This is a genomic window from Marinomonas sp. ATLA20 (assembly GCF_057180105.1).
In genome coordinates, this window is sequence record NZ_JBXUKU010000004.1 from 1 (window position 1) to 115,343 (window position 115,343).

Genomic DNA, 115,343 nt, shown 5'->3' on the forward strand with positions numbered 1-115,343 from the left:
TCAGAACTGGCGCCAAGCGATGAGTCGATTTATTATTGAGTTCGAGGAACGTCTCGAAAAGCACCTTAACTAAATGGCAGTTACACGGAATCTGTTACAGGGTCCGTTTTTAATCCGCGCAATACCAGCATTCCTTTATCAAGCGAATTTTTCTACGATATGTATAGTTAAATGCTTGCTACTTATCTTTACTCATGAGAATTTTGTTTCTTAAGTCTCAGCTATTTTAGATAAGGATCTTTTGTGAATTTAGCACTGCTTTCTGCATTTATACCGACCTTCTTTTTTGTGTCTGTTACACCTGGCATGTGTATGACACTGGCTATGACATTGGGCATGACGATTGGTGTTAAACGCGCTCTATGGATGATGCTAGGCGAGCTAGTTGGTGTTGCCATGGTGGCTATTTTATCGGCTATTGGCGTCGCTGCCTTGTTGCTGAATTACCCTAGTGTATTTGTCGTATTAAAATATCTTGGTGGTGCTTATCTTGCTTATGTTGGCCTGCAAATGTGGCTGTCTAAAGGCAAAATGGCGATTAAAGCGGATTCGACAGACAGTAAACCAGCATCTCGGTTTGATTTGATTTCCCAAGGTTTTGTAACTGCTATTGCTAACCCGAAAGGTTGGGCTTTTTTTGTCGCCTTATTGCCTCCATTTTTGGATGCGAGCCATTCTTTAGCAAGCCAGCTGGTCGTACTGATTGCAATCATCCTGACTTTAGAATTTACGTGCTTGCTGATTTATGCAACAGGTGGAAGAACATTGAAGTCTCTCCTTATGCAAAGTGGAAATGTACGTATCATGAACCGCATTGCTGGCACATTGATGATTGGTGTTGGTGTGTGGCTTGCTATTGGTTGATTGGTAAGCGAGTTTAAAACCTATTGATTATATTAAGAAGACGCTTTTGAGCGTCTTTTTATTTTTGTGCTGCTCGTTTTTGCTCCTGTTGTTTTTCTTGTTCCCGATGCTCTTTTACTTGCTGTGCTTTTGCGTTTAGCAAAAGGGTTTTTAGTTGGTGGAGGCAAGTTTTGCAAGGCGGACGTTGGCATGTCACGTGAAGCGCTAAGCAACTGGTTTAAGTTGCCTTCTAAGTTTGTCATGAACTCTTGATAACTCGCTTCCCCAAGACTGATGCTGTTAAGAGCAGACTCCCATTTCGCCGTCATATCAGGAGTGACCAATTGTGTTGGTAAACAATCAATAAAGGCGCGGCCTGTTTGGCTGGCGTGAATTTGTTTACCTTGTCGCATCAAAAATCCGCGTTTGAAAAGTAACTCTATGATACTGGCGCGAGTGGCTTCGGTGCCAAGCCCATCGGTTTCTTTTAGGATGGCTCTAATGTCTTTGTCTGTGACAAACCGGCTGATGCCTGTCATAGCGGCAAGTAAGGTTGCATCCGTGAAAGCAGCTGGCGGCGTAGTGACCTTTTCTTGAACTTGGCCTTGTGTACACCATAGCTCTTCGTTTTTATTTACTTTTGGGAGCTCATTTTGGCTTTCATCATCTGGATCTTTTGCTTTGCTCTTATTCGGTAAAAGACTTTTCCAACCTAGAGAAATAGGTGTGTTGCCTTTTGCCTCAAATAGCCCACCTTCAATTTCCAGTTTAATATAAGACGCTAGATAGTCGTACTCAGGATAAAACTGCATGAGATATTGTCGAGCAATTAAGTTAAAAACCAGAGCTTCTGTTTTAGAAAGAGATGCGGCTTTGTGAGCTTGAGCCGTTGGAATAATGGCATGGTGAGCAGTGACTTGTTTATCGTTCCAAGCTTTACTTTTTCGTGATGTGTCAGCGTTCTGAGCACCTTGCTGAGCTTCCCCACCTGATCGTGCGAGAGCCGCTATAATAGCAGGCGCATCTTTATGTTGTTGAGTCGGCAAATAACGGCAATCGGATCTTGGGTAGGTGATCATTTGATGGCGTTCATAAAGCGTTTGGCAAGTATCTAATACTTGTTGCGCCGACAGAGAGAAAGCTTTTGCTGCATCGATTTGTAAGGCTGACAAGCTATAGGGCAGAGGTGGCGTTTGCTTTTTTTGTTTGTAGTTTGCCTCAATGACAATCGCCGGTTTATTGCTAATACGGTTGGCAACGTTTTGTGCCAGAGGTAAGCTGAGCACACGATTTTCGTCATCCATGTAGGGTTGGCAAGCTTCGCTGGGTAACCACTTGGCTTGAAATACAGCGCCTTGTGGTGTCTGAATACTTGCCCAAACTTGATAAAAATCTTTGGGAACAAAGGCTTCTCTCTCTTTATCCCTCGCTGCGACTAACCCCAATACTGGGGTTTGTACTCGTCCAATTGATAAAACGCCCTGATAGCCGGCTTGGCGGCCTCTGATAGTATAAGCCCGAGTTAGGTTCAGTCCAAACAACCAGTCCGCGCGAGCACGCCCTAATGCTGAACGAGAAAGAGCTGCGAACTCATTGTTGGAGCGTAAATTGTTTAATGCTTTTTTGACGGCGGACGGAGTTAAGTCATTTACTAGCAGTCGCTGAGTGCTCTTTAGCTTTTGAGCTGGTGTTTTTGTATAGTGCAAAACCTCATCGACTAAAAGCTGCCCTTCTCGGTCCGGGTCGCCGGCGTGAACCAGTGTTGTTGCTTTTTTGATCAGTCTTTTTAAAATACCCAGCTGTTTTTTGGTGTTGGCTTTTTCTTGCCATTGCCAGTCAGTTGGAATAATAGGTAAGTGGTCTAAATTCCAAGACTTGAAGACCGGATTATATTGGTGGGGTTCCGCTTGCTCTAGTAAGTGACCGATACACCAACTGATGCAGTCACCGTTAGGCAGCCAGATACAACCTTCTTCTTTTTTTTGAGGCGAGGGAAGGGCAGCGGCAATGGCTCGGGCAAGACTGGGTTTTTCGGCGATATAAAGAATCATAAATACACTTACTGTTTATATATACAGTAAGTGTATCGAACGCAGAGAAGTGTGACTAGAGTTGTCTGCTATTTAATTGGCACAACTAACACAGGAATTGAGCTGGTATGAATGACTTTATTTGCGGTTGAACCAATGATCATTTGGCTTAGACGTCCGTGTGTTCGGCTATTCATTACTATTAAATCCGCCTTTTTTTCTTCTGCTAAGCGTTGGATTGATTCAGATGGGACACCGTTAACAATAACGGTTTCTGGTGGTGTTTCTAGATTTGAAAGCTCTGCTGAATATTTTTCCATAAACTCAGATAGTAATCTTTTCATACGACCATCAATTTCTGTGAGCGCTTCTTTGCGCATTTCGCTTCTAACGTCTTCAGTAATGTAATTGTTGATCATGTTAGACGCTTGAGCATTTAGTGGCTCTATGGCGTGCATGATGATGACTTTTGCCTTATGTGTACTCGCTAAGCTTAAGACAAGTTCCATGGCTGCTTGGGTTTTTGCATCTAGATCACAGGCATAAACAATAGTGTTGATTTTAGGTAGCATGACAAGATCCTCTTTTGATTTGCCTTATAGCTTAATCCTTTTAGCTTTTGCTGCTCTGATCTGCGTCAACTATTACTGTGCTTGTTTTATGATCATTAGCCGATAGGTTTTGGCTTTTTTTACTGTCACTGTGATTAGCGAATAAAAAACAGCTTATTGATGAAAGAAAAATAAAGCTAATAAACAATATCCCCCAGTAATCTGTTGGTTGTTTATCGTTTGTGTAACGCTTAGGAGATGGGATAAATATTTTGGTTTTCATAGCGCACTCCAGAATGAATAACGACGCCTTTAATGATAATGAATATCATTTAATAAATCTATGGCGCTGATAAATATATTTTTACCAAAGTAATTTTAGGAATTGTGGCGTTTGAGGAGAAGCCCATAAGATTTGCCTATGTTATGATACGCGTTCAATTTTTTAGTTAATAAATAAGAGAGTGTAATCATGTCTGAACTGTCGTTCGACTCTAACGAAGCAAAAATCGCATACGGCATTGGTCGTCAAATTGGTGATCAGCTGCGTGGTAGTGATCTTGGTGAATTGTCTCTAACGCATCTTTTTGCTGCGATTGAAGACGCTGTGAATGGTGCAGAAATGCGCGTTCCTGGTGAAGAGCTAGAAGCTGCTTTTGCTGAACTACAGCAAAAAATGGAAGAGAAAAGCCGTGCAGCGTCTGAAGAGACAGTTAAAGCGGGCGAAGCTTTCCTTGCTGAAAACAAAGCTAAAGATGGCGTTCAAACGACAGAAAGTGGTTTGCAGTTCGAAATTCTTGAAGAAGGTACGGGTGCAACTCCAAACCGTGAAGCGACTGTTCGTGTACATTACGAAGGCCGTTTGATTGATGGACAAGTATTCGATAGCTCTATTGCTCGTGGCGAGCCAATTGAATTTCCTCTAACTGGCGTTATTGCTGGTTGGACTGAAGGTCTTCAGTTGATGAAAGAAGGCGCGAAATACCGTCTTACTATTCCAGCTGAATTGGCATACGGTGCTCAAGGCGCTGGCGCAATGATTCAACCTTTCTCTGTACTACAGTTTGATGTTGAGCTAATCGCTATTGTTTAATGACATAGCTTAAGGCAAAGCGTTAACTTTAACGTATTCAAAAAATGCGTAAAAAGCGAGTCGGTCCAATCTGGATGACTCGCTTTTTTTGTTGCCAAGAGCTGCAAGTTGATGGGCTTAGCTATTTAGTATTTCTTCAAGCGCAGCCTGTTTATCTTTGTACGGTGCTCGCAGGCGTTTACCTGAAGCTCCGTCTTCGCTTTGCAATACAACGGCTTTTTCGTGAGTGAAGCGTTTAAAGCCATGGATGCCGTGATAAGCCCCCATGCCTGATGGACCTATACCACCAAAAGGGAGGGTTTCGACAGAAACATGTGTCATGGCGTCATTGATGACTAAGCCGCCAGAGATAGTGTTACGGGCAAAGGCTTGTTGACGCTCAGTGTCATCACCAAAGTAATAAGCTGCCAATGGGCGTGGGTTATTGTTGATGTAAGCCACTGCTTCCTCTGTCTTAGCGTAAGTTTTCACTGGAAGCAGAGGGCCAAAGATTTCTTCTTGCATGATGTCCATATCGTCGGTGACATTAAAGATGAGAAATGGCGCTATCTTACGACTTCTATCGTCATAATCTACCTCGCCTTCAGCCGCTAGACTGATGACATTGGCACCTTTTTTCTTAGCATCATCAAGTAACCCAATAAGACGTTTGTAGTGATTTTCACTGATAATTGAAGTGTAATCAGGGTTGTCTTGCATGGTTGGAAAGCTATGTTTAACAAAGGCTTTTGCAGCTTCGACAAAGGAGTCCACTTTGTTTTCTGGAATCATCATATAGTCAGGTGAAATACAGATCTGCCCAACATTAAAGGTTTTCACCGTTAATATACGTTCTACGGCTTGGGGGATATCGGCGTCTTCATCCACCATGGCTGGAGACTTACCGCCAAGTTCTAGAGTGACGGGGACTAAGTTATCAGCGGCAGCGCGCATGATGTGTTTGCCAACCGCGGTGCTCCCTGTAAAGACTAAATGATTGAAAGGCAGAGCGCTAAATGCTTTGCCGACCTCGGCATCACCCAATACAACGGTTAGCTCTTGTGGTGTGAAATAACGGGCAACCAGTTCAGCTAATAACGCAGAAGTTTTGGGAGTTAGTTCAGATGGCTTCAACATAGCGCTATTGCCAGCAGCAAATACGCTAGCCAGTGGGCCAAAAGAAAGGTTGATAGGGAAATTCCATGGACTAATAATGCCGACAACCCCCAAAGGCTGATGCTGAATCCAGGCTTTCATTCCTGGCTCAGGGGCTTCCACAGGCTGATCCTGCATCCAAATAGATAAATTTTCTATGGCGTCTTTTAGTAATTTGATCGTAGTAGCAATGTCTGCAGTGGCAGACTGGTAAGCACTGCGATGACCAAAGTCCTTGCTCATGGCGTCACTTAGGTCGCGGTAGTTTTCTTTAATTAATTTAATCGCACGCTGTAATCGATCTTTGCGTAGTTCTGCACTGGCTGGACCTTCTGCCATATTGTGCTCTTTCATCTTACTTAATGTGTTTAATAAATCTAAATGTTCGCTTGCAGGTGTCATAATAATGTCCTCCTTTAAATATATGTAATCAAGGTAGCTTGGGTTGTTTTCAAGCTGTTAATACTCTCTTACTCATTATGTCCATATAGTAATCTCCAGTAGTGATGACACGCCAACAATGCTATTTTGGTAGGGGTATAAATATATTTATGAGGGGTTATGTCTCTTTCACGATTGCGTACTTTTGTTGAGGTCTATCGTCAGCGCTCTATCAGTGGGGCCGCTCGTTCACTTAACTTAACCCAGCCTGCTGTTTCTCAGCACATTGCTGGTCTTGAAGTCGCCGTTGGTCGGCCTTTGTTTGAGCGTCAACCTGCGGGTGTCATGCCTACATCAGCGGCGGATGAACTAGCGGCCGATGTAGGAGATAAGCTGGATGCGGCCGAAGCGGCGTTATCTTCCGCACGATTCCGTTCGGTGGGGGTAGCTGGTGCTTTGCAAATTATTGGCCATGCTGACTTTATGGCCGAAGTTCTAACGGCAGAGTTACTGCCTCTGATTGAGGCTGGGATTCGAGTAAGAATGCATACTGGCGATGGGCCAATGATTACCAGTATGTTACTAGAAGGGCACTGCGATCTTGGTATTTCGGCACACCCAGTGACAGACAGTCGATTGCAAAGCGAAACGCTGTTGAGGTGTGAAGTGGTTGCTGTGGCGTCGCCTTCGGTCGTCAAGGCGTTGGTCGCAGCGGATGATTTTAGCCATGCAATTAGTCACGCGCCTCTTTTAGCGTACAACCTAGAGTTATCTTTGATCGATAAGTGGCTATTAAAAAACCGTATTAAAACAGAGCAAATTATTCCCACGGTCGTCAGTCAAGATCTGCGAGCTTTGCGTAATTTGCTAACTAAAGGCGTTGGTTGGTCTGTGATGCCTGAGTTTTTATGTCGTGAGCAGATTGCAAAAGGCGAATTGATGGAAGTCCCAGCGCCTGTCGGAACCTATACAATGCAGTATTATTTGATTTGGGCATCAAGCGCCTTACGACAAGCAAGGGTTGCCCATGCGAAAGAGGTATTATTGCAAAGATTAACGTCAGCCTCTGATGCCTAAACAGCGTTATCAAAGGCTTTGGTTAAATGTCTCGTTCCATACGGATGTGCATTTTTCCGGCTTCTAAAAAAACCTTGCCATCAGTATGAAAGTTTTGCTTTTCATAGAAGGTTTGTACGTCAACTTGAGCGTGTAAAAACACTTTGCGAATGCCCATTTCTCTGGCGACTTTCACTGCACGAATTAACAGCATTTCACCGTAGCCCTGATGTCGATAAGCGGGTAGAACTGCCAAACGGCCAATTTGGCCATTGTCTGTTAAACGGCAGGTTCCCGTCGGAACGGCTGTTGTACCAAAGGAAACAAAGTGAACGGCGTCTTCGTCTAGCTCGTCCCATTCGTCTTGTGGGTCAATACCTTGCTCAATGATAAAGACTTGTTTTCGCACAAAGGTCAGTTGATCTTTGCTGCTGTTCCAGTCTGACGTTAATACCTTCATGTGAGTCCCTTAATATACGGTCTTTTATTCTTCTTCTGCTGCTGCAACTAATTCAATTAAACCTTGTTGACGAATTAGAAAGCGTACAAGAGGCTCTAGATCCGTATGTTGTGTCAAATCCAAGCCTGAGAAATCGAATTCAATTTGGTGGCAAACGGCTTCAATAAAACCTGTTAGCTCTGCATCAACAAGCAGATTTTCGCCATTGCAAAACACACGAATCTTGCCGTTATCTTCAGCATTCTGTTGGGCATAATAACAAATACGTGCATCACCAGGGCGGATGAAGGTTTGACCTTGTGTTGCACTGCTAAACGCGTCGTTTACTTCTTCTTGATTTAATGGTGCCAGATATTCTGGGTATTTGCTTTCACTCATTGTTTCTCCTAACCACTCAGCGAGTAGGTCAGGTTGATTGATAAGGCGAGCTAATTCGGTTTGTAAGTACTGGATGTCGTCTTTGCTGATGTGAGCGCTGTGCTGACGGTTGGCTGTTTCAGGCGCGGCAAAGCGATCTTTCACATTGTCCGTTTCACAGAGTTTATCGCGAATCCCAGTTAAGACATCTTGCATGCTTGGCGCACGGAAACCGATGGAGTAGGTCATGCACTCGTCGTCTAGTGAACGGCCGTTGTGAGCAAAGTTAGGTGGCAAATAGAGAATATCACCCGATTCTAGCTCCCAATCCATGTCGGGATTAACAGGAAAGTTGTCTAGAATATGCAGCTGAATATTTGGAATTGCTGAATCTTCATACTCATTTGGAGCGAGAACCTGCCAGCGACGTTTGCCAGATACTTGTACCAAGAACACATCGTATTGATCGTAATGTGGACCAACGCTGCCGCCTTCTGTCGCGTAGCTGACCATCACATCGTCTAAGCGCCAGCTTGGTAAGAATTCAAATTGCTCTTTTAGGTTTTGAATTTCTGGTACCCAGTGGTCAACGGCTTGAACTAATAGGGTCCATTCTTTCTCTGGTAAGGTTGCAAAAGTATCTTCGTTAAATGGCCCTTGGCGTGTTTCCCAAGGGCTTAAGCCGTTCTCGATCACAATACGAGATTCAATTTCTTCCTCCATTGCCATGCCAGCAAGCTCATCGGCTTCTAGAGGTAAAGTGAAGTCGACAAGACCACCGCGAATCAACAAAGGCTTTTTCTGCCAATATTCATCAATAAAGGTTTGGGCTGTGATGCCACCAAGAATAGTCAACGGTGTATTTAGGTCTGTCATAAATCGCTCATCAAAAAAGAACAAATAAAGTAGTGATATGTATTACTACAGGTTGGCTGCTTTAAAGGCAAAAAGAGCCGATAAATCGGCTCTTTTTAGTGCTGTTATTTAAAGCATCAATCTCAGTTACGAATCGCTTTTGCTTGTGCCACCGCATTACCGATGTAAGTGCTTGGTGTTAGCGCTTTCAATTCGGCTTTGGCTTGCTCAGGCATGTCTAGCGTATCGACAAAAGCTTCTATTGTCGCTTGGTCGATAGTGCGTCCGCGTGTTAGCTCTTTTAGTTTCTCGTATGGAGATTCGATGCCGTAACGACGCATAACGGTTTGGATTGGCTCAGCCAAAACTTCCCATGCATTGTTAAGGTCAGCTTCAAGGCGAGGCGCGTTGATTTCCAATTTGCTAATGCCTTTTAGGGTTGCTTGATAAGCAATTAAGCTGTGAGCCAAACCAACGCCAAGGTTACGAAGAACCGTAGAATCGGTTAGGTCGCGCTGCCAGCGAGAAATTGGCAACTTAGCGCTCAAGTGACCCATGATCGCGTTCGCAATACCCAAGTTGCCTTCAGAGTTTTCGAAGTCAATTGGGTTAACTTTGTGTGGCATAGTAGAAGAGCCAATTTCGCCAGCAATGGTTTTTTGCTTGAAAAATCCCATTGAAATGTAGCCCCACACATCGCGGTCGAAATCGATCAAGATGGTGTTGAAACGGCAAATTGCATCGTACAACTCGGCGATGTAATCATGTGGTTCGATTTGAGTCGTATAAGGGTTCCAAGTCAAACCTAAAGAAGTCACGAAGGCTTCAGCGTGTGCTTGCCAATCAACGTCTGGGTAAGCCGAAAGGTGAGCGTTGTAGTTACCCACAGCGCCGTTGATTTTGCCTAAAAATTCAACGTTTTCGATTTGCTTAAGTTGACGGCTAAGACGTGCTGCTACGTTGGCCATTTCTTTACCAACTGTGGTTGGGGAAGCGGTTTGGCCGTGCGTGCGAGACAGCATAGATTGCTCTGCGTGCTCAATCGCTAGATCTTGAACGGCTTTGATAACGTTTTTAAGCTCTGGAGCAATGCCTTCTTCCAATGCTTCACGCAACATCAATGCATGAGATAAGTTGTTGATGTCTTCAGATGTACAAGCAAAGTGAACAAATTCAGAGATAGCCGCAAGTTCTGCATTGTCTGCCATTTTGTTCTTAATAAAATATTCTACCGCTTTGACATCGTGGTTCGTGGTTTTCTCAATGTCTTTAATGGCTTGTGCATCAGCTTCACTGAAGTTTTCAGCCAATTGATCTAATAAAGCGCTCGCTTCATTGCTCAATGCTGGAACTTCGATAATTTGTGGGTGTTTGGCAAGAGCCTGTAGCCAGCGAACTTCGACTATGACTCGCATACGCAGCAAACCATACTCGCTCACGGAGCGACGTAGTACGTTTGTTTTCGATCCGTAACGACCGTCGATAGGGGAAATTGCATTTAAGCTAGTTAATTCCATTGAGATAACGCCTCGAACATGGTTTTCAGGGAGCGGCTATTATAGGCAAAAGGGGGGCGCACTTCTATGGCGTGAAAGGTATTAGCTTTGTTTTGTTGATGATTTTTCCAACAAAATGAAGAAGCCCCAAGTAAGCGAGTTACTTGGGGCTTTGATTTCACTTTAAAGACAAAATGTTTGTCTTAGGTCTGTCTTCTTATAGAGAAGATAGGGCACCGTTGAACGTTGCGCTAGGACGCATGATCTTAGCCACTTCATTTAGATCCATGTGGTAGTAACCAGATAAGCCAGAAGGCTTGCCTTGTACTGCCGCAAGTTCAGCAACGATCTTGTCTTCGTTATCGGCAAGTTGCTTAGCAAGAGGAGCGAATTTCGCTGCCAAGGTTGCATCTTCCGTTTGTGCCGCAAGTTCTTGAGACCAGTACAACGCTAGGTAGAAATGGCTACCACGGTTATCAATGTCGCCCACTTTGCGAGAAGGAGACTTGTTGGTGTCTAGCAATTTGCCAGTCGCTTTATCTAAGCACTTAGCAAGAACTTTTGCTTTTTCATTGTTGTGCTTAATACCAAGCTCTTCGAAAGATACCGCTACGGCTAGGAATTCACCTAGAGAGTCCCAGCGAAGGTAGTTTTCGTTCACAAGCTGTTGAACGTGCTTAGGAGCAGAACCGCCAGCGCCTGTTTCGTACATACCACCGCCATTTAGCATGGGTACGATAGACAGCATTTTCGCAGACGTGCCCAATTCTAAGATTGGGAACAGGTCAGTTAGGTAGTCACGTAGGATGTTACCTGTTACGGAAATAGTGTCTTTACCGCGAATAATGCGTTCCATAGAGAAACGGATTGCTTCGTTGTAAGACATGATGCGAATGTCTAGTCCGCTTGTATCGTGGTCTTTTAGGTAAGTTTCTACTTTTTTACGTAGCTCGTTATCGTGTGCACGAACGTCTTCTAACCAGAAAACAGCAGGTGTGTCAGATTGACGGGCACGAGTAACACCTAGTTTTACCCAGTCGCGAATAGCAGCGTCTTTGGTTTGGCAAGCACGCCAGATATCGCCTTTCTCAACATTGTGCTGCATTAGGACATTGCCGTTTGCATCCACAACGCGCATCACGCCGTCAGCTTTCATTTCATAGGTTTTATCATGAGAGCCGTATTCTTCTGCTTTTTGAGCCATTAGGCCAACGTTTGGCACTGTACCCATTGTAACTGGATCGAATGCGCCGTTAGTTTTACAGAAGTTGATGGTTTCTTGGTAAATACGTGCGTAAGTGCTGTCTGGAATGACGGCTTTCGCATCGTGTGCTTTACCATCGCGGCCCCACATTTTACCAGAGTTACGGATCATTGCAGGCATAGAAGCATCAACGATTACGTCGCTTGGTACGTGAAGGTTAGTGATGCCTTTGTCTGAGTCTACCATCGCTAGTTCAGGACGTGTTTTGTAAACGTCTTGAATGGCTTGTTTGATTTCTTCTTGCTTCGCTTCTGGAAGGCTTTGAATTTTATCGTAAACGCTACCCAAACCGTTGTTTGGGTTAACGCCGATTTCTTTGAAAAGCTCACCGTATTTTTCGAAAACGTCTTTGTAGAAAACTGTGACCGCGTGACCAAATACGATTGGGTGAGACACTTTCATCATGGTGGCTTTTAAGTGTACAGACCACATGATGTTGTCTTCTTTCGCTTCTTGTAGTGATGCTTCAAAGAAAGCGCGAAGCTTTTGAGTGCTGATGTTCATGCTGTCGATGATTTCACCAGCAAGCAGAGGAAGGGATTTTTTCACTTCGACAGAGCCGTCTTTCGCAACGAATTCAATCTTAACTGTTTGAGCGGAATCCATAGTAGTGGACTGCTCAGAAGAGTAAAAATCACCATCACGCATGTAGTCAACGTGTGAAACAGATGTTTTGCTCCATTTGCCCATTGAATGAGGGTTTTTACGAGCGAAGCCTTTAACGGCCGCTGGCGCGCGACGGTCAGAGTTGCCTTGACGAAGAACAGGGTTTACTGCACTACCAAGCACTTTAGAGTAGCGCGCTTGAACGTCTTTTTCTTCGTCTGTTTGTGGGTTTTCTGGGTATTCAGGAAGGCCGTAACCTTCTGCGTTCAACTCTTTGATTGTTGCGTAAAGCTGTGGCAAAGAAGCACTGATGTTAGGCAGTTTCACAATGTTCGCTTCAGGGTTTGCTGTTAGATCACCTAGGAACTGTAGGCCGTCTTCTGCTTGTTTGTCTGCAGGAAGTAAGTCTGAAAAAGCAGCGATAACACGACTTGCTAAAGAGATATCCGTTAGTTTTAGTTCTATGTCTGCTTCTTTCGCGAAAGCGCCAAAGATAGGAAGCAGAGACGCGGTTGCCAGAGCTGGCGCCTCATCAGTAAATGTATAGTAAATGGTTTGTTTCGTTGACATGTAATTCCCCTAACATTTCAGGCATTAGCCTATTGAATCGAAGATGACTTTTAGCCGCCATTCCCTAATTTAAACTGCTCTTACAGGTTAACCCGCACAGGTTAAAAATTTGTACGATATACTACCTAAAAAACCAACATAGAGATATTGGCTCTCAGATATAGTGGAAATTGATTTCAATTATTCACTAAGGCTTTTATTGAACCAATTTAAGTGCCAATTGCTTATTAAAGGTGATTTATGAGACATAAAAAAAGACCCATCGGGCCTTTTTAAATTAAGTTCGTGACTCTAGAGCATTCAATAATGCTTTTCTTTTAAAAATCAAATGCCAGCGTTTGCCGCCAAGTTGTCGCCATAGCATTGCGGCTCGAATGCCCGACATCAAAATAGCCCGAACTTGGTTAGCGACTTGCGGTTGCTGTAAGAAGCGACTGTCGCCATGTACTTGAATGCGAAAAGATAATTTACTTAAGGTATCTTGGTACATTCCTGAAATCGACGCCAACATGTTTTCGTGTAGAACGCTCTCATAATGGGCTTTTTTCTGTTCGATTTGAGCAATTTTTTGCCCGATAGTCGACAGCATTTCGGGCGTTTTAGCGAGCTTGTTTTCAAGGTGAATCAAACTAAGCGCGTACCTCAAGGTGTCGGGGTTCACACTGCTGCGTTCCTTGCCTAATGCTTGACGAGAGATTTTTCTTCCTAAAGCAAGATTGGTTGAGCAATCCCATTGGCCGCCATAAATATCTTCGGTAGAGGCTGCATTAACCATTAATAAACTGTCTAATAATGGTTGTAGGCTGGCATTATCAACTTGGCCTGTTTTCGCTAGAATTGATACTAATTCTGCCGCTTGAAAGATGGCGGTTAGGGCGATAGTTTGCTCTTTTTCTCTGCTGCTCACGTTTTCTCTCTTAATAACTACTTGTTAAAAGCGACGTTAATTATGCCGCCACCAAGACACACTTCGTCTACATAAAACACCACGGATTGGCCAGGCGTGATTGCTCGCTGCGGTTCCACAAAGGATACTTCAACGCGGCCATCGGCTAATTCAATGATGGTGCATTCTTGGTCTGGCTGACGATAACGGCATTTTGCTTTGCATGTTAGTGGGAAGCTTGGTTTTTCTCTCGCAACCCAGTCGAAGTTGTCGGCGATTAAATGTGTTTTAAACAAGGACTCATGTTGGCCGCCTTGCGTAACGATCAGAACATTACGTTCTAGGTCTTTCTCAACCACATACCATGGATCGTCTGAATATTTGGCTAAACCACCAATACCTAAACCTTGGCGTTGACCAATAGTGTGGTACATCAAGCCGTGGTGGCGGGCAATTTTATCGCCTTCTAGGGTTTCAATATTACCGGGTTGAGCGGGTAAGTATTGCTCTAAGAAATCTTTGAAACGGCGTTCGCCGATAAAACAGATGCCAGTGCTGTCTTTTTTGTTGTGAGTAACCAAGCCGAATTCTTCTGCCAAGCGACGTACTTCTGGCTTTTCAAGTTCACCAACAGGGAAGAGGGTTTTCGCAATTTCGTCTTTGCCAACCGCATACAAAAAGTAGCTCTGGTCTTTGTTGCCGTCTAGGCCTTTTAGGAGTAATGGTTCGCCATCTTTTTCACCACGACGAACATAATGTCCAGTGGCTATATAATCCGCGTTTAATGCCATCGCGTATTCTAAAAACGCTTTGAATTTGATTTCTTTATTACACAGAATATCTGGGTTTGGCGTACGTCCAGCTTTGTACTCAGCAAGAAAGTGCTCGAAGACGTTGTCCCAGTATTCTGAGGCAAAGTTAGCCGTATGCAGCTTAATGCCTAGTTTGTCAGATACGGCTTGCGCATCGGCTAGGTCGTCTTTGGCGGTACAATATTCTGTGCCATCGTCTTCGTCCCAGTTCTTCATGAACAGACCTTCAACCTGATAACCCTGTTGCATCAAGATAAGCGCAGATACAGAGGAGTCGACACCGCCGGACATGCCGACAATGACTTTTTTTGAGCTGTTTGCGTTGTTCGCAATAGGGCTTTCTTTCATGAGCTGTGATTTCTCGACTATTATTTTCGCAAAGCGAAGAGGCGTTGCCTCAAATGAATGTAATGTTGGTTATTGTATCACTTTCTGATTATTGGCATAGGCCGAAGAAATTGATCCGATACAAAAGATAAGGAGATAATGGGGTTATTAAATGAATCTTCAATGCAGGCTTTAATTAATGGGCTGCGATGAGGCAGTACCATGATTTCTTCATACGTTAGCCAATGGCTAGAAACAATGTCCTTATCGAGCGGTTCATGAGTTTCGCTCACAGCTTCGCATAAGAAACACAGACGGTGATAAGTGTCTGCCCCTTCGTAAGGTGTAAATGTATACATGCCAAGCAGGCCAATAGGCTCTACTAGCCAGCCTGATTCTTCTCTTGTTTCGCGAATAACGGCTTGAATGACGCTTTCGTTATTTTCGACGTGGCCGGCTGGTTGGTTTAGTACTAGGTTTCCGTCTTGCCATTCCTTCACCATGAGAAACTTTGTTGCCTTGGGGTCTTCGTTGCCCATTCTCACTAGGGCGGCGACGGTTAGGTGAGGCAGTCTTTCTCTTTCTTTGTTCTTCAAACTGAGTAACCTCTTTTAGTAAATTGTCAGTTGGCTCTATGTGGTTCCATTGGCCAACCCCTGTATTTTCTAAAGTATAAGGACCAATGGCATAGCGAATTAACCTGAGTGTTGGAAAACCAACGGCCGCCGTCATTCGACGAACTTGTCGATTTTTACCTTCGCGAATTTGTAGCGATAGCCAGCTTGTAGGGATAGCTTCTCGATAGCGAACGGGTGGTGTTCTTTCCCAAACATTGGGTTCTGTCATGCGTTCTGCTTCGGCTGGTTTGGTGAGGCCGTCTTTTAGCTCAACGCCTTGCCTTAGTGTTTCCAGGGCCTCGTCAGAAATATCTCCTTCAACTTGAACCCAATAGGTTTTGGGGAGCTTAAAGTCTGGAGAGGCGATAACATGTTGCAACGCGCCTTGATTGGTCAGTAGTAAAAGACCTTCGGAATCAAAGTCTAGCCTGCCTGCTGGATAAAATTCGGGAGCGTCAATGTATTGAGCAAGAGTGGTCTTATCGCCTTCTACGGAGAATTGACTGAGTACTCGAAAAGGTTTGTTAAATAAAATTAAGTTAGAGGACATGGATTCGATTATAGAGTTGAGAAGAGGGTACGAGTATAAAAAAACAGCACAAAAGAGCGTTAGTCTTACTCCTCATTATGAGGAGTAAGATAACAAATTCGCTTCAATATAGCGATGGTAACGCGGTTCTAAGCTGGCTGAGTATTTTTATCGTCGGAGTGAGTACCCTCTTGTTTAGTGTTTTCTGTTGCTGCTGTCGGATTGATTTCAATCGCGTGAAGGCCTCGCTCTCCTGGCTCGACATCAAAGGTCACTGCCTGGCCTGCTTTTAGCGTTTTGTAGCCCTCAACATTAATAGCTGAATAATGAATAAATAAATCTTCATTAAAATCTTCCGACACAATAAAGCCATAGCCTTTTGCATTGTTAAACCACTTCACTGATCCGTGATGCATGAGTCACTCCTTATCCACTCAGTCGATATTTGCTTATGTCACTCAAAATGAGTAATGATGACGTTAAGCGCGTTAAAAAACAGAACTCGGATAGCGCAGATTGCTAAATAGGTGCAAATTGTTTTTGAGCAATCAATGCTAAAATTTTAACAATAAACATTGATTGCACATTTGGTCACCCCAATAAAGAGCGTAGAAGCCCTTTTGGGATTTGTAAAATCCAAATGGTAGTCTGTAACGTATATAAGTGGTAATGAGTCAGATTTGGCCAGTTACGTAAAAAATTGTAGCCTCAGAGGCATGGGATGATTACAGATCAACAAATTAGACTAGTATCAGAAGATGACGAGCAACATGGGCACTCCAGTATTGCGATTGCTCCTGAAGAAACAGAGTTAAAACCACCTTCCATGTATCAGGTGGTGTTATTTAATGATGACTATACGCCAATGGATTTTGTCGTATTTGTGTTACAGAGGTTTTTTTCTATGGATGGGGAGAAGGCTAATCAGGTAATGTTAGAAGTGCATCAAAAAGGGAAAGGTGTTTGCGGTATTTACCCTTTTGATATTGCTGAAACCAAAGTAGCAATGGTACAACAGTTCGTGGAACAAAATGAGCACCCCTTAATGTGCGACCTACAAAAGGTTGACTGATTCAGAGTGAGGGAATAGCAATGTTAGATAAAGAACTAGAACAAACCCTGAATACGGCTTTTAAAGCGGCGCGTGACAAGCGCCATGAATTCATGACGGTTGAGCATTTATTATTAGCTCTTATTGAAAATGGCGCTGCTTCAAGCGTCCTCAAAGCATGTGGTGTGAATTTAGATACCTTAAGTAAGGAGCTTGAGGAATTTGTTGATAGTACAACACCTCTAATTCCTGAAGATGATGAAGAACGTGAAGTTCAGCCAACATTAGGTTTTCAGCGCGTATTACAGCGTGCGGTTTTCCATGTTCAATCCTCTGGTAAACGAGAAGTGACTGGTGCGAATGTGCTGGTGGCTATTTTTAGTGAGCAAGAGAGTCAAACGGTTTATCTTCTCAAGCGACATGGCGTAGCGCGAATTGATGTCGTCAATTATGTGGCGCACGGTATTTCTAAAACTGGCGAAGCTTCTTCTCAAGATATGGATCATGATGACGAGGCAGAAGATACGAATACTGCGCCGTTGCAAAAATTTGCTACTAATTTAAATGAAGAAGCTAAAGCTGGAAAAATAGACAAACTGATTGGGCGTGAATACGAAGTTGAGCGAGTAATACAAACGCTTTCTCGTCGTCGTAAAAACAATCCTCTGTTGGTTGGTGAGTCTGGCGTTGGTAAAACGGCTATTGCTGAAGGCTTAGCAAGACGTATTGTTGATGGACAGGTGCCTGATGTCATTGCGGACGGTGTTGTTTATTCCTTAGATTTAGGTGCTTTATTGGCAGGAACCAAATACCGCGGCGATTTTGAAAAACGCCTTAAACAATTGTTAGGCGAACTTAAAAAGTTACCGAATGCTATTTTGTTTATTGATGAAATTCATACCATCATTGGCGCGGGTGCGGCTTCTGGTGGTGTCATGGATGCTTCCAACTTGCTTAAACCTGTATTGAGTTCGGGTGGTTTGCGCTGCATTGGTTCAACAACATTCCAAGAGTTTCGCGGTGTGTTTGAAAAGGATCATGCGTTGGCGCGTCGCTTCCAAAAAATTGATGTGAACGAGCCAAGTGTTGATGATACTTATCAAATATTGAAAGGCATCATTGGCGCATTTGAAGAGCATCATAAGGTTAAGTATGAAGAGCCAGCTTTGTTAGCAGCAGCCGAGCTTGCTCAGCGCTATGTGACAGATCGTCATATGCCTGATAAAGCGATTGATGTTGTGGATGAAGCTGGTGCTTATCAGCGACTACAGCCAGAAGAGAAGCGTAAAGCGGTTATCACGGTTGCTGACATTGAAGATATCGTCTCTAAGATCGCCAGAGTGCCTGTGAGAGCGGTTAACTCTGATGATAGACAAGTGCTGTCTAACCTTGAGCGTAACCTGAAAATGGTGGTCTTCGGGCAAGACAATGCCATTGATTCTTTATCCGCTGCGATTAAGTTATCTCGTGCAGGCTTGAAGGCTGAACAAAAGCCTATTGGTTCTTTCTTGATGGCCGGCCCAACAGGGGTTGGTAAAACAGAGGTTACCAAACAGCTAGCTAAACAATTAGGGCTTGAGCTCATTCGTTTCGATATGTCGGAATACATGGAGCGTCATGCCGTGTCTCGATTGATTGGAGCACCACCAGGCTATGTTGGTTTTGATCAAGGTGGCTTGCTAACGGAAGCGGTGACGAAGAACCCACACAGTGTCGTGCTATTGGATGAGATTGAAAAGGCTCACCCAGAGGTCTTTAACTTGCTTCTGCAAGTAATGGATCACGGTACTTTGACGGATAACAACGGACGCAAGGCGGATTTCCGTAATGTGATCTTGGTGATGACTTCGAATGCGGGCGCTGAAGAGTTGGCTCGTCGTTCGATTGGTTTCTCTAGTCAAGATAACTCAACTGACGGTATGGAAGTGATTAATCGAACTTTCACACCAGAATTCAGAAACCGCTTAGATGCTGTTATTCAGTTCCAGCAATTGGATGAGCGTATTATCTTTAACGTGGTTGATAAGTTCTTGGTCGAGTTGCAGGCTCAACTTGATCCGAAAGGTGTCTTGTTAGAGGTTTCTGACACTGCCAGAGGTTGGTTAGCCAACAAAGGCTACGATCGCCAGATGGGTGCGCGTCCGATGGCTCGGGTGATTCAGGAGCATTTGAAGAAGCCTTTAGCTGATCATATTCTTTTTGGCGATCTTCATGATGGTGGTCACGTCAAAGTGGCGTTGGACGAAAAGAGTGATGAGTTGAAGTTTGAAGTGATCAAAGAAGCAGTTGTTCATTGATTATTACAATTAAGAAATGACCCCCCCCTTTTGAAGAAAGGGTAGGGGGTTACCTTAAGAAGACATAAAAAAACCGGACTCTGTCCGGTTTTTTTATGTCTTCTATCTAAGCTGCCCATGCTGGGTTGCTTAAATTAACGTGCGCGGTAAACGATACGTCCTTTAGAAAGGTCGTAAGGTGTTAATTCAACTTTTACCTTGTCGCCAGTTAAAATACGAATGTAATTTTTACGCATTTTACCAGAGATATGTGCAATCACTACGTGTCCGTTTTCTAACTCGACACGGAACATGGTATTAGGCAACGTATCAACGATAGTGCCCTCCATTTCTAAGCCTTCTTCTTTTGCCACAATATGTGTCCTATGGTGTTAACTTACTATTGTTTAGTAGACGCCGACCATACCCAAAAGGAGGTCTGCAGACGAAGAGGGAAGATGTTCCTCTTTGGTCAATTGAGCGCTAAACAGCTTAATCATGATTGTGCATTTAGCGACGTCTGAATTTTGATCGAGCGTATTTTGCCTAAAAAAGCAGCGTAAGGCAAACCTAGTTGTGTTTTCACACTGCCTATTTTTGTTCTAAATCGTCTGTTTATCTACTTTTTTGCCAATATTTATGAGAGCTGAGTTCTTTTTGATGCTGGGAATGAGCTGCTCTAAGGTGCTGCAGAAGTTCTCTCTAGGTATTTTCTTTGCACCTAGGGACAGTAGGTGGTCAGATTCTACTTGGCAATCTATCAATTCTATTTTGCAATTTTTTGCCAATTCGCAGAATCTCTTTAGAGCTATCTTTGACGCATTTGGTGCGAGCGAAAACATCGATTCACCAAAAAACATATTTCCCATCGCGACGCCGTAAAAGCCGCCCACAAGTTTGTTGTTTAGCCATATTTCAATAGAGTGTGCGTAGCCTGATTTGTGTAGCTCTGTATAAGCATTTTTAATGTCTTTGGATATCCAAGTCCCTTCCTTGTCTGCTCGTAACGCCGAGCAATAACCGATTACGGACTCAAAATTCTGATTGACTGAAAATAGCCATTGGTCTTTTTTGATGGCTTTTTGAAGTGATCTAGACGCGTGAAAATCGTCTGGGTTAAGAGTGCATCTTTGCTCTGGGTGCCACCACAGGATGGGATCAGGCTCGCTAAACCAAGGGAAAAAGCCTTTACTGTACAGATGAAGCAGCCGAGTAGGGGATAAGTCGCCACCAATGGCGGATAAACCTTCAGGATCTTCTAACGCCTTGCTGGGATCGGGTGTGTCGTAAGGTGATTCTGACAGTAATACAAGCTCGTGTTTATCTTCGGTAGCTGTTGCTGACATGAAGTGGTTACTATCCTTAATTTTCAATTAATTTGATAATCCGATTATAGTTCCTTTCCTCTTAAAAACTATTGTTTGATGATTTTTATCAAGAAAAGTTAAAGAAAAAAAACATCTGCCCGATAAACTAATTAAGGAAGAAAAGATATTCAGCTTGCGACTTATTGACACGATGTTATTCTTAGTTGGCTTCAATGTGCACGAATAGCTTAAAAAAAATGTCTGTTAAGGGTCTTGTTGAGTGCTTTTTGTCCAAAAAAGAGCGTAAAATGAAAAAAAAAAGAAAAAAAGTGCAAGGAGTGCTTGACCCGTAATGGAAAACTTGGTTTTAATCGTTGCAGTCCTAAACGGTAATTCAAAAAGATAATTTGAATACGGTGTTGGGAACTACAAGAATAATTGCTTTTTTGACAACTGTCATGAAAGTGAAACTGATGGGTTTTAAGATACATGAATCGTTGATTTAACAACGTTTCTTGGATAGATGAAAATCGATCGATAGGTCTACAAGACCATATTATATAATATAAAGGGGAATCTTGAATGAAAGCGATTAAACTTGCTTCTGTATTTGCGGTAACTGCTGTTGCGGCTGCTGTTTCTACTGCTACTTTTGCTGCTGATGCAATCATCACTGGTAATGCTGGTATTGAATATGTAACTTTGAACGATAGTACTAGTGAACTTAGTGGTACTAACGAAGGTGAGCTAGAGCTTCACGTAGATACTGGTATTGTTTACGCTGAGCTTGAGTTTGCTACAAATGGCGGCAACGCTGAATCTGGCGAAGGCGTAGATATTGGTCTTGAGAAACTGTACGTTAAACAAGGTGCCGTTTCTTTCGGTCGTTTTGACGGTACAGTAGCAACTGGCTCTTTCATGGGTATGGATGAGTACTACGGTGGTGTTGATCTTAAAACTTCAGGTGACACTGATAGCACTGGCATTCGTTACAAAGTTTCTCCAGAGCTAACTGTTGCTCTTGAAGCAACTGCTGCTTCTGGTTCAGAAGATGGCGAGATCGGTTTTGCTGCTTCTTACGTAATGGATTTCGGCGGCTTTAAAGCTGGTGTATCTGGCGGCGCGGTAGGTGATGCTAACGCAGTAAACGTTGGTGTTCAGACTGTTACTGGTCCAGCTACTTTGTCTCTAAACTACGGTACTGGTGCATCAGGCGCAACTGGCGACACTGATGTTGAGCTTATGACTGCATCTGTAGCATTTGCAGCGTCTGAAGCGTTGACTTTAACTCTAGAATATACTACCGACATGGAAGCAGAGAAATCTGGTACTTACTTCGTGGGTGAGTATGCTGCTGGCGATCTAGTTTACTACGTGAAAAACTACGCTGGCGATGCATCTGATCTAGATTCTGCTGAGCAAACAAAAGTTGGTGTTAAAGCTAACTTCTAAGACTTTCTATATAAGGCATTCTTTTAAAAAGAGAATATCTTTACTAGTTAAAGCGAAAGCCAGCCCTTTGGGCTGGCTTTTTTTATGGTAAGCTTAGCGAACTTGTGACTCCGCTGTATGGAGTGGGTTTTGTTTTGATTAGCATAAAATAGGAAGTACGTTTTGTCAGAAAAGATGAGTGAGTCGGTACGATCACCAATTTGGGAGTTGTTTGCTAAACAAGCAGCGTTTATTGCAGCGTTGTTATTTTTATTCTTTTTTGGTTTAGCGACCTATACTTACAATCCGGCAGATGCTGGTTGGTTTTATTCTGGTAGCGGCGCAGCGACTCAGAACTCTATGGGGCCAATTGGTGCTGTTATTGCAGATTTAGCGTCTGGTTTTTTCGGGTCTTTGTTTTATTCCTTACCCCCTTTGTTTTTTTGGGTCGCGATTATTATATGGCGCAACCCTCATTCCTTATTGCCTCTTAATAACGCCTTGCTTTGTACGATCGGCAGCATCTTGTATTTATCTTTTGGTTCTGTTCTTTGCTTTTTACATACGGTTGGCGAGCCTGCGCTTCAATACGGTACCGGCGGCATCTTAGGTCGTGGTCTTGGTGTCTTGCTGTATGGTTTTATTGGCTATGATGGTGCAACGTTAGTCAGTTTAGCCTTGGTGACTTTGGCCTTTACTTTATTATCTCAAGTGCATTGGTTGAGCTTGATGGATCGGTTGGGTGAAAAAGCCTACACCTTTGCTATGTTTGTGCGTCAAAAATGGACAGATAGTCGCGAAGCAAAAGCCAATAAAAAAGCCAGTACAGCTGACAGTATTAATATTGCAGATGAAGCAGAAGAACCTGCAATCGTTAGAAAAAGAAAAAAAGCCTCCATTGAGCCGACGAAAGTTGAACCAGTGGCCAAAGGGCAATCTACTGCCAATATATTGTTCGAAGATTCTATTGATGACGAATCTCACCCAGAGGAAAGTAAAAAATCCAAGTTTAGTTTGTCTTCACTGTTCTCAAAGTCTAAGTCTGCGAAAGCGGATGAGCCTGTTACAGATTTGCCAGCAAATCATGAAGAGCCCGCGTTTGGTGGATTAGACGATCTATCTGTCGATGGTTTATCCTTTGACGATAAAGACGTCAATTTTGGCGACACTCTGTATATCGAAGAAACTTGGTCGACAAAACGTGATGACACAGCGCAAGAGGTCGTTACTCAGACCACACAAACAGCAAGGGTAGAACCTGTAGAATGGGAAGATCAGCAAGAGGTTGCTCCTTCAGGTGTGTCTAAAGATCAAGCCGATGCTATGTTGTTTGATCATGATAAGCATCCTTCTACCATTCCTCCTGCGCACAAACCGGCATTTCGTACCTTATCGGAAGCGAAGCAGCTGGACTCACTTGGTGGGCCTTATTCTGATGAAGTTGAGAGTGATAAAAAAATAGAAGCTTACTCTTTGCCTGATCGATCCGTTCTTACCAAGCCAAAACCAAAACAAGGCGGTTATTCCGAAGATGAGCTATTGGCTTTGTCTGAATTGTTAGAGCAGCGCTTACAAGATTTCGGGGTAAAGGCGGAAGTGGTTGAAGTTAATCCCGGTCCAGTTATTACTCGTTTTGAAATTCAGCCAGCACCGGGCGTGAAAGTGTCACGTATAACCAATTTGGCAAAAGACCTTGCGCGTTCTTTGAGTGTGATGAGTGTGCGAGTGGTGGAAGTGATTGCTGGTAAATCAACCATAGGGATCGAGATTCCTAATCAGGTTCGCGACACCGTGTATTTTTCGGAAGTGATTAATTGCGATGCCTACGATCGATCTTCCTCGCCACTAACCTTGTCCCTTGGCCATGACATTTCTGGTGAGCCTGTTGTTGTCGATCTAGCTAAAATGCCCCATGTATTGGTGGCAGGTACGACAGGTTCAGGTAAATCTGTTGGTGTTAATGCCATGATCTTAAGTATGTTGCTGAAGTCGACTCCAGACGAGGTGCGTATGATCATGGTCGACCCTAAAATGCTTGAACTGTCGATTTATGAAGGCATTCCACATCTTTTAACTCCAGTCATTACTGACATGAAAGACGCAGCGAATGGCTTGCGCTGGTCGGTAGATGAAATGGAACGTCGCTATAAACTCATGTCGAAATTAGGCGTGCGAAATATTGCGGGTTACAACAAAAAAGTACGTGATGCGATTGAGGCGGGTAAGCCGATCGAAGATCCGTTATGGCAACCTGAAATGGCCATGTTCTCAGAAGATGGTGTCGCTCGGACTGTACCGTATTTAGAGCCTTTGCCTTATATTGTGATTATAGTCGACGAGTTTGCCGACATGATGATGATTGTTGGTAAAAAAGTAGAAGAGCTGATTGCTCGTATTGCACAAAAGGCAAGGGCGGCAGGTATTCATTTGATTTTGGCGACACAGCGTCCATCTGTGGATGTTATTACCGGCTTGATTAAAGCCAACATCCCAACGCGTATGGCCTTTCAGGTATCTTCGAAAATAGACTCCAGAACCATTCTCGATCAAGGTGGTGCAGATCAGCTTTTGGGTATGGGTGACATGCTGTACTTGCCTGCGGGTCTTCCTACGCCAATTCGTGTACATGGTGCTTTCGTTTCTGATGAAGAAGTGCATGCTGTGGTGGAGGAATGGAAAGAGCGAGGCGAACCTGATTATATTCAGGATGTCGTTGTTAACCCTGAAGACCTAATGACAGATGGTGGTGGAGAAGATAAAGATGCACTTTATGATGAAGCTGTGAAAATTGTCATTGAAACGCGTAAAGCTTCGATCTCGTCTATTCAGCGGCGTTTGAAAATAGGTTACAACAGAGCGGCTAATTTGGTTGAAGCAATGGAAGCGGCTGGTCTAGTCGGTCCAATGGGAACCAATGGGCAGCGTGATATTTTGATTCCTGAATAAAAAGGATTGAAGTGTTCTTTTTCTTAGAACTTTTATTTTTAATGTTTTTGTGGAGATCTATTTTGTTGAATAAATTAGTCACTATGGTGCTGTTTTCTGTCGTAATGGCTCTTCAAGCTGCCATTGTGCAAGCTGCAGATTCTACAGACTCAATAGAAAGCCTGCTTGAGCAGAACCGCAATATTGAAGGTGAGTTTCGTCAGGTAACTTATGATGAAAAAGGCAAGCAGCTACAAGTAAGCGAAGGTATTTTTCTTCTTGCTAAGCCAAACCAATTTGTTTGGGATAGCGTGACACCTTTTGCGCAGCGTATTATTTCTGACGGTAAATACATTACCGTTTGGGATGTAGATTTAGAGCAAGCAACGAAGAAGCCATTATCGGGCACAGTAGGTAATTCTCCTGCTGCGCTATTAGGTCAACCAGCGGCAAAAGTACTTCCGCATTATAATGTGACGACTCTTGGTGATGAAAAATTTCGTTTAGCGCCGAAAGAAGATCAGGATTTATTTCAAACATTGACGCTGTCCTTCCGAAATAAGGTGATTAGCGCGATGAGTATCTTAGATGCGCTAGGGCAAACAACGGTTATTGAGTTCAAAAATGTTGAAACGCATGAAGGCGTGGCGAAAGAAAACTTTGTCCTAGACTTGCCCGCTAACGTGGATGTGATTGAAGAAGGTCAGTAATGAAGGATCTTTTTTCTGACGCACCAACGGGGGCGTATCAGCCTCTGGCGGCCAGAATGCGACCTTCTAGTCTCGATGAATATATCGGGCAATCGCACTTGGTTGGTCCGGGAAAGCCGTTACGGAGAATGGTCGAAACTGGACATTGTCATTCGTTCATTCTTTGGGGCCCTCCAGGTGTGGGAAAGACCACCTTTGCTCAACTTTTGTCCCATGCCCTTGATGCGCAGTTTATTGAAATATCGGCTGTCATGTCTGGTGTGAAAGAAATTCGTGCTGCCGTGGATAAAGCAAAAAATTTGCGTCAGATGAATGGCACACAGACCGTTTTATTTGTCGATGAAGTGCATCGTTTTAATAAGTCGCAGCAAGATGCATTTTTGCCATTTATAGAAGATGGTACCTTTTTGTTTATCGGCGCAACGACAGAAAACCCAGCCTTTGAATTGAATTCAGCTTTGTTGTCGAGAGCACGTGTATATCGTTTGAAAACACCGAGCGTGGATGACGTAAAGCAAGTGTTGGAGAGGGCTTTGCAAGATCACCATAAGGGAATCGGCGCAGACGCTCAGGGGAATACTTTTCAAATAGACGATTACTTTTTGTCTGTTCTTGCTCAGGCTGCGGATGGTGATATTCGTCGTGGCCTTAACTTCTTAGAAATCTTATCGGATCTTGTTGAGCCGGGCTGTAAAGTCACTCAAGAGCAATTGGAAGACGTGCTAGGTGGCAGTGTTCGCCGTTTTGATCGTAAAGGCGATGTATTTTACGACCAAATATCAGCCTTCCATAAATCGGTTCGGGGGTCATCGCCTGATGGTGCTTTGTATTGGATGGCACGTATGTTAGATGGCGGCTGTGACCCCTTGTATATTGCGCGGCGTTTGCTGGCAATTGCATCGGAAGACATAGGTAATGCAGACCCGAGAGCCTTGCAAATTGGCCTAAACGCATGGGATGTATTTGAACGTGTTGGCCCTGGTGAGGGCAATCGTGCGATAGCGCAAGCGGCTGTTTACATGGCGTGCGCACCTAAGAGTAATGCCGTTTATAAAGCGTTTGGGCAGGCAATGTCGGATGTCGCAGCGCAACCCAGTTATGAAGTGCCTGCGCATTTGCGTAATGCGCCAACGTCTTTGGCGAAAAGCATGGGGCACGGTGATGAGTATCGTTATGCGCATAATGAAGAATATGCTTACGCAGCAGGCGAAAATTATATGCCAGAAGAGTTGGCGGATATGCGTTATTATCATCCGACAGATCGTGGTCTAGAAAAGAAAATCAATGATAAACTGGCTTGGTTATCTGACCTAGATGATCAAAGTCCATTGCAGCGTTATGGCTCTTTGTACCAACCTACAGGTTTCTCTCAAGGGGATGAAGAATGATGTATTTTATGATTGCCGTGGGTGGTGCCTTTGGTGCATTAAGTCGATATGGCATGACGAAATGGATTAATACCTATTGGAATCACCATTTTCCCTTTGCCACTATGATTATTAACGTATTGGGTTGTGTACTGATGGGGATCGCTTTTGTGGTGATTAGTGAGCGTATGCCATCACTTGAACCTTATCGACCTTTGGTTATGGTGGGTTTTTTAGGTGCATTTACCACTTTTTCCACTTTTTCGTTGGAAATTGTCTCTCTTATTAACATGCAGGCTTGGCTAACAGCAGCAAGCTATTTATTATTGAGTTGTGTTTTGGGGATTGCAGGTCTGGCAGCTGGTATGGCTGTCGCTCGTTTTTTCTAATCCCTTGTTTTGTAAAACGCTCTAATTTATTTATACACACTGATTGAAGGATATTGTTGCCCAGATGTTAGACATTAAAGCATTACGCGCTGACCCGGAAGCCATTGCGGCTCAACTTAAAAAGAAAGGCTACGAGTTGGATGTTGCGACTTTCTCTTCCTTAGAAGAGCGTCGTAAAGCCATCCAGGTAGAAACCGAGCAGCTGCAACAAGCCCGAAATTCAGTGTCCAAAGACATTGGTCAGGCAATGAAGTCTGGCGATAAAGACAAAGCAGCTGAGCTAAAAGCGCAAACGGCAACCCTAGGTGATGATCTTGAAGCTGCAAAAACGCAGCTGACACAAGTTCAAGAAGAGTTGGAAAGCTTGTTAGAAGGCATTCCAAATCTTCCACATGAATCTGTCCCTGAAGGTAAAACGGAAGACGACAACGTTGAAGTTCGTCGTTGGGGAACGCCTAAGCAATTTGACTTCGAGCCAAAAGATCACGTCGATCTTGGTGAAGCGATGGAAATGCTGGATTTCGAAGCGGCAGTTAAAATTACTGGCTCTCGCTTTGCCGTTATGCATTCTGACTTGGCGCGCCTACATCGTGCTCTAACGCAATTCATGATCAATACTCATGCTGACTTGCATGGTTATACTGAAGTGTATGTGCCTTACTTGGTAAACTCTCACTCCTTAAAAGGAACGGGTCAGCTACCTAAGTTCGAAGCGGATTTGTTTAAAGTGCCAGTGGACAAAGACAGCGGTAACAATGACCTGTATTTGATCCCAACAGCAGAAGTACCAGTAACAAACTTGGTGCGTGATGAGATTTTGAATGACGCAGATTTGCATAAGAAATTTGTGGCTCATACGCCTTGTTTTCGCAGCGAAGCAGGCAGCTATGGTCGTGATACTCGCGGCATGATTCGTCAGCACCAGTTTGAAAAAGTTGAGTTAGTTCATGTTTGTCGTCCAGATATTTCTGAACAAGTGCTTGAAGAGTTGGTTGGTCACGCAGAGGTGATTTTGCAGAAACTAGAACTTCCTTACCGTACTGTGATCTTGTGTGGTGGTGATCTTGGTTTTTCTGCGCACAAAACGTACGACATTGAAGTGTGGTTGCCTGGTCAAGGCAAATACCGTGAGATTTCTTCTTGTTCTAACATGTGGGACTTCCAAGCCCGTCGTATGCAAGCGCGCTGGCGCAACCCTGAAACTGGTCGTCCTGAGTTAGCACATACTTTGAACGGTTCTGGTTTGGCTGTGGGTCGTACGCTAGTTGCTGTGCTTGAAAACTATCAAGATGCGGATGGTAATGTACGTGTTCCTGATGTATTAGTGCCTTATATGGGCGGTAAGACGGTATTGAAAAAAGCGTAACTTGATACCTTGGCGTTACACTAGTGTGCTAGTAATATCGTAAAAAGGTCTTAGAGTGACTCTGTTTAAATGAAAAGCCTCTTTATGAGGCTTTTTTGTATGAGTGGATATTGGAAATTATGACGGGCAAGGTCTATTTGATTGGTGCGGGTCCAGGTGATCCAGAATTGTTAACGCTGAAAGCATATCGGTTATTAAAATTGGCCGATGTGGTTTTGTATGACCGCTTGGTTGGCAAAGAGATTATTGAGCTCATTCCTGAAACGGCAGAAAAAATGTACGTAGGTAAAGCCAAGTCTTTGCATAGCCTTCCGCAGGATGAGATTAACAGTTTGCTTGCTGCCAAGGCAAAAGATGGCCACATGGTGGTGCGTTTAAAAGGTGGTGATCCTTTTATATTCGGCCGTGGCGGTGAGGAGCTAGAAGAACTTATAGACGAAGGTGTGCCTTTCGAAGTGGTTCCTGGAGTCACGGCGGCGGCAGGTTGTGCCGCGTATGCTGGGATTCCGTTAACCCATCGTGATTATGCCCAGTCGGTTCGATTTTTAACGGGTCACTTGAAAGATGGTACGACGGAGTTGCCTTGGGAGGAATTGGTTCATCCTGCGCAAACTCTTGTGATTTATATGGGGTTAACAGGCCTTAAAGATATCACCCAGTCGTTGATTCGATTTGGTATGAGTCCATCCATGCCGGTGGCCATTGTCGAAAAAGGCACAACCAGTGAGCAGCGCGTTTTTACTTCTACTATCCAAGATGTGTATGACGTATCTGTGGTGAATGAAGCAAAATCCCCTGCGTTACTTATTATTGGTGAGGTTGTGACTTTGCAGAAGAAATTAGAGTGGTACGGAAAGTACTAAGTTTCTTTATTGCTTAAAGCGTTTGGATAAAAGCGGAGCTTAAATGGCTCCGCTTTTTTGTCTCTTTAAGGTCTTGAGTGTTACAAGCAATTTGCCGGTTTTGGCAGGCCAGCGATTTTTGCGGCTAACTTAGGTGGGCTACCGGGGAATAAGGTCATTAAATAAATGCTACGGCCTTTTTCTGCTCCGAGTTTTTTTGATACGGCTTTTACCAGAGGGCGCATGGCTGGAGAGACCTCAAATTCATTGTAGAAGTCGCGCAACAAATGAATGATTTCCCAATGTGCATCGGTTAGCTCAACGTCCACATCTTTCGCTAGTTGACTGGCAAGCTCTGGTGTCCAATCTTGTAGGTTAAGTAAATAGCCTTCTTCATCTAGAACGACTGCGTTGTCTGTCATATTAATTACCAACTAATGTTCGCCTCGGCGTTAAAGGTTAACTCAACCCATTCTTCTTCTGAAAGAGCGGTGCCTAGTTTTGGTGATAAACCATAAGCTGTTGCATCGCTTTGCAAATAATAGAATTCTGCCTGTGTTTTTTCGAGCAGCGTTTGCAATGTGCTGGTGTGCTGAATCAGTCTTAAAAAGCCTTCTTCAATCAGCAATATTTGGTCGCCAGATTGAACGCTATTTTGCCACGTTGTTTCTAACGCTGCTGGGTAGTCGAGTTGATTTATTTGGTGAAGTCGCATAATTAAAACCGGAAAACCTGTTGGTATTGTGAAAACATTGTCTGCCATTCGTCGCCGTTGAGTGGTTGAACGCCTTGCCACGTTGGATTGTCTTCAAGCCAAGAGTGGTTCTTTTCTATGTAAATGTTTTCTATATCGTAAAATTCCAGCCCTGCTAGTAGCTTATGCAGATTTTTGCCTTGCTCTGCTGTTGGTTCTTGGTTGTCAGTCAATAGCGCGAGAGCGGCTCCAGATAGGCACAAGTCCACAGGTTGTTCAAAGGTGGCCAGAACCAGAGCGAGATCTAAACCTTCCTTGCAAGCTAAGCTGGAATAGGGGCTGGAGTTTAGGTGGATTAGAGTGTGTTTCATAAGGTTACCTAAACTGAATGACTTTGTTCGTGCTGTTTATTAGATCAACAAGTGTTCCCAAGCCTTCAAGCTGAAAATGTTCTGCAAGCGTGTGTTGTTCTAACTCATAGCGACGGCTTTCACTTTCGTTAATAATGCCGCGTCTTACCGCTGCTGCAATACACAAATACAAAGGGACGCTGTGTTGTTCTGCTATTTCTTGCCATGCCTTAGTGAGGTTGATTTCATCTCTTGGCGGCTGTGCGGTTTGGTTGCCAATCAGTACCGCGTCCTCATAAAAAAATACACCTTTAATGCTGTTTGGGTATTTATTCAGAGCAGCACGAATGAAGCGAAGTGCAGTGTGGCAAGCCTTGCTTTGGTATGGTGAACCCGTAATGAGCAAAGTGTATTGCATGAAAAATAACCTTGGTATGAGATGCTGTAAATTTTACACATAAAAAAGGCCGCAGTCAGCGGCCTTTTTCGTATTGGTGTGACGGATTATTAATCGCGAGCCATACCAAGAAGAGACAATACGCTTAGGAACATGTTGTATATGGAAACATACAGAGTCACTGTTGCAACTATGTAGTTGGTTTCACCGCCACGTACGATTTGGCTTGTTTGCAGCAAAATAACCGCCGCAGAGAAAAGCGCGAAACCAGCAGAGATGAAGATTTGTAGCGCAGGCATTTTAATAAAGATGCCAGCAATCACAGCGAATAATAGTACAAAGAAACCGACAGTAATGAATCCGTTTAGGAAGCTAAAGTCTTTCTTTGATACCAATGCATAAGCAGACAAGCCTAGGAATGAAAGACCTGTAATGCCTAAGGCGCTCATGATCAAGCTGCCGCCACCAGGCAGATTCATGTACATGCTTAATATAGGCCCAAGGGTAATGCCCATAAATCCAGTTAACGCAAACACACAAAGAAGACCAGCAGAGCTGTTTTTAAATTTGTGTGTTAGGAAAAGCAAACCATAAAAGCCTACTAGCGTAATAATTAGGCCAGGATGGGGTAAGTTTAAAGCCATGCTCATGCCCGCAGTGAAGGCGCTGAACAATAGGGTAAGCGACAACAGTCCGTAAGTATTGCGGAGCGTTTTATTTGCCGCTTGTGACGAATGTGTCGAAAGGGCTTCTGTGTAACGCATGAGATTACTCCTTTAAGGGTTTAAGACTATCAATAGACTTAATATGCGGCTGAAAGTTCCAAAGTTCAAGCGTGATTGTTTATCTATGTCGTAAATATAAAGAAACACCGCACAATTGCGATGTTTCTTTAGAAAATAATGAAGGGGGGTAAAGTATTTTTGATAGTTAGTGAGTGATCGCTGTTTTGTGATTACTAATGGATTGTTTGGTTTTGTGTTTGTCTATTTGTTTGACCAGCTTATCAACCATGTTGTCGATTGCGTGAAATAATCTGTCTTCAGAGGAGGCTGCTGCAAAAATCTCTTTGCCGGGAATATGTACTCTTGCTTCTGCTTTTTGGCTTTTGCTGTCTTTCAATAAAGTGACATTTACTGAGGTTATTTGGTCTGTTAACTTGGATACTTTGCTGAGTTTTTCATGGATGTGATCTTTGATCGCTGGAGTTACATCGATATGGTGACCAGAAATTTTAGTAGTGTACATACTGCTTTCCTCCTGAGTGATGTTCTTGGAACCAACAGTGCAGAATTCTCTATCAAGCGTTTTTTTGCGAGCCTTTCTTGATTATTTTGGTTTTGTAGCATAGGGCTTGATTAGAGCGTTGAACAAAAAGCATTGCTGTAATTTGAGCATAGGAGTGTTTTTGAATCCTGTCAAAGTTGCTTAACAGTGGTGTTGTTAGGAAATAAAATTAAAGTCTAATGATCAGTGAAAATGGCAAACTTCATTATGTACGGACCGTGAGGTAAGTGTAAGGTTCTCGTGCTAATGGGAACGGCTTTTGATAGACTGTCATGCTAGCTATTTTGTTAGGTATGCAAAGTAAAACGCGAAGCGAGATTTATGTTGGATAACGACTATTCATTACCGATATCATTTTCAATGGCAGCCCAGATTGGGTTGGAAGAAACCGTATTATTGACCTTTTTGAAGCAGCAGGCTTATCTTGTTGGTTCCAATGCTTTACGTGTTGAAATGAGTAGACTTAGTGTTCAGCTACCATTCTGGACTGTCCCTATGTTGATGCGATTGTTGTCGAATTTACAAATTAGCCAACTGTTGAGCTTTCAGCGCCAAGAAGAAATACTTGAGATTCATTTAGCTTCATCGCAAAAAGCGGCACAAACGGTTAAACCAGCCGCAGAGCCTTCGAAAGAAGATTCCTTGATGAGTAAAATGGATCGGTTGCATAAAGCGTCTCGGGAGAAAACCGAAGAATTCACGCCGCAGCCTAAAAGCTACCCTGCGAAGCAACCTGTTCGACAATACGAAGCACCCTCTCCGCCAGTGGTCAATGACCGTCGCGGAGTCACGGATTTCGACTTGTACCTAGAGCAAAAAGAGCGTGCTCGACAACCGGATCAGTGGCAACCTGAAGAGGCGACGTTAGAACAAATTGGCCAAGCAGGCATTGCTCGCGAATTTGCCTTGTCTTTGCAAACTGAGTTTTTGCTGAGAATCAAAGAGCAGCGGAAAAATGTCAGAACTTGGAACAGCGAATTTTTTAAATACGTAAAACGTCAGTGGCAATACAAACAATCAGATAGGTCTTCATATGAAGGAACCTCAGGCAGTACAAAATTTACTAAAACCTCTAGAGAACAGGTTAGCGACGCCCTCAACAACATCCACGACACAGACTGGTGAGTATGGCTCCGGCAATCCAGGGTATGGTAACGCAGGCTATGGTAATGCTGGTAACAGCAGCCGTGAATCGGGTCCAACAGAGGCAGAACAGCAAACGCGTATCTTGGTTAATATGTTGTTTGCGCGTTTTAAAGCCATCTACACCCACAAATTTGCCTCTGCTTACAGCACAACGGATGAAGTGAAACTCGCAAAACGTGAGTGGGCGATTGCTTTGAAAGGCTTTCAAGAGCCACTGTTGGCCTATGCAGTAGAGCGTACTAAAGAAGAGCATACTTGGCCGCCAACCATTGCAGACTTCTTGAAACTGATTAATACCGCGTATAAAGCGTATGGTTTGCCAGATCCTCGAGCGGCGTATCTTGAAGCGTGTGCTTGCCGAACTGATCCATTGCAGTATAAATGGAGCCATACGGCCGTATTCTTTGCAGGCTCTGAGGCGGGTTGGTACAAGCTGAAATCTGAAGAAGAGCGAGTCACTTGGCCTTTATTTGAAAAAAGTTATTTGAAAGTCGTAGATCGAGTTATTGCTGGCGAACGCTTAGTTATTCCTAAAGTCATAATGATCGAAGACAAGCAAACTCTGAGCGTAAAAGATTTAGCGGGTAAAATTGCAGGCGATTTATCTGTTGATGAAGAGCAGATCGCTCCTTTACTTTATTACACCCAAAAAACACATGGGTCTGGCGTGCGAGCTCGTTATCGTGAAATTAGTCAAAAAAAGCTCTTAGAAATGGGGTATAAAGAAATGCTGCCGGAATAATGGTGCGTTTTTTCTATTTGTTCTATAACATAATTTTTATTGGCAGGATGCTCTAGGTTCAATTCCGTTCTAGGTGCGATAAAAATAGACACGATGCGTAGTAAAGTTTTGGTGAGGTTGTTATGTTAAAAGTATTGATTGTTGACGACCATGACATGGTTAGCCAAGGTATTAGTCGTGTATTACAGGATGTAAAAGGCGTTGAGGTTGTCGGTGTTGTACATAGTGGTGAAGAAGCCATTGTTCAGTCTAAAATCTTATTGCCAGATATTGTTTTGATGGACGTGCATATGCCGGGAATTGGTGGTTTAGGCGCGACAAAAGAAATAAAGCGCATCTTACCGAAAACCAAGGTGATTGCCTTGTCTGCCCTTGATGACAACTTATACCCAGTGAAGCTGTTGGAGGCCGGTGCGTCTGGCTATGTGACCAAAGGTACCAACACCTCCGAGCTATTAGAAGCCATCCAAATGGTATCGAAAGGCGAACACTATATTTCTAAAAGTATTGCTCAGAAAATGGCCCTGTCTAAGTTTTCCATCGACGGACAAGGTTCACCATTGGGGCAATTATCTGATAGAGAATTACAAGTGGCTCAGATGATCGTAGATTGCAAAAAATCCAACGAAATTGCCGAGCACTTAAATGTCAGTCCTAAAACCGTGAGTACTTATCGTACTCGTATCTTTTCAAAGTTGAACATAGACAGCGATGTCGAGTTGATTCACTTGGCGGTACGTTACAATGTGCTTGGTATGGGCTAGGCGAAAAACGAGGTTTGTTTGAGCCATTCAGAATTTGATCCGAAGCATTTTGTTAGCAACTTAACCACGCGTCCAGGCGTTTATCGCATGTACGATGTAAATGGCGAGTTGCTCTATGTCGGAAAAGCAAAAAATCTAAAAAATCGTGTTGCGAGCTATTTTCGCGTAACAGGGTTAACGACCAAAACCATGGCCTTGGTTAGTCGTATCCACACCATTGAAATTGCCGTCACAAAAAGCGAAACAGAAGCCTTGCTCCTTGAGCAAACGCTGATTAAACAGCATCGTCCACCGTACAATATTTTGCTACGGGATGATAAATCCTACCCGTATATTTTGCTATCGAATCACCATCATCCGGCCTTACTGTTTCGTCGTGGTGATAAAACCGACAAAGGCACCTTGTTTGGTCCTTTTCCGAGTGGAAGTGCGGTGAAAGAAAGTTTGAATACCATGCAAAAGGTCTTCAAAGTACGCCAGTGTGGAGACAGCACCTATGCGAATCGCTCTCGGCCTTGTTTGCAGTATCAAATTAAGCGTTGCTCTGGTCCTTGCGTGAACTTAATTAGTGATGAAGAATACGAACTGGACGTTCGTCACGCGCGCATGTTTTTGCAAGGCAAAGACCAAGAACTCACAACGGAAATCACCACACAAATGAGCGCCGCCGCCGCGGACATGGAATTTGAACGCGCGGCCGAGTTACGTGATCAAATTATCCAACTCAAACATATTCAAGAACAGCAGCATGTTTATGGGCAAACGGGCGAGGCTGATGTGATTGCCTCTATTATTCAACCCGGTGGTTTATGTGTTCATGTGATGATGATACGCAAAGGCAAAGTAGTCGGTAGTAAAAGTTATTACCCCAAAATGCCGATCGAAATCACGGAAGGTGAATTATTATCGTCTTTTATCGCTCAATTTTACTTGGGTGGTATTCAAGAGTTACCTAAGACGCTTATCATTAGTCACGAGCTAGAAGATGGTGATGCGCTGGTGGAAGGTATATTCGAAACCACGCAGAAAAAAATTGAAGTGCTGAGCAATGTGAGAGGTCAGCGTGCCCGTTGGCTTGAGTTAGCAAAACTTAATGCCGAACAAGGGTTACAAGCGCGCCTATCGGACAAACGTAATCACTTTAGTCGTATAACCGCCTTGCAAAAATTGTTAGGCTTCTCTGAGCCACCGATGCACATGGAGTGTTTTGATATTAGTCACTCTAGTGGCGAGGCAACCGTCGCATCGTGTGTGGTGTTTGGGGCTGATGGGCCGGATAAAAAACGTTACCGATCATTTAACATCGAAGGCGTCGAACCAGGCGATGATTACGGTGCCATGAAGCAGGCACTGACGCGCCGCTATAAACGCGTGAAAAGTGGTGAGCTAGAGGCGCCAGACGTCTTGCTTATTGATGGTGGTAAAGGCCAGTTAACTCAGGCTGAAGCCGTGTTAAAAGAATTAGGCTTGGTGAATATCTTTTTATTGGGTGTCGCCAAAGGCGATACGCGTAAACCAGGTCTTGAAACCCTGTATATCGGCTCCAAAGAAGATGAAGTGGTATTGCCGCCAGATTCAGCTGCTTTGCACCTGATTCAGCATATTCGAGATGAAGCCCATAGATTTGCGGTAAAGAGCCATCGCCGCAGAAGAGACAAGAAGCGTCGACACTCTGTATTGGAAGATATTCCGGGTATTGGGCCAAATCGACGTAAAGAGCTGCTAACGGCCTTTGGTGGCTATCAAGAGTTGTTGTCAGCAAGCCAAGAAGATATTTCGAAGGTGAAAGGAATTAGCGCCAAAAAAGCGGAAGAAATTTATCTCTATCTTCATAAAAGTTAAGTTTGGCTGAATGTAGATGCATTCAGCGTAATAATTAGGAATAACATGAACATACCAAATATACTGACTTCCGTACGGATCTTCATGATTCCAATTCTTGTGGTGATTTATTATTTGCCGTGGGAAGGGCGCTATTACACCTGTGCGATTATTTTTGCTTTGGCGGCCATTACCGATTGGCTGGATGGTTACTTGGCAAGAAAGCTTGACCAAACGACGCCCTTTGGTGCTTTTTTTGATCCAGTGGCCGATAAGCTGATGGTATCGATTGCCTTGGTCTTATTAGTGGCCAGCTACTCTAATCCATTGCTAACGCTAGCCAGTGCTGTCATCGTCGGTCGCGAGATCGTTATTTCGGCATTGCGCGAGTGGATGGCAGAAATGGGTAAGCGCGCCAGTGTGGCGGTTTCTTATATTGGCAAACTGAAAACCACCATGCAGATGTTGGCGATTTTCATCTTGCTAGGAAGTCGACCAGATACCATGGTTGCTCATGTGGGAGAGGTGGTGCTCATTGCTGCGGCCTTACTAACTCTTTGGTCTATGTATATTTATTTAAAAGCGGCGTGGCCTGAGCTAATGTCCAAAGAGTCGAACAAAAACTAAACAGATTTAAAAAAAGTGCCTAAGTTAGTTATTTATTTGGATTTTTTCCTTGACGTGAAAGCTCAAATACATAGAATAGGCACCGTCTTTTGAGACGCGGGAATAGCTCAGTGGTAGAGCACAACCTTGCCAAGGTTGGGGTCGCGAGTTCGAGCCTCGTTTCCCGCTCCAATCAAAAGATAATCTGATAGAAGGCCGGATGGCAGAGTGGTCATGCAGCGGACTGCAACTCCGTGAACGCCGGTTCGATTCCGACTCCGGCCTCCAAAATCAGATATGCCCGGGTGGTGAAATTGGTAGACACACAAGACTTAAAATCTTGCGCTGAATAAGCGTACCGGTTCGATTCCGGTCCCGGGCACCATTTATGGTGCCTTTTTTTATGTCTGAAATTTATCAGAGTGCCTAATTCCTTTTCTTGAATATCCTGTGTTTTGAATCTATTGCCTTTGTGCTTTTCGTTATCTACATTTCTCTCACTTCGTTTTTTGATTAATCAATATGTCTCATTTTCCGAGTGAACCGACACCGAGGTTGATCCATCAAAGGCAGTGTCGATGTTGAAGGTGATCGGTCGGCAGCAGACTTGGCAGTCTTCTATGTATTCTTGGCTTTCATCCAGTACTTCTATCACGACGTCGATGCTTTCGCCGCAGTAAGGGCAGGAGATGTCTTGTTCGATTAATTCGCTCATAAGTGCCTCTTTATTTTCTTTGTCTTTCTTTTGTATGGCTATGATTAGAGCATAGACAATAACGGCTCCGTTGGCTTGTGGGTTAGTTAGGTTGTCATGTTTATTCTTTGTTTTGTGTTTAAAATCCACACTTTTATCGATCTGCTTTCGTGGTATTTGTGCAACACTGTTATGATTTAAGCTTCTAAGGTGAGGTGTTGTGATGATCAATTCTATTAAATACTTATGCGCTTTGGCGTTACCTGTGTTGTTGCTTGGTTGTTCTACTGGGTCTCATGTCGTGACAGGGCAGCAGATGCCAGAGCTTGAGGTGGAGCAAGTGACGGTCTTTGAGGAAGCGCCTGCGTTTGACTATAAAGTGATTGGCACGGTGCGAGCATCCAGTGATGGTGGTTTTACGGAAGAGTCTAGAAAAGAGAAAGCCACTCAAGAGCTGAAAGAGCAAGCGGCTAAGGTTGGCGCGAACGGTGTTATTTTAGATGGTGTTTCCCAATTGTCTTTCAGGCGTTTGGGAACAGGGGTTGGTATAAGTGCTAATAGCTCTGGTGGGTTAGGAACTTCTATTGGTTCAAGCTTTTCTTTCCCAACAGCAGAGGTAAAAGGTACGGCAATTTATTACGAGACTGAGTTAACAAAATAACTCATCGTCTAGGTGTGCTGTCATGAGTTTTTTAAATGCTTGCGATAATATTTTGTTGTTACCCTCTGACTGGATAAACAGATACACTTGCCTCCGTAATAAGCCGAGATAATTAATTGAGAGAGCGTTATGTCAGAGTTTGAAGAAAAGGCAAAGGGTCGTCTTACGACTAGGACGGTTGCTATGCCGGGAGATACGAATCCAGCAGGTGATATTTTTGGTGGTTGGGTTGTATCGCAAATGGACATCGCTGCTGGTATTTGTGCGGGCCAGCGTGCTCAATCTCGTGTAGTGACGGTTGCCTTGGATGGCATGAGTTTTATCCGACCAGTAAAGGTAGGTGATATTTTAGGTGTTTATACTAGAGTGGAATCCGTTGGTCGCACTTCAATGAACATTCTGGTGGAAGCTTGGGTTCGTCGTGGTCGTATTGGTCACCGCGAAAAAGTAACGGAAGGTATGTTTAAGTTTGTTGCAATTGATGAATCTGGGGCATCGACACCAATACCGAAAGAAGAAGACTTGCCAGATTATGTTATGCATGGATTTGACGATTAATTCTTGATTGTCGTTTCACTTCTCATCGAGCCAATGCTTGCTAGAAAATAGACTGATTTTTAGTGGGTATTGGTTTCGTTCTAAACGGAGAGTGAAAGTCGAGAGCAAAAAAAAGCGCTTACCGAAGTAAGCGCTTTTTTAATGTTGGTACCAGTAGGCGGACTCGAACCGCCACACCCGAAGGCAACGGATTTTGAATCCGTCGTGTCTACCAATTCCACCACACTGGCCTTGAAAAAGGTGAAACGCATTCTATATTTTTTTCTATAGGTGTCAATCGTTTAACGAAAAATAATGCATTTAATTTAATTAATTGACAGCATGACCTCTTCAGACCAAAGCATGGCGTCTAAAAATGCTCTATTTAGTACTGTCCTTTCTGCTGGACTCATCGCCTGAATGCTGTTCCACTTTTGCTCTTCGAAGCTTAATGCTTGTGATAAGTAAGCGCCTAATTCACCCGTCTGATTCATAATGGCTTCCAAGACATTTTTGTCTAAGGCGATTTGCTTTAATACAACCGATTTTTCAATATTGAAAACCGCGTCTATACCGGACATGAGTCCAACCATGAAGGCGGAATCAGCGGAAGCTGACTTTTTGTTTTCAGCAAGCAGTTGGCAGCAACGTCCACGAGTCAATAATACCTTCAGCAAAGAGCTGGGTTGGCTGGTCGATGAAGTCAATGTAATAAGTAACGCCCATTTCTTTAATTGCACTAACCCAAGAAATATGACGGCTTCTTTTATTGAAACAACGGTTTTGGCAACGCCACATACAGGGCTGTTTAGGATTCGCAGGAGTTGGTAAGACAACTTAGGGTTTTTAGTAACCAGATCTGCAATAGTATCAATGCTAATGTCTTTGTTTTGCAAAGCATTGACTAGCTCGATGGCGCCATGTGTTGCAGAGTCAATTTTTTTACCCTTGATGAGCTCTGGGTGCTGCAAGAAATAGCCTTGAAACAGATCAAAGCCGAGACTTTTGCAAAGCTCAAACATGGCGGAATCTTCCACTTTTTCGGCGAGTAAGATTAATCCGCGTGATTTAAGTTCCGCTAATTCAGTGCTGTATTGTTCTGGTGGAGTGGCTAGAACATCTATTTTGACGATGGATACCCAAGGTAAGAGTGCTTGGTATTCGGCCGTGAACTGATAATCGTCTAAGGTAAAACGATAGCCCGCAGACCGCCACCTTTTTAGAGCGTCGAAAAATTCTGGTGTTATCTTTTGGCTCTCAAGGATTTCAATATAGACAGTGTTAGGGTCGATAGGGAAGAAAGCATCTGACAACATAAGATCTGTTGTCATATTAATAAAAAAAGGTTTTCTTAGTTGTGACTTTAGCTCAGTAATGCCAATACACAAGTTGACTAATACTTGGCTGGTGGCAATTTCGCCATCAGAAATATTAGCGTTTAGGGCGTCCTTTCCACGGAATAACAACTCGTACCCAAAAATTTCTTTTGTTCTTTTGAGTATTGGTTGTTGAGCCATCATTAGATCATCTAACACCGTTGGAAATTCGATCATTACGGTTCTCATTTTATTAAGGCATGTCGCGCTGTTACTTTGTATTGTGAAAACTAAGATTTATCAAAACACAGGTAGGTTTGTTATAACAACTCTTTAAGTGTTAGATTTTGTTGTTTTAATGTCTTTAAAATACGCTAAGTGGTTTGTAAAAAGGTTGACACAGTGGGGAAGCGCCCATAAAATTCTCGCCTGTTTTTGGGGCCTTAGCTCAGCTGGGAGAGCGGTTCGCTGGCAGCGAACAGGTCAGCGGTTCGATCCCGCTAGGCTCCACCAATTACTTTTCAATAACGGGTAACTGGAAAAAAACTATTCTCAGGACATTCTGTCTACTTACGCTTTAGCGTTTTGTGGGGCCTTAGCTCAGCTGGGAGAGCGGTTCGCTGGCAGCGAACAGGTCAGCGGTTCGATCCCGCTAGGCTCCACCAATTCACTTGTTTATTCCCTTTATTTAAAGTATTCAGTTCTTCTTTTTTGTTGCGTCCAAGGTTAGGCTTATTAGTATTTTATTAAGTTCCTTTCTAACACGTAGGATTCTTGCATGTTTCAACTTTACACAGGTAACCGTCTAGAAGATTTAGCCGTGTTGCTTGCGAAGATTCTGGCCGTTTCGCCGCCAGAGAATCCGTTTGATGATGAATCCATCTTGGTACAAAACCCAGGTATGGCGCAATGGCTGAAGATGTTCTTGGCCGAGTCGCATTCTATTGCCGCAGGCTTGGTGTTTCCTTTGCCTTCGACCTTTGTTTGGCAAACTTTTTCGCAAACCTTAGACGATATTCCCGCGCAGAGTGAATTTAACAAACCTTTCTTAGTGTGGCGCTTGATGCGCTTGTTGGATACTCGTCTTAACGAGCCAGAATTTCAGGCGCTGAGTTGGTATCTCGAAGAAGACGATACGCAAATTCGGCGCTTTCAGTTATGCAGCAGCGTTGCTGATATTTACGATCAATACTTGGTTTACCGTCCGGATTGGATCAAATCTTGGGAAGGTGGCGAAGCACAAGATCCCAAGCTGAAAGTCATCTTTGAGCAGCAACCTTGGCAAGCCATTTTGTGGCGAGATCTGGTTGCCGATGTGAGCCAGCAGGGAACCTCGCTTTATCATCGAGGCAATCTGATTGAAGCCTTGCATGACGCCACACAATCCTCTTCCCGGCCTGTTGGCGTGCCAGAGCGAATCTTTATTTTTGGTGTGTCTTCTTTGCCGCCGAATACGCTTGAGTCTCTTCGCGTGCTGGCCGCTTCTGGCTGGATTGATGTGCATTTGTTTTTGCAGAACCCTTGCCGTTTTTACTGGGGCGATGTGGTTGATAAACATTACTTAGGTCGAGAAATAAAACGGCAAACCCTCAAACCAGGATTGAGTACGGACACATTGCATTTGGATGCCAATCCGCTACTAGCGAGCTGGGGGCGGTTAGGTCGAGACTATATTGCGCAGCTACAAGAAATGGCTGACAACGAGTTGGAAGTTTTTGAAGATTATCTGAGCGATCAACCAAGTCGCACCGAGCAATCGAGCGGTATGTTGCAATGGATTCAGCAAGACGTGCTGACTTTAGAAAATCATGGTTCGAAACAAGAACGAGACGCCAGCATTGCCAGCGCTGATTACCGGCATCCTGTTGCTGCCGATGATCAAAGTATTCGTGTTCATCGTTGCCACAGTCCATTGCGGGAAGTGGAGGTTTTACATGATCAGCTTTTGCAAATGTTCGAGAGCGATCCGAGCCTGACGCCAAAAGACGTCATCGTCATGTTGCCCGATGTGAATACTTACAGCCCTTTTGTTAAGGCTGTCTTCGGAAGATCAAAGCAGATTCCCTTTGCCTTGATAGATCAATCTGGCGGCATGGAAAACCCGATTGTTGACGCCTATTTGTATTTGCTTGGTTTAGGCGAAAGTCGTTTCACCTTGTCCGAATTGATCAGCGTATTAGAAGTGCCTGCGGTGTTGGCGCGTTTTGAATTGACCGCTGATGAGTTAGAGCGAATTCGTCAATGGTCGACTGAAGTGGGTATTCGCTGGGGATTGGATGGTAAAACCGCGCAGCAACATGATCTGCCAATACAAGAATCTCATACTTGGCTTAATGGCGTGCGTCGCATGTTGTTGGGTTACGCCATGGGTCACGACCATATTTGGGAGGGCACCTTAAGTTACGGCGATGTAGAAGGTTTAGAAGCGTCGGTGGCGGGTAAACTGGCGGAGTTCTTGGTCGCCATTAACGATGCTCAAGCGAAATTGATGGAATCGCTCGCGCCGAAAGAATGGATTTCGACTCTGTATTATTTAGCAGAGCGTTTCTTCTTATTGGAAGAAGACGATGCCTTTCAGATCTTACTGACTAAACAGCTTGATGCGCTGACCCTGCAATGGCAGCAAGCGCATTTTGATGCCCCATTGGATCAGCAAGTGATCCGCCAGTTGTTATCGCCTTTGTTGCAAGAATCTCAAGGCGGTCAGCGCTTCTTAGCAGGCCGAGTGAACTTTTGTACCTTGATGCCTATGCGTTCTGTGCCGTTTAAAGTTATCTGTGTTTTGGGTTTAAACGAAGGGGATTATCCTCGCAGTGTTGCGCCGATGGGCTTTGACCTGATGGTTGGGCAATATCGCAGTGGTGACCGAAGCCGACGGGAAGACGATAAATACTTGTTCCTTGAAGCTCTAATGTCTGCCCGAGATTGTTTCTATATCAGTTATGTGGGTCGCAGTATTCAAGACAACAGCGAGAAAAATCCGTCTATCTTAGTAAGTGAATTGCTGGAATACATCGGACAGAGTTGCGTGTTTGAAGGTGATCAAGCATTAGTGCCAGACGACGCGCAGAAAGCCTTGTTAGACAAACTGATTCTCGAACATCCATTGCAGCCATTTAACGCGGCGTATTATTCGTCTCAGCCGTCTTTGGAAGCTAATTCGCAGGCATTTGATAAACGCTTGTACAGCTATGACGAACAATGGTTGCCAGCCTTGTTGAGTGTGCCTGTGGACGATGAGCATTACGAGTTTTCACCGCTGGATGGTTTGGAGCAGCCAAGGTTAGAGCTTGCCCTTGATGAATTGTCGCGTTTTATTGGCCATCCGACGCGTTACTTCACCCAGCGTCGATTAAAAGCCTATTTGAGTCTGCAAGAAGAGGAAGAGAAAGAAGACGAGCCTTTTGCGCTGGATGGCTTGGCGGGTTATCAATTACGCGAAGGTTTGCTACAAGCCATGCTAAAAGGCGATGATGACCAGTTTGTTGAGCGTTTATCTTTGATGGGCGCGTTACCTTATGGCGCGCTGGGTCGCTTGTCTTTGCAGCAGAGTCGTGGTCAATGTCAGCAGCTTTTTTCTGTGTTGCAAGGTTATGTATTGGAAGAGTGCGAACCGATTGAAGTGAACTTGGCTCTTGGCAGTATTGTTTTGCAAGCTTGGTTGGATTTGCCGACGGCGACGACACGCTTGTCTTATCGCATTGGCGATCTATCCGCCCATCAAAAAATGCAGGCGTGGATTGAGCATTTAGCTTTGTGTGCTCAAGGTACGCCCAAGCAGCATCATCTTATTAATCTGAGCAAAACGGGTAAATTGCTACAGCACAGTTTTATCCTTATCCCGCCAAAGGATGCTCAAGAATATCTCAACACTATGCTGGCGTTATTGCAGCAAGGCTTGTGTCAGCCGATTGCCTTACCGGCCAAAAGCGCTGATGCCTGGTGTAAAAGCTATTGTTCGAGCAAAGCGCAAGAAGATGCGGATATCGCTTGGGAGCAAGCAGTGAAGCTGTACCAAGACAACAGCAGCGCTTTTACTCGCAGTGAGGTGGACGATGCTTATTGGCAGCGTTATTTCCCTGATCTAAATCGCCAAAAGGAACAATTTGTCGCCTTGTGTGAGCAAATCTGGTTGCCCATGCATCGTCATTTGGAGGTGATGGAATGAGTCTTTCTAACGAGCCCGTTTCTGTTGATCAGCTTGCCTTTAATGCAGAAGCCTTGAATATGATTCCTGAGCCGCTCAACGCCTTAACCTTCCCTTTGTTTGGCAAACGCTTAATTGAGGCCAGCGCGGGTACTGGGAAAACCTACACCATTGCCAACTTATATTTGCGCTTGCTGGTGCCTACTGGACAAAATAGTGATCTGAATAAACCGCTGACAGTTGACCAAATATTAGTGGTGACCTTTACCGAAGCCGCTACTGCCGAGCTAAAAGCCCGAATTCGTGGGCGCATACGAGCGGCGCGAAAAGCCTTATTGCAGGGCGAAAGCAGCGATGTATTTCTGGCGGATTGGATGGCGCAAATGTCAGCCGAACAACGTGCTGGCGCTATTGAAAAATTGCTGTATGCCGAAAAGCAAATGGACGAAGCAGCGGTGTTTACTATCCATGGCTTTTGTCAGCGCATGCTGAGCCAGAATGCATTTGAAAGCCGCATGTTGTTCCAACAAACCATTGAGACCGATGAGCTGGCGCCATTGTCTATGGCAGTGAAAGACGTTTGGCGTAGTGTGTTTTATCCAATGGACGACACCAAAGCCGCCTTGATTCAGCCGATTTGGTCGAATCCAGACGCCTTGTTGAAAGACTTATATTTACTGAACAATCAGCCTGACGCCAAAATCGCCGTACCAGATTACGACTGGGAAAGTGCGTTAAGTCAGGCACAAGAAACCATGGCGGCGGTGCGCGCCATGTGGTTGAGTCAGTCGCAAGATATTATTGATGCTCTTGAGCGCAGCGGTATTAAGCGCACTTTTTGGCGCAAAGACCCCTCGAAAGATATTGAGGCTATGACGCAATGGGCGCGTTCCTCGCGTTTTGAATTAGACAAAAGCCTCGAAAAATTTGATACCAACGAGCACGCTAGCCGATTGAGTAAAGGTGGCGATTTGCCTGCGCACGAATTTTTTGGCTTGGTGCAGTCTTTGCGGGAAAGCTTTCCTGATGCGGGGCGATTAAAAGCGGTATTGCTGACTCAACTTTGGCAACAAACTCAAGAGCGCATGAAACGCTGGAAGCGCAGCACACAATCTCTGACGTTCACAGACTTGCTGACCTCTCTCGATGTGGCGCTAACGCAAGATGAAGCGGGTAAATTAGCCGAACGCATTCGTCATCTTTATCCGATTGCTCTGATCGATGAGTTCCAAGACACGGATGCGGTGCAATATCGGATTTTCTCGACGATTTATGCGTCAGCGCAAGTGGACCAAAATACGCTTGGCTTGATCATGATCGGCGACCCTAAACAGGCAATTTATGCCTTTCGTGGCGCGGATATTTATACCTATTTGGCGGCCAAAAAACGTGTCGATGCTGTGTACTCTTTGGCGACCAATTATCGCTCTTCTGCGGCCATGATTCAGTCTGTTAATGGGCTTTTTACTACGCAAGCGGAACCCTTTCGAGTGGCGGGGATTCCTTTCGTGGAAGTGCAAGACCGTGGCGTTGCAAGTGGTTTTTCTCGACAAGGTCAAACCCAAGCCGCGTTGCAGTTTTTGTATCAACGCAGTGATGAGCCCGTGTCGGCAAAAGAATATCGTCAAACCCTGGCGGAATCTTGCGCAGCGCATCTCCATGAAATCTTACTGGAAGGCCAGCAAGGACAGACGTTGCTTGATGGCAAAGGCGTGCGGCCAAAAGACGTCGCCTTGTTGGTAACCAACTTTAGTCAAGCCAATGCATTAAAAGACGCATTGCGTCAGCGTGGCATTGCCAGTGTGTATTTGAGCGACAAAGGTTCGGTGTTCGAAACCGTCGAGTCGCGAGAGCTATTGATCGTGCTGACGGCGATTTTATCCAATGGACAAGAAAGTAAACTGCGCTCCGCCTTGGCAACCAGCTTGGTAGATTGGTCACTAGAAGACTTGGATACACTGAATCACGACGACGTGGTGTACGAAAAGTGGGGACAAGCTTTCCGTGATTATCTAGAAATCTGGGACAAACAAGGCTTGTTACCCATGTTGCGTGAGTTTATGCAGGACGTGGCGTTGGCGGCGAACATGCTAAGCCATACCGGTGGCGAGCGCCGCTTAACCGACTTTTTGCATTTAACCGAAAAGTTACAGCAAAAATCCCTTGAGTTGGATTCTAAAGAAGGGATTTTACGTTACCTCAGGTTGGCGATTCAAAATCCGAATGGCAACAGTGACGAACAAAAGATCCGCCTCGAAACGGATGCGGAACTGGTACGAATTGTCACCATTCACAAAAGTAAGGGCTTGGAATACCCAATCGTGTATTTGCCATTTGCTTTTACGCCGTATCGAGATCAAGAAAAATCGGCTTTGTATCACGATGCGCAACAGCAATTGTGGATTGCTATTGATCCCGATGAAACGCAAACCGAGCTTCATAAAGAAGAACTCTACGCGGCGGAAATTCGCTTGGCTTATGTGGCGTTAACTCGTTCTAAAGAGGCGTGTTTTATTGGCTCGATGGAAGTGGGCAAAAGCTCGAATAAGTCTCGTGGCGCTGTGTCAGATGTTCACCTTAGCGGTGTTGGGGCCTTGATTGGTGAAGGTGAGGCGCTTGAGGCAGGGGATTTGTACCCAAGTATCGAACGTCTTTGTGAGCGTTATCAAGATGGGCAAATGGGCTTGCTGGAATTGCCCGAGGAACCACCGCGTTTGCCGCGCTTTAAGATGGCACAGGCGCAATTGACCGAGCCTCATGCAAGAACCTTTACTGGACGCGTGGAACGAGATTGGTGGGTGGGAAGTTATTCCTCGCTGGTGGTAGAAGACAAAGAGCAACACGACGAAAGTGTGCCTGGCTTGGATGAAACCACACGCTTGCTTGATCCATTGGCGGAAGACGTTGATGTAAAAGACAGTCAAGAAGCGCCAGAGCAAAATCGCTTCACTTTCCCCAAAGGCGCCAAGCCGGGAACATTCTTGCATGACACATTGGAAGGCAAAGCGCTTCATGATGTGTCGAGCAACCCGAGCTTTAACGACTTATTAAAAACCAGTCACCATAAGTTAATGGCTGATTTTTACGAGCGTCAGGGTTTTGATGAATGGCAAGATGTATTGAGCGAATGGCTGCCAGACATCGTCAATACTGAGCTAATGGCGGGAATGAGTTTAGGAAGTTTGGCGCCATCAGCTTGTCGTAAGGAAATGGAGTTTTTTATTCCGGTGACGGGCATGAATGCTTTGCAATTGGATCGTATTTCTCGCGAACACGATGAGGTGTCTCGTGTTGCGCCTATGATTCAGGATCGTCCGTTAAAAGGCATGCTAAAAGGCTTTATCGATTTGCTGTTCGAATATCAAGGTCGCTATTACGTGTTGGATTATAAGTCGAACTATTTGGGCGACGACTTTGCTGATTATGAGCCAGAAAAATTGGTTCATGCCATTGCTGAGCACAGGTACGATTTGCAATATCAGCTTTATACCTTGGCGTTGCATCGTCTGTTAAAGCAGCGCTTGCCAAATTACGATTACGAAAAACATGTTGGTGGTGTGGTGTATTTGTTTCTCCGTGGTATGCAGCCAGAACAACAAACCGGTGTATTCCATAGCCGCTTAACCTTTGAACATGTTACCGCTTTAGACAAATTGTTTAGCGGCGAAAGTGATAAGCCAGAAAATCACGAGGCGGTACAATATGGACTTTTCTAATCAGCTAGGTTTGCTTGACTCTCTTAATGAAACAAGGCTCGAGGAAAACTCCCCTGTATCCACGCCATTCAGTTTGTCTACTTGGCAAGCCAAGGGCGTGTTAAGAGCGATTGATTGCCAGTGGGTTGAGCAGCTGGCGCAACATGCCAAAGAGGGCAGGCCAGATGAAAAAAATAGCGCGGTTCATATCGCTGGCGCTTTGTGCAGTGCGTATCTTGGCGCAGGGCATATTTGTATCGATCTAGCGACCATTTGGCAAAGTCCGCCAGAAGGTGTGGAGTTAGACGAGTTACGAACGGCATTACATCATAGCGGCGTAAACAGTGTTTCTGCTTGGTGCGAATCTCTGCAAGCAAGTCGTCTGGTGTCTTCTGCGACAAATTTATCTGAACGGCCAATGGTGTTGGCAGGCACGCGTTTGTATTTGTATCGTTATTTTCAATATGAACAACAGGTGCTGAATTATCTTAAAGGTCAATTTTCTGTTGCGCCTTTTGCTGTCGACGCAGGTTTGTTAGCACAACTTTTCCCCAACCAATCCGATACGGTGGATTGGCAAAAAGTCGCGGTCGCCAATGCGGCAAGCTTGCCTTTCTCTGTGATCAGCGGTGGCCCCGGAACCGGTAAGACAACCACTGTGACACGCTTGTTAGCCTTGTTGGTGGCTCAATCGCTCGCTGAAGGAAAGCTGTTACGTATCGAGCTGGCCGCACCAACCGGTAAAGCGGCGGCGCGGCTGACGGAATCCATCTCAAAAGCTAAGGCGGATTTGCCATTAAGCGATGACATTAAACTTGCTATTCCAGAACAAGCCAGCACTTTGCATCGCTTATTAGGCAGTGACTTTGGGCGCAGTCGATTTAAGCACAATAAAGAAAATCCTTTGCATTTGGATGTGTTGCTGGTGGACGAAGTGTCCATGGTGGATTTGCCCATGATGGCAAAGTTGATTGATGCCATGCCAACTCATGCACGACTGATTTTATTAGGTGATAAAGATCAACTCGCCTCGGTAGAAGCGGGCAGTGTGTTAGGGGATTTATCTTACGGCATCGAAGAGGTCTACTTTCAACCAGAGTGGGCGGGTCGCCTCGCTCATCTAACCGGAGAGAATCTGGCGCCGTTTGGTAATCCGTCGGCACCGCCAATGAGTCGCGCGTTAACCTTATTGCGTACTAGTTATCGCTTTGATGAGAATAGTGGCATCGGACACTTAGCAAAAGCAATGAACGCTGGTGACAGCTCTGCCGTGTTGCGTTGCCTTGAGTCTAATTACACAGATGTAGAGTGGCGAGCACCAGAAGAAGGGCAAACCAAAGCAGACATTGCGACTCTTGCCAAAGGGTATGATGACTATTGGGAGGCGGTGCGTCAGAATTTAGATATTACCAAGCTCTATGAGGTGTTTTCCCGTTATCAGATTTTGACCGCTGTGCGCCAAGGTGAGTTTGGCGTCGAGAAGATCAATGCTCAGCTGGAACAGTATTTCTATCAACGTGGACGAGTAAAGGATCCGCATGTTTGGTATCCAGGAAAAGCGGTGATGCTAACCCGAAATGATGCCGCCTTGGGCTTGTTCAACGGTGACATCGGTCTTTGTATGCCTGATGAGTTTCAGCGTCTTCGTGTCTGGTTTATGCAGCCTGATGGCTCTTTTACCGGCTTGCTGCCGAGTCGTTTGAGTGAATTTGAAGTGGTGTTTGCAATGACAGTACATAAATCCCAAGGCTCTGAGTTTGATCAAGTTGCTTTGCTGTTGCCTCTGACGCCATCGCCAGTCTTGACCAAAGAGCTGCTTTACACTGGCATTACTCGGGCGAAAAAGTCTTTTAGTTTATGGGGATCGAGCGGATTAATTCGGGCAGCAAGCAGTGCGCGTATTCAGCGTGATTCTGGCCTTATCGGAGAGCTTTGGCATTGATATTTAATTATTCGGATCCATTATGGATAAGATATTGAATATAGGAATAAATAATCTTGATGTGCGATTCTTGATGTGATTTTTTTATGTTAGGGTAAGCGGCATTTCAACACTATAAAATTTCAAATTTCGACATTATGTAAAGTAGGAAAGAGTAGCAGCAATGGCAAAAGAAATTGTTTTAACCGGTGTTACCACCACAGGCACTCCACACCTAGGAAACTATGTGGGGGCAATTCGTCCTGCGATCGAAGCAAGCCGTCAAGAAAATACGGAATCTTACTTCTTTCTTGCGGACTATCATGCGTTGATCAAGTGTCAGGATCCAGAACGTGTGAAACAGTCTCGTTTAGAAATCGCGGCGACTTGGCTAGCGTGTGGCTTAGATACTGACAAAGCAACTTTCTACCGTCAATCTGATATTCCTGAAATCGCCGAGTTGAATTGGTTACTGACTTGTGTAACTGCAAAAGGTCTGATGAACCGCGCCCATGCTTATAAAGGCGCAGTGGACGAAAACCTTGCCAATGAGCAAGACCCAGATTTTGGTATTACCATGGGTTTGTTTTGCTACCCAGTATTAATGGCAGCGGATATTTTGGCGTTTAACGCGCATAAAGTGCCAGTTGGTCGTGACCAAATTCAACATATCGAAATGGCACGTGACATTGCGGGTCGTTTTAACCATTTATTTGGTGAGCACTTTGTATTGCCTGAAGCGGTTGTTGGTGAAGAAGGTTCTATTCTGAAAGGCTTAGACGGTCGTAAAATGAGTAAGAGCTACAACAATACGATTCCATTATTTGATACCGAAAAGAAACTGCAAAAAGGTATTAATAAGATCAAAACAAACTTGTTAGAACCAGGTGAAGTGAAAGACCCTGAAGATTCTGTTGTATTTGATATTTATAAAGCGTTCGCAACACCAGAACAAACAGCGCAAATGCGCCAGAATTATGCTGAAGGCATTGCATGGGGGGAAGCGAAGAAGGAACTTTTTGCTTTGGTTAATGGTCAACTATCTGAACCACGTGAAAAGTACTTAGAGTTAATTGCTAATCCCGCTCATGTAGAAGAAGTGTTACAAGCAGGCGCGGAAAAAGCACGTGCTCGTGCACGTGGACTGATTTCAGACTTACGCAATGCCGTTGGTTTGGTCAACTTTAAATAAAGGAGAGTTTTGTGAAAACAACAGTATTTGCCATGTTAATGGCATTTGTTTTGGCGATTGGTGCTGGCGGTTACAGTGCTGATGTCCAAGCGAAAAAGTTTGGTGGTGGTAAAAGCTTTGGTAAAAGTTTTTCTATATCCAAATCTAAAAGTACAACAGCGAATTCTTCTAGTACGACGAACGCTGCGGCTGGCGCTAAAAAACCTGGGTTTTTAGGTGGTATGGGCGGCGGTTTGTTAGGTGGCTTGTTAGCTGGTGGGATATTTGCTGCCTTGCTAGGAAGTGGTGCGTTTGATGGTATTTCTTTCGGCGATATCTTGCTGTTTGCTGTGATTGGTTTCTTGATCTACAAGTTCTTTATCGCACCAAAACGCCGTGCAGCACAGGCTCAAGCCAGTGGTGCAAATGGTATGTTCCGCGAAATGCCGAACTCAACACGCGACAATTTTCAGCCTTCGCCAATGTCTGGCATGAGTGGCTTTGGGGCTCACCCAGAGATCAAACTTCCACCAGGCTTTAACGAGCAGGCGTTTGTTGCTGAAGCAAAAAATCATTACATCACTCTGCAAAAAGCATGGGATGACAATAATTTTGATGAAATTCTTGATTATGTGAGCCCTGAGCTTTACAACCTTTTGGTTACTGAGCGCGCGACACATGGCGATAATAAACCTCGTACCGAAGTTATCTCTTTGATGGCTGAGCTTGTTCGTGGTGAGTATGTAGGCTCTATCGCTTCTATTTCTTTGCAGTTCTCTGGCTGGATCAAAGAAGGTGATCAGACTTCCGAAACCAATGAAATTTGGCATTTGGAAAAGAACATGTCTGATGCAAATGGAAATTGGACAATAGTTGGGATACAACAAGACAACTAATTGTTACTTAACTTTGCTCGTAGACTCATCACGGCTCGTTTAAACTAGACAAAGCTTGTGATGAGTTCTACATTAATCTTATTAAATTGAATATGGATGTGAGCCATGTCTGAATTAGCACCTATTAAAGAAAATGGGAAAGCCTTATCTGAATCGAATAAAGGCGAGTTGTTACAGTACTTAACTTTTAAACTGATTGACGAGACCTACGGTATTAACGTCATGCAGATTAAAGAAGTGCTACGTTATAGCGAAATCGCTCCGGTCCCAGGTGCGCCTTCTTATGTTTTAGGTATTGTTAATTTACGTGGTAACGTCGTGACCGTTGTTGACACTCGTGTTCGCTTTAGTTTGCCTGAGTGCACTATAACGGATGATACTCGTATCATTATCATTGAACATGATGGTGAGCAGGTAGGTTTGCTGGTTGATGCGGTACAAGAAGTATTCTATTTATACCAAGGCGAGATTGAGCAAAGCCCTAGCGTTGGTAACGATGAAGCATTGAAGTTCATTCAAGGTGTTTATCAGAAAGAAGAAGAGTTGGTTATTTTGCTTGAGCTTAACCGTATGTTTGAACGCAATGATGCACTTGGCATCGAAGCGATGAGTTAAGCGAGTAAATTCTTTTTGAGCGTCTCTTTTATTGAGTGAGCATAGAAAAAAACCATGTCGTTGAACATGGTTTTTTTATGTCTAAAATTTGTGTAGAAGAGAAAGTGTATTGAAGCTTACCTTTCCCAGTAAGCTTCTTCTAAGCTGTCTTCTCGCTCTGGCAATCCCTTCGATAAACGAGATGCATTTTGAGCAAGTATTTCGTAACTCACGCGGTTGGAGTATTTACAGATCTGTGCAAAAGAAGAGTAAGCCAAAAACGGTGCTAAATGCTTGCTAGAGTTTGGAATCACCTCTTTGTGAAAGTGGTTTGCCGAAATGTCATGTAGCAAGGCGGATAGGGCGCCATCACCCGCGCCATTGGTGTTGCGGATTTTTTCAGGCCCACCCATGTAAGGATCGATGTGAGAAAAGACTTTTACCGGTTGTTTACAGGCTTCTCGCAGCATTGGTCGGCTGAACTCCCAACGGTTGAAGTCGGCCAAGCTGCCAGATTTAATCGGATTGGTGGTTTCGCGTTTTAGCTCGTCATCGGTATGGCCGCATAAATACATGCCATCAGGACCTGCTGTCAGCAAAACAATATCAACATGATCTAGAATTGCACTGGCGGCTTGCAAAGGATCAGATAAGCCTGTTAATGCTTCGGCTTCCAGTTCGTTCATGGCTAAAACATTAACGTGTTTCTTGATGATCTCAAGTAATTCGTCTCTGTTTTCTTCTACTAGATGCTTGGTGCCTAATGTCAGAACCGTTGGGACCTGATTATTGTGAGCATATTCCAAGGCTTTTAGCATGGCTTTTTTGATAGGTTTGCCTTGATGGCGTAATGGGTAAGCACAAGTTACCAGTGCTGCCCCGCCAGCTATTATGTGCTCTGGGATGTGGTCTACATCCAGTTCATCCATGTCGCCAGGCGCAATAGCAAAGGTACGTTCGCCATCAGGTGTAATTAGCGTAATACCACGGCCAATATCACCAGGAACGCCTTGTAGGTGATTCATATCGACTTTGCTGCTGGTATGGCAGATATAATGGTAAGCTGGTGAGCCTAAGGTGATATTGGCTGACATAACGCCCAGTAGAACGGATTTATCATCGGCTAGCACGGAATAGTTGTGTATGGTGTTGCCAATAGTGCCACCGGCAAAATGATCTGAGATACTGTTTTGTGCCGTTAACTCGCTGTAAATAGCAGAGGCTGTGTCAGCGTCGACAAGATTTGATAAGCCTTTTTGGATGTTAAACGTTTCTAGAAATTGATCAGAGACATTGGCGACCACGTCGACGATGGTTTCATCCAAGCCAACGATGTAGGTGTCTTTATCGGGTCGAACTTCCGATGTAGGCAAAACCGGCTTGGGTTGAGAAACTGGAAAGTAATGTTTAAGTTTGCGTCTGCCTGGAAACTTCATATCGGTGCTCGTGGGTAAGATAGTAAAGCGAGTTTAGCAAAGAATTGACCAGTCGGGCAGGATGAGTAACAAGAAAGTAAGGTGAAAATGAACGAATTAGAGTTAGATCGTTATAGTCGTCAGTTATTATTGCCCAATTTTGATATTCAGGGGCAGCTCAATCTTGCCCAAGCAAAAGTGTTGGTTATTGGTTTAGGTGGGCTTGGCAATATTGCCGCTACTTATTTGGCAACGTCTGGTGTTGGTCATCTGACTTTGGCGGATGGCGATCAATTAGAAAGTAGTAATTTGCCACGCCAAGTGCTTTATGACGAGAGTCAGGTTGGTCTGAACAAGGTGGAAGCTGCTGCGAAGCAAATTGCTCTCAAAAATTCGGCGGTCAAAGTAGAGGTGATTACGCATAAATTGGCGGACGCTGCTTTACTAAAAGCGGTCGAGCAAGTGGACGTTATTTTGGACTGCACCGATAATTTCACCGCTAGGCAAGCTATCAATCGCGCGTGTTTGTCTCTTAAAAAACCATTGGTCAGTGCGGCTGCTATTCGTTGGGAAGGGCAGTTGGTGAGCTTTTTATATCATCAGCAATCTACACCTTGTTACGAGTGTTTGTATCCGTCATTGTCGGATCAGCAGCTCAGTTGCAACGAAAGTGGCATTGTCGCTCCTGTGGTGGGCTTGCTAGGCGTGTATCAGGCGCTTGAGGCGCTGAAGTTGGCTAGCGGCTGCGGGACAGTGAAACATGGCGTGCTGAGGTTATTTGATGGTTATGAAGGCAGTTGGCGTGAGATGCGTTTATCTCAGGACCCTGAATGCTTTGCCTGTGCAAATGAAAGCAGTAAGGCGCTTGAAAACTCATAGATAGTCCCTATTTTAGTAATTAATATTTTTCTCTAAGAATTTCAGCAGATTTTCGTTAGAATCCACCACAGACTTTTTAGCCGACCATTTTTGAGTCCGGCAAGCATTCATTTACAGGAGCAATAACATGAGCGATGTGAAACACGCTAAATTAATGATTTTAGGTTCTGGCCCAGCGGGTTACACAGCAGCTGTGTATGCGGCTCGTGCGAACCTTAATCCTGTGATGATTACAGGTATGCAAATGGGCGGTCAGTTGACTACGACCACCGAGGTTGATAACTGGCCAGGTGATGACCAAGGCGTACAAGGTCCAGAATTGATGGAGCGTATGCGCAAGCACGCTGAGCGCTTTGAAACAGAAATCATTTTTGACCACGTTAACAAAGTCGACTTAAAAAACCGTCCATTCCGTTTGGAAGGTGACAGCGGTGTTTACACTTGTGATGCTTTGATTATTTCTACTGGCGCAAGCGCTCAGTATCTTGGAATGGAAAGTGAGACAAAGTACATGGGCCAAGGTGTGTCTGCTTGTGCTACTTGTGACGGATTCTTCTATCGTAACCAAGATGTTGCTGTTATTGGTGGCGGTAATACCGCTGTTGAAGAAGCGCTTTACCTTGCTAACATCGCGAAAACCGTTACGGTTATTCACCGTCGTGACAAATTCCGCTCTGAAAAGATTCTATCTGACAAGTTGATGGAAAAAGCGAAAAACGGCAACGTGAAGATTGAATGGCATTCTGAGTTAGATGAAGTGCTAGGTGATAGCACAGGTGTAACGGGTGTTCGTATCAAGAATAGTCAAACAGGTGAGAAAAAAGAACTTGCGGTTGCTGGTTTGTTCGTTGCTATCGGTCACAAGCCGAATACTGACATTTTCCAAGGTCAGCTAGATATGAAAGATGGCTACTTGACGGTTCAGTCTGGTACACATGGTAATGCGACTCAAACTAGCGTTGAAGGTGTTTTTGCGGCGGGTGATGTGTCTGATCACATTTATCGTCAAGCAATCACTTCTGCGGGAACGGGTTGTATGGCGGCATTGGATGCAGAGCGCTTCTTAGATTCTCAAGACTAGGCTCAAAGGCTCTAAACAAAAAAACCGATCTCAGGATCGGTTTTTTTATATCTACAATAAAGCGTTTAGAACAAACGAATTACTGAGCGTTGTAAGCTTCGATGCCTTCAACGATGGCTTTTTTCGCTTCTTCAGCGTTCGCCCAACCTTCTACTTTTACCCACTTGCCTTTTTCAAGGGTTTTGTAGTTTTCGAAGAAATGTTCGATTTGATCACGTAGCAATTGTGGAATGTCGTTCACGTCTTGGATATGACCGTATTCTTTGCTTAGTTTCTCATGAGGAACGGCAACCAATTTAGCGTCCATGCCTGCTTCGTCAGACATGTTCAATACGCCAACAGGGCGGCAACGAATAACAGAGCCAGGAACAACTGGGTAAGGTGTGATAACTAGAACGTCAACTGGGTCGCCGTCGTCAGCCAATGTGTTGTTCACATAACCGTAGTTTGCTGGATAAAACATTGGCGCAGTCATGAAGCGATCCACAACAAGAGCGTCCATATCATGGTCCACTTCGTATTTTACTGGGTTCGCTTGAGCTGGGATTTCAATGATTACGTTGATGTCGTTTGGAGCATCTTTGCCGGCAGGGATCTTGTTATAGCTCATTTTATTTCTTCCAATGTGGTAAATATTGGCGATATTATAAAAGCTAGACAGCTTCTATGCTAGTTGTGGAAGCTGTCCATTCGTAATATTCTCTATTTCTTAGGAATTAAATACGTAAAAAGAGTCTTAAAATACGTTAACTTATTGCTTTCTTTCTGAATTTAGCTAGTCTTACAGTGTGATCAAATTATAGTCGCGAGGACAGTAATGACAAAATCTGAGCTGATAGAGCTACTAATCGATCAGCAATCTCATTTACCAGTGAAAGATGTGGAGCAAGCAATCAAAGCGATGCTTGAACATATGTCTGATTCTTTGGCAAATGGTGAGCGCATTGAGATACGAGGCTTTGGTAGTTTTTCTCTACATTATCGAGCACCTAGAATAGGGCGAAATCCTAAAACTGGGGAATCTGTTGAGTTGAGCGCAAAATATGTACCTCATTTCAAACCGGGTAAAGAGTTGAGAGAGCTAGTCAACTTACCTGAAGGTGATGAGATAAACGAACTTAACTAATTTACGTCTTATGCCTCGAAATCTATGAGCTATCACGGCATAATAACGCCATTATATTTTTGGTAGGTTGTTTTATGCTTAAATGGCTGAAAAGAGTTATCTACACTGTACTCGTTGTTTTCTTTCTCGCTGTGGGTGTGTTTTTTGCCATCCGTAATCCGCAACTTATTTCCCTTGATCTTGTTTTTTGGCAAGGCCCAGAATTAAGTGTCGCCCTCTACATTATTTTATCTTTTACCGTAGGGGCGTGTGTGGCTCTTTTGGTTAGTTCTGTTGCGTACTTACGCAGTGAGCGTCAGATCAGAGTGTTGACTCGCAAGTACGAAAAATCACGAGATGAAGTAGACGCCTTGCGTAAAGCCTCTATTGCGAAAGAGCTTTCTGTTGGGAAGGAGTGATTGAGTTGACCGAAGTTGGGTTATTTTTAGTTCTTTTTGTCGCGCTCTTTGTTGGCTGGGCAATGGGGCGTAAAAATCCAACTAAGAAAAATAAACAGGCGAAGAAAAGTATTCCAACGGATTACTTTCGTGGTCTTAATCACTTGCTCAACGATCAACATTCCGAGGCCATTGATGCCTTTGTTGATTCCTTAGAAGTCAATTCTGATACCTTTGATATTCACCTTACATTAGGAAATCTATTCCGTAAAAAAGGTGAAATACAAAAAGCCATCAATATTCATCAAAATCTACTTGCTCGTCCAGAGATATCACAGCGTGAAATGCGTATGGTGCAATTGGAGTTAGCCAGCGATTTTATGTCGGCAGGCCTTCTGGATAGGGCGGGTCGCTTGTTATTGAATATGGCGTCTACATCACGAAAAACAGAGTTTCAGCCAAAGATACTGTCTTTGCTGGTAGATCTGTATGAATTTGAGCAAAGTTGGGATAAGGCTATTCAAATAGGCTCTGAGTTAATTAAAGAGACTCCCACGAAAAAAGAAATTAAGCGCTTAGCGCATTTTCACTGTGAAATGGCAGAAGAGCTACACAAGAAAGAGCAATGGAAATCGGCATTCCAGAATTATAAAGAAGCCTTAGATGTCGACTCTAGCTGTATTCGTGCCAGTATTGGTGCGGCGGATGTTTTGAACAGTCAGGGTCGTTATCGTGATGCAATCAAAGAATTAAAGCACGCTGTTGAGCAAGATCCAGAATTTATTTCGATCATCATCCCTAAGCTAAAAGAGTGCTATCAAAAAGTGTGGGGCAGTGGCGGCTACATTAAGTTTTTGCAAGAACAGAACCAGAAGAAACCATCCACAGCATTGATAATGGCGCTGGTTCAGCATTACATGGAAACCGACAAAGACTATGCCGAAATGTTCTTGGTTGAGCAGCTAAGAAAACATCCTACGATTAAAGGTTTTAAAGAACTCATTAGCTTGCAGCTTGCTGATTCACATGGATACAACCAGCAGCATTTGGTGGTTCTATTTGAGCTTATTGATCAGTTGGTGCAAGCCAAACACAAATATCAATGCCGCCAGTGTGGCTTTCCGGGTCATCAATTACATTGGCAATGTCCAAGTTGTAAAAATTGGGGCGTTGTGAAGCCTATTCATGGGTTGGAAGGTGAATAAAGCCGCCAGAGCATTGTGACACTTATAAACGATAGAAACTGAAAGAAAGAGGACACTGAATGAGCTGCCAATCCCCTATAGTGGTTGCCTTAGATTACCCAACCATGGCGCAATCTATTGAGATGGCGAAACGACTTGACCCTAAACAGTGTCGAGTAAAAGTCGGCAAAGAGCTTTTTACGACATCAGGCCCTGTAATTTTAGATGAGCTACATAAACTGGGCTTTGATATATTTCTAGATCTGAAATTTCATGATATTCCAAACACAGTGGCGAACGCGGTCAGCGTGGCGGCAAAAGCCGGCGTTTGGATGGTAAACGTTCATGCGACGGGTGGTCGTCGAATGATGGAGGCCTCTGCTAATGCATTGCAGCAACTGCCTGATAATAAAACATTGTTGATCGCTGTGACGGTACTGACCAGTATGGATCAAGCGGATCTTTTAGAGATCGGTATCGATGCGACACCTGAGCAACATGTTAAACGTCTTGCGGCGTTGGCGAAATCGTCTGGAATGGACGGTGTGGTTTGTTCTGCTCAAGAATCCAGTATGCTTTCAACGGACTTAGGCAAAGACTTTGTTTTAGTTACGCCGGGAATTCGTCCAGCAGGATCTGATCAAGGTGATCAGAAACGCATTATGACACCTGCTGAAGCTATGGCGGCGGGCAGTCACTATCTCGTAATGGGGCGTCCTATTACGCAAGCTGCTGATCCTATTGCGATTTTAACAAAGGCTAATGCTGATTTAGGGGTGATGGTATAAATTGCCTCGCCTGAGTCTTGAAGTCTGACTAAAAAGCTTTTACTCTAAAACCACTTATCTGTTTCAATCTTGTTGATACGGTAAGTGGTTTTTTATTGGCAAGATGCCATCTTTTATCTTTAAAAGAATTTGAAAAGGAATTTTCTATGACGAATCTTAAGCGTATTTTCCGTGTTTGTGTTTCTCGCTCACTTCTAGCTGTCTCTCTGGCTTTTATGCCATTGTCACTTTTTGCTGCAACCCCTTTGGATATAAATACCGCAACAGCGGCCCAGTTTGCCGCTGTAATGTCTGGTGTTGGGGTTAAAAAAGCTGAAGCGATTATTGCTTATCGAGAGGCCAATGGTGGTTTTGATTCCATCGATCAATTGTCTCAAGTGAAGGGGATTGGCGATGTACTTTTAACTCGCAATCGCGATTTACTTCAAGTGTCGACAACGGTTGAAAGTTCAGCAAATTAGCTTTATTAAGACAATAGAAAACAAGCGGGTTAAATATCCGCTTGTTTTACTGTTAAGGCTTTCATCGCTTGATGCTGGGTTAAAAAGACTTGGCCACTCAGATTTTCTATTAGGCTTGAGCCTGTCAGTTTATCCATTACAGGGCCTTTGATTTCAGAAAAATGCAGCATGACGCCTGCGGATTTTAATCGGTCGGCAATGGTTTCTAAGCTGTCTAATGCACTGGCATCTATCATATTGACCGCATTGCACATAAGAATAAGGTGCTTAATGTCTTGGTGTTTAGATACTAGCGTTAATATGTAATCTTCTAGCACTCTAGCGTTGGCAAAAAATAAGTTCTCATCAATTCGAATGGTGGCGATCTCTGGGTCTGTCTCAACTTCAAAGCGCTTCACATTACGAAAATGTTCAGTACCCGGAAGGCGACCCACCACAGCAATATGTGGATGGCTCGTATGCCAGAGAAAGAACAATAATGACAAAGAAACCCCAACGATAATTCCTGTCTCCATACCAATAAAAAGTACGACAAAAAAAGTGGCTAATAAGCCGAGCGCTTCTTGTTTAGAAAAGCGATAGAGTCTTAAGAAGTCTTTAAAATCGATAAGCTGTAAAATAGAAATGGTAATGCTGCTTGCTAATACTGCAGTTGGCAAATAGTAAAAAAGCGGTGTAAAAAAGAGCAAGGTAACAAGCATGAGTAATCCGGTTAAGATGCCTGTCATTGGGGTTTTCGCCCCTGCGCTGACATTCACAACGGATCTTGAGAAACCACCAGTTACAGGGAAAGAAGCACTGAATGCCGCGCTTAAATTTGCTAAGCCCAATCCGACCAGTTCTTGGTTTGGATTAATGTCTTGTTTGCGCTTTGCTGCAAAAGATTGTGCAACAGAAACCGATCCTACAAAACCGACAATGCTAATTAAAAAAGCACCTGGTAATAGATCGATCATGGTCTCTGGCGTGAATTTTTCGAAAGGAATGGTCGGTAAGCGAGTGCTTATGTCGCCAACGATTTTGATACCAAGTGAGTCGAGAGAAAATAGCCCAACACAGCTCGTTGTGGCGACAACAACAACAACAGGGCCAGCTTTTCCAAGCATTTTTGCGGTATTTTCAGCTACCCCTAGTTTGCTAAGAATGGGGGTTAGGTAGCGTTTAAGCAGTAAGAGGAAAATGATTGAAATCGCACTTAGAGTAATAGTGGGTAGGTTGATGTCATTGATATGCAATATCATACTTTGGGCGAGCTCAATAAGGTTGTTGCCATGAGCTTGAACACCAATTAAATGCTTGAACTGCCCAACCGCAATCAAAATAGCAGAAGCGCTTATGAAACCAGAAATAACGGGATGACTGAGTAGGTTAGACAAGAAGCCCATTTTCAACAGGCTCATTAGTATCAAAAATACACCGGATAAAAATGCCAGCATCATGGCGATAGCGGCATAGTTTTCGCTTCCTGGTAACGCGAATGGCATGGCAATGGTTGCCGTCATCATTGAAGTGACGGCAACCGGTCCTACAGCGAGAGTGCGGCTAGTACCAAAAAGAGAATACAGAATAGAGGGGATGATGCCAGCGTATAAGCCAACGACAGCGGGTAGCCCTGCAAGTAACGCGTAACCCATGCTCTGTGGGATTAATAGGATGGTTGCAATGAAGCTGGCCATCGCATCCGTTTGCATATCTTCTCGTGAATAGCCTTTTAGCCAAGCCATTGCTGGAAAGTATTTTTCCAATTTAGTCATATAACTCGCTTAAACAATATCTTGATTGAGTGAATGGTCGTCATGACTCATAAGAGCGTAAAACTGATTTTCTGATGCAAATAATTTATTTTGTTATAAGAATATCTCTTTATGTTATATGTGGTGGCGGAATTGGTAAAGCTGAATATCGATGGTTTTTCTAGTAAAGAGGGAGCTTTGCATCAAGTTATTATGAATGATGGAAATACCAGACGTCTCTAGCAAAATTTGTTAATCTATTGAGTCGATTGTAAAGCTAAGGGAAGATATCCGTGTCGCACGAGTTTCAGGTTGTTTCATCTTATTCACCCGCAGGCGATCAGCCTAAAGCCATTGAGAAACTTGTTAGTGGAGTCGAGTCGGGCTTGGCTCATCAAACCTTACTTGGGGTAACTGGCTCAGGTAAAACGTACACCATTGCCAATGTGATCTCGCAAGTAAAACGTCCAACTATTGTTATGGCGCATAACAAAACTTTGGCGGCACAGCTTTACGGCGAATTCAAAGAATTCTTTCCTAATAATGCCGTAGAATATTTTGTGTCTTACTACGATTATTACCAGCCAGAAGCTTACGTGGCAGCGTCTGATACCTTTATCGAAAAAGACGCCTCAGTCAATGAGCACATTGAGCAAATGCGCCTATCGGCGACTAAAGCCTTATTAGAGCGTGAAGACGTTATTATCGTTGCCACCGTGTCGGCGATCTATGGTTTGGGTGACCCGCAATCTTATTTAAAGATGATGCTGCACCTTGATCGTGGCGATCGCATTGATCAACGAGATGTATTGCGTCGTTTGGCAGAACTGCAATACAGCCGCAACGATTTGGTATTAGAGCGCGGTAACTTTCGTGTGCGTGGTGATGTGATTGAGGTGTTCCCAGCGGACTCGGAAGACACGGCGATTCGTATCGAACTATTTGATGACGAAGTCGAAACTTTGTCGATGATTGATCCGTTAACCAACAAGACCATTCGCAAAGTGCCTCGAGTGACGATTTACCCGAAAACGCACTACGTGACACCAAAAGAAACCGTACAAGCGGCGATTGAACGCATTAAAGTGGAATTGGATCAGCGCCTTGAACAGCTAAAATCACTGAACAAATTAGTGGAAATGCAACGCCTTGATCAGCGTACGCGATACGATTTAGAAATGATGCAAGAGCTTGGCTACTGCAACGGCATCGAAAACTATTCGCGCTACTTATCGGGTCGAGAAGAAGGTTCACCACCGCCAACATTATTTGATTATTTACCAGCGAATGCCTTGTTGGTAATCGATGAATCCCACGTTACCGTGTCGCAGATTGGCGCCATGTACAAAGGTGACAGATCACGTAAAGAGAACCTTGTTGAATATGGCTTCCGATTGCCTTCTGCTCTGGATAATCGTCCTATGCGATTCGAAGAATGGGAGCAGATTAAACCGCAAACTATCTTTGTTTCAGCCACACCGGGCAAATACGAAGAAGAGCATCAAGACTGGGTAGTTGAGCAAATTGTTCGTCCGACTGGCTTGATAGATCCAATTCTAGAAGTTCGACCTGTGGCGACTCAGGTGGACGACTTGTTGTCTGAAATTAATCTACGAACACCGATTGGTGAGCGCGTTCTGGTGACGACGCTAACTAAACGCATGGCGGAAGATTTAAGTGACTACTTGAGTGATCATGGCGTTCGTGTGCGTTATTTACATTCTGATATTGATACCGTTGAGCGCGTAGAGATTATTCGAGATCTGCGTCTTGGTGAGTTTGATGTCTTAGTCGGGATCAACTTATTGCGAGAAGGTTTGGATATTCCAGAAGTCAGCCTAGTGGCGATTCTTGATGCTGATAAAGAAGGCTTCTTACGCTCGGAAAAATCACTTATTCAGACCATTGGTCGTGCTGCCCGTAACGTTAATGGTAAAGCCATTTTGTATGCAGACCGCATTACTGGTTCTATGGATCGGGCGATTAGCGAAACGAATCGACGTCGAGAAAAACAGCAAGCTCACAACGAAGAGCATGGCATTACGCCAACAGGCATTACTAAATCTGTCGAAGACATCATGGAAGGGGCGTACAACCCAGGAGCGGGCAAGCGCGGCAGCAAAACCAAGAAAGTGGCCGAGACAGCAAAAGATTACCAAGTGGAAAGCATGGAAGACGTTGCTCAAGTGCGCAAAGCTATGATTCAGCTGCAAAAAGAAATGATGCTGGCATCGGAAGAGTTGAAGTTTGAATTGGCGGCAGGTTACCGTGACCAAATTCGTCAACTACAGAAAAAACTAAAAGACGTTGGTGAATGATAGAAGGCAGGAGATAAGCGTGGCGATTACCTTAAGAAATTACAACATTATCCGTGTTATTGACAACGGCGTTATCGTCAACTGCACCGTGATTGAAATGTGCTACGACTACGCGCTGGTAAGATTTAAAGACAAAAAATACAAAGTACCGTACGGATTAATTGATGAAGTGATTGGCCACGAATTGCTTGTTCCTGTTAATGAATAATGGTTTGAAAACAAAGGCTTCAAAAAGTTTGTGCTAGGGCTTGTCAAAAGCCAGCCTCTGCGTATAATAGCCAACACTTTTTAGGACTATAGCTCAGTTGGTTAGAGCGCTACCTTGACATGGTAGAGGTCGGCGATTCGAATTCGCCTAGTCCTACCAAAATTTATACTTACTGCTCAGTAAGTTACGAAAGCCGGACCCAGTGTTCGGCTTTTTTGTATCTGAATTTGGCCCATTTTTGTCCCACCTTTGGCCCATTTATGTCCCATGCCCCTTAAAAGTAGCATAATGAGTGACCTTTACAGTATAGTTGGTCATGATTGTTTTTGTTTAGTTGGTGCAGAATTTCTATTTGTATCGCTATATCTATAAGAAGATGATTAAGATAATACCTACTTTAAATCAAATTTTTGTTTAAAGGCTCTATATGGATTTTAATAGTCTTTTAAGTACGCTATCTCGTTCTTCTGCTCAAGCTGTTTCAACTTTGTCTAAAGCATCAGGTGAAATTGAAGAGTTCAAGAGTTATCTCTATGTTGAAACTGAAATAGAGAGAAAACTCATAGAAACACTTGAATCTAACGGTGACGCTAAAAAAATAATTTTTTTATGTGGCTCAAGCGGTGATGGTAAGTCTGAATTATTGCGTCGTAATTATGCAAATTACTCTTCAGCTTATAAGTTTCACTTAGATGCGACCCATAGTTTTAAACCCGACCAAAGTGCAATTGAAGCGTTAGATGAATTATTTGATCATCATCAATTAGCAGGTATGCCTCTTATTGTAGGTATAAATATTGGTATGATGTTTAACTACTACAACTCTGGTGCTGAGCGTCATAATGGTGTGAAAGATGCGATTGGTCAGTTTATAGCTGGTCAACGTGAAGTCGGCCAGTATTCTTTTTTAAGTTTTGAAGATTATCCAAAGTTTAGCTTAAAAGAGGGTGAAGTAGGTTCTTCTTTCGTTAAGCAGTTATTTTCTAAAGTCACTTCAGCTTCAATGGATAATCCACTTTATCGAGCTTACCTAAACGACGTCGATAAACATCATAAACTAATCTTTCAAAACTACCGAATTCTTCAAGAAAAAAGTGTTCAAGAGCTTGTAATAAAACTCTTGTTGCATGCTAGATTGAAATTCGATCAGTTTTTTTCCTCTCGATCATTACTCGATTTTATCTATCATCTTATCGCTGGTGGTTCATCGATTTTCGATAATTTCTTTGCATCCACGACTAGCGGGTTAGCATCAACGTTTACGTCTTTTGACCCATGTTTAACTCGATCTAAACGAGTCGATGAGTTTGTGGTTCAACAGTCGCTCAAAGTGGAGGATGTTCACTTTGAGGCTTTTAAAATAGCCTTTATAGAACTTTATCAAACAGGTTTCGAAGTCTATTCGGCCTCAACATGGGTGCGTGCGTTTTACCTTTTGGGTGATGTAGATATAGGTAATAATTATCATCACGGTTTTGCTCAGGATTTTAGTCAGCCAATTTTTGATGAATACATCCGAGTATGGCAGTTACACAATTCTAATGCTGATCCTAAAGTGTTACGCGAATTTTATGATAAGACTCTTATCGCCAGTTTAATTAAATTTGCAAATCGATTAGTACCAAAAACCGTTACTAATGGTATTTATATTGGAGAGCGTAATGGCGTTTTTTTATCTGCAGATGTAAAAATTAGGCTTGATACCAAACGGGTTGCATCAGCCAATGATGGTAGGATTCATTTCTTTAATGCAACAGTTAAAGTAGATGACAAGACGATACAAGCTTTCCCTGTAAACATTTCTTTTCTGGAGTTAGCTGAAAGGATTTTGGGGGGATATCGGCCTAACCGACATGATAAAAACTCAGTCGTTATTTTAGAAGAAGTTTTAGAAGAGATTGTAAGTATTTCTGGGCAAACTGATACGCTTCACTTCCATATTATCAATAATAGTGCTCATTGGTCGTTAACTCAGGAAGAAGACGAATATATTGTAGAGGCACTGCACTAATGAGTATTCAAGAAAATTTATTAGCTCTTCGAGGGCAAGCTATCAAAGATAGAAATTTCGTAAATTACTATCTAACATTTCGTCAGCAGCGTAGTAATAGAATAAGCGATATAGACTCATTGTCAATTTCAGGGTATTTGATTTCTATTGCTACTGGGAGAAATATAAAGCCAAAAAGAAGCCTCACTCACTTTATTGAGGCATGTCAAAAAAGGTTAAGTAGTAAAATTGGTAATGAGCAATTTGAAAGTCTCCTAAGTAAAATGTATTTTGAAAATGATGCTAAGGGTCTTTATCAGTCATCTCCCAACTTCCTTTTGTTTAAAAATCATATTGAAGGGTCAGTGAACACAAAGCATGTAAGTTCAGTTCTAGGAAGTATGATAGATGAGCATACACGTAAATTGAGCATCACTTCTCAAGGTTGCAATTTTTTAGAGTCGGAGCTTTTAGATGAATTGTCGAACTTTTTAATTGAAAAGCATTATGTTAGTAACGTAGAAAATTACCTTCCGTTTCTATCTGATGTTTTCTCAAAAGATTTTGAGTTCTTATGCCGCTATCCGAACTATTTTATGCAAAATACAACTGCGTTTTTAAGCTTATATAACTTTCTATACAGTTCTCAGCTAGCATTAAATATACGTAATTGGCGCTTGTTGCCTAGCAGCAAGCCATTATTCTTCATTCTTGATACAGAGCGAGCAAGTAGTGAGCGAACGAATGTTCGTGATGCACTACCTTCGTTACTAGACAGGGTAGCTGATCTATTTCCAACTTTATCCGCTTTGGAATACCTCAATCAGCCAGATGCAAAAGACCCTGATACTTTAAGTAAATATCCTTTGTGGCGTTTTTATGAGTATCTTTTAAATTGTGAACCCGATGAGCAATCTGAGTATCTTGAAGTGTTGGTCTTATTTCTAAATGCCTATCGAGGTGCTAGGAAAAGAGAACAATTGGCCAATACCCCTGCAAGCATAGAAGAAACCTTCGAAGCAATTATCAAAACAGCGGAGGAAGTTTTTTCCCAGCCTCGCTCGAATCAATTAACTGTTAACAAAAAAGTGGTTTTAGCTTTTGAAAATGAAGTCGCTAGACATTTTATCCAGAACCGTCGGAGAGGTGGCCGAGTCTTAATAATGAATCAAGACTATTTGCTTATGCTTACTAATATAGCTATTGGCAATGAAGAAAAAATTCAGTTACAGCAATTGGTTGAAGAGTTCAAAAAGCGTGGTGTATGGTTTGATCAACAATCTCAGCAGGCCTTAATAGAGTTTTACGAGCGAGTAGGAAATCTCGATCGCATGAGTGACAGTGGAGATGCAGTCTATGTCCGAAAAACAATTTGAGAATTTTTTAGTTGAAAACCTAAAGACATGGCTAAAAGGTAAGGCCTCAGCAGGTGAACGATTTCAATTTCGTTCAATTGACCCTGATAATACTTTAAAACTACTCTCCGCACTTCATAGTCTTGCTAGTGGGCACATTTATGATAATGAACAAAAATTATCGTATCTACTGATTGATGATGTGAAGGTGATTATTGCGGGTCATGCTGAAGTAGGCACAGTTGATCAAGGCTGCTACTCAGAAAATTATTTGGCAAAGCTAAGAGATAGTGTTGTCGATGATTCAAACAGTTTAGTTATGGTCCACAACAGCTCGCTCGACACAATTACTAATAGTACCTTGGATCTTGCGCAAGTTGGGGCTATTTGGTCGGTAGAATCCATAAAAGAACGTCTCTATAGTTTAATTGACGACGAATCTGACAATCACATTACCTCTCGATGTTTGCTAGATATTCAATCAAAAATGATTGCTTCAGATAACGCAAGTATTTTTGGCTACCGTAGTTTGTATGAGTCAATGATAGATGGTGAACTTCGTTTTGATGAATTAGGTCTATTTAATGATCCTGTTCTTACGCAGAATTGGCAAAGTAGTAGTGAAAATCTCAATAAGAACCAGGTTGAGCGACGCATTGAAGAAAACAAAAAATTGAGAGCAGAAATCGAGTTTGAAATAGAGCATTATCCGGCAGAATTAGAAGATAGAATGACTCTGTTTGGTAGTAGCTTCATAAAGAAAAATTTTATCGATTCTGAAAATTGGAAAGAGTTGTCTTTTGATCAATATAGCGCAGAGATCGACAAGCAAAAAAAGCAAAATTTAGAGTTTGACCAATTTGAATGTGAAGATTGCTCTCTGGAATATCGAAGTAAAAAAGAAGCTGGATCTGGCTTACGTGATGTTCATCTACTTATACAAACACCTATTGGAACTAACAAGTTCGAATTTGATATTAAGTTTTCAGGCGATACTACACAAAAGCAAGAGTTTGAAATACAGCCAAAAAAAATAGTAGACTCGATTGAATTAATTCATCGCCCAAGATCTAAAAAGACAACTCTAACAGTAATTGGTCAGACTTCAGAGCAACCAATTTTTTTCACTATTAGTTTAAAGCGGCAATTAAGTGCAGAAAACTATAAATTCCATTGCGTGGTACTACCTAAATCCGCATTTTATTTGGACGATGTATTTAATCAATTTCTTGTAAGAACGTCTAAAGGCGGTGCATTAATTCTACAAGCTGAACAACAAACGTTGAAGGTTAGTGCAGATGTATTCGAGCAGCACAGTTTACAGGATAGTGGTGAGCTAATAGACGTAAATACTATAGGTATAGTTAATTTTCAGCAGCTTTACGACGAATCCGATGAGGTTCGATTTACTTTAAAAAATGGCGCTTCACAGCTACAAGTAATAGTAGAAGGAGAATCAGCGAAAGAGCCACTAATTCTTCCATTATTTATGGATGTCCGTCGTACTAAAAAGTTATTCCATGATGATTACTTTGCTTCATATAAGTCATCTAAAGATTCTGTAATCCTTGATAATCAGGAAACTAAGCAGCTCTTTTTAAGACAGCAATTACTTAAAGCTGAGTGGTCTGTCATTGACCAGGAGGTCATTGATTGGAATGGTGAAACTCAAACGGGGACCTCAATCGTTGAGCTTGAACAACATGGACTTACAGACCTCTATCAACATTACTCTGCTTTTTTGAAGTTTTTTAAAGAAGGCAAACGCAAAACCTTGCCGTCTTTGGAAGGGTGGGGGCCAAAAGCTGTACTGCTTGGTCAAAATTATATTTATGCTTATTTGGATTATGTCGAGTCTCTTCCAGTAGATAGTAATCTTGATGACACGGCAAAGCTGGTAATGAGAATTGGTACAGCTAATCTAAAAGACCCTTTAGATGGTCGCATTAAGCAGTACCTCATGCCATTTCATCCTCTGGTACTTTCTTACACCCTTCACTTAATAGAAAGTATTTTGATGGATGGTGAAGATCTAAGCTTTAAAACGCTTGCGCCTGTAACCCTTAAAAGGCTCAATGCTCGCGGCCTAGTGCCGCATTTATTTGATCACAGCCAAGGGTATAGCTATACACAGGTCGTTGATGAAAATCCTATGTGGATTGAAATCGTTCCACGCGAAGAAAGTAGCTTTGATTATATTACTAAGCTGGTTAAGACCAAGATTGAAGAGTTTACAAGTACCTTTAAACAGCTTTTTAGTACGGTGCCGACAGCGCCGATTTTAGTCAATTCAGTTAATAACGCTGATAATCGCGAGCTTTTTGAAGGCATTCTTGCTTATTACATGGAGTATTTAGAAGATGCCCGTTATATACAGGTTAACTTGTATGACGATGACGAGTTAGAAACAGAGTTTGATATCTTTGCAGAAATGGGAAGCTATGATGATATCAAAGAGAGGTATGGACTAGAAAAGGGTGCTGCTAAGCGTAATACCGATACGATTGTAGATGTATTAAGAACTCGTTTATCGTTTAGTAAATACCAACATCAGAATGTCACTGAACAAGATTATGCGCACCTAACTTTCTTTAAGAATAATCAGGTTGTAGATGCACGAGATAATAACATTGATAAGCATATCAGCAGTGTTGCTTGTGGAGGCTTGTTAAACGGTGAATCATCTCGTTCTGAAAACAATAATGCTTATTTTACAGCCTTTGGTTTAAAAGGTGTCGATTATGATGATAAACCGCATTTGAAAATAGCTCGATATTTTGGACTTCTATGGCGTCCTGCTCATCGAAGTAATGACAGTTATCACGAGCGTTCTGCAATTAGTTTAGCGGTAAGCGATAAAGTAAAAACACAGTTAGAGCGTTCTTACGATAGTTCTGTATGGACAACTATTATTGATCCAAAAGTGACACTCGATTTCTTTCAATCAAGCCAAGATGTCATTCTCATTCATTACTCAGACCAATATACAAGTTCATCGGGATATGATGCGATCACAGTGACCAAACAATCACAGCTTTATAAAAACGTATTAGGTGCAAAGGGGGAAAGTCTAATACGTGAATTTAATGCTTTCAATGGCGAGTGGCTGTTGCAAATGGTAAATGATGAAGTCACAGAAAAGTTGGGTAAGAAAGGGGTTATTGCTTCCTATAAAGTGGTCAATGCCATGCTGTCCCAGTCTGATATCTGTTGGGTGCCATTATCTGTTGCTGAAATGATTCGGGTAGCGGGGAACATAGGCTTAGCGATGTCAGATTCAGACTTTGCACGTCATAATTCGGGTATTAAAAAAGGCGCTATATCAGACGATATACTCTTTGCCGGCTTCAAAGGGGACTCTTTGTACTTACTACCGGTTGAGGCCAAAGCAGGGAGTCGTCCGAATTATGACAAAGCCAGAGAGCAGGCACTAGAGCTTAAACGTTATATGGAAGAAATGCTTGGACAGCAAAACCTAGCAGGTAAGCTGTATCGTGGGTTATTCGTAAGACAGGTGTTGCTCCAAGTGGAAAAGTACCAGCTTTATAAAGTATTTGAAGACAACTACTTTAATCCGTTTGAAGAAGATCGGGTAGTTTGGTTGGAAGGGGACTATCAAATAGGACAATTGGCTAATTATCCATCTGGAATTGTAGTTGCTCACAATAACTCAGACAGTTGTTTATCTGAACGATACGAGGTTAAGCACACAGTACTCGAACATATTTCAGGTGATGTTCTAGAGATTGATATTCCGTTTTTTAGGATGGACAATTTGGTGCACAGTGCATATCAAGAGTTAGAAAATAAGATAGTAAACGAAAACCTATTGTGTGTTCCTGAAGAGTATATGCTCAAGCCTAATATGGAAAGGGAATTGGCAAAAGAATCGATACAGACTGCGGATGCTATGGACGACATAATAGGTGAGAAAGATACTCCGCATATTTCAGCTTCTGAGCTAAAAACTGAAGCTATTTTTAATTACGAAATGGATGCAATCGCTAATGATCCGCTAAAAATTACATTTGGAACAGATATCGCAACTCAAACACCAGTGATTTGGGAGCCCACCAATACTGAGAAACTTTTTAACACTAATACAGGTATTATCGGAACGATGGGGACAGGTAAAACCCAATTTACCAAATCTGTAGTTACGCAGTTAGTACGTAATCAGCACAAGAATGTTGGTGGAAAGCCTTTTGGTATTCTGATTTTCGATTATAAAGCTGATTATGTAAAAGACGACTTTGTAGAGGCGACAGGGGCTAAGGTTTATGATCTTTTCCATTTACCCTTCAATCCATTTGCAATATTCGGAAGCAGACCCATGCAACCCATGCATACAGCCAACCTGTTTCGTACAACCGTTTCTAAAGCTTTTAACTTAGGCACCAAGCAACAAAATAAAGTGCGTACGCTCGTGACTGATGCATACGAGGCTGCTGGTATTAAGGCCCAAGATAAAACGACGTGGGGAAAACTTGCGCCGACGTTAGCTGATGTTTGGTCTGTGTTTCAAAGTCAAGAAAAGGTCGAGCAAGATTCCCTCTATGCTGCATTGGATGACCTCATTAGCTTTGAGATTTTTGAGCCTGATAGCAGCAAAACACAGTCGTTGTATGACTTAATAGATGGCGTTACCGTAATTAATCTATCTGGCTATGATGAAAGTATACAAAATCTGGTTGTGGCGCTAACACTAGACCTGTTCTATACGCAAATGCATCAGCATGGTAGCTCCGTACTTGATGGTGAGTACCGTCAAATATCTAAGATGATCTTGGTAGATGAAGCTGATAACTTTATGTCCCAAGACTTCGATAGCCTGAAGAAAATTCTTAAAGAAGGCCGTGAGTTTGGGGTGGGAACTATCTTATCAACTCAAGAACTGACTCACTTTAAAACAGGTGACAATGACTATTCCACATTAATACTCTCATGGATTATTCATCAAGTGGCAAATATAAAATCACAAGAAATAAAAGCTATTTTCAACACACAGAATAAACAAGATGAAGAAGGGTTTATGTCTGAGATACGTAAGCTGGAGAAACACTGTAGCTTATGCGTAGATGGAAAAAAGAAAGTGTCTAAGATTAAAGATTTAGCATTTTGGGAGTTGTTTTAAATGGATGATATTTTTTCTTCTTATTCTGAGAGTTATGGTAATAATATAGATTTAAAAAAAGATTTTGTTGTAACTTACGACACAAGCACTTTACTTGATCTCTATAGATTTTCTGATGAGGCTAGGGAGGATGTCTTAGCATTTTACTCAAAGATTGATAAGAAAATCGGTCATTTTCTAACTAATCATGTTGCTCTAGAGTTTAGTCGTAACAAAGATAAGACAAAAAATGATTCAGAAGAAAAACTAAATGATATACGGTCTAAGTTTAATACATTCAAAAAAAGTTTGAAGAATGTTTCCAAAGTTGGTTCGTATAACACACCAATACATGATGTTTCAAAAGAGATTTCTCCTATTCTTGATGATATAGAAAGATTAATTCCTAAAGGCTTTAATAATAAAAATAGATTTGATGATCTTTATGATAGAGTTTCAAAGATTTTTAGTAGTAAAGTTTCAGAGCCCTACTCTAATGATATGCTTTTAAAAGTTTTAATTGAAGGTGAGAGGCGTTATTCATTGGGTAATATTCCTCCAGGCTATAAAGATGTAAAGAAAGATCAATATTTTAGTCTTTATGGTTATCCTGTAGAGAATAAGTATGGCGATTTTTTGATTTGGAAACAATTAATAGATTATTCAGCAAAAGAAAATAAGAATATAGTTTTGATATCTTCTGATAAAAAAGAGGACTGGATAGAAGGAAGACGAATTAGACCAGACCTTGCGCTTGAATTTAAAAATAGAACAGGGATGAATATTTATTTATTCACATTAGGTGAGTTTGTAAGTAAGTTCAAAGGTAGCTTGCATGAAAGTTTATCGAGTCGAACAAGTGTTGAACTTGCTGATATCGAGAAAGGTTATGATAGTTGGTTTGATGAGGTGGTTAATGCCTTTGAAAATATAGGTGGGGTTGTTAAATTACAACGTATTTATGATTATATAGAAAAAAATACATCGAGAAATCTTCCTATAACATGGAACTCTATTGTAAGAAGGACTATTTATAATCATTCATCAGATGTAGATGCATATCTAGGTAAGAAAGATGTATTTGAAAAAGTTTCTGATGGAAAATGGAAACTTAGGTGATTTTTTTATTTCCATTAAATAGCTATAATGATTTGTTTTTAGATGATTTTGATTTTGATTTTGATTTGACTTTGTCTGTATCTATTATGGAGAAATATTTTTCTATAATAAAAAAATATAAAGAAAGTAAGATTAAATAAAATTAGATTAAATGTTTTTATGTCTTATACTATTCAGAAAAGCATCCATCTTTAAATGATATGGAAATTGTTGATTTTTTAGAGGTTGCTATAAAAGAATATGTTTCTACACATGAGACGACAGAAGTTAAGGCATTAGGTTCTACTATATTTAAAAAGATTTTCGAAGAAAGATTAGAAAGAGATTTTATTGTAAAATGAAAGTCACCTTACAATTTCAGTTATTTTGGACTTAGATTCTACTAACAAAGCTCCATCATCAATATGACTCGCCCAGGCCTTGTAATAATCTTTCTCATCAAGGTTTGGGTACTTTTGTTTTAGTAGCATTTCCACTAAATTTACGTGGTCGCCTAGCCATGTGTATTTATCCAACTCACGCTGTTTAAGCTCAATCTCTTCGCCTTGCCAAGTATGTCCACTCTCAATCGATGAAAAAAATGCCAAGCGCGCACCAATGTTTACTGTTAATCCTGTGTTGTTCTGCAGGCGGCGTAATGATGTAAAGGCTCTGTCGGAGATTTTCATTTTCTGTGGCAACATGTCTTGGTTTCCGCTTAATTTATATTATTTAATGAGTTAAGTTACTGCTGGCGCCTAGGCGCGCCAGAAGTAACCTTCTTTGTATGTTGAGCAACCGTCTTGTGGATCGTATTCCACTTCAAATGCGTGTGAAATCTCTGGAGCAAGCTCCTGATAAAAGTCTTCATCCACTTCTGTATCCGTGGAAAGGATAAGTACCTGATGGCTTGCGGTTGGGAAGTAATTTCTCACCAAGTTTTTACGGTGTTTAGAGTCTAAACGTCCAAGCGGTGTATCAATGATAATGGGCAGAGCCTTACCAGATGTACGCCCTAGTGCTTCCAGCATGGCTATCGCATAAATCTGCTTTTCACCAGCGGATAGTTTCTGCTTTTCAATAGCATTGCCATTATTGTCGAGTAAAGTTACAGAATAGGTCTCTGGGTTGATACGTGCTTTGATGAGCAGATCATCTTTTCGAGCAAGCTTGCTAAAGGATTTTAAGAACTCTTTTTCCAATGTTGCAATGCGACGTTCACGAGTTTTAGCGGCGAATTGAGTTAATAGATCTCGTGTATTCTCTGCTAGTGAAATGCCTTTGGTTATTGATGAGCTGAGACTGTATTGCTTTTCGTGATCTCGTAGCTTACGCAATGCGTCCATGGCAAGCTTTAAGGCATCTTTGGCATCTTTGGTATGCTGCTCAATTTCTGATTCGATAGCGCCAATTTTTTTATCGATTTTACTAAGTTCTTCAACGTAGTTTTCGATACGTTTTTCGTCTGGTGCACGAGAAATATTAATTCCACTGGCTTCTAGTTCACCTTCGATTGTTTCTAGTCGAGTGCAGAGTGTCTCCATTTCTGCTTGTTGTTTCGGTACGACTTGATTAACGATATGTAGTAAGCGACTTAATTCAGAGTCTGAAATATCGTGAATAATATCGAAGTCGTTAGAGACTTGAAGTTTTTGAGTCTCGATTGTACTTTCAATCTGTTGCTGGAAATCGCTACCAAGTGACTTCAGTAAGGATTGTTTGATAGCAGAAATTCTAGCGTTAAGTTCTTCTTCAATTAAGCGCTCTTTTTTTAACTTTTGTTCAGCTGTTAGCTGCTGTAACAACGCATCGATTTGCGTTTTGGCTAAGCTCAATGGAACTGTATCAGCCAGTAGGGCTTTGATTTGATTAGTAGTGCTATTTTTTTCTTCACGAAGTTGTAACTCCTTTGCTTCTTCCGCCTGCCGAGAGCTCGCCCAAGCACCACCTAGTTCATTAACAGTCTGTAATTGGCGCTCTTTTCTAGCAAAAAGATCTGTATGTACGATTTTTTTGCTTTCAAGGTTAGATAATGCTTCTTGGTAAAGGTTGTATTGTTTTTTGTACATAGCTTCTAAGATGTTGATCTGCGCTTGCACATCTTCGGGCATTTTGTCTTTTTTCTGGCTACGCAGGTATACAGACAAGTCAGCTTTTAAGCGGTTGATTATATCAATACCCAATAGCCGGTTGATTGCATCTGCCAATACAGCATTGTTTTCGTCTTCAGCCAAGTTGGCAATTTTTTCTCCGTCAAAGAAGAAGAGGTCAGCTACGCCGATAGGGATCAGTTCGTTTAAAAAACTTTGTTTTTGTTCGTCCGTTAGACCCTTAATTAACTCACCATTCTGGTAGATCTCAAGCAATTCTGTAACGTTGTTACCGCTTTTTGACCAGCTACGTTTTACACTGTAATCAATGACTTCACCCCGGCGGCCAAAGTCAAAATCCAGCTGAACAGCGGCTGAGTTAGGCGCTAATAGCTGATTGCGCGGGTTGTGAATTGATTCTGACAAAAACTCATGATAACGGGTAGTGGTTACAGCTTTACCTAAACTTTGGCGGCCGTAAAGGGCGAGGCGAACAGAGGTCAAGGTCGTTGTTTTACCTGCCCCGTTTAAACCGCCAAATAAGATGATAGGGCGAAGCTGACCATCTTTCTCGCGAGGTTGTAAGTCGATGGTATTACGCTCAAAGCTGCCACCAAAAACTCCAAAGTCTTGCAAATATAACTTTTTAAATATCACTGGAGTGCCTCTAATTCTTTGGTTAGCTGTGCCAACTGATCATCGTAACTGGTGCCGTCTGTTATAGATGTGGTGGGTTTGGCTTTTTCTTTTTCAGCCAATATTTCATCTAGTGAGCCCCAGTCATTTTTTAGAAGGCTTTCAATTTTATTGAACAAGCCTTTACGTCGGCCAAGACCGTCCATTGATATTTCCAGCTCTAGCAGCTTCATTACTAATTCTGTTGGTGTTTTATATTGGTTACTTAGGCTTTTTAGTAGCTCTGCATCTTCTTGTGAAAACGAACCGCCATCTTGGTCTGGCCAGTTTAGATCTTTGTTATATACTTCACGGTAAATGCTAGGAAGCTCATCAGACCAATCAGGCTCATTCGGATCAAACATCCATTCTCTACGAATAGCGAAAAGCTCTTCTTGTCTGACTAATTCTATAGGGTGGCCCTCATCATTAAGGTGCTTCTCAATCATCAGGAGCTCTTTGAGCCATTCTTTTCTGAATTTAAGAAGGTATGGCCCAGGTATTGTTTTTATTTCTGTTATGTTTTCGTTTTCTATGTTCCCGCGAGCGTATTGGACTCTACCAGTACGGCGCTTGTAATTTCGAAATTGATCTTTTTTTGCTGGATCTGTTGTTTCGAAAAGCTTGTTACGGAAGTCTTTAAGTTTTTGTAGCCATGTTTCCCCTGACTCTATTAACCCTTCGATTGCTCGGTCTTTAGTAACGACTGTACATGTCCAGCAACCAAACCGTGAATTACCGCAAGAAGGTGTGTTGGTATCTATGACAAGCGGGCATTCTCCAGCACTAGAGTCTTTATAAAGAGAAAATAGCTCGAAGTGATCTCCACCCCATGCAGCAGGAGCTCCAAGTAGATACATCCAAACTTCATCAAACGTCCAGTCTTGGATTGGCATATAGGTAAATGCTCCGGGTAAAGAGCTATGTCGAGATAGAGAAGAGCCATCTATTTTGTGTTTTGCAATTACTTGCGCTCTAGAAGCACTTTCTTGGCTGCGTGCACCCAGAACGACAATAACCTCACCATACTTCGCAATTTTATCTTTAATAAACTCGCTAACCGGATCGATTTTCATACGCTCCGTACACCAACGAAAATTTTGTGTTGGAGCTGGGTAACCCTTGCCAAGTAGGTTGACCCAAAATGTTTGGTCCCAACTTGGATAGACAACGTGACCGGAGATAGGAAGCTCTAATTCTATTGCATTTTTATTTATTGCCGCCAATGAACTGTTAATCATATCCACAACTAAAGGCGTTTCTACTAGCGTATCAGAAGAAATGACATACACATGTTTGTGACGTTGCTCTTTAGATAATTTAGTTAAGGCAACATAAATTAATGACAAAGTAGTGGTGCTATCTTTACCTCCGCTGAACCCTATTACCCAAGGCTTGTCATTTTCTAAGTATAGTTCTTGGATTTCACCTATTAAATCTAAAGCGGGACGTCCTGCAAATTCAGAGGCTTCCAGCATTTCGTCCATAGATGAATATAGTGTTGAACGTTTTTGTGTCATGAGTTGAATTGATCTTCTATAAGTTGGTCGTCAGCATTAATGGAAAGTTCCAACGCTCTACGAATAATATTGGCGGTCAAAACAGTATTGATTTTTGTTTTGCTAAGTCTGCCGCGAGAGTCCATAGCTCTTCCTCTCCATAAGGAGACATTAGATCGACTCCAGTCAATCTCATTAAGCTTCGCTATGTACTTTTCCCAATCACAAGGATGCTGTCTAAGTAGATCCGCCCCTGCAGCTCCCAGAGCGGCAAGGCCTAGTCCATGAGCATGAACAAACTGCTCTCTCAAATCGCATGTAGAAACACTTTTATCGAGTGCCTTCTGCCAGTCGGGCATGTTAACGCAGACCTTATTCCAGAATCTAGCAGCTAGTTCCATTTCATCATCAGAAATCCCTTCTTTTACACCTTTCTTTAACAGTATTCGAGAAGCTTGTTTAATTGCGCTTAGAGTAAATAACTTACTACTTCGTTTTGATAAACTTGTTTGCTCTAAATCAGTTAGTGCTTTAAAGCATGAAACATTCTCATACACAAAGCGCGCTAAAGATGAAGAGGCTTCCCTGTGGTCATACAATGTACTTAGTGAGTCAGATGGTCTTACTGCATGCTTGTTTAGGTCGGCAAACATTTGCTGGCTTCGCTTTAACCCTTCGTCGACAAAGAAAAGTACAGGGATATTGTCATGCCCAAGTTCGTGTGCTTCTTTTATTGCCATTTCTATAGCTGCACGGCGATGCTGGCCATCATTAACCAGAATTTGCGTGTCCATATTGATGGACAGTAGTCCCAGATTAACTGCTGGTCCTGTATCTGCCATAGGCTCAAATTGGACTTGTCCGTCTATGGAAGCTGTAATAGCCGAAAGAGTATAGCTGTCTGTATTTTCGATAAGATAATTTGCTATATCAGGAATTCTTACTTCATTCAGGCGTCGTTGTGCTCTTAACTCTGGAGGTACAACATCTTCATCAAAAACGAAAAGTTTGGGGATTAAACGCATAGGACACATAGCAATATAACAAGGGCGTCCTGCTTGCATACCTCTTACTGCTGGAAATTTATGTGTGTATTCACTATCTAGTGACATATTAATCCCTGTATGTTGTTTATTACGAACAAGTTGTTTTGCTCGTAATGGTATACATACAAGATCGTTTTCGCAATCTTCTAGGTCTCATTTTTTAGTGTCTTATGTATACGGCTAAGGTGATAAAAAGATGGAATGATAAATTTTAAGTGTTTTTAGGAGATGGGTTTTAGCGAATTAGTTTGGTGCTATCAACTTGCTAGATAAAAATGTCTTGTAAGAGAGAGCTTAAAACCTATGAAATATCACTGGTTATTTTTTAGTCATTTATATATACAACCAAATCCCCAACCTCACACTGAAAATACTTACAAAGTAAATTTATCGTCTCTGTTGTCGTGTTGTAGCCTGTTGGGTTTTGCAACCGTGACAAGGTAGTCTTATGGATGCCTGTAGCCTCTGAAACTTCCCCTAGTGTCACTCTTCTACCTTCTTTGAAGGATTTATCCTGAATTAGCTCTTTCAGCCTGAATCTTAGCATCTGCATAGCCTCTTTAATTTTTAGCAATAATACCTTTTAAGTTGTTTAAAATGCAAAAAAGTTCAAAAAGTGCTTGTCAGGAAACTTATTTGCTATATAGTTTCTCCATGAGCAATAAAATTCACTGGGGGAAATATGTCAACATATCTTACAGCACAAGAGTTAGGAAACCGTATTAAGTACCACCCTAAGTACATCAATGACGTTCTTAGAGATAACGTTTTCATTGAAGGTAAGCACTATATTCGCCCTTTCAACGCAAGAAAGGTTCTTTATTTATGGGAGGCAATCGAAGAGCAGATGATGACAAGTGCAAGAGAAAATGAAGTGGATGATTTGATCCCAATGGCCTCAGGAGGTGTTTACCGTGGCTAGTATAGGAGTTCGGCAAGATGGAAAGTTGTATTTCAATTTTCGTTATGAGGGGAAGCGTTTTAAAGAATACACCAAATTAGAAAATACGCCTGCCAATATGAAGCGTATGGAGGCAGCGGTTAAGAAGATTGAATTAGCACTTAAAACCGGAGAGTTCGATTATGAGAAGTTCTTTCCAGGCAGTAAAAAAGTACCGAAAGTAAAAAAGGAGGTGGTTCAGCACGTTGTCACTGAGGTTCAAAAACGACCGGATACGCCGTTGTTTTCTGAGTTCTCACAAGAGTGGCTTGAAGAGAATATTTTACGATGGAAACGGTCTTACCGGACTTCTATAAAAGGAACTTTAGATACCCGTCTCGTCCCATATTTTGGGGAAGAAAGAGTCGGCAACATAACCAAAGCCATGATCCTGAAATTTCGTGCATCCCTCGCCAAAGTGAGTCACGAAACAGGGGACAGTGAGCTTTCTAACGATAGGATTAACCACATTATGACGCCACTAAGAATGATTTTAGATGATGCCGCCGACAGATATGAGTTTACGTCGCCTGCTATTGGATTAAAACCCCTAAAAGTGCCTAGAGTGGATATTGAGCCTTTTACGCTGGATGAAGTGAAGAAGATTATTCGCTATGTACGTCCAGATTTTCGTAATTACTACATTGTGCGCTTTTTTACGGGTTTACGTACTGGGGAAATAGATGGGCTGCAATGGCAGTACGTTGATTTTGAAAACCGACAAATTTTGGTGAGAGAAACCGTCGTGCAGGGACGTATTGATACGACTAAGACACTTGAATCACGTCGTGAAGTTGAAATGTCTCCTCCTGTGTATGAGGCACTATTAGAACAAAAGAAAGTCTCGTTTGGGCATTCTAAGTTTGTATTTTGTAATCGTGCAGGTGGCAGTTATGAACACCGAAATGTTACTCAGCGCATTTGGTATCCAACACTTGAAAAAATTGGCATCAAAAGTAGAAAACCTTATCAAACAAGACATACCGCCGCGACATTATGGTTAGCAGCAGGGGAGAACCCTGAGTGGATCGCAAGACAAATGGGCCATACAACCACCCAAATGTTATTTACCGTGTATTCGCGCTATGTCCCTAACCTGACGCGTCGTGATGGTTCTGCGTTTGAAACACTTTTGATGTCCAGTGGTTTTGAAGTAAGTGGAGATACACTATGAGCAGTATTGTTAGTGAATTACCTCTGATCCACCGTTCAGTCCAGGATGTTATGTTCGACCTGTTGCACTCATTGAATGACGATGAATTAAAAAAGGTGGTTGAAAAGTTTGGCACAGGTTTGGGCGTAGTTGATGAATTAGCTTTTAGTTCTTGGGTCTCTAAGCAAATAAACAGCTTAAATAAACATGAGGAGATGGTCGGGATCAGCTTTCTTCTCGGGAGGCTGAATTTAGAGATACACGGTAATCAGGTCTTTTTCAAACCACCGCATCTTAATAATGTGATTGGTCTATATCCCTCAGTTAAGAGTATCCCATCTTACAATGCTTTTATTGGAAGCTACCGCCTTGAGGGGTTAACTAATGATACTCATAGTGAAACAACTCCCATTAAAATTTGTGATGCGAGCGGAAGCCTGTCGGTACAGTTAAAACTGCCGTGTTCCTCATTACGAAACGGTGCAGTATATTGTTTTAGTGGGGTAAAAAAAGGACCGCACTATGTTGTTGAATTGTCCTAGATAATTGATTCAATAAGTAAAAAAATGCCACCATAGTAAATACTATGGTGGCATTGTTGTAATAAGAACTTAGAGTTGACTGTCTCAGCCTAACCTAGTACTGAAAAAATCGAGTACACCAGCTAATGTTTTTGTTTGAATTTGCGCAATGCTCGTTCGTGATTTCATTTTAGGAAAATTGGTCTGAATGAAACCAGCACTCACTGATAAATTTTCCCATCCACGTTGTACCATATATTTCTCCTGGGCATGGTTGTATGCCACAAAATAAGAGTGACAATAGACAGCAAAAAATGTATCAACAAATCGATGCCCCATCGATTTCATAAGGTGGACCATGTCCGTCTCTTTTGAATGGTTGACCACGCTTCCATGACGATAAATATGACGCTGTAACGCCAAGGCTTCATTTGAGTAGAACCATTCATCGCGATCTCTTAACTCATTAATGACATCAGGGTATCTCATCGCATACCAACGTAAGAACATATGTGTAGCGTAGCTGTGTCTAAGGAGATATAAATCGGCTCCTTCTCCAATAATTAACTTCATCTCTTCGCGAGCGATTCTTGTTGCTTTATCAGCATTACTAAAGAGAGGGAATGTTCTCAAAAACTTGGCTTGTTCATCGCTTACGTCTGCAATATTTAATAAATCTTCCCTTGCTGCACTTGGTTTCCTGCCTTCGCCAAATGCTCTGGTCGATTTCAATTTTCTGAACAGGCTTAGACGTTCTGAAATATAGTCAAATATTTCAAGGCAAACCTCAGGAGGTGCCAGAAGGTGTAGTGGAATTATGCGCCTCGATGCCGGAGTTTTGAATCTACGTACTCTGATTAGTAATTCTTCCTCGCTGTGTGCTGAGATGTCGCCCAGCGTTAGCCGCGCTAACTCCCCAGGGCGAAGACCCGCAAAAAATAGAATCTTAAAAATTATAGTCGATATAGTGATATCAGACTGAACACTAGGGTGACGTTTAAATGCGTCTATAAAAAGATTGAATTCCTGCTGACCAAGGATTTGATTGCGGTTAGTGGTTGTTATTTGTCCGTTTGATGAGATTGGGAAATAGACATCGTTCCAGATATCCAGACTTTTTCTGCCAAAAATTAGTAATGTTGAAAATTGAGAGAGTCTATTTTGGTTAGTACTAGGCGCGAATTCAGGATTAATCAGTACTTCATGTATAAATAGGCTCGCATCTTCTTCATCCCAGTTTTCGATATTTGATGCTGGTTCATAATCAAATAAACTTTGTGAGAAAATACTGCTCAATTTCGATAAAACCGTATTGGTTTTATTTTTTTTGATAATTAATTCGTTGTACGTGAATGCAAACATTAATGAAATGGCGCAGGTTTTGCTAGGGATTTGATTAGATACAGGTAAAAATTCTCTAACAGGGCTAAGCGTAATTGAACGTAGAGTTTCTTGTATTTTATCAGCGGTAGTGTAAATTAAATGTTTAATATAATCTTCATTACATTCAGTTTTTTTGGAGATTATTTTAGATAACTTATCTAGTGTTTCAGTACTATTTAATTTATATAAATTTTCAGCGAATTCTATTTTATTGCTTTTGTTTTTAATTTGATTTTGTTTTTTAATCCAGTATCTGATATGGCTTAAGAAATAATAGGCCAATTCTTGCCATGCGAGAAAGCGTTTTTCTTTTTCATCATCGTCTAGATTTTCATCACATAACCTGTCTACGTTTTTCTCATTCTCGATCTGCTGTAACGTTTTTTCAGCAGGTCCAAATGTCCGTTTATTGCGCTCTCTAGTATAAATTTCCTCGGATGGTAATCCGACAATCGAACCATTCATATCAGCCCATGTTGGTGCGATTGGTAAACTCAACCCGGATAATCGGCTATAAATAATGGCCTCCGTACCGAAAATACAAAACAGGCTCGCTGCGGCTGGATAAAAAGTTTTCAGTTTGATTTTTTGAGTTATTCTTACTTTAGTGGATGCTGTTAATAAGCTTGAAATCGTATGCTTGGCTAGTTTGTGATGATTAGGTGGCTCGTAATTACGAGCATGGAGACACACACAGATAAAACGTGCTGTATTTGACGCGGTAATCGGTAAACATTTATCTGCTCTAGTTGGCTCTCCTGACGGAACCAGTATTGAGCACTCAAATGGACTTTTTAGGAGCTCCTGTATGAATGATTCAGCTCTGTTCAGTGGTAGTCCTGTTGTTACACCAACTTCAATGAGTAAACGAACATATAGCTCATCACTATCAATAAGCGCTTTTGATTTCAGAATTTTAGGCGTCTCATTAGCGATCGTTTTAATAGCAGCTCTAAATTGGGCCTCGTCAGAGTTAGACGATATAACAGTCGGTCGAATGGTTTTTGGAGAGCGATCATAGGATATAGTTGATGTGATTATTCCCTCTAACTGTGAAATGACATCATTAATCATCTTTAGCTGTTTTCTAGTGATTTTAGATTCGCTAGATAATTCGTAATACTCAGAAAATTTTGAAAGAATTTCTGATAATGAATCATTATCAATGTTCATTTCATCATTCGCAGAATCGAGAATAATTTCAGCAACTCTTGCACTTTCAATATCTTTGAATTTTATTTTCTCTAGGTCTGGCCATTTATTCAGGAAATCAATCGAAATCATAGGTCAGCTCCTTCAACGAAAACTCTTCAATGAGAGTGTTTTGGTATTCAGATAGATCAGTGTGAATCGACACGATGTTTGATGAAGACGCTGGAGATGAGTAGTAAAAGCCATCCTCATTATGTCCAAGTAAGGCGCGAGAAATAATTGGCTTGAACTTTAGAGCATTGCCTGAATAATGTCTTAATGTGTTGTTTGATGGGCGTATTTCTTCAAGATTAAATGTTTTAAGAAACTCTAATATTTGTCTATGTGGAGCTGATTCGATTTGATGATATTTTTCGTCTTGTAGAACATGAATTATTATTAAGTCTCTTTTTGAAATATCTGTATCAGTAAAATTGAAGTATTTATGCAAAGAAAATCTTACACTAGAAAGCATCTCTTTTTGTTTTAAATATAAATCAGGTATTGGTATAGCTTTATATTCTTCATAGTTGACAGAGTTTTTATCATTTCTAATAAAAAAATCAGAAAATATAGAAGTTGATTTTTTGCCATTAGGGCGATTAGAAAAAAATAATAACTCTAAAAAATATGTATTAATTTCAATTAAATTTGCTAAATCAACTCTTAGTTGATTTGACTTGAAAATTGAAAACAGCGTTATTTTACTGTTGAAAATAGTTCTTATGTCTCTAAAAAAATCAGCTATTGAGCTCTGTGGTAAACGATTAGATCCAAGAGATTGATTTTCCAATGTTGAATCCCACTGCAGCTTTGAGAGTAGACCTCGTACTTCCAAATGATTGGACAAGACATCAAATCGCTTTTTATATAGGTCCCCAATTTCCTCGTTAGTCAGTGCAACGTACGAGAACGGCGCACTCATAGAAAAACCGATTTTACCTCTGAGGTAATGAACCCTAATGTCATCGACCTGAGGGGTTAATAGGCGATTAGAATTTGACGCGATACGGTCAAAATGCAGGGTGTTTCCACCATTCAGCTCAGCAAACTGCCTCGTTAGATAAGCAAATTTACCCTCAATTTTATCGACCAATTGTTCGATGGATAGTTTTTTTTCATCGAGATGTACTAGGCTATCTGGTGATATTTTCAATTCGATTTCTGAACATAGATCAGAATCTGTTGGTGTATTTGAGATGGAGACAGTTAGTAATTTTTTGTTAGAACTAAAACGTATTGCAAAAACCGCCTTTTTTAATGTCATTCCGGTCAAAAAACACAGCATTAACAAGCTATTTAATTCAGATTTTTTCTTATCGACGAATGCGATAAATTCCACTACAGATTGTAGTGATAATGATGAATAATCAAATACGGACTCGATTTCTTTGTTTGCAGTGGTCCAAGATTTTTTTCTATTATTTACTAAACGAGGTGTATGATTTTCAGAAATCGATTTTTCATTATTTTCAGGATTTCTTTTATGGTTGTTATTTTTATGATTTGATTTTTTTTGCGTATTTTTTTGTTTGGAATCGGCTTTACTTATTGGTGTGTAGTTAAAATTTTTCCAAAAGGAATTGCTTTTACTATATTTAACTGTACGAATGTAGTCATTGTATCGATCTAAATCTATTGCGTCTGGAATTCTAATTTTTATGATAATGTCATTTGAATCATTGTTTTTGTTAATCGCTGAAACTCTTTCTAACTCTCGAAAAGCCAAAACCACTTTGTAAATTTTTTGATCAGATTCTGCATGATCTATTTCTTTTAGTTTTTCATAGCAACTACTAACAAATCTTGATATGAAATTAGAAATAAATTTCGTACCTGCCCTCGAGTCTTGAGTGCGAATTTTTAAAATTCCATAGTATATTGGATAATCCACTCCATCATCATATTTTATTTTGCATCTTGGTTTGTTTTTGTATTTATTCAATGTTTCTAGTAATAAATTGATTTCATATAAAGAGATAATTAAGTCATCGTTATGATATTTTTTAATTATCTCTAGTAATGAAATCTGTTTATTGATATCTGGGGGAGGTGATAAAAAAGTCAGGAATTTTTTTAAAATAGGCTCATTTTTGTCCCATACACCAATTTCATCCCAATAGTGTATAGTCCATCCTAGTGCCTGACGAAATTTACTAGTACTCATCTAAGGCTCCATCTCTAATATTTTTTTTGATATATATTCGATGATTTTATCCATTTTTTCATTCTCTCCCATCAATTCATTCCTAAAAAAATTATAATTATCTATGGATTTTGATTTTGAATGTTCGATTTCTTTTATGATATCCATTAATTTTTTTAAATCTGGTTTAAAACCTAGTTTGTTTTTGATTGATGATGTTAGGGTTTTAATAATCAAAAGGTTATCTTTTTCCAAGAAATTTTTGGCTTTTAAATAATATGCTATTGAATATAGATCGTTGATGACTGATATTTTTAAATATGATGAAATTTCTATGACGAAATATAATAGAAAAGATTTGTTGTTAGGTTTTTTTATTTTGTTTGAATTGAATTTATCACTATCATAAGTTTTTATTATTTTAGCTGTTTTTTCTAATGCATATATCTCTATATTTTTAATGTCCATGTCGTGAAGGTATTTTAAAGTTAATTTTATATCTATTTCCCTATTCATATTGCCTAATTTCTGAGGTCCAATTTTTTCAATGCAAAAGTTTCTATTTATATAACCCAATTGTCTATGTTTATCAGGACATAGTTTTTCTAATGCAGCATTTTCAGATGTGATTTCCTCGATTATTTTCTCATAAAGAGTTTTTCCATACAGTTCAGAGAGACTGTCTAGTCTAAAAAAATCTTGAATCTCAGTGATCGTTAAATTTGTTTTAACTATTTGTAATACCTGAATTTTTATATTTTCATTAATAGATTTTAATTTGATTGACAGGCTATTGTTAGATGAATTTATGAGTGTTTTTTTTGCGTGCTCTCCATAAATTATCGGTTTTTGTAGAATGATGAATTCATTGTTGAAATATGATGGTCGTTTTTTTGATAGCGGGTTCCAGAATTCACCAATGTGCAGGGTAATGTTCTCTACATAGGTTTCAGACAAAAATGGATGCTCATGTTTTAATGAAATCATATTTTTTGATCGGCTCAACTATTTAAAATATTTTATTAAATTATGATTGTATGGCTAATCTGTAAATATAAATTTTAATTATTTTCGTTTTTTTTACAGTTTTATGTTTTTTTATGGCATATTAAATACTAATGAATTAAGCCTATTAAGCCTATTAAGCCTATTAAGCCTATTAAGCCTATTAAGCCTAATTAATATTATAAATAGAAGGAATATTTAAATATGAAACTGAATTTTATGCATAAATAAATAGATGAGATAATCATTATTAGTATTGATGAGATGTTGCCAACATAAAATGGTTTTGGCTAACTGGGTGGTACAGCTGTACCACCCAGTTTTTGACTATAAAATGTTTTTGATCGGAGAGGTTTAGGTTACGAGGGAACAACAATTAGGTTAGAGCAGTAGAACGCCTGTTGTGAGTCACGAACCAGATAGGATAGTTTTTCGTGATCTGTATCTGCATACACCATGCGCAGGCGATTGCTCTGTGTACCTAATACATCACGAGCAGATTTTAACGCTAGTAGTGATGATATTCCATCGTCAGTAGCTAGCGCACTGACTACCTCATCAACAATTAAAACAGTCACTTTTTCAGTTAACTCATACAGAATTTCCAGAGTACACGACAATGTCATGTGAGAATGGAGTTCAGACGGTAAGAACTTCTTTGCTAGTTCTCTGTAGCGTTTCAATTTAACAGAATCAGTACCCACATCGATTTTCTTGTTAATATTCCGATTTATTTCCAAAGCGATTGACGACCTAATAGCGAAGCAAGGATTTGATTCACTTTCGTTCAAGTTTATATATATTGGATTCCAATCAAAATCTAAGCAATTCGGCACTAAAATGTCTCGTAAGAAATTCGTTTTTTCTGTTTTTTCAGAGAATGCTATGAATACTCCATCTCGATAAGAGATAAGTCCAGACCCATCTAAACCGGTAATAATCTGTGTTAAAAGATTTTTATAGATAGGCTGAGAGTTTTTCAAATAGTCTATATTCAATGTCTGTTACCAGATTATTAATTATGATCTATATTATAGAGTTTTTATTATGAAATCCATGAAGCCAATGATAAAATTTTAGAATGCTAAGGTGGAATTGATTGTATTTATTTCCTTTTGATTTTAGGTTGAATAAAAGATCATTTTATTATGCTTTTGAGTTTCCTAACTTATAGAGGTTAAATAAACCGTTATACATGATTTTATATGGAAGAATCATGAAATATCAAATTTTGTTAAAAAAACAACTTAATAGAAAAGCTAATGCCTAGTATTGACCCAGTTTCCGAGAGTTAGTTAGGCAGTACTTCACATTTATATTGGGCTGATATATGAGAGCTAAACGAGAAAAATATGCAGAAAAGAGCATTGATATTAATGACGTTGAGAAAAATATTGTTCGAGTCTTGAGTGAATCTAAAGGTTCGACAGTTGCTGTAATGAAGGACGGTAACCCCGTTTTTTACTGTGTTCCTGCTGACACCTATGCTGCATTTTTACAGGTAATTGAAGCATCTGAAATGGGAGAGTTGAATGAAAGGGTTCATCAATTAGGTCTAGAGCTGTTTGGTGACGAAGAAAAATGGAAATTATGGATTAAAGCGCCTGCACTAGCGCTAGGTGGTAAGTCACCAGAATCGATTATGGTTACCAAAGAAGGAATGAAGAGGGTAAGTGATCTTTTAGGGCAAATCGCCCATGGGATTGTGGTTTAAGTGAGTAGTTTACCTATCTGATATCAAGGGTTGATATGATGACAAATGGAACGTCGGATTTCTTTCTTGTAACGGGCTCAGACCTGATCAGTATTAGCTATGCTCTGATCTATAAATAATTTTAGTCTTAGAGTCTCTGAATTATAGCTGTTTATCTTTTCTACGACTTAGCCGATTTTATCGCCCTCTCTAACCATTTACTTCTTTGCTCGTCGCAAGAGTTATCAGATGTACTTTTAATAGTACTATTATAAGAAGAAAAGAGGTGAGCTTATGATTGTTGTTACTGCTAATGATTTAAAAACCAAGGGTGTGTCTGCTGTTGAAGCTGGTTTGTTAAAAGATGAAGAAGTTATTATATCTGTCCGAGGTATAGATACATATGTTGTGATGGATTTGCATAAATACGCTAAGTTTAGAGAGTATGAGCTTGAGGTTGCCTTAATAGAAGCTAAGGCTGATATTGAGGGTTGTCGTTATAGTAAAAGCTCAGTGAGTGAACATATGCAGCAGGTAAGTGATGAATTATAAAGCGGTGGCAAAGTTTACTTGACCACTGCACTAGTAAAGTTTGGTACCGAATGCCACAGCAAAACCTTGATCTAGGTCTTACGTACCCCTTGGGGTGTGGTATGGCGTTTTGGCTGACATTTGGTTGTAAGTGTCTACTGAGTTAGTGGCGATTCAGTGGGTGGTAACTTAGTACTTTGATTAGGTCATGTAACAACAATTGCTAATATGTAACAAGTATTTTATCTTAAACTAAAAATGAACGATATATCATTATATTAGGTTGATATATGGCTTGAATACGACGTTTACAACAAAATCAAAAGGGAGGTTTTTGTGGCGCTGCGTCGCAATGAAGAACCATTTAAGTACTCTCATGACTATCCTCAGAAGTGGTTTCATATTGTCAAGTTTGGGTTCAAGCTAAAAGCTTTTTGGCGATGGATTCGCGTGCAGAAGCCGATAACTAAGGTAATGGGGTTCCAATATCAGGTTGCTGACGACTTGATAGAAATAGATATCACCTACCAGTGTAACTTGAAGTGCAATAACTGCAATCGCTCTTCAGCTCAAGCCCCGTCGAAAACACATATTGGGCTAGATGAAATAACCCAGTTTGTTGAAGATAGCCTAAGCCAGAATAAGCATTGGCGGAAAATACGTTTGTTAGGTGGAGAGCCAACACTACACCCCCAGTTCAACGAGATTCTTACAGAGTTATATCGGCTAAAGCTGGTTCATCCTGATTTGACTATTCAGCTTGTCACTAACGGCTACGGTCGTCGTGTCAACAACGTGATATCAATGCTCCCGGAGTGGTTGTGTGTTGAAAACTCCGCGAAAACGGATTCCGTTCAACCAGACTTTGGTCCTTTTAACCTAGCTCCGGTTGATAGTTGGTACCACAAGTTTAGTGACTTCTCGAACGGCTGTGATATCGCAAAGACTTGCGGTTTAGGTCTTACTCCTCAAGGTTATTACCCTTGTGCGGTTGCTGGTGGTATTGACCGAGTATTAAACATAAAAGGTGGTCGGCAGCGTTTACCATCCAGTGATGATGAAATGCGTGATCTAATGGGGCGTAATTGTGGCTTATGTGGACGATTTCGAGATGGCCATTATGTTCCACCAAAATTACGTCCTAGTATATTTGAGCAGCGCACATCAGCAACATGGAAGAAGATATATCAAGATTGGGAAAGCAATAGAAAGTCTTAGATCTTGCTTGATTTCAACAGGTATAGAAAGTGGATGAATGGCATATTATTGGCAATGGTCCGGGTGACTTAGTCATCAAAAAACATGAGAAAGTTATCCGATTTAATCAACCTTTGACCATCGCTTCAATCGCTGAATTGGTGATAACTAATAGTAAGTTAGCAGGTATCGAGAAAGGCTTTCTTGTTCAAGGCGAAGTACCAAGTGAACTATTTACTAAAAAGCTAGAAACAAATACTAAGGAGTTAGAAAGTCAGCTGGGCTGTAAGCCTTCTCTCGGTTTGCTCACTATCAAGACGATGCTTGAATTTGCTGTCACGATAAATATTAGTAGGATGACTTTGCTGCCTTCACTCGAGAGGCCTCTAGAATATTGTAAACGGAAAGCGCTGCCGGCGGCATACCATAACTGGCTGGGAGAACGCCGTCTCGCTTCTCGTTGGATGGAGAAAATAAATTGGCCAGGCTATGAAATGAAGCTAGCACGTCATGACAAAGCGAATGACGTAACAATCACTCGACACTGTTCGAACCTTCAATCTTTGCCAGGCTTACCAAAAGAAGAAGCGACTCAATTATTGAAAGACCTATCCGAGGTTAAACCTTTTACATGGTTGGAACACATTGATTATTCGAGCTTAAAAACTTTAGAACCACTATTTTTTGTTTTAAGGGAGAGGCACATCTCCCCAAACTGGTGGCTTTACGACAACGAGTTGTCTACTGTAGTAAACCGTCTTCAAAAAAATCTGGCGTTGGCTCAACAAGCTCTACTTTTTTCCGAGAAAGTGAAGGCATAGAAATGATTTCTTGGACCATTTTGTTGTTGTGCTCTTTTTCATCTCGGCCTAGCTTTTTACGCATGTGCCAATAGGAGTACCCTGTATCTAGGTAAATAGGAGCTTTCGCGAGTTCCGCCATAGGTAACATGGTTAAATAATCTGTAGCAGAATCGAACCAATCAGAGCTGTCTTTATGTTTGTAGTACTCCTCGGGGACTTGTTCAAACAATGCTTTAGTGAATACTCTTAGGTGGCTCCATACATTTGCACCGGCTGCAAGCCGAGGATTGCGGTAATCTGGCTGGTATAAATGCAGTGGTTTATTAGGACGGAACATAGGCATCTGAACTAAGTCCGCACCCTGTTTTCTAGCTGCATATAAAGCATCAACAACGCTGGGTTGCATTAAACAGTCATCCTGGTCTAACACTGCAACCAAGGTGTTAGGATCTTGGCAGATCTCTTTTATTGCCAGTATGAAGTTTGGCATTCTCCCGGTTTTAGAACTGCGCCTTACTAGGGTGGTTTTGGCCTGCAGCTCATCCAACAACATTTGATAACACCAGTTATGAACGGCGCCACTTGCATCGTCAATTAGGATAATACCAAAGCTTTGGTTTGTCTGGTTTCGCAATGAGTCTAGGCAACGTTTTATTAGGGCGTGGTCGGTATACCTACCTTTCAATAAAAAAACGATTGCTTCATGCCTTTGCTCATATTGCCAGTGATTGCCGGGTACCCAATCGAATTCCTCATGCTGGCTTGTTGGTTCGATTCCCTGAGAGATCAAATCCCTTGCCAATGAAAGCTCTGGAAGGTGTTTGTGTTCATTTCGAGGATGAACGTAGTAACTTTGTGGATCGCCACCACGTACAGCGCGAAGCCCTCTACATTTCATTGTTTTTTGTAGTGCACGATGCCAGGTTAAAGTGAACCTGCCTCCGTCAAGGGGATTATCAATTGGGAGTTGACTATGAACCCTACCAAGATCTAATAGTCCGAAACGGACCTCAGGAGCAAATTGACCCGGAACCCCTTTATAAGAGTTAAAACTAGAACTGCTTTTGGGAATATTGAAACCAACTGTAAGCACATCCTCAGGTTCACAGGCCTTAATCATGTCGGCGATAAAATCATGGTGCCAATTGCGGCGGCCAATAAGTACGTCTAAATCGCACTGTAGTACATACTGAGTTGTAACTTGATCAAACCCCCAGATCTGAGGGAATAGGGGAGCATTTTGGGAAGTATGTGTTTCTACGCAATCTGGTTGCGTAAACCATTTTTCATACGTTGTATAGATGGTCTTTGCGCTTGAAGGGGCAACTAGCACTGAGTCAATTAACCTATCGTCTCTCAGCTTCTCGGCTTGCTCAATAACGGAGGCTAGATTTGGATTCGAATACTGGCGTAAAAATTTCCCCTGATGAGGATCAATCAGAAGAATTATTTTCGCGAAATCAACCGGGTAGCGCAGCTGCGTCACGATATGCAGTACTTGGTCAGTAAGTAGTTCAGCATCTTGTGCACAGGCTTTGATCATTAGAGTTACAGAATCACTCTTACACATGGCCGTCGGTGTTAGGTTACGGCAAGGTTCGGTGCATTGTGAGTGAAGCTCTGTGATTAACTTACGATAAAATTGCTCGAATCCAGGGAGTTTCATCAAAGCATCATCTTGCCTTCGCCAACTTAACCTGCGGACTATTTCTTCGTCAGTATTTTCTAGTATTGCAATAGAATAAAGGCGGGCGCACATATCTCGAAAGTGTGAAGACGTAAGAGGCTGTATGTCCTTACCGATATCAATATATTGCAGGTCTCCTTTTGGAGTGATAATTAAATTATCTCTCTTAATGTTGAGGGTGCAAACTCCAGCGCGATACAGTTTTTTAAGGTAATCTACAATCAATTCTTCGGTTAGCTTCTCATTAGTTAAGGCCTTACTTTGGAAGGGGGTTCGGTACTGCCACATACCATTACACTTTCTCCAAGTTACCGTAGGAATTGGAAGATTTTTGTCGGCGAGTAAGGCTGCCAGGCTTCGTATTTCGTTATCCGAAATCGCCCAAGGGTAGAATTCTTTAACTACTTGTTTATGCTGCAGCCAAACTGCCCCCTCCATACCAACACCTAGCAGATGGCGATTGGTAGATAGTAGAGTGCTCCATGTTCTAGACACATAGGCAAGTCTGTTTCTCTGATCTAGCCAAATTTCGTCAGATTTATTCTTCTTTGTATCTTCTCCATCAAGAGAATAGATAGCATAAATTGGGAAAGAGCAAACCGCTACCTTAGAAGAATTTAGCATTAACAGTTTTGTAACCAACCAGTGGTCTTCAGCGCTTCTAATGTTTGGGTACCTGATACCAATATTGCTCCTTAGCAATAAGTTGCAGGAAGGAAGCTCTTGTTGTTGTTTGGCTGAAGCAAAATTATCGATAAAACACGCTAAATTTGAATGGTTACAGAGCTCGTTGGGGTTTGCGATATTGTCATTTTGTAGAATCACTCCTTCTTTTCTCAGCTTATTGCTTCCCAGAGCCGCTATTTTATCTGTATTGCGAACAGCTTTCCAAAGTCCATGTAGGCTGTCTTTAGCAAACAGTTCATCGTCAGCATCTAATCTTGCAACCCATTGTATACATGGTTGCGTATCTGCCCAGTCTAAGAGAAGGTTTCGTGCCCTAGCTGGTGAACCACACTCTGCATTCAAGAGGGTAACTGCTGGGTGGTGAAGCAAAGCCTTTGCTTCTGATGACCAACTTATGTCAGAGCTATCATCCAGAACTACGATGCGCGCAACCTGATTTTGAATAAGAGACTGTTTAAATGCGCTGTTTAGGGCGCGAATGAGGTTTTGTGGTTGGTTTTTGTGGGTAATTGCTACTACCACTTCAGCAGTGTCAAATTCTGGTGACGAAGTGTGCGCAACGCTTAAGTTTCGGTCGCACAAAATCTCAGTGTATTTAATAGGAGCGCGCGTTTGAAAGTCAGCCATTGGCACTCTCCAATCTTTCTATCTCGTCTAATATGTCACTCTTGGAAAGAGCAAATAGTTCAGCGGCGCGTTCGAAATAGATATCCATTTCACTTTGTGACATTTTCTCTCCGTGAAGTTTTAGAAACTGCGCACACCCGCGCAATTTCTGTTTTGAGCCAGGGGCTGAAAGGGCATCGGGTGACTGATTACACATCCAATTTACGGTTGCTATGTTGGTATAACGAATAGTGGCCAAATTGGACTCTAAAATTCGAATCGCAAAATCTTTATCATTTCCGCTGGTTAAGCCGTCAGTGAAACCATCAATTTTGCTAGCAAGTTCGGTCTTAATAAAAGTATTTGAACCTTGCCATCCTGGGTTACCAATTAGAAAGTCACTGACCTTAAGATCTTTGGGAATATTGGTAGCGACCATTTTGTTTTCAATCTTCACATTTATACCAGACAGAACGATATCTGCTTTTCCACCTTTGGTGCTAAGCAGGCAAGAAGATAGATGTTCAGGTAGCCAAATATCATCATCATCGATGATGGCGATGTAGCTATTTGGAAAGTTGTCTGCGATATAGTTGATACCGGTATTCCAAGTGCCAGCTGCGCCTGACGCACGTGAATTGACTAACACATGCAGCGGGATACTTTTGAGTTCAGAGCGCAGGTTTTCTATTTCATTCTGATCTAGTGAGCGTGTATCTGATACAAGCACAACGGCTTTAGGTTGGTATGTTTGATTGATGATGGAAGGAAGTGCATGCTGAGAAAGTAGTGAAAGTCTCGGCGTTGTAGCGATAAGCACAATGACATTGTTCATTATTTGGACTTGCCTAGATTGACTATTAACTTGATCATAATAATCAAATTGATGAGTATATGAAGTAAATAACTGAAATTTATGAATATTTGGTTAACATTTGTACTCTTGATTTGATTATTATTAAGCACAGGAAGGCTATGAAAACACTTGTAACAGGTGCTGCCGGTTTTATCGGTAGCCATATTTGTCGTAGGCTTTGTGCTGATGGATACGATGTGGTTGGCGTTGACAATCTCAATGACTATTACGATGTTGATCTTAAAAAAGCGAGGTTGGAATGGGTTGGAGATGTAGGATTCAAATTTCACTATATGAGTGTCGAAAACTCAGATGAATTAACTCGTCTATTTGATGAGGAGCAATTTGATTGCGTAATTCATTTAGCGGGGCAGGCTGGTGTACGTTACTCCTCTGAAGATCCTATGGTCTATGGAGAGAGTAATTTAATGGGCTTTCTCTCAGTCCTAGAGGCGTGTCGTTGTTTTAAAATTAAACACCTAGTCTACGCGTCATCAAGCTCAGTGTATGGCTTAAACGATAAAATTCCATTTTCAGTAAATGACAATGTGGATCATCCAGTTTCTCTTTATGCTGCAACTAAAAAGGCAAATGAGTTAATGGCTCATAGTTACTCTCAGATGTATGGGTTACCAACGACAGGGTTACGCTTCTTCAGTGTTTACGGCCCCTGGAGTCGACCTGATATGGCCTTCTATAAGTTTACAGAGGCAATGATTGAAAAAAGGACGATAGATGTTTTCAATAACGGAGAACTATACCGGGACTTTACTTATATTGATGACGTTGTAGAAGCAGTGGTTCGAATAACGAAGAAAATTCCCAATAAAAATCAAGAGTGGACAAAAGCTAACAAAACCATTGCACAGAGCTCAGCGCCGTATCAAATTTTTAATGTCGGCAGCGGAGCTCCAGTTAAACTCACAAAAATGATCGATTTGTTAGAATGTAAATTGGGAGTGCGGGCGATAAGGCAACTGAAGCCAATGCAGGTAGGGGAAGTTAACATGACATACTCTGATGCAAAGGAGCTTTTTGACGAGATTGGCTTTTCACCACAAGTACCATTCACTGAGGGGGTTGCCGCTTTTGTGGAATGGTATAATTATTACCGGTTAAATTCTCAGCAGCGATTCAAGAGTGCTGCTGAGCCCATATAGTTTTATGTTGAACTACAAAGGTGCGTTGTATGCTTTTTGAAAGTATTCACGCGCACCTAAAAAACAAATATGGCTTCAGCTCTTCAAAATCCCCAATGATAATCTGCTGACCTTGAGGGTTGAAATCAAGCACATTAATGTCGATATTGTATGCATCTAAAACTGGACTTGCCAGACTTCGCTATACAGTATTAAACCCGAAAATTCTCATGGAGCCTTTGCCAATGCGCTCTTAGCTGTTGTTTGTGTTCTTCATTCATGGGTAGGTCTTTCAGCGCGTTTGGCCAAAGGCTTCTGGCTTTTTCCATCGCATCGTCCAGGTGCGGTTTGATCGCTCGCCATGGAATATCTGATTTAGTTGCCCAATCTTCAAAGTGTTTATATGAGACATCATACCAAGCCTTCGTCTTTGCAAGGTTAAGAGCGAAGTGCTGTTCGTTTTCAATATAAACACTGGTGGTGACTATGTCGTAAGCAGGCGAGAGTCTGGGTGTGACTTGGTCTGAATAGAGTAAGCTCCAGTTTTTCAAATGGGCGTCGCCGTTTGCTAATAGGATGTTGGCGAGTAAACGACGGGCAAGTTGTTGGGCGTCATTTAGACCATCACCAGAAAACTGATACAAGATTTTTGCTATTTGTTCGTAGTTGCCTGAACTGTATTTTTCATGTGGGTACTTCACAAGAACTTGAGCAAAGTCTTCCATGTGAATACGTTGGTCGTCACGTCGATCAAATCGCTTTATAGCGAAGGCCAATTTTTCATCAGGAAGATTGATTTGAGGAAGGTTGTCTAACTGGTCTATCTCGACCAATTTTATTTCAGGAATATCTACGCCAATGAGGGAAGCGAGAGTCATGGCTGTGAACTCGTTGGTGGGCACTTCTTTATGTTTAGTAGACGGTGTTTTCACAATCCAATCACCCAGCACATTATCTTTCGAAAGATTATATCGACCGTCTTTTTCCTTCATGGAAAACTTCATCTGAACGCCTGCCAAGGAGAATTTGTTTTCTTGGCTGAGTTTGTCGACTTTAACCGCTTTTACTTGGCCATGAGATGAGAATAAATGTAGAGGAACATCTTCTGGCTCCATAGATTCAGCGACTAATGCACCCGGTAAATCCATACCCAGATAAGACAAAATATGGAACTCATTATCAACATGGGTTTTGAGCCCTTGAGCGATCAGTTCTCGCAATGAACCTTCAGGCAATAGATTTGACAAAATAGGATGCAGGCGTTGGTTTGTCGCCCATGGCTCAGATAGCATTTTATCGGAACGTGGAAAATTTGGATGTGTAGTTAAGCTAAAAGTGGGGCGCGCTATATTAGATTGAAAGCTTTCAGCAAAATGAAGAACATTACGTCCATTCTTTGCGCCTGCCAAATATCCCACTAGATGGCCATGTAACGTCAACTTAAGAACACTAATTTCCGTTGTCACTTTCGTCTCCATCTTCTAGTAATCCTTTCCATGGATCATCCGATAGTTTTTTTTGTTCATCAGAATGATCAGGCTGTTTGTGCGGTAAAGATGTGTTGTTACCATCATTTTCAAGAACCGCTAAAACAGCATTCAGCTTTTCTTTTGGAATCAGCATGACCTCGCTATTTAGGCCCTTAGCAATCAGCTCAAGAGTATCAAGTCTTGGGTTGCCTTTTGCTTCAAGCCGTTGGTACTGCTGCCTAGAAATGCCAATACGCATTAGCATGTCATTCTGCTTGAGTTTCAGTACTAAACGGCGATTTTTGATTTGCTGTAGTAGATTCATCATAAGGAAACTAATAAGTTGCTTTTTAATATTTAGAAACATATTAGTTGCTATTTTAGCTTAAGGCAACTAAAGGGTTTCTTTTTTCGGGCTTAATGATTAGTGTAAGTGGCATTGAGATAGCCGTTGATAATTCAAATAGCCTACCTATTCAAATCATGGTGTGATTTGAATGTTGCGGATAATCTCATCACCACCTTTATGAAGACTAAGTTGGTGAAAGTTGCTATAGAGGAAAATTGAGCGTGAAAGCAGGGTGGTCTTGAGCAAATTATTTTATGAATTGGTCTACAAAATAATACTTTATAGGTTATTTTTTGTAGACCTTTTATAGTGCCGAGAAGGCTTTAAACCCACTGAAATTTAATTTTACTACGAATCAAAGTAACAAAAATGTCCAAAAGCATGCTTTGATTCAAAGCAATTGAAGTCATGCATTTATGTGTTTTTTTCCTTTAAGGTATGGGCTAATTTGAGATGCTTTGATTCGAAGGATAGAGGTCATGGGCCAAGATGGGATCAAAATGGGCCAAAATCTCCTGATATAGAGTTTTATTGCCTTATATTGCTTTGATTCAAAGGATGTGTGTTTACTAAGGCATTGAATACGTTATATAAAGTAGTTCATTGCCATGTGATACGCCGAGATAAAACTATCCTCACCATGAAGCTGATTTTCTGTTTATGTGATGACATGTGCGTTAATGGCCGTTGTACTTAGGCTATGCGTCAGGTCAGTTCTAGCGTATACGCCAATAAACTCAAAGAGCCACTGCTTACTTTTTGGTCTGGCGGATCTCAGGGTCGCGTGCTTTCGCCTTAGTTCTTCGTAGAGACGGCGGCTTCAATAATGATGGTATAAACTGTCTTCTCTTCTTTTAAGTAAATCCACGCACTGGATAACTATTGGCTCACCTCTTTGCTCAACTGACGAGAGAGCTTTTGCTTTTCCAATAGGTGCCTAGAATTCATGATAGTCGTGTAGTCAGGGATTGCATTGTCTAACGACAATCGGGCAAACAAACTCATTTACTTGATTTCATAAAGCGCATCGTCCATGGCGAGGTCATTCATGCTGTATCAATGTTGCAAGTAATGAATGCGGTATATGGTGGATATCGGATACGGTCTTCTCCCTTTTACGGCATTTGGATAGAAGGGTTTATTCACTGCTTCAAGCTGATCCCACGAAATCAGTTCGTCCATACGAGTCAAAAAAATTTCTTTGCGTGTTTTACTACGCTTGTTGTTAAATTCGCTGTCGACAAAAGTGAGTTGATGTGACATGAGCAAGCTCGTAAGTTGAAAATGAATTACCTCATGAGAGGGATTTATTCACATGTTCATTAGACCTTCAATCTGGTATCGTTCTTTTAGCGTCTGTTGCTTCTATTGCTTGTTCATCATTGGACGACCTTGGCGGATTGTATGAGAGCTCGAAACCTATAGGAAACTGGCTTTCTTATTTATAGTAAATGTGTCGGTTATTCTTGAAATCTAAGAAGGTAATATGAAGTGTTTTGTGTTTTTACCTCGAAGTAAAAAAAATCTTATCGTACTAATTCTTTTATGTTTGTTGGCTCTTTTTATTAAAATTGTAGTACCTAAACCCTTAGAAATAAGCGTCTCTGGTGAATCGGTCGATTGTGTTGCTGGAGTGAAAGAAACTACTTGTTTTTTTATAAATAGCCCAGTGATTTTAAGTGAGATAAGTGTGGTTTTACCACAACAGTCGACTCCATACCGCCAAGTGGTAAATGAAATTGGTTTTGTAGACTCTCAAGGACGATCATGGGTAGCACCTGAGAAAACCTTCACAGATGGTGCTTCTATCCCCGATATATTCATACCTCTAATTGGTGAGCGGGATGATCCAAGTTTTGTAAATGCCGCGGTCCTACATGATGCTTACTGCGGTGCCGGTAATGAAAGTATTCCGCAGTATCACTCTCTTCCTTGGGAGCAAGTGCATCGTATGTTTTATAACAGTTTAAGGGTGAATGGCACGCCTGAAATCAAAGCTAAAGTTATGTTTGCGGCAGTTTATTTGGGAGGGCCTAGATGGGATGAACCTAAAAGATCTTTTGAAAATGTCCCTAAGGATATCTTGATCCAAGAAATGAAGTGGTGCATTGAGTTTATTGAAACAAAAAATCCAAGCATTAATGAAATAAAAGAATGGATGAGGGGTCGTGAAGCCGGAATTTTGTCAGGGAGTCCTGTTAAACCTGACTTTGAGGCACTTTGATTTGCTGTTTAATTTTTTTAATTATCTCCGTATCTCTTTATAACCATGGCGAATTGTCATGGTTAATTAAATTGGAGAAAAACAATGAAATTGTTAAATCTTGTTTCTGCGATTACTACCGTAACTCTTGTTGGTTGTTCTGCAGGTGGTATGAAGAGTGCTGATGGAGTTAGCAACCCGATAGTCGGCACTGCTCCGATGTATGTGAGTAAAAATATTATAGAGAATGCCATTATTTCAAAAGATCATACTACTTTAGTGACTGCGGTTAAGGTTTGTCGGTTCGCAAGTTTACTGAGCAAGATGGCATTAACCTCTCAACCCTGTATAGTTGGCAAAAGCAATTCAATATTCAGGGTTAGGCGTGTCAAAAGTAAGTTCATCGGATAAGTGGTAAAGTGATGAAAAGTTTTCAGTTGTATTGGAAGCCGCTGCACTATCGAAAGTCGAGTTAAGTGAATATTAGCCGAGCTAAGGGCTTATACCCAGAGCAAGTCAACATGCGAATAGGTCCCTCTCATTAGGCAATCTCTTTTTAAATCTTCGAGCCTCAACCATGTCACACCAACTTACCTTTGCCGACAGCGAATATAAAAACAAACGCGGTTAAATACGTGAGGAATTTTTCCTTGCTCGCATGAATGAGTTGATGCCTTGGGATCAACTAGAAGCGGTTATTGAGCCGTTTTATCCTAAACGAGGGAATGGCAGAAGACCTTATCCGCTATCAACCATGTTCCGCATTCACTGCATGTAACATTGGTACAACATGAGTGATCCAGCGATGAAGGATTCCTTGCATGAGATCACTTCCATGCGTTTATTTGCTGACTTATTGTTAGATAACCCAATACCTGATCACACTACCATCATGAATTTCAGACACTTATTAGAGAAACACACACTCTCGCGCCAGCTTTTTAAAGAAGTGAATAGATGGCTGTCTGACGCAGGTATTTATCTCAAAGAAGGCTCTATTGTGGACGCGACTATTATTGAAGCGGCCAGCTCAACGAAGAATAAAGCCAAAGAAAGAGACACTGAGATGCATCAAACCCAGAAAGGAAAACAGTGGTTCTTTGGCTTAAAAGCCCATATTGGTGTTGACGCTAGAACGGGGTTAACTCACAGCGTGAGTGCAACGGCGGCCAACGTTCATGACATCACGGAAACAGCGAACCTTCTTCATGGCGAAGCGTGTTTTGTCTCGGCGGATTCTGGCTGTCGTGGCGCTCAAAAGCGAGAAGAGTTAAAAGGTGTCAGAGCAGACTGGTTGATTGCAGAGATTCCGCGCAAAAGTCGAACATCCCTTTAGAATCATCAACTGTCAGTTTAGTTTTAGAAAAGCTATTTATCATGGGTTAGCTAAAAATAACTGTAAGCCCGCCATGCTGTTTGCTCTTGCCAACGAGTTTAGAGTTGACCAGATGATCCGAGACGCAGGGGTTAATATATTTAAAAACCACTAAACAAGGTTCAATTATCTTGTTTAGTGGTAGAAAAGTTATAAACCAGCCTCTTTACTGACTGCCATTGGGCTTTTCAGAATTTTAAGGCGCGCAGTTCGACTTGATCGCATGTTCCTTAGACCCAACCTTCTGCATCATTAACAAATGGTTTCGTAACTTTTAGTAATACTTCGAATATGCAATTAACTCTTCGTCATCCCTAAAGCTCAATGTGAAACGATGGTAAGTACAAACTGCATAAATGTTTGAATTTTTCATTTGAGAGTTATCGACTAGTTGGTAGTAGTTCTAGTAAGTTGACATTACAATACTGCAATAGGGTCAATCTTTTATTCTCTTTTTAGCCTTGACATACTTATATTTTTAAATAAAATGACACCGATGTCAAAAATGAGAACAGAATAAAAATGACGACCATTTACAATGTCGCACAAGCAGCAGGAGTCTCTCCAAAAACGGTTTCTCGAGTACTAAATAATGATGTTCCTGTCGGAGAAAAGACTCGTAAGAAGGTAGAAGCAGCCATTGCATCTCTTGGCTACGTTCCTAGTACTGCAGCGAGATCTATGCGATCAAACAAATCTGGGCTTATCGGATTGGTCACAGGCGCCATTTCTCATTTTTCTGATACATCCAATGCCCCAACAGGTTTACCCGATTTATTTATTGTTCAGGGTATCCAAAAAGTCATGCAAGCCTCTGGTAAAACGTTATTAATCGCCGATACGGGAGATTCTGCTGCGTCTGTGTCTCATTTAATTCGGACATTTCAAGAACATCGTGTTGAAGGGCTTATTTATGTTGCGAATTATCATAAACAAATAGATTTACCTATCGCTAGTAAAAGCATCCACACTGTACTAGCAAACTGCTTTGATACAAACCAAACAACATCCGTGGTTCCAAATGACCAAATGGGTCAAAAATCTTTAGTGGATAAAATCATAAAAGAAGGTCACTCCAGAATTGCATACTTGACCTTAGACCCATCCATGGTCGCAACGCATCAACGACTCAAAGGATACCAACAGGCCTTACATGAAAACGACATTGCGTACGATCCTGAGTTAGTTTTACGTGCAGACACACTAGATCTACTAGACAACGAAAAATTGATCATCGACGCGATTGACCACTTGCTTTCATTGGCCTGTCCGCCTACAGCTATTTGTTGTGGTAACGACAAAATGGCACTCAAACTTTATGGCATTTTAAGAGTCAAAGGTATCCGTATACCCGAGCAAATATCCATTGCTGGTTATGATAACTATCTTGCAATTACAGAAGGTTTGTACCCTGCATTAACCACGGTACATCTGCCTTATCAAGAAATTGGGCAAGAAGCGGCACGACAACTTTTAAAGTTGATTGATGGTAAAGACCAAAAAGCACCAAACTCAGCAATAACCATCGTTGATAGTCCTGTTATTTGGCGGCAATCAATTCTTAAGATTTAATCACCAATAAATTTATCGAGTAACAACGCATTAGAGCTACGTTGTGTTTTTTTAATTAAAATGACATCGATGTCATTTTAAAAATAGTTTATAAATGGGAGAAAAACATGAAAATAACAAAAAAATTGGCATTAAGCATGTTGTCTGTAAGTGCTTTAGGGAACGCTTTTGTCTCGACTTCCGCCTTTGCAAAAACAGATCTTTCGCTTTGGTATCACGGTGCAGGTAATCAAAATGAAGCGAAAGTCATTAATCAAATTGTGAATGACTTTAATAGCAGCCAAGACAATTGGAATGTGGTTTTAGAGTCATTTCCCCAAGGTTCATACAACGACTCCGTTGTTGCTGCCGCATTAGCGAGCAACTTACCAGATATTTTAGATGTGGATGGTCCCGTCATGCCTAACTGGGCTTGGGCTGGATATTTACAACCTTTAAAAATAGATAAAACCAAGATCGCCGATTTTTTGCCAGGGGTAAAAGGCTACTGGGATGGCAAGTTGTATTCTGTGGGCTTATGGGACGCTGCGGTTGCCTTAGTAACGCGTCGCTCTATCTTAAATGATGTTAATGCTCGCATACCAACTATTGACTCACCTTGGTCTAAACAAGAATTCAATGAAGTATTAAAAAATTTAAAAGCAACGGGTAAATACGATTATACATTTGACCCAGGCCTTGCTTGGAAAGGAGAGTGGTTTCCTTATGCTTTTAGCCCATTTTTGCAAAGTTTCGGTGGCGACCTGATTGATCGTTCCACTTATAAAACAGCTGAAGGTAAATTAAATGGTCCCGAAGCCATTGCCTTTGGTGAATGGTGGCAAAGCTTATTCGTCAATGGCTATGCGCCTGGTAACTCACAGGACCCTGCAGACCGTGAGAATGGGCTAATAGAGGGTAAATATGCAATGCAGTGGAATGGTAATTGGGCTGCATTAAATGTCCTCAATAAATTTGGTGATGATACTTTATTACTACCCGCACCAGATTTTGGTCATGGCTCAAAAATTGGCGCAGCAAGTTGGCAATTTGGTGTCTCTGCTGCTTCTAAACATCCCCAGGGCGCTTCAGAGTTTATTGAATTTGCTATTCAAGATAAATATTTTGCCGCGTTTTCTGACAGTATCGGTGTAATTCCACCAACAAAAACAGCCGCTGCATTGACTGAAAACTATAAGGAAGATGGTCCTATGGCCGCTTTTTATGACTTATCCAAAGCCCAAGCTATGGTTCGTCCTGTCACTCCTGGTTATATCGTTGAAGCTAAAGTCTTTGAAAAAGCTTTAGCAGATATCGCTGATGGTGCAGATGTTGCGGACACGTTAGACAGCGCAGCAGATGAAATTAATGCCGATATCGAGAAAAACCGCGGCTACGGCCATTAATGCGTTTCGATAGGTCCTTGGCAGGTATAGGACTTCTCTACCTGCCTACTTTGAGCAAAATATTTTAGAGCTAGCGATACTGGTAATTTTTATGAAAAAAAACTCGATATTAACGCGGCATAACACCACAGGATGGCTGTTTGCGTCTCCCGGTTTCGGCTTAATGCTTCTATTTATTGTCATTCCATTTATTTTAGCGATTGCATTTTCTTTGACGAATCAGCGCTTGATGTCACCTAACGCAGCAGAGTTCGTGGGGTTAGAAAACTACACCAATATGCTAGATGTAGGCATTTTGGTCGTTGATCCTGAAATCGATGCCAGTGGCAATGTTCTCGTGGATAAAAACGGGGACAATAAATACCCAAGACTCAGAAAATTCACCCGAAATAACCCTGATTATCCCAATGTAGAGGGGATGAAGGAGTGGTTCTCATTCTCTTGGGGAGAGCAAAAAGTCGCGATTATGGCCAGTGACCTTGTGTTTATGAAAGCTCTGGTTAATACCCTTACCTTCGTGGCGTTTGTTGCCCCTATTCAAGGTGCTTTGGCACTCATATTGGCATTGCTAATCAACCAACCATTACGCGGCATCCAGATTTTCCGGTCGATATATTTTATGCCCGTCGTTGTATCGATCGTGGTCGTCTCTTTGTTATGGCGTTTTATCTATGATGGCCAAAACGGACTATTAAATAGTGTGCTTAATACACTTACATTTGGTCATTTCAAAGCGGTGGACTGGCTGGGTAATCAAGATACGGCGCTTGGTTCAATCATGGCTATGTCTATTTGGCAGGCGGTAGGTTTTCACATGATTATTTGGCTGTCAGGCTTACAAACTATCTCTCCAACGCTCTATGAAGCAGCGAAAATTGAAGGTGCAAGTCCTTGGCAGACATTCCGCTACGTCACGTGGCCGGGCTTACGTAACACGGCAGTATTAGTCGTAATCGTCATTACCATGCAAGCCTTCTCGCTATTTGCGCAGATCGATGTAATGACAAGTGGTGGTCCTCTGGATAGCACACAGACTATTGTTTATCAGGCAGTAGAACGCGGTTACGGAAAGCAGGATATTTCTGGAGGCTCAGCGATGTCTGTCGTGTTATTCCTACTCGTTTTGAGTATTTCCCTACTACAACGCTACTTAACACGGGAGAAAAACTGATGTTTCGACTAGATAAGGACAACCCAACATTGCGCTTAATCGTGCGTTATATGGTATTGACTCTCATCGCGCTCATTTTTGTCACGCCGATTCTTTTTATGATGATGTCGTCACTAAAACCTGATCAACAGTTGTTAGCAGATACATCCTCTATTAAAGCGTTTCTACCCATTGGGGACATTAGTTTTGACAACTATAAAGCAGCCTTTGAACGCGCTCCCATTGGCATGTTTATGCTGAACTCACTTCTTGTAACATGCGTGACGGTTGTGCTTGGTCTGATAGCTTGTTCGATGGCAGGTTTTTCGTTTGTATTCCTCAACTGGAGAGGAAAAAGCATCGCTTTTTCCATTATTTTAGCCACCCTAATAGTGCCTTTTGAAACTATTGCAATTCCAATGTTGTTGATGGTTTCAAAATTGCCTTGGCTAGGATTAGATGGTTTTAGCTGGGGCTGGTTAAACAGTTATCGAGTGCAAATTATCCCCTTTATCGCCGATGGCTTAACCATTTTCTTGTTCGCTCAATACTTTAAAGATTTGCCTAAGGAGCTTATTGAAGCGTCCCGAATAGAAGGCTGCAGTTGGTGGCAGGTTTACTGGAGAGTGGTTATGCCTTTGTCTGGTCCGATCATTGCCACAGCCGCAATTTTGAAGTTTCTAGCCATGTATAACCAATATTTATGGCCAATCATGGTGACGCAGCAAGAGCAATATCGCCCGGTATTAGTTGGCTTACAATACTTTTTTCAATTAAACACGGCATGGGGAGAAGTCATGGCTTATCTAACCATCATCACTGTGCCTGTCTTAGCTTTTTATCTCGCTTTACAACGTGCATTTATCGCCTCTATCGCATCGACAGGTGTCAAAGGGTAGGCTATTTTTTTGGAGTAATAAAAATGACAATAGCATTAGAAAAAAAATGGATATGGGACAGCTGGTATCACAAAGAAGGTGATGTTTGGCACGGCTATTTCCTGCAAGCAGATAAGTCACTCATCGATCCTGAGTTGCGCCATTTAAATGTCACGCAGGCCCATGTGATATCAAAAGATTTGATCCATTGGGAACATTTAGGCACCTGTTTTGAGCCTTCAGCATCACCATCGTGGGATGACTCTACAACTTGGACAGGCAGCGTGGTAAAAGACGATGATGGCTTATATCACCTCTTTTATACTGGCACCTGTTTATCCGAGAAAAGTTTATATCAGCGTGTCGGTCACGCAATAAGCGATGACCTGCATAATTGGAAACGTGTGGGAGACGGCTTGTGCTTAGACATAATCGGTGAAAATGCCCAATACTATGAAGACCAACATCAAGTAGGCTTCTGGCATGATAGAGCCATGCGAGATCCTTGGGTCATGAAAAACCCGAATGGCAAGGGGTGGTTAATGTATTTTACCGCTCGTGCACCAGGCATTGAAGAACCGAATGCTGGAGGTGCAATTGGCTTTGCTACCTCTGATGATTTGTACCGCTGGGAGCTACAAAAACCTGTTTTTGTTGGTGGCTTCGGCCAATTAGAAGTACCACAAGTGTTTGAACTTGAAGGCCGATGGTACTGCCTATTCTGTACGTCGTCTTTCCATTGGTCTGATGCTTTTGTAAAAGCCCGTGCAGGCAAGCCAGTTACTGGCAATCACTACCTGGTTGCAGACAGCCCTGAAGGGCCATGGAGCCTCCCAGAAAGTGAATTCCTAGACGGCGATGAACCATGCTACCGATATGCTGCACGAATCCTACAAACCGATACCGGCCCCGTTATCATAGGTTTTCATGATCAAAGCCCAAATGGCTTTGTTGGTAAAATTTTAGATCCAGTCGCAGTACATGTGAATGATGAAGGATTGTTAAGTACAGACGATAACAACAAAAAAGGACACTAGTCATGGCGGATTTACAGCTAAAATCCATTGAAAAAAACTACGGCGCTACTCGTATTATTAAGGGCGTCGATATCGATATCAAAGACGGCGAGTTCGTTGTTTTTGTTGGCCCTTCTGGTTGTGGTAAATCCACTCTTTTACGCATGATAGCAGGGCTTGAAGATATTTCTGGCGGAGAGTTAACCATAGATGGAAAAGTCGTAAATGACTTGCAGCCAAAGGACCGAGGGATCGCCATGGTATTCCAATCTTATGCCATTTTTCCTCACATGACGGTACGAGAGAACGTTGGCTTTGGATTAACCGTATCTGGCGTTTCTAAAGATGAAAAAGTGCAACGGGTAAACGAAGCTGCACAGATTCTGCAAATGGAACATTTGCTGGATCGTCGCCCTAGCCAGTTGTCTGGAGGTCAAAGACAACGTGTTGCTATAGGCCGTGCTATTGTTCGTAATCCTAAAGTGTTTTTATTTGATGAACCACTCTCAAATTTAGACGCCGCCTTGCGGATGGATATGAGAATGGAGATTTCAAAGCTGCATAAAAAACTCAATGCTACCATGATTTATGTGACTCATGATCAGGTTGAAGCGATGACATTAGCGGACAAAATCGTCGTCCTCAAGGATGGAGAAGTGCAACAAATTGGATCACCAATGGAGCTTTTCCATAAACCAGCAAATCGCTTTGTCGCGGGATTCCTTGGCTCACCGTCAATGAACTTTGTGAAAGTAAAAGTGGTAGCTCATGATAACAACAGCATAACCGTCAGTTCAGAGGTTATAGATGAGGTAACCTTACCTAGACGCGATCGCAATGTTGCAGTTGGAGACACTCTTGAGCTAGGGATTCGTCCTCAGCATTTAGAGCCGCACCTTTATGAAGTCAAAGGCTCAATGCATGGTCGTGTGTCATTATCAGAACGTTTAGGTACCGAAACCGTGCTAGACATTACATTAGCAGATGGCAATAAGTTAATTGCATCTATCAATGAAGATAAAGTATTTGAAATCAATGAAGAAATAAGTCTGTGTTTTGATATCAAAAGGGTTCATGTCTTCTAAAATAGACGCGTAAACTTAATTAAAATGAGCGTGATAGAGAACTTCATTAAAGATGCTCTTTTCAAACAAACTAAGGGACATACGATCAAGTCGAACTGCGCGCCTTAAAATTCTGAAAAGCCCAATGGCAGTCAGTAAAGAGGCTGGTTTATAACTTTTCTACCACTAAACAAGATAATTGAACCTTGTTTAGTGGTTTTTAAATATATTAACCCCTGCGTCTCGGATCATCTGGTCAACTCTAAACTCGTTGGCAAGAGCAAACAGCATGGCGAGCTTACTGTCATTTTTAGCCAACCCACGATAAATAGCTTTTCTAAAACCAAACTGACACTTAATGATTCTAAAGGGATGTTCGACTTTTGCGAGCAATCTCTGCAATCAACCAGTCTGCTCTGACACCTTTTAACTCTTCTCGCTTTTGAGCGCCACGACAGCCAGAATCCGTCGAGACAAAACACGCTTAGCCATGAAGAAGGTTCGCTGTTTCTGTGATGTCATGAACGTTGGCTGCCGTTGTACTCACGCTGTGAGTTAGCCCCGTTCTTGCGTCAACACCAATATGGGCTTTTAAGCCAAAGAACCATTGCTTACCTTTTTGAGTTTGGTGCATCTCAGGGTCTCTTTCTTTGGCTTTATTCTTAGTCGAGCTGGCCGCTTCAATAATAGTCGCGTCTTCAATGGTGCCTTCTTTGAGATAAATACCTGCGTCAGGCAGCCATCTATTCACTTCTTTAAAGAGCTGGCGCGAGAGTGTGTGTTTCTCTAATAAGTGTCTGAAATTCATGATGGTAGTGTGATCAGGTATTGGGTTATCTAACAATAAGTCAGCAAATAAACGCATGAAAGTGATCTCATGCAAGGAATCCTCCATCGCTGGATCACTCATGTTGTACCAATGTTACATGCAGTGAATGCGGAACATGGTTGATAGTGGATAAGGTCTTCTGCCATTCCCTCGTTTAGGATAAAACGGCTCAATAACCGCTTCTAGTTGATCCCAAGGCATCAACTCATTCATGCGAGCAAGGAAAAATTCCTCACGTATTTAACCGCGTTTGTTTTTAAATTCGCTGTCGGCAAAGGTAAGTTGGTGTGACATGGTTGAGGCTCGAAGATTTAAAAAGAGATTGTCTAATGAGAGGGGCTTATTCGCATGTTCCTTAGCCGATATCAACTTAATATTATCAAATTCGAAATCAGGAACAAGACGCGATTGCTATACGAAAATAACTTGGGAGTATTCATATTTAGACATGATTAAAGGTTGCTAAAGTTAATTTTTAATCATGTCTAAATACTAGGAGCGCAATTTATTCTGTATGAAACCGAACAACCATAGAATGTAGTTCTTTGCTCAACTGGTCCTGCTTCTTACAAAGGTTTGCAACATCACCTGAGATACTAGATACACGATACGCCGCGTCACTAATAGAACCGATGTTTTCGTTAACGCCTTCTGTAACCGCACGCTGTTCTTCAGCAGAAGCAGCTGTTTGCATTGTCATATCACGCATTTGCTTCACAACCTCTTCAATTTGCTCGAAAGAAGTTAGTGCCTGATCGGATAAAGTAATCGCATTTTCTGATTCTGCTAGGCTCGTCACCATAGAATCAGAGGCTTGCTTAGTTCTACTAGCTAAAAGCCCCAAAATATTACTAATTTGCTCAGTAGACTCTTGCGTACGTCCTGCAAGTGTCCGTACTTCGTCAGCCACTACGGCAAAGCCACGACCTTGTTCACCAGCACGAGCTGCTTCAATCGCTGCGTTTAACGCCAACAAGTTAGTTTGCTCAGCAATCGCTTGTATAGTCGATAAAATTTGATTGATATTGGTAGTTTCTTTTTGTAACTCGGTTATGATTTGATCTGACTCTTTTAAACGGGCGCCTAAACGGTTAACGCCTTCGGCACTACTCTTAAGAAGGTTTTTACCAGCAATAGTGGTTTCCAAGCCTTTCTCAGAAAACTGAGCAGAATTAGCGCAACTCTCGGCAGCTTCATGAGATGCTAGAAGCATTTGTTGTCCCGCTTCTGCGATTAACTCAATTGACTGTAATTGATCCGTAGTAGACTGCGCTACTTCACTCGCTCTAGCGGAGGTTTCTGCGGCAATTTTATCTATCTGTATGCCTGAGTCTTTAATAGCAAGAATGAGTTTACGAGTTGATTCTATAAACTGATTAAACCAACTAGACAACGCACCTGTTTCATCATTGGTTTTAATGTCAATTTTAGAGGTTAAATCTCCTTCACCTTCTGCAAGAATTCTAAGGTGGTTAGAAACAGATTCAATCGGAGTAATTAAGTTTTTCGCCATGAAATAGGCGACAAGACCAAAAACTATTAATAATAAGATACATACAATAGCTGTCGTTTTGACCAATTCAACGGTGCTAGAATAAATTTCAGACGCTGGCATTAGACCAACAAACTTCCATTTTAGGTTGGGAGAGGTATAAACATCTGCGTAATAATCTACACCATCCAATTTAAAATTAATCAAACCAGAAGAGGCTTGAGCAATTTTTTGATATGCCTCACCCTTTACTTTGCTTATTTTCTTGAAGTTATTATCTGCATGGATAGCATCAACCAAAATAGTACCGGTATTTTCAATGACCATAATACTACCAGAATTACCCAACTTAGTTTTAGTCGCCATTTCGGTTAAGGTTTTGATCGATACATCAACAGCAACGACACCACCAATACCATTACCTTTCTTATATGTCTGTACCGCAGAAACATAAACGGCATCATCAGCTTCCCAATAATATGCATCACGCAAAGCGACTTTCCCTGGTGTTTCTAGCGCTTTTGTATACCAACCACGTTGCTTTGGATGCCATTCGGAGTATTCATATGTCCCAGGCCATTCCAAATAACCGTCATTATCATCTCCCATATAGACATAAACATAATTGGAATTATTTCTACCAATCGCCTTAAACATATTAAAAAGTTCAGCTTCACGACCACCATTCTGTAGTGCAACTTTATTGGGTGCCTTGCCTTTTGCTTCAAAATAGGTTGTTAATGGTTTTGCATCAGAGGTTGTGACAGGGTCACTATCTGCAATAAAACCAACAACAGACTTGATATCACTTAAAAATTGATCAAAGTTTTTTTCAACAGCGCCTAAAGTTTGTTCGCTATTTTTTGTAAAGCTTTTTAGTGCTTGGTCTGACGCAAGATAGGCGGTTATGGAACTAACAATTAACACGGGCAACACCGTGGCAATTGAAAAAGAAATTAGCAACTTAGTTTTGATGTTCATAGAATTTACCTAATTATTTTTAATACCTTATAATGTCGTTATGAAATGTATGGCCAACATTCAATAACTGACAACCAATATCGTTAATCTGTAAATGAAATTAATTTTTGAAAGAAAATGTCTATATTTATTGTCAGTACATTTATTGTTCTATATATGAATATAATTCCAAAGTATATGGGTGAAGTAATTTGATTTCTATTCATGCTTTATAGGTTATAGCTTTCTCGATGGTCATAGGTTTTGAAAAATAGTAGCCTTGCAGATAATCACATCCATATTCTATTAATAAGTCAGCTTGCATTTTCGTTTCCACACCTTCAGCGACCACAGAAACACCCAGTTTGTGTGCCATTGAAATAATAGCTTCACACAAAGATAAAGAAGAGGATTCATGATCTAATTTTTGCACAAAACTCTTATCGATTTTGAGGTAATCTATGTCGTAATTCATGATGTAGGCTAAAGATGAGTAGCCCGTTCCAAAATCATCTAAAGCAACTTGAATGCCATTTTCTCTGAAGACCAGCAAGATTTGACGAGTCTTTTCGTCCAGATTCATTAATAGGTTTTCAGTGATCTCAACTATTAAACCATTTATAAATGGTTTACCCACTATTAGTTCATCACCGTGCGTTTTTAATGCAGATAAGAATTTGAGCGTATCCTCGTGCTTTTTTGGCAGCTGAATAGGTGACACATTCACGCTGACTTGAAGCTCATTTCCATAAACAACTTGAAGTTGTGTTAATGCTTGTTTGGCTTCTTTGATGACCCATTCGCCAATTTCAATAATTTGGCCGGACTCTTCGGCAAAATGAATGAACTGGTCAGGTGAAATTTGTCCTTTAACAGGGTGTTCCCAGCGGATTAGTGCTTCGAATTTCGTAACTTTTCCCTTTTGGTTAACAATCGGCTGATAGACTAAATGAAACTCTTTGTATTTTATCGCGGCTCTCATGTCTTTAATTAATTCAATTTTATGCACGAGGGCACGCTCTAAATCCCAATTAAATCGTCTAACGTTATCGCGTCCACACATTTTCGCGTAATACATTGCTTGGTCAGCAGCACTCATTAACTCTCTAAGATTACCGCCATCATCGGGGTAAATAGCTACACCAAAACTCGCGGATAATATGACATCGCCATTGGGTAAAGGGTAAGGCTGTTTAACTATATTCTTTAGTTCTTCACTTAACATCAGAATTTGACAAAATTTGAGTTTGTCATCTTCAAACAATAAAACAAACTCGTCACCCCCCATTCGACTAATGCATTTGGCATAAGAGCAATGTTGTAATAATCGAGTGGCGATTTTTTTTAGAACTTCATCCCCAACCTCATGTCCACGCGTATCATTAATTTCTTTAAAATTATCTAAATCCAGTAGAACAAGACCCAGTTTTTTTTGCTTTTCATTAGCCTCTACTAAGGTGCTCGAAAGGATTTGGTTAAATGCATCTCGATTCGAAATCCCCGTTAAACTGTCGGTTTGGCTTTGCTTAATGGTTTTTTCTTCGGCTTCTTTTTTATGTTCTGCCATCTCAATAAATTGATCTTGTAAGCTATCCATTTCTTTCACCCCAGTAGGACGACTGGCGTGTACTTTTTCATTATTGCCTAAGCGAATGGCAAGATCAGATAGAATTTTTAGCGGCTTTGAAATGGAATTAATAAAATAGAGTCGAGCTAGAATGAGTACAATCACAACGAAAATAGTTAGGGTAATGATGATCATAATATAATGTCGATTTACAGATGCCATAGAAGTGTCAACAGCGACGCCCGTTAAAAATGTCAACTGAGTGTTACTATTTGGATCAATGATTTTATGCTCACTGTAGACTCGGTTTATACCGTCTTGACCACGCCATAAGGTGTCCAGTATAGGTGGTGGATCATACTCAATATTATTCGGGTTACTTGCAATAGTTTGGTTATTTCCATCTAGCACATAGGCAATACTATTATCAGGTAAGCGACTTTTGTTCATTAAATTGCGCCACCAATCTAATGAAATTACGACAACCGCGACACCTACTACCCGATGATCTTTATTGTAAATAGGTGACGCAAAATTGATCGCTAGATTACCTGATGCTCGATCCAACTGCACGCCACTGGAGGTAAATTGCTTTTTATTAATGGCGTCCAGAATATATTCTCGATCGCTAACATCGATCGGCTCGGCAAGAGGTGTTCCATTACAGGTTAGAATACCGTGATTGTTTGGTACACCGATATTCACATAGTGGTCGTACAAGGGCGTTAATTCAGCAATAAACCGTTGGCAAACGTCAGAGTCAGGATCTTGTACTTGAGACGTTTGAGCGAGCGCCGCTAAAAAATTGCGAGAGGAATTAATTATGTCATTTTGATTTTCTGCCGCTTGAAAAGATAAAAAACTCGCCATTTTTAGAAGCTCTTCTTTCACAATGTTGCGACTGTAGTCAAAGCTTAAATATATAAAAAAATAGCATGGTATGATTATTGATAATATAAAAACGAACAATCTACCTTTGAGAGTCTTAAATATATTTTTCATATTGTATGTGGTTTCCTCTATTTTTATTTTTAATAAGGAGGATGGGCTTAAATTTTTATATAAATTTAATGTTGAATTTTATGGTTTT

The 115,343-nt window shown here is 41.8% G+C and carries 95 protein-coding genes, 7 tRNA genes and 3 pseudogenes; 61 read left to right on the forward strand and 44 right to left on the reverse strand.

Annotation, left to right across the window (positions count from 1 at the left end):
- Positions 1 to 243: 243 nt before the first annotated feature.
- Positions 244 to 864, forward strand: a complete 621-nt coding sequence (locus AC2A4J_RS08060) for a LysE family translocator (protein ID WP_255825802.1) — start codon at positions 244 to 246, stop codon at positions 862 to 864.
- Between the two features lie 32 nt (positions 865 to 896).
- Here the strand turns inward: AC2A4J_RS08060 and AC2A4J_RS08065 are convergent, their stop codons facing one another.
- The 3 genes from AC2A4J_RS08065 to AC2A4J_RS08075 form a co-directional block, all read right to left on the reverse strand.
- Positions 897 to 2,894, reverse strand: a complete 1,998-nt coding sequence (locus AC2A4J_RS08065; RefSeq protein WP_484175605.1) for a DNA topoisomerase III — start codon at positions 2,892 to 2,894, stop codon at positions 897 to 899.
- A gap of 68 nt (positions 2,895 to 2,962) precedes the next feature.
- Positions 2,963 to 3,445 (reverse strand): universal stress protein, encoded by a 483-nt coding sequence (locus tag AC2A4J_RS08070; protein ID WP_484175606.1) that lies wholly within the window; start codon positions 3,443 to 3,445, stop codon positions 2,963 to 2,965.
- A gap of 40 nt (positions 3,446 to 3,485) precedes the next feature.
- Complete coding sequence (locus AC2A4J_RS08075; protein ID WP_484175607.1) at positions 3,486 to 3,707, reverse strand: hypothetical protein; 222 nt, start codon at positions 3,705 to 3,707, stop codon at positions 3,486 to 3,488.
- Between the two features lie 189 nt (positions 3,708 to 3,896).
- On the opposite strand from AC2A4J_RS08075, the gene bamJ reads away from it, so the two are divergent.
- On the forward strand, positions 3,897 to 4,517 hold the full coding sequence (bamJ, locus tag AC2A4J_RS08080) for a BamJ family beta-barrel-assembly machinery protein (RefSeq protein WP_255825797.1): 621 nt from the start codon (positions 3,897 to 3,899) through the stop codon (positions 4,515 to 4,517).
- Between the two features lie 117 nt (positions 4,518 to 4,634).
- On the opposite strand, the gene AC2A4J_RS08085 is transcribed toward bamJ, so the two are convergent.
- Complete coding sequence (locus AC2A4J_RS08085) at positions 4,635 to 6,053, reverse strand: coniferyl aldehyde dehydrogenase (protein WP_484175608.1); 1,419 nt, start codon at positions 6,051 to 6,053, stop codon at positions 4,635 to 4,637.
- A gap of 159 nt (positions 6,054 to 6,212) precedes the next feature.
- On the opposite strand from AC2A4J_RS08085, the gene AC2A4J_RS08090 reads away from it, so the two are divergent.
- Positions 6,213 to 7,109 carry a LysR family transcriptional regulator gene (locus AC2A4J_RS08090; RefSeq protein WP_484175609.1) on the forward strand — a complete coding sequence of 299 codons (897 nt, stop codon included), beginning with the start codon at positions 6,213 to 6,215 and terminating at the stop codon, positions 7,107 to 7,109.
- 22 nt (positions 7,110 to 7,131) lie between these two features.
- On the opposite strand, the gene AC2A4J_RS08095 is transcribed toward AC2A4J_RS08090, so the two are convergent.
- The 9 genes from AC2A4J_RS08095 to AC2A4J_RS08135 form a co-directional block, all read right to left on the reverse strand.
- Positions 7,132 to 7,548 carry a GNAT family N-acetyltransferase gene (locus AC2A4J_RS08095; protein ID WP_205113867.1) on the reverse strand — a complete coding sequence of 139 codons (417 nt, stop codon included), beginning with the start codon at positions 7,546 to 7,548 and terminating at the stop codon, positions 7,132 to 7,134.
- A gap of 24 nt (positions 7,549 to 7,572) precedes the next feature.
- Entirely contained in the window at positions 7,573 to 8,781 is a 1,209-nt protein-coding gene (locus AC2A4J_RS08100; RefSeq protein WP_484175610.1) for a JmjC domain-containing protein, read from the reverse strand.
- Positions 8,782 to 8,903: 122 nt separating this feature from the next.
- Positions 8,904 to 10,277 carry an adenylosuccinate lyase gene (purB, locus tag AC2A4J_RS08105; protein WP_255825792.1) on the reverse strand — a complete coding sequence of 458 codons (1,374 nt, stop codon included), beginning with the start codon at positions 10,275 to 10,277 and terminating at the stop codon, positions 8,904 to 8,906.
- 196 nt (positions 10,278 to 10,473) lie between these two features.
- Positions 10,474 to 12,696 (reverse strand): NADP-dependent isocitrate dehydrogenase, encoded by a 2,223-nt coding sequence (locus tag AC2A4J_RS08110; protein ID WP_484175611.1) that lies wholly within the window; start codon positions 12,694 to 12,696, stop codon positions 10,474 to 10,476.
- 277 nt (positions 12,697 to 12,973) lie between these two features.
- Positions 12,974 to 13,603, reverse strand: coding sequence for a high frequency lysogenization protein HflD (gene hflD / locus AC2A4J_RS08115; RefSeq protein WP_484175612.1), 630 nt, complete (start codon positions 13,601 to 13,603; stop codon positions 12,974 to 12,976).
- Between the two features lie 17 nt (positions 13,604 to 13,620).
- On the reverse strand, positions 13,621 to 14,742 hold the full coding sequence (mnmA, locus tag AC2A4J_RS08120) for a tRNA 2-thiouridine(34) synthase MnmA (protein WP_484175613.1): 1,122 nt from the start codon (positions 14,740 to 14,742) through the stop codon (positions 13,621 to 13,623).
- A gap of 77 nt (positions 14,743 to 14,819) precedes the next feature.
- Complete coding sequence (locus AC2A4J_RS08125) at positions 14,820 to 15,260, reverse strand: NUDIX domain-containing protein (protein WP_484175614.1); 441 nt, start codon at positions 15,258 to 15,260, stop codon at positions 14,820 to 14,822.
- Positions 15,160 to 15,888, reverse strand: a complete 729-nt coding sequence (locus tag AC2A4J_RS08130) for a pseudouridine synthase (protein ID WP_484175615.1) — start codon at positions 15,886 to 15,888, stop codon at positions 15,160 to 15,162. Before AC2A4J_RS08130 ends, AC2A4J_RS08125 begins: the two co-directional genes overlap by 101 nt.
- A gap of 128 nt (positions 15,889 to 16,016) precedes the next feature.
- Positions 16,017 to 16,283 (reverse strand): cold shock domain-containing protein, encoded by a 267-nt coding sequence (locus AC2A4J_RS08135; protein WP_255825785.1) that lies wholly within the window; start codon positions 16,281 to 16,283, stop codon positions 16,017 to 16,019.
- A gap of 305 nt (positions 16,284 to 16,588) precedes the next feature.
- On the opposite strand from AC2A4J_RS08135, the gene clpS reads away from it, so the two are divergent.
- Complete coding sequence (gene clpS / locus AC2A4J_RS08140; protein ID WP_012070938.1) at positions 16,589 to 16,939, forward strand: ATP-dependent Clp protease adapter ClpS; 351 nt, start codon at positions 16,589 to 16,591, stop codon at positions 16,937 to 16,939.
- 20 nt (positions 16,940 to 16,959) lie between these two features.
- A complete protein-coding gene (gene clpA, locus AC2A4J_RS08145) occupies positions 16,960 to 19,215 on the forward strand; it encodes an ATP-dependent Clp protease ATP-binding subunit ClpA (protein WP_255825783.1) in 2,256 nt (751 codons plus the stop codon).
- Between the two features lie 134 nt (positions 19,216 to 19,349).
- Here clpA and infA read toward each other — a convergent pair whose 3' ends face one another.
- Both infA and aat read right to left on the reverse strand, forming a co-directional pair.
- Positions 19,350 to 19,568, reverse strand: coding sequence for a translation initiation factor IF-1 (gene infA, locus AC2A4J_RS08150; RefSeq protein WP_255825782.1), 219 nt, complete (start codon positions 19,566 to 19,568; stop codon positions 19,350 to 19,352).
- Between the two features lie 228 nt (positions 19,569 to 19,796).
- Positions 19,797 to 20,540, reverse strand: a complete 744-nt coding sequence (gene aat, locus AC2A4J_RS08155) for a leucyl/phenylalanyl-tRNA--protein transferase (protein ID WP_484175616.1) — start codon at positions 20,538 to 20,540, stop codon at positions 19,797 to 19,799.
- 543 nt (positions 20,541 to 21,083) lie between these two features.
- On the opposite strand from aat, the gene AC2A4J_RS08160 reads away from it, so the two are divergent.
- The 7 genes from AC2A4J_RS08160 (at position 21,084) to cobA (ending at position 29,552) form a co-directional block, all read left to right on the forward strand.
- Complete coding sequence (locus tag AC2A4J_RS08160; RefSeq protein ID WP_484175617.1) at positions 21,084 to 21,953, forward strand: hypothetical protein; 870 nt, start codon at positions 21,084 to 21,086, stop codon at positions 21,951 to 21,953.
- 162 nt (positions 21,954 to 22,115) lie between these two features.
- The gene (locus AC2A4J_RS08165) at positions 22,116 to 24,878 is read left to right on the forward strand and encodes a DNA translocase FtsK (RefSeq protein ID WP_484175618.1); all 2,763 of its coding nucleotides are present in this window, start codon (positions 22,116 to 22,118) and stop codon (positions 24,876 to 24,878) included.
- Positions 24,879 to 24,940: 62 nt separating this feature from the next.
- Entirely contained in the window at positions 24,941 to 25,567 is a 627-nt protein-coding gene (gene lolA, locus AC2A4J_RS08170; protein ID WP_255825778.1) for an outer membrane lipoprotein periplasmic chaperone LolA, read from the forward strand.
- Positions 25,567 to 26,955, forward strand: coding sequence for a replication-associated recombination protein A (locus AC2A4J_RS08175; protein ID WP_484175619.1), 1,389 nt, complete (start codon positions 25,567 to 25,569; stop codon positions 26,953 to 26,955). Before lolA ends, AC2A4J_RS08175 begins: the two co-directional genes overlap by 1 nt.
- Entirely contained in the window at positions 26,952 to 27,323 is a 372-nt protein-coding gene (crcB, locus tag AC2A4J_RS08180; RefSeq protein ID WP_484175620.1) for a fluoride efflux transporter CrcB, read from the forward strand. The genes AC2A4J_RS08175 and crcB overlap by 4 nt, the downstream gene beginning before the upstream one ends.
- Positions 27,324 to 27,387: 64 nt before the next feature.
- Positions 27,388 to 28,689: a serine--tRNA ligase gene (serS, locus tag AC2A4J_RS08185; RefSeq protein ID WP_484175621.1), complete on the forward strand. Its 1,302-nt coding sequence runs from the start codon at positions 27,388 to 27,390 to the stop codon at positions 28,687 to 28,689.
- A gap of 119 nt (positions 28,690 to 28,808) precedes the next feature.
- Positions 28,809 to 29,552, forward strand: coding sequence for a uroporphyrinogen-III C-methyltransferase (gene cobA / locus AC2A4J_RS08190; RefSeq protein WP_484175622.1), 744 nt, complete (start codon positions 28,809 to 28,811; stop codon positions 29,550 to 29,552).
- A gap of 80 nt (positions 29,553 to 29,632) precedes the next feature.
- Here cobA and AC2A4J_RS08195 read toward each other — a convergent pair whose 3' ends face one another.
- From AC2A4J_RS08195 to hpf, 6 genes are all read right to left on the reverse strand, one after another.
- On the reverse strand, positions 29,633 to 29,953 hold the full coding sequence (locus AC2A4J_RS08195; RefSeq protein ID WP_255825772.1) for a TusE/DsrC/DsvC family sulfur relay protein: 321 nt from the start codon (positions 29,951 to 29,953) through the stop codon (positions 29,633 to 29,635).
- A 5-nt stretch (positions 29,954 to 29,958) separates the two neighbouring features.
- Positions 29,959 to 30,246 carry a DsrH/TusB family sulfur metabolism protein gene (locus tag AC2A4J_RS08200; protein WP_255825770.1) on the reverse strand — a complete coding sequence of 96 codons (288 nt, stop codon included), beginning with the start codon at positions 30,244 to 30,246 and terminating at the stop codon, positions 29,959 to 29,961.
- Between the two features lie 2 nt (positions 30,247 to 30,248).
- Positions 30,249 to 30,596: a DsrE family protein gene (locus tag AC2A4J_RS08205; protein ID WP_255825769.1), complete on the reverse strand. Its 348-nt coding sequence runs from the start codon at positions 30,594 to 30,596 to the stop codon at positions 30,249 to 30,251.
- A gap of 4 nt (positions 30,597 to 30,600) precedes the next feature.
- A complete protein-coding gene (gene tusD, locus AC2A4J_RS08210) occupies positions 30,601 to 30,993 on the reverse strand; it encodes a sulfurtransferase complex subunit TusD (protein ID WP_255825768.1) in 393 nt (130 codons plus the stop codon).
- Between the two features lie 89 nt (positions 30,994 to 31,082).
- The gene (locus AC2A4J_RS08215; RefSeq protein WP_255825767.1) at positions 31,083 to 31,736 is read right to left on the reverse strand and encodes a Bax inhibitor-1/YccA family protein; all 654 of its coding nucleotides are present in this window, start codon (positions 31,734 to 31,736) and stop codon (positions 31,083 to 31,085) included.
- Positions 31,737 to 31,902: 166 nt separating this feature from the next.
- Positions 31,903 to 32,220, reverse strand: coding sequence for a ribosome hibernation-promoting factor, HPF/YfiA family (hpf, locus tag AC2A4J_RS08220; RefSeq protein ID WP_484175623.1), 318 nt, complete (start codon positions 32,218 to 32,220; stop codon positions 31,903 to 31,905).
- A gap of 360 nt (positions 32,221 to 32,580) precedes the next feature.
- Here hpf and AC2A4J_RS08225 point away from each other — a divergent pair, with 360 nt between their 5' ends.
- From AC2A4J_RS08225 to AC2A4J_RS08260, 8 genes are all read left to right on the forward strand, one after another.
- A complete protein-coding gene (locus AC2A4J_RS08225) occupies positions 32,581 to 33,384 on the forward strand; it encodes a DnaT-like ssDNA-binding domain-containing protein (RefSeq protein WP_255825765.1) in 804 nt (267 codons plus the stop codon).
- Entirely contained in the window at positions 33,293 to 34,147 is an 855-nt protein-coding gene (locus tag AC2A4J_RS08230) for a replication protein P (protein ID WP_484175624.1), read from the forward strand. Before AC2A4J_RS08225 ends, AC2A4J_RS08230 begins: the two co-directional genes overlap by 92 nt.
- 122 nt (positions 34,148 to 34,269) lie before the next feature.
- Positions 34,270 to 34,911 (forward strand): response regulator, encoded by a 642-nt coding sequence (locus tag AC2A4J_RS08235; RefSeq protein WP_255825762.1) that lies wholly within the window; start codon positions 34,270 to 34,272, stop codon positions 34,909 to 34,911.
- Between the two features lie 18 nt (positions 34,912 to 34,929).
- Positions 34,930 to 36,753, forward strand: a complete 1,824-nt coding sequence (gene uvrC, locus AC2A4J_RS08240) for an excinuclease ABC subunit UvrC (RefSeq protein ID WP_484175625.1) — start codon at positions 34,930 to 34,932, stop codon at positions 36,751 to 36,753.
- A gap of 45 nt (positions 36,754 to 36,798) precedes the next feature.
- Entirely contained in the window at positions 36,799 to 37,359 is a 561-nt protein-coding gene (gene pgsA / locus AC2A4J_RS08245) for a CDP-diacylglycerol--glycerol-3-phosphate 3-phosphatidyltransferase (RefSeq protein ID WP_255825759.1), read from the forward strand.
- A 96-nt stretch (positions 37,360 to 37,455) separates the two neighbouring features.
- A tRNA-Gly gene (locus AC2A4J_RS08250) sits at positions 37,456 to 37,530 on the forward strand.
- A 22-nt stretch (positions 37,531 to 37,552) separates the two neighbouring features.
- Positions 37,553 to 37,626: transfer RNA gene (locus AC2A4J_RS08255), tRNA-Cys, on the forward strand.
- 11 nt (positions 37,627 to 37,637) lie between these two features.
- Positions 37,638 to 37,723: transfer RNA gene (locus tag AC2A4J_RS08260), tRNA-Leu, on the forward strand.
- A gap of 132 nt (positions 37,724 to 37,855) precedes the next feature.
- Here AC2A4J_RS08260 and AC2A4J_RS08265 read toward each other — a convergent pair.
- Positions 37,856 to 38,053, reverse strand: a complete 198-nt coding sequence (locus AC2A4J_RS08265; protein WP_484175626.1) for a CPXCG motif-containing cysteine-rich protein — start codon at positions 38,051 to 38,053, stop codon at positions 37,856 to 37,858.
- A 202-nt stretch (positions 38,054 to 38,255) separates the two neighbouring features.
- Here AC2A4J_RS08265 and AC2A4J_RS08270 point away from each other — a divergent pair, with 202 nt between their 5' ends.
- Both AC2A4J_RS08270 and AC2A4J_RS08275 read left to right on the forward strand, forming a co-directional pair.
- The gene (locus AC2A4J_RS08270; RefSeq protein WP_484175627.1) at positions 38,256 to 38,693 is read left to right on the forward strand and encodes a hypothetical protein; all 438 of its coding nucleotides are present in this window, start codon (positions 38,256 to 38,258) and stop codon (positions 38,691 to 38,693) included.
- Positions 38,694 to 38,822: 129 nt separating this feature from the next.
- Positions 38,823 to 39,251: an acyl-CoA thioesterase gene (locus AC2A4J_RS08275; RefSeq protein WP_484175628.1), complete on the forward strand. Its 429-nt coding sequence runs from the start codon at positions 38,823 to 38,825 to the stop codon at positions 39,249 to 39,251.
- Positions 39,252 to 39,396: 145 nt separating this feature from the next.
- Here the strand turns inward: AC2A4J_RS08275 and AC2A4J_RS08280 are convergent.
- Both AC2A4J_RS08280 and AC2A4J_RS08285 read right to left on the reverse strand, forming a co-directional pair.
- Positions 39,397 to 39,481: transfer RNA gene (locus tag AC2A4J_RS08280), tRNA-Leu, on the reverse strand.
- A 75-nt stretch (positions 39,482 to 39,556) separates the two neighbouring features.
- Complete coding sequence (locus tag AC2A4J_RS08285; RefSeq protein WP_484175629.1) at positions 39,557 to 40,783, reverse strand: EAL and HDOD domain-containing protein; 1,227 nt, start codon at positions 40,781 to 40,783, stop codon at positions 39,557 to 39,559.
- Between the two features lie 200 nt (positions 40,784 to 40,983).
- Between AC2A4J_RS08285 and AC2A4J_RS08290 the strand changes: the two genes are divergently transcribed.
- The 8 genes from AC2A4J_RS08290 to AC2A4J_RS08325 all read left to right on the forward strand — a co-directional run bounded on the left by AC2A4J_RS08290 (position 40,984) and on the right by AC2A4J_RS08325 (position 52,991).
- A tRNA-Ala gene (locus AC2A4J_RS08290) sits at positions 40,984 to 41,059 on the forward strand.
- A 76-nt stretch (positions 41,060 to 41,135) separates the two neighbouring features.
- Positions 41,136 to 41,211 (forward strand) — tRNA-Ala (locus tag AC2A4J_RS08295).
- Positions 41,212 to 41,324: 113 nt separating this feature from the next.
- Positions 41,325 to 44,714, forward strand: a complete 3,390-nt coding sequence (gene recC, locus AC2A4J_RS08300) for an exodeoxyribonuclease V subunit gamma (protein WP_484175630.1) — start codon at positions 41,325 to 41,327, stop codon at positions 44,712 to 44,714.
- A complete protein-coding gene (gene recB / locus AC2A4J_RS08305; RefSeq protein WP_484175631.1) occupies positions 44,711 to 48,409 on the forward strand; it encodes an exodeoxyribonuclease V subunit beta in 3,699 nt (1,232 codons plus the stop codon). Before recC ends, recB begins: the two co-directional genes overlap by 4 nt.
- Entirely contained in the window at positions 48,396 to 50,330 is a 1,935-nt protein-coding gene (gene recD / locus AC2A4J_RS08310; RefSeq protein ID WP_484175632.1) for an exodeoxyribonuclease V subunit alpha, read from the forward strand. The genes recB and recD overlap by 14 nt, the downstream gene beginning before the upstream one ends.
- 163 nt (positions 50,331 to 50,493) lie before the next feature.
- Positions 50,494 to 51,501: a tryptophan--tRNA ligase gene (locus AC2A4J_RS08315; protein ID WP_484175633.1), complete on the forward strand. Its 1,008-nt coding sequence runs from the start codon at positions 50,494 to 50,496 to the stop codon at positions 51,499 to 51,501.
- 11 nt (positions 51,502 to 51,512) lie between these two features.
- A complete protein-coding gene (locus AC2A4J_RS08320; protein ID WP_255825750.1) occupies positions 51,513 to 52,376 on the forward strand; it encodes a Tim44 domain-containing protein in 864 nt (287 codons plus the stop codon).
- Between the two features lie 105 nt (positions 52,377 to 52,481).
- Positions 52,482 to 52,991, forward strand: a complete 510-nt coding sequence (locus AC2A4J_RS08325) for a chemotaxis protein CheW (protein WP_175404901.1) — start codon at positions 52,482 to 52,484, stop codon at positions 52,989 to 52,991.
- A 116-nt stretch (positions 52,992 to 53,107) separates the two neighbouring features.
- On the opposite strand, the gene AC2A4J_RS08330 is transcribed toward AC2A4J_RS08325, so the two are convergent.
- The gene (locus tag AC2A4J_RS08330) at positions 53,108 to 54,406 is read right to left on the reverse strand and encodes an inosine/guanosine kinase (RefSeq protein WP_484175634.1); all 1,299 of its coding nucleotides are present in this window, start codon (positions 54,404 to 54,406) and stop codon (positions 53,108 to 53,110) included.
- 87 nt (positions 54,407 to 54,493) lie between these two features.
- On the opposite strand from AC2A4J_RS08330, the gene AC2A4J_RS08335 reads away from it, so the two are divergent.
- Together AC2A4J_RS08335 and trxB are read left to right on the forward strand one after the other, a co-directional pair.
- On the forward strand, positions 54,494 to 55,264 hold the full coding sequence (locus AC2A4J_RS08335; RefSeq protein WP_484175843.1) for a HesA/MoeB/ThiF family protein: 771 nt from the start codon (positions 54,494 to 54,496) through the stop codon (positions 55,262 to 55,264).
- A gap of 127 nt (positions 55,265 to 55,391) precedes the next feature.
- Positions 55,392 to 56,345 carry a thioredoxin-disulfide reductase gene (gene trxB, locus AC2A4J_RS08340; RefSeq protein WP_255825747.1) on the forward strand — a complete coding sequence of 318 codons (954 nt, stop codon included), beginning with the start codon at positions 55,392 to 55,394 and terminating at the stop codon, positions 56,343 to 56,345.
- A 79-nt stretch (positions 56,346 to 56,424) separates the two neighbouring features.
- Here trxB and ppa read toward each other — a convergent pair whose 3' ends face one another.
- Positions 56,425 to 56,955 carry an inorganic diphosphatase gene (gene ppa / locus AC2A4J_RS08345; protein WP_255825745.1) on the reverse strand — a complete coding sequence of 177 codons (531 nt, stop codon included), beginning with the start codon at positions 56,953 to 56,955 and terminating at the stop codon, positions 56,425 to 56,427.
- 207 nt (positions 56,956 to 57,162) lie between these two features.
- On the opposite strand from ppa, the gene ihfB reads away from it, so the two are divergent.
- From ihfB to AC2A4J_RS08370, 5 genes are all read left to right on the forward strand, one after another.
- Entirely contained in the window at positions 57,163 to 57,471 is a 309-nt protein-coding gene (gene ihfB, locus AC2A4J_RS08350) for an integration host factor subunit beta (RefSeq protein WP_255825744.1), read from the forward strand.
- A gap of 74 nt (positions 57,472 to 57,545) precedes the next feature.
- Positions 57,546 to 57,869 carry a LapA family protein gene (locus AC2A4J_RS08355; RefSeq protein WP_255825742.1) on the forward strand — a complete coding sequence of 108 codons (324 nt, stop codon included), beginning with the start codon at positions 57,546 to 57,548 and terminating at the stop codon, positions 57,867 to 57,869.
- The gene (gene lapB / locus AC2A4J_RS08360) at positions 57,866 to 59,053 is read left to right on the forward strand and encodes a lipopolysaccharide assembly protein LapB (protein WP_484175635.1); all 1,188 of its coding nucleotides are present in this window, start codon (positions 57,866 to 57,868) and stop codon (positions 59,051 to 59,053) included. Before AC2A4J_RS08355 ends, lapB begins: the two co-directional genes overlap by 4 nt.
- Positions 59,054 to 59,112: 59 nt before the next feature.
- A complete protein-coding gene (pyrF, locus tag AC2A4J_RS08365; RefSeq protein WP_484175636.1) occupies positions 59,113 to 59,820 on the forward strand; it encodes an orotidine-5'-phosphate decarboxylase in 708 nt (235 codons plus the stop codon).
- A gap of 146 nt (positions 59,821 to 59,966) precedes the next feature.
- Positions 59,967 to 60,281 (forward strand): ComEA family DNA-binding protein, encoded by a 315-nt coding sequence (locus AC2A4J_RS08370; protein WP_255825739.1) that lies wholly within the window; start codon positions 59,967 to 59,969, stop codon positions 60,279 to 60,281.
- A gap of 29 nt (positions 60,282 to 60,310) precedes the next feature.
- Here the strand turns inward: AC2A4J_RS08370 and AC2A4J_RS08375 are convergent, their stop codons facing one another.
- Positions 60,311 to 62,035, reverse strand: coding sequence for a SulP family inorganic anion transporter (locus tag AC2A4J_RS08375; RefSeq protein ID WP_484175637.1), 1,725 nt, complete (start codon positions 62,033 to 62,035; stop codon positions 60,311 to 60,313).
- 272 nt (positions 62,036 to 62,307) lie between these two features.
- On the opposite strand from AC2A4J_RS08375, the gene uvrB reads away from it, so the two are divergent.
- The 7 genes from uvrB to AC2A4J_RS08410 all read left to right on the forward strand — a co-directional run bounded on the left by uvrB (position 62,308) and on the right by AC2A4J_RS08410 (position 74,117).
- Positions 62,308 to 64,332, forward strand: a complete 2,025-nt coding sequence (gene uvrB / locus AC2A4J_RS08380; RefSeq protein WP_255825737.1) for an excinuclease ABC subunit UvrB — start codon at positions 62,308 to 62,310, stop codon at positions 64,330 to 64,332.
- A gap of 19 nt (positions 64,333 to 64,351) precedes the next feature.
- On the forward strand, positions 64,352 to 64,540 hold the full coding sequence (locus AC2A4J_RS08385; RefSeq protein WP_113916509.1) for a hypothetical protein: 189 nt from the start codon (positions 64,352 to 64,354) through the stop codon (positions 64,538 to 64,540).
- 82 nt (positions 64,541 to 64,622) lie between these two features.
- Positions 64,623 to 64,699: transfer RNA gene (locus AC2A4J_RS08390), tRNA-Val, on the forward strand.
- Between the two features lie 268 nt (positions 64,700 to 64,967).
- Complete coding sequence (dptF, locus tag AC2A4J_RS08395; protein ID WP_484175638.1) at positions 64,968 to 66,551, forward strand: DNA phosphorothioation-dependent restriction protein DptF; 1,584 nt, start codon at positions 64,968 to 64,970, stop codon at positions 66,549 to 66,551.
- Positions 66,551 to 67,906 (forward strand): DNA phosphorothioation-dependent restriction protein DptG, encoded by a 1,356-nt coding sequence (gene dptG / locus AC2A4J_RS08400; RefSeq protein WP_484175639.1) that lies wholly within the window; start codon positions 66,551 to 66,553, stop codon positions 67,904 to 67,906. The genes dptF and dptG overlap by 1 nt, the downstream gene beginning before the upstream one ends.
- Entirely contained in the window at positions 67,887 to 73,019 is a 5,133-nt protein-coding gene (gene dptH, locus AC2A4J_RS08405) for a DNA phosphorothioation-dependent restriction protein DptH (RefSeq protein WP_484175640.1), read from the forward strand. The genes dptG and dptH overlap by 20 nt, the downstream gene beginning before the upstream one ends.
- Positions 73,020 to 74,117 carry a PIN-like domain-containing protein gene (locus AC2A4J_RS08410; RefSeq protein ID WP_484175641.1) on the forward strand — a complete coding sequence of 366 codons (1,098 nt, stop codon included), beginning with the start codon at positions 73,020 to 73,022 and terminating at the stop codon, positions 74,115 to 74,117.
- 344 nt (positions 74,118 to 74,461) lie between these two features.
- Here the strand turns inward: AC2A4J_RS08410 and dndE are convergent, their stop codons facing one another.
- The 5 genes from dndE to AC2A4J_RS08435 form a co-directional block, all read right to left on the reverse strand.
- The gene (gene dndE / locus AC2A4J_RS08415; protein ID WP_484175642.1) at positions 74,462 to 74,800 is read right to left on the reverse strand and encodes a DNA sulfur modification protein DndE; all 339 of its coding nucleotides are present in this window, start codon (positions 74,798 to 74,800) and stop codon (positions 74,462 to 74,464) included.
- A 54-nt stretch (positions 74,801 to 74,854) separates the two neighbouring features.
- Complete coding sequence (dndD, locus tag AC2A4J_RS08420) at positions 74,855 to 76,843, reverse strand: DNA sulfur modification protein DndD (protein ID WP_484175643.1); 1,989 nt, start codon at positions 76,841 to 76,843, stop codon at positions 74,855 to 74,857.
- Entirely contained in the window at positions 76,840 to 78,381 is a 1,542-nt protein-coding gene (gene dndC / locus AC2A4J_RS08425) for a DNA phosphorothioation system sulfurtransferase DndC (protein ID WP_484175644.1), read from the reverse strand. Before dndC ends, dndD begins: the two co-directional genes overlap by 4 nt.
- Positions 78,378 to 79,472, reverse strand: coding sequence for a DNA sulfur modification protein DndB (gene dndB, locus AC2A4J_RS08430; protein ID WP_475444668.1), 1,095 nt, complete (start codon positions 79,470 to 79,472; stop codon positions 78,378 to 78,380). The genes dndC and dndB overlap by 4 nt, the downstream gene beginning before the upstream one ends.
- A 259-nt stretch (positions 79,473 to 79,731) precedes the next feature.
- Positions 79,732 to 79,959 (reverse strand): helix-turn-helix domain-containing protein, encoded by a 228-nt coding sequence (locus AC2A4J_RS08435; RefSeq protein ID WP_338041432.1) that lies wholly within the window; start codon positions 79,957 to 79,959, stop codon positions 79,732 to 79,734.
- Positions 79,960 to 80,088: 129 nt separating this feature from the next.
- Between AC2A4J_RS08435 and AC2A4J_RS08440 the strand changes: the two genes are divergently transcribed.
- Genes AC2A4J_RS08440 through AC2A4J_RS08450 form a run of 3 tightly spaced genes read left to right on the forward strand, consistent with a single transcriptional unit; the run spans position 80,089 to position 82,041 of the window.
- Positions 80,089 to 80,328 (forward strand): hypothetical protein, encoded by a 240-nt coding sequence (locus AC2A4J_RS08440; RefSeq protein WP_067341394.1) that lies wholly within the window; start codon positions 80,089 to 80,091, stop codon positions 80,326 to 80,328.
- Entirely contained in the window at positions 80,321 to 81,520 is a 1,200-nt protein-coding gene (locus AC2A4J_RS08445) for an Arm DNA-binding domain-containing protein (protein WP_484175645.1), read from the forward strand. Before AC2A4J_RS08440 ends, AC2A4J_RS08445 begins: the two co-directional genes overlap by 8 nt.
- Positions 81,517 to 82,041 carry a hypothetical protein gene (locus tag AC2A4J_RS08450; protein WP_484175646.1) on the forward strand — a complete coding sequence of 175 codons (525 nt, stop codon included), beginning with the start codon at positions 81,517 to 81,519 and terminating at the stop codon, positions 82,039 to 82,041. Before AC2A4J_RS08445 ends, AC2A4J_RS08450 begins: the two co-directional genes overlap by 4 nt.
- A gap of 84 nt (positions 82,042 to 82,125) precedes the next feature.
- Here the strand turns inward: AC2A4J_RS08450 and AC2A4J_RS08455 are convergent, their stop codons facing one another.
- The 4 genes from AC2A4J_RS08455 to AC2A4J_RS08470 all read right to left on the reverse strand — a co-directional run bounded on the left by AC2A4J_RS08455 (position 82,126) and on the right by AC2A4J_RS08470 (position 88,449).
- Positions 82,126 to 84,687, reverse strand: a complete 2,562-nt coding sequence (locus tag AC2A4J_RS08455) for a site-specific integrase (protein ID WP_484175647.1) — start codon at positions 84,685 to 84,687, stop codon at positions 82,126 to 82,128.
- Entirely contained in the window at positions 84,674 to 86,761 is a 2,088-nt protein-coding gene (locus AC2A4J_RS08460; protein WP_484175648.1) for a hypothetical protein, read from the reverse strand. The genes AC2A4J_RS08455 and AC2A4J_RS08460 overlap by 14 nt, the downstream gene beginning before the upstream one ends.
- Positions 86,762 to 87,727: a hypothetical protein gene (locus tag AC2A4J_RS08465; protein WP_484175649.1), complete on the reverse strand. Its 966-nt coding sequence runs from the start codon at positions 87,725 to 87,727 to the stop codon at positions 86,762 to 86,764.
- A 377-nt stretch (positions 87,728 to 88,104) separates the two neighbouring features.
- Positions 88,105 to 88,449, reverse strand: a complete 345-nt coding sequence (locus AC2A4J_RS08470; RefSeq protein WP_484175650.1) for a hypothetical protein — start codon at positions 88,447 to 88,449, stop codon at positions 88,105 to 88,107.
- Between the two features lie 626 nt (positions 88,450 to 89,075).
- Here AC2A4J_RS08470 and AC2A4J_RS08475 point away from each other — a divergent pair.
- The 4 genes from AC2A4J_RS08475 to AC2A4J_RS08490 all read left to right on the forward strand — a co-directional run bounded on the left by AC2A4J_RS08475 (position 89,076) and on the right by AC2A4J_RS08490 (position 91,987).
- Positions 89,076 to 89,459 carry an antitoxin Xre/MbcA/ParS toxin-binding domain-containing protein gene (locus AC2A4J_RS08475; RefSeq protein WP_484175651.1) on the forward strand — a complete coding sequence of 128 codons (384 nt, stop codon included), beginning with the start codon at positions 89,076 to 89,078 and terminating at the stop codon, positions 89,457 to 89,459.
- 273 nt (positions 89,460 to 89,732) lie between these two features.
- The gene (locus AC2A4J_RS08480; RefSeq protein ID WP_484175652.1) at positions 89,733 to 89,990 is read left to right on the forward strand and encodes a type II toxin-antitoxin system Phd/YefM family antitoxin; all 258 of its coding nucleotides are present in this window, start codon (positions 89,733 to 89,735) and stop codon (positions 89,988 to 89,990) included.
- 429 nt (positions 89,991 to 90,419) lie between these two features.
- Positions 90,420 to 91,187 carry a radical SAM protein gene (locus tag AC2A4J_RS08485; RefSeq protein WP_484175653.1) on the forward strand — a complete coding sequence of 256 codons (768 nt, stop codon included), beginning with the start codon at positions 90,420 to 90,422 and terminating at the stop codon, positions 91,185 to 91,187.
- A gap of 29 nt (positions 91,188 to 91,216) precedes the next feature.
- Complete coding sequence (locus AC2A4J_RS08490) at positions 91,217 to 91,987, forward strand: hypothetical protein (protein WP_484175654.1); 771 nt, start codon at positions 91,217 to 91,219, stop codon at positions 91,985 to 91,987.
- Here the strand turns inward: AC2A4J_RS08490 and AC2A4J_RS08495 are convergent.
- Positions 91,908 to 94,970 (reverse strand): glycosyltransferase family A protein, encoded by a 3,063-nt coding sequence (locus AC2A4J_RS08495; RefSeq protein ID WP_484175655.1) that lies wholly within the window; start codon positions 94,968 to 94,970, stop codon positions 91,908 to 91,910. The two genes, AC2A4J_RS08490 and AC2A4J_RS08495, sit on opposite strands and share 80 nt — an antisense overlap.
- Complete coding sequence (locus AC2A4J_RS08500; RefSeq protein WP_484175656.1) at positions 94,963 to 95,784, reverse strand: glycosyltransferase; 822 nt, start codon at positions 95,782 to 95,784, stop codon at positions 94,963 to 94,965. The genes AC2A4J_RS08495 and AC2A4J_RS08500 overlap by 8 nt, the downstream gene beginning before the upstream one ends.
- Before the next feature lie 140 nt (positions 95,785 to 95,924).
- Between AC2A4J_RS08500 and AC2A4J_RS08505 the strand changes: the two genes are divergently transcribed.
- Positions 95,925 to 96,965, forward strand: coding sequence for an NAD-dependent epimerase/dehydratase family protein (locus AC2A4J_RS08505; RefSeq protein ID WP_484175657.1), 1,041 nt, complete (start codon positions 95,925 to 95,927; stop codon positions 96,963 to 96,965).
- Positions 96,966 to 97,156: 191 nt separating this feature from the next.
- Here AC2A4J_RS08505 and AC2A4J_RS08510 read toward each other — a convergent pair whose 3' ends face one another.
- The 3 genes from AC2A4J_RS08510 to AC2A4J_RS08520 form a co-directional block, all read right to left on the reverse strand.
- On the reverse strand, positions 97,157 to 98,410 hold the full coding sequence (locus tag AC2A4J_RS08510; RefSeq protein WP_484175658.1) for a type II toxin-antitoxin system HipA family toxin: 1,254 nt from the start codon (positions 98,408 to 98,410) through the stop codon (positions 97,157 to 97,159).
- Positions 98,394 to 98,741 carry a helix-turn-helix domain-containing protein gene (locus AC2A4J_RS08515; RefSeq protein WP_484175659.1) on the reverse strand — a complete coding sequence of 116 codons (348 nt, stop codon included), beginning with the start codon at positions 98,739 to 98,741 and terminating at the stop codon, positions 98,394 to 98,396. Before AC2A4J_RS08515 ends, AC2A4J_RS08510 begins: the two co-directional genes overlap by 17 nt.
- A gap of 1,077 nt (positions 98,742 to 99,818) precedes the next feature.
- Complete coding sequence (locus AC2A4J_RS08520; protein ID WP_484175660.1) at positions 99,819 to 100,025, reverse strand: transposase; 207 nt, start codon at positions 100,023 to 100,025, stop codon at positions 99,819 to 99,821.
- 223 nt (positions 100,026 to 100,248) lie between these two features.
- Between AC2A4J_RS08520 and AC2A4J_RS08525 the strand changes: the two genes are divergently transcribed.
- The 9 genes and pseudogenes from AC2A4J_RS08525 (at position 100,249) to AC2A4J_RS08565 (ending at position 109,426) form a co-directional block, all read left to right on the forward strand.
- On the forward strand, positions 100,249 to 100,986 hold the full coding sequence (locus AC2A4J_RS08525; protein ID WP_484175661.1) for a DUF1353 domain-containing protein: 738 nt from the start codon (positions 100,249 to 100,251) through the stop codon (positions 100,984 to 100,986).
- A 272-nt stretch (positions 100,987 to 101,258) separates the two neighbouring features.
- Positions 101,259 to 101,486 (forward strand): annotated as a pseudogene (locus AC2A4J_RS08530) (IS3 family transposase); the annotation flags it as partial.
- Positions 101,487 to 101,623: 137 nt separating this feature from the next.
- Positions 101,624 to 102,455 (forward strand): annotated as a pseudogene (locus AC2A4J_RS08535) (IS5 family transposase).
- A 407-nt stretch (positions 102,456 to 102,862) separates the two neighbouring features.
- Positions 102,863 to 103,912: a LacI family DNA-binding transcriptional regulator gene (locus tag AC2A4J_RS08540; protein WP_484175662.1), complete on the forward strand. Its 1,050-nt coding sequence runs from the start codon at positions 102,863 to 102,865 to the stop codon at positions 103,910 to 103,912.
- Positions 103,913 to 104,019: 107 nt separating this feature from the next.
- Positions 104,020 to 105,297 carry a sugar ABC transporter substrate-binding protein gene (locus AC2A4J_RS08545; protein ID WP_484175663.1) on the forward strand — a complete coding sequence of 426 codons (1,278 nt, stop codon included), beginning with the start codon at positions 104,020 to 104,022 and terminating at the stop codon, positions 105,295 to 105,297.
- A 91-nt stretch (positions 105,298 to 105,388) separates the two neighbouring features.
- A complete protein-coding gene (locus AC2A4J_RS08550) occupies positions 105,389 to 106,468 on the forward strand; it encodes a carbohydrate ABC transporter permease (RefSeq protein ID WP_484175664.1) in 1,080 nt (359 codons plus the stop codon).
- The gene (locus AC2A4J_RS08555; RefSeq protein ID WP_484175665.1) at positions 106,468 to 107,346 is read left to right on the forward strand and encodes a carbohydrate ABC transporter permease; all 879 of its coding nucleotides are present in this window, start codon (positions 106,468 to 106,470) and stop codon (positions 107,344 to 107,346) included. Before AC2A4J_RS08550 ends, AC2A4J_RS08555 begins: the two co-directional genes overlap by 1 nt.
- 23 nt (positions 107,347 to 107,369) lie before the next feature.
- Complete coding sequence (locus AC2A4J_RS08560) at positions 107,370 to 108,362, forward strand: glycoside hydrolase family 68 protein (protein WP_484175666.1); 993 nt, start codon at positions 107,370 to 107,372, stop codon at positions 108,360 to 108,362.
- A 2-nt stretch (positions 108,363 to 108,364) separates the two neighbouring features.
- Positions 108,365 to 109,426 carry an ABC transporter ATP-binding protein gene (locus tag AC2A4J_RS08565; protein ID WP_484175667.1) on the forward strand — a complete coding sequence of 354 codons (1,062 nt, stop codon included), beginning with the start codon at positions 108,365 to 108,367 and terminating at the stop codon, positions 109,424 to 109,426.
- Positions 109,427 to 109,615: 189 nt separating this feature from the next.
- Here AC2A4J_RS08565 and AC2A4J_RS08570 read toward each other — a convergent pair.
- The 3 genes and pseudogenes from AC2A4J_RS08570 to AC2A4J_RS08580 form a co-directional block, all read right to left on the reverse strand.
- A pseudogene (locus AC2A4J_RS08570) lies at positions 109,616 to 110,447 on the reverse strand (IS5 family transposase).
- Between the two features lie 292 nt (positions 110,448 to 110,739).
- Complete coding sequence (locus tag AC2A4J_RS08575; protein ID WP_484175668.1) at positions 110,740 to 112,707, reverse strand: methyl-accepting chemotaxis protein; 1,968 nt, start codon at positions 112,705 to 112,707, stop codon at positions 110,740 to 110,742.
- Between the two features lie 202 nt (positions 112,708 to 112,909).
- The gene (locus AC2A4J_RS08580) at positions 112,910 to 115,255 is read right to left on the reverse strand and encodes a bifunctional diguanylate cyclase/phosphodiesterase (RefSeq protein ID WP_484175669.1); all 2,346 of its coding nucleotides are present in this window, start codon (positions 115,253 to 115,255) and stop codon (positions 112,910 to 112,912) included.
- Between the last annotated feature and the right edge of the window lie 88 nt (positions 115,256 to 115,343).

Bases quoted from the DNA above. Each gene is read 5' to 3' on its own strand.
- AC2A4J_RS08065 (WP_484175605.1), bottom strand. From the start codon at position 2,894: ATGATTCTTTATATCGCCGAAAAACCCAGTCTTGCCCGAGCCATTGCC.
- AC2A4J_RS08070 (WP_484175606.1), bottom strand. From the start codon at position 3,445: ATGCTACCTAAAATCAACACTATTGTTTATGCCTGTGATCTAGATGCA.
- AC2A4J_RS08075 (WP_484175607.1), bottom strand. From the start codon at position 3,707: ATGAAAACCAAAATATTTATCCCATCTCCTAAGCGTTACACAAACGAT.
- bamJ (WP_255825797.1), top strand. From the start codon at position 3,897: ATGTCTGAACTGTCGTTCGACTCTAACGAAGCAAAAATCGCATACGGC.
- AC2A4J_RS08085 (WP_484175608.1), bottom strand. From the start codon at position 6,053: ATGACACCTGCAAGCGAACATTTAGATTTATTAAACACATTAAGTAAG.
- AC2A4J_RS08090 (WP_484175609.1), top strand. From the start codon at position 6,213: ATGTCTCTTTCACGATTGCGTACTTTTGTTGAGGTCTATCGTCAGCGC.
- AC2A4J_RS08095 (WP_205113867.1), bottom strand. From the start codon at position 7,548: ATGAAGGTATTAACGTCAGACTGGAACAGCAGCAAAGATCAACTGACC.
- AC2A4J_RS08100 (WP_484175610.1), bottom strand. From the start codon at position 8,781: ATGACAGACCTAAATACACCGTTGACTATTCTTGGTGGCATCACAGCC.
- purB (WP_255825792.1), bottom strand. From the start codon at position 10,277: ATGGAATTAACTAGCTTAAATGCAATTTCCCCTATCGACGGTCGTTAC.
- AC2A4J_RS08110 (WP_484175611.1), bottom strand. From the start codon at position 12,696: ATGTCAACGAAACAAACCATTTACTATACATTTACTGATGAGGCGCCA.
- mnmA (WP_484175613.1), bottom strand. From the start codon at position 14,742: ATGAAAGAAAGCCCTATTGCGAACAACGCAAACAGCTCAAAAAAAGTC.
- AC2A4J_RS08125 (WP_484175614.1), bottom strand. From the start codon at position 15,260: ATGGGCAACGAAGACCCCAAGGCAACAAAGTTTCTCATGGTGAAGGAA.
- AC2A4J_RS08130 (WP_484175615.1), bottom strand. From the start codon at position 15,888: ATGTCCTCTAACTTAATTTTATTTAACAAACCTTTTCGAGTACTCAGT.
- AC2A4J_RS08135 (WP_255825785.1), bottom strand. From the start codon at position 16,283: ATGCATCACGGATCAGTGAAGTGGTTTAACAATGCAAAAGGCTATGGC.
- clpS (WP_012070938.1), top strand. From the start codon at position 16,589: ATGATTACAGATCAACAAATTAGACTAGTATCAGAAGATGACGAGCAA.
- clpA (WP_255825783.1), top strand. From the start codon at position 16,960: ATGTTAGATAAAGAACTAGAACAAACCCTGAATACGGCTTTTAAAGCG.
- aat (WP_484175616.1), bottom strand. From the start codon at position 20,540: ATGTCAGCAACAGCTACCGAAGATAAACACGAGCTTGTATTACTGTCA.
- AC2A4J_RS08160 (WP_484175617.1), top strand. From the start codon at position 21,084: ATGAAAGCGATTAAACTTGCTTCTGTATTTGCGGTAACTGCTGTTGCG.
- AC2A4J_RS08175 (WP_484175619.1), top strand. From the start codon at position 25,567: ATGAAGGATCTTTTTTCTGACGCACCAACGGGGGCGTATCAGCCTCTG.
- crcB (WP_484175620.1), top strand. From the start codon at position 26,952: ATGATGTATTTTATGATTGCCGTGGGTGGTGCCTTTGGTGCATTAAGT.
- serS (WP_484175621.1), top strand. From the start codon at position 27,388: ATGTTAGACATTAAAGCATTACGCGCTGACCCGGAAGCCATTGCGGCT.
- cobA (WP_484175622.1), top strand. From the start codon at position 28,809: ATGACGGGCAAGGTCTATTTGATTGGTGCGGGTCCAGGTGATCCAGAA.
- AC2A4J_RS08195 (WP_255825772.1), bottom strand. From the start codon at position 29,953: ATGACAGACAACGCAGTCGTTCTAGATGAAGAAGGCTATTTACTTAAC.
- AC2A4J_RS08200 (WP_255825770.1), bottom strand. From the start codon at position 30,246: ATGCGACTTCACCAAATAAATCAACTCGACTACCCAGCAGCGTTAGAA.
- AC2A4J_RS08205 (WP_255825769.1), bottom strand. From the start codon at position 30,596: ATGAAACACACTCTAATCCACCTAAACTCCAGCCCCTATTCCAGCTTA.
- tusD (WP_255825768.1), bottom strand. From the start codon at position 30,993: ATGCAATACACTTTGCTCATTACGGGTTCACCATACCAAAGCAAGGCT.
- AC2A4J_RS08215 (WP_255825767.1), bottom strand. From the start codon at position 31,736: ATGCGTTACACAGAAGCCCTTTCGACACATTCGTCACAAGCGGCAAAT.
- hpf (WP_484175623.1), bottom strand. From the start codon at position 32,220: ATGTACACTACTAAAATTTCTGGTCACCATATCGATGTAACTCCAGCG.
- AC2A4J_RS08225 (WP_255825765.1), top strand. From the start codon at position 32,581: ATGTTGGATAACGACTATTCATTACCGATATCATTTTCAATGGCAGCC.
- AC2A4J_RS08230 (WP_484175624.1), top strand. From the start codon at position 33,293: ATGAAGGAACCTCAGGCAGTACAAAATTTACTAAAACCTCTAGAGAAC.
- AC2A4J_RS08235 (WP_255825762.1), top strand. From the start codon at position 34,270: ATGTTAAAAGTATTGATTGTTGACGACCATGACATGGTTAGCCAAGGT.
- pgsA (WP_255825759.1), top strand. From the start codon at position 36,799: ATGAACATACCAAATATACTGACTTCCGTACGGATCTTCATGATTCCA.
- AC2A4J_RS08265 (WP_484175626.1), bottom strand. From the start codon at position 38,053: ATGAGCGAATTAATCGAACAAGACATCTCCTGCCCTTACTGCGGCGAA.
- AC2A4J_RS08270 (WP_484175627.1), top strand. From the start codon at position 38,256: ATGATCAATTCTATTAAATACTTATGCGCTTTGGCGTTACCTGTGTTG.
- AC2A4J_RS08275 (WP_484175628.1), top strand. From the start codon at position 38,823: ATGTCAGAGTTTGAAGAAAAGGCAAAGGGTCGTCTTACGACTAGGACG.
- AC2A4J_RS08285 (WP_484175629.1), bottom strand. From the start codon at position 40,783: ATGATCGAATTTCCAACGGTGTTAGATGATCTAATGATGGCTCAACAA.
- recC (WP_484175630.1), top strand. From the start codon at position 41,325: ATGTTTCAACTTTACACAGGTAACCGTCTAGAAGATTTAGCCGTGTTG.
- recB (WP_484175631.1), top strand. From the start codon at position 44,711: ATGAGTCTTTCTAACGAGCCCGTTTCTGTTGATCAGCTTGCCTTTAAT.
- recD (WP_484175632.1), top strand. From the start codon at position 48,396: ATGGACTTTTCTAATCAGCTAGGTTTGCTTGACTCTCTTAATGAAACA.
- AC2A4J_RS08315 (WP_484175633.1), top strand. From the start codon at position 50,494: ATGGCAAAAGAAATTGTTTTAACCGGTGTTACCACCACAGGCACTCCA.
- AC2A4J_RS08325 (WP_175404901.1), top strand. From the start codon at position 52,482: ATGTCTGAATTAGCACCTATTAAAGAAAATGGGAAAGCCTTATCTGAA.
- AC2A4J_RS08330 (WP_484175634.1), bottom strand. From the start codon at position 54,406: ATGAAGTTTCCAGGCAGACGCAAACTTAAACATTACTTTCCAGTTTCT.
- AC2A4J_RS08335 (WP_484175843.1), top strand. From the start codon at position 54,494: ATGAACGAATTAGAGTTAGATCGTTATAGTCGTCAGTTATTATTGCCC.
- trxB (WP_255825747.1), top strand. From the start codon at position 55,392: ATGAGCGATGTGAAACACGCTAAATTAATGATTTTAGGTTCTGGCCCA.
- ppa (WP_255825745.1), bottom strand. From the start codon at position 56,955: ATGAGCTATAACAAGATCCCTGCCGGCAAAGATGCTCCAAACGACATC.
- ihfB (WP_255825744.1), top strand. From the start codon at position 57,163: ATGACAAAATCTGAGCTGATAGAGCTACTAATCGATCAGCAATCTCAT.
- AC2A4J_RS08355 (WP_255825742.1), top strand. From the start codon at position 57,546: ATGCTTAAATGGCTGAAAAGAGTTATCTACACTGTACTCGTTGTTTTC.
- pyrF (WP_484175636.1), top strand. From the start codon at position 59,113: ATGAGCTGCCAATCCCCTATAGTGGTTGCCTTAGATTACCCAACCATG.
- AC2A4J_RS08370 (WP_255825739.1), top strand. From the start codon at position 59,967: ATGACGAATCTTAAGCGTATTTTCCGTGTTTGTGTTTCTCGCTCACTT.
- AC2A4J_RS08375 (WP_484175637.1), bottom strand. From the start codon at position 62,035: ATGACTAAATTGGAAAAATACTTTCCAGCAATGGCTTGGCTAAAAGGC.
- dptF (WP_484175638.1), top strand. From the start codon at position 64,968: ATGGATTTTAATAGTCTTTTAAGTACGCTATCTCGTTCTTCTGCTCAA.
- dptG (WP_484175639.1), top strand. From the start codon at position 66,551: ATGAGTATTCAAGAAAATTTATTAGCTCTTCGAGGGCAAGCTATCAAA.
- dptH (WP_484175640.1), top strand. From the start codon at position 67,887: ATGTCCGAAAAACAATTTGAGAATTTTTTAGTTGAAAACCTAAAGACA.
- AC2A4J_RS08410 (WP_484175641.1), top strand. From the start codon at position 73,020: ATGGATGATATTTTTTCTTCTTATTCTGAGAGTTATGGTAATAATATA.
- dndE (WP_484175642.1), bottom strand. From the start codon at position 74,800: ATGTTGCCACAGAAAATGAAAATCTCCGACAGAGCCTTTACATCATTA.
- dndC (WP_484175644.1), bottom strand. From the start codon at position 78,381: ATGACACAAAAACGTTCAACACTATATTCATCTATGGACGAAATGCTG.
- dndB (WP_475444668.1), bottom strand. From the start codon at position 79,472: ATGTCACTAGATAGTGAATACACACATAAATTTCCAGCAGTAAGAGGT.
- AC2A4J_RS08435 (WP_338041432.1), bottom strand. From the start codon at position 79,959: ATGCAGATGCTAAGATTCAGGCTGAAAGAGCTAATTCAGGATAAATCC.
- AC2A4J_RS08440 (WP_067341394.1), top strand. From the start codon at position 80,089: ATGTCAACATATCTTACAGCACAAGAGTTAGGAAACCGTATTAAGTAC.
- AC2A4J_RS08450 (WP_484175646.1), top strand. From the start codon at position 81,517: ATGAGCAGTATTGTTAGTGAATTACCTCTGATCCACCGTTCAGTCCAG.
- AC2A4J_RS08455 (WP_484175647.1), bottom strand. From the start codon at position 84,687: ATGATTTCGATTGATTTCCTGAATAAATGGCCAGACCTAGAGAAAATA.
- AC2A4J_RS08460 (WP_484175648.1), bottom strand. From the start codon at position 86,761: ATGAGTACTAGTAAATTTCGTCAGGCACTAGGATGGACTATACACTAT.
- AC2A4J_RS08465 (WP_484175649.1), bottom strand. From the start codon at position 87,727: ATGATTTCATTAAAACATGAGCATCCATTTTTGTCTGAAACCTATGTA.
- AC2A4J_RS08475 (WP_484175651.1), top strand. From the start codon at position 89,076: ATGAGAGCTAAACGAGAAAAATATGCAGAAAAGAGCATTGATATTAAT.
- AC2A4J_RS08480 (WP_484175652.1), top strand. From the start codon at position 89,733: ATGATTGTTGTTACTGCTAATGATTTAAAAACCAAGGGTGTGTCTGCT.
- AC2A4J_RS08495 (WP_484175655.1), bottom strand. From the start codon at position 94,970: ATGGCTGACTTTCAAACGCGCGCTCCTATTAAATACACTGAGATTTTG.
- AC2A4J_RS08500 (WP_484175656.1), bottom strand. From the start codon at position 95,784: ATGAACAATGTCATTGTGCTTATCGCTACAACGCCGAGACTTTCACTA.
- AC2A4J_RS08505 (WP_484175657.1), top strand. From the start codon at position 95,925: ATGAAAACACTTGTAACAGGTGCTGCCGGTTTTATCGGTAGCCATATT.
- AC2A4J_RS08515 (WP_484175659.1), bottom strand. From the start codon at position 98,741: ATGATGAATCTACTACAGCAAATCAAAAATCGCCGTTTAGTACTGAAA.
- AC2A4J_RS08520 (WP_484175660.1), bottom strand. From the start codon at position 100,025: ATGTCACATCAACTCACTTTTGTCGACAGCGAATTTAACAACAAGCGT.
- AC2A4J_RS08525 (WP_484175661.1), top strand. From the start codon at position 100,249: ATGAAGTGTTTTGTGTTTTTACCTCGAAGTAAAAAAAATCTTATCGTA.
- AC2A4J_RS08540 (WP_484175662.1), top strand. From the start codon at position 102,863: ATGACGACCATTTACAATGTCGCACAAGCAGCAGGAGTCTCTCCAAAA.
- AC2A4J_RS08545 (WP_484175663.1), top strand. From the start codon at position 104,020: ATGAAAATAACAAAAAAATTGGCATTAAGCATGTTGTCTGTAAGTGCT.
- AC2A4J_RS08550 (WP_484175664.1), top strand. From the start codon at position 105,389: ATGAAAAAAAACTCGATATTAACGCGGCATAACACCACAGGATGGCTG.
- AC2A4J_RS08555 (WP_484175665.1), top strand. From the start codon at position 106,468: ATGTTTCGACTAGATAAGGACAACCCAACATTGCGCTTAATCGTGCGT.
- AC2A4J_RS08560 (WP_484175666.1), top strand. From the start codon at position 107,370: ATGACAATAGCATTAGAAAAAAAATGGATATGGGACAGCTGGTATCAC.
- AC2A4J_RS08565 (WP_484175667.1), top strand. From the start codon at position 108,365: ATGGCGGATTTACAGCTAAAATCCATTGAAAAAAACTACGGCGCTACT.
- AC2A4J_RS08575 (WP_484175668.1), bottom strand. From the start codon at position 112,707: ATGAACATCAAAACTAAGTTGCTAATTTCTTTTTCAATTGCCACGGTG.
- AC2A4J_RS08580 (WP_484175669.1), bottom strand. From the start codon at position 115,255: ATGAAAAATATATTTAAGACTCTCAAAGGTAGATTGTTCGTTTTTATA.